The 115,343-nt window shown below is 58.4% G+C and carries 70 protein-coding genes and 5 pseudogenes (1 of these 75 running past the window's edge); 43 read left to right on the top strand and 32 right to left on the bottom strand.

The window, feature by feature from the left end:
* Positions 1-671 carry the start of a PVC-type heme-binding CxxCH protein gene (locus tag H1B37_RS15150; RefSeq protein ID WP_353620848.1) on the bottom strand. Its footprint begins 5,143 nt before the window's first position, so only the first 671 of its 5,814 coding nucleotides appear in the window; its start codon is at positions 669-671; the stop codon falls past the left edge of the window.
* A gap of 143 nt (positions 672-814) precedes the next feature.
* On the opposite strand from H1B37_RS15150, the gene H1B37_RS15140 reads away from it, so the two are divergent.
* Positions 815-2,344: a sulfatase gene (locus tag H1B37_RS15140; protein ID WP_182867499.1), complete on the top strand. Its 1,530-nt coding sequence runs from the start codon at positions 815-817 to the stop codon at positions 2,342-2,344.
* 116 nt (positions 2,345-2,460) lie between these two features.
* A complete protein-coding gene (locus H1B37_RS15135) occupies positions 2,461-3,810 on the top strand; it encodes a Gfo/Idh/MocA family protein (RefSeq protein WP_182867498.1) in 1,350 nt (449 codons plus the stop codon).
* A 7-nt stretch (positions 3,811-3,817) separates the two neighbouring features.
* On the opposite strand, the gene H1B37_RS15130 is transcribed toward H1B37_RS15135, so the two are convergent.
* The 6 genes from H1B37_RS15130 to H1B37_RS15105 all read right to left on the bottom strand — a co-directional run bounded on the left by H1B37_RS15130 (position 3,818) and on the right by H1B37_RS15105 (position 17,305).
* Positions 3,818-5,194 carry a sulfatase-like hydrolase/transferase gene (locus H1B37_RS15130; RefSeq protein WP_182867497.1) on the bottom strand — a complete coding sequence of 459 codons (1,377 nt, stop codon included), beginning with the start codon at positions 5,192-5,194 and terminating at the stop codon, positions 3,818-3,820.
* Between the two features lie 581 nt (positions 5,195-5,775).
* On the bottom strand, positions 5,776-7,371 hold the full coding sequence (locus tag H1B37_RS15125) for a hypothetical protein (protein ID WP_182867496.1): 1,596 nt from the start codon (positions 7,369-7,371) through the stop codon (positions 5,776-5,778).
* A 370-nt stretch (positions 7,372-7,741) separates the two neighbouring features.
* Entirely contained in the window at positions 7,742-8,803 is a 1,062-nt protein-coding gene (locus H1B37_RS15120) for a hypothetical protein (RefSeq protein WP_182867495.1), read from the bottom strand.
* Positions 8,804-8,976: 173 nt separating this feature from the next.
* On the bottom strand, positions 8,977-14,229 hold the full coding sequence (locus tag H1B37_RS15115; protein WP_182867494.1) for a DNA repair ATPase: 5,253 nt from the start codon (positions 14,227-14,229) through the stop codon (positions 8,977-8,979).
* Positions 14,230-14,411: 182 nt separating this feature from the next.
* Positions 14,412-16,559, bottom strand: a complete 2,148-nt coding sequence (locus H1B37_RS15110) for a flotillin family protein (protein ID WP_182867493.1) — start codon at positions 16,557-16,559, stop codon at positions 14,412-14,414.
* Positions 16,559-17,305 carry an OB-fold-containig protein gene (locus H1B37_RS15105; RefSeq protein ID WP_182867492.1) on the bottom strand — a complete coding sequence of 249 codons (747 nt, stop codon included), beginning with the start codon at positions 17,303-17,305 and terminating at the stop codon, positions 16,559-16,561. The genes H1B37_RS15110 and H1B37_RS15105 overlap by 1 nt, the downstream gene beginning before the upstream one ends.
* Positions 17,306-18,171: 866 nt before the next feature.
* On the opposite strand from H1B37_RS15105, the gene H1B37_RS15100 reads away from it, so the two are divergent.
* The 17 genes from H1B37_RS15100 to H1B37_RS15020 all read left to right on the top strand — a co-directional run bounded on the left by H1B37_RS15100 (position 18,172) and on the right by H1B37_RS15020 (position 36,959).
* Positions 18,172-18,654 carry an Hcp family type VI secretion system effector gene (locus H1B37_RS15100; protein ID WP_182867491.1) on the top strand — a complete coding sequence of 161 codons (483 nt, stop codon included), beginning with the start codon at positions 18,172-18,174 and terminating at the stop codon, positions 18,652-18,654.
* A gap of 150 nt (positions 18,655-18,804) precedes the next feature.
* Positions 18,805-20,790 (top strand): type VI secretion system Vgr family protein, encoded by a 1,986-nt coding sequence (locus H1B37_RS15095; protein ID WP_182867490.1) that lies wholly within the window; start codon positions 18,805-18,807, stop codon positions 20,788-20,790.
* 26 nt (positions 20,791-20,816) lie between these two features.
* Positions 20,817-21,236 carry a hypothetical protein gene (locus tag H1B37_RS15090; protein WP_182867489.1) on the top strand — a complete coding sequence of 140 codons (420 nt, stop codon included), beginning with the start codon at positions 20,817-20,819 and terminating at the stop codon, positions 21,234-21,236.
* A gap of 8 nt (positions 21,237-21,244) precedes the next feature.
* Entirely contained in the window at positions 21,245-22,219 is a 975-nt protein-coding gene (locus H1B37_RS15085; protein WP_182867488.1) for a DUF2169 family type VI secretion system accessory protein, read from the top strand.
* A gap of 63 nt (positions 22,220-22,282) precedes the next feature.
* The gene (locus tag H1B37_RS15080; RefSeq protein ID WP_182867487.1) at positions 22,283-23,416 is read left to right on the top strand and encodes a hypothetical protein; all 1,134 of its coding nucleotides are present in this window, start codon (positions 22,283-22,285) and stop codon (positions 23,414-23,416) included.
* Positions 23,413-24,588, top strand: coding sequence for a DUF2169 domain-containing protein (locus H1B37_RS15075; RefSeq protein ID WP_182867486.1), 1,176 nt, complete (start codon positions 23,413-23,415; stop codon positions 24,586-24,588). Before H1B37_RS15080 ends, H1B37_RS15075 begins: the two co-directional genes overlap by 4 nt.
* Positions 24,588-25,580, top strand: coding sequence for an FHA domain-containing protein (locus H1B37_RS15070; RefSeq protein WP_182867485.1), 993 nt, complete (start codon positions 24,588-24,590; stop codon positions 25,578-25,580). Before H1B37_RS15075 ends, H1B37_RS15070 begins: the two co-directional genes overlap by 1 nt.
* Before the next feature lie 192 nt (positions 25,581-25,772).
* Positions 25,773-26,255, top strand: coding sequence for an Hcp family type VI secretion system effector (locus H1B37_RS15065; protein WP_147867984.1), 483 nt, complete (start codon positions 25,773-25,775; stop codon positions 26,253-26,255).
* Positions 26,256-26,431: 176 nt separating this feature from the next.
* Positions 26,432-28,525, top strand: a complete 2,094-nt coding sequence (locus tag H1B37_RS15060) for a type VI secretion system Vgr family protein (protein WP_182867484.1) — start codon at positions 26,432-26,434, stop codon at positions 28,523-28,525.
* A gap of 21 nt (positions 28,526-28,546) precedes the next feature.
* On the top strand, positions 28,547-29,179 hold the full coding sequence (locus H1B37_RS15055; RefSeq protein WP_220498214.1) for a DUF6484 domain-containing protein: 633 nt from the start codon (positions 28,547-28,549) through the stop codon (positions 29,177-29,179).
* A 4-nt stretch (positions 29,180-29,183) separates the two neighbouring features.
* The gene (locus H1B37_RS15050; protein WP_182867483.1) at positions 29,184-30,275 is read left to right on the top strand and encodes a DUF2169 family type VI secretion system accessory protein; all 1,092 of its coding nucleotides are present in this window, start codon (positions 29,184-29,186) and stop codon (positions 30,273-30,275) included.
* A 155-nt stretch (positions 30,276-30,430) separates the two neighbouring features.
* Complete coding sequence (locus tag H1B37_RS15045; protein WP_220498213.1) at positions 30,431-31,486, top strand: hypothetical protein; 1,056 nt, start codon at positions 30,431-30,433, stop codon at positions 31,484-31,486.
* Positions 31,476-32,525, top strand: coding sequence for a PAAR-like domain-containing protein (locus tag H1B37_RS15040; protein WP_182867482.1), 1,050 nt, complete (start codon positions 31,476-31,478; stop codon positions 32,523-32,525). Before H1B37_RS15045 ends, H1B37_RS15040 begins: the two co-directional genes overlap by 11 nt.
* Complete coding sequence (locus H1B37_RS15035; protein ID WP_182867481.1) at positions 32,526-33,425, top strand: hypothetical protein; 900 nt, start codon at positions 32,526-32,528, stop codon at positions 33,423-33,425.
* Positions 33,426-33,495: 70 nt separating this feature from the next.
* Positions 33,496-34,800 carry a TIGR02270 family protein gene (locus H1B37_RS15030; protein WP_182867480.1) on the top strand — a complete coding sequence of 435 codons (1,305 nt, stop codon included), beginning with the start codon at positions 33,496-33,498 and terminating at the stop codon, positions 34,798-34,800.
* A gap of 71 nt (positions 34,801-34,871) precedes the next feature.
* Positions 34,872-35,399 carry a hypothetical protein gene (locus H1B37_RS15025; protein ID WP_182867479.1) on the top strand — a complete coding sequence of 176 codons (528 nt, stop codon included), beginning with the start codon at positions 34,872-34,874 and terminating at the stop codon, positions 35,397-35,399.
* Between the two features lie 48 nt (positions 35,400-35,447).
* Positions 35,448-36,959, top strand: coding sequence for an FHA domain-containing protein (locus tag H1B37_RS15020; protein ID WP_182867478.1), 1,512 nt, complete (start codon positions 35,448-35,450; stop codon positions 36,957-36,959).
* Positions 36,960-37,050: 91 nt separating this feature from the next.
* On the opposite strand, the gene H1B37_RS15015 is transcribed toward H1B37_RS15020, so the two are convergent.
* The 3 genes from H1B37_RS15015 to H1B37_RS15005 all read right to left on the bottom strand — a co-directional run bounded on the left by H1B37_RS15015 (position 37,051) and on the right by H1B37_RS15005 (position 42,003).
* Positions 37,051-37,920: a hypothetical protein gene (locus H1B37_RS15015; RefSeq protein WP_182867477.1), complete on the bottom strand. Its 870-nt coding sequence runs from the start codon at positions 37,918-37,920 to the stop codon at positions 37,051-37,053.
* Between the two features lie 199 nt (positions 37,921-38,119).
* Positions 38,120-39,595, bottom strand: a complete 1,476-nt coding sequence (locus H1B37_RS15010) for a DUF1501 domain-containing protein (protein WP_182867476.1) — start codon at positions 39,593-39,595, stop codon at positions 38,120-38,122.
* A gap of 2 nt (positions 39,596-39,597) precedes the next feature.
* Complete coding sequence (locus H1B37_RS15005; RefSeq protein ID WP_182867475.1) at positions 39,598-42,003, bottom strand: DUF1553 domain-containing protein; 2,406 nt, start codon at positions 42,001-42,003, stop codon at positions 39,598-39,600.
* Between the two features lie 388 nt (positions 42,004-42,391).
* Here H1B37_RS15005 and H1B37_RS34415 point away from each other — a divergent pair, with 388 nt between their 5' ends.
* The 3 genes from H1B37_RS34415 to H1B37_RS14990 are packed head-to-tail and all read left to right on the top strand — an operon-like array spanning position 42,392 to position 43,693.
* Positions 42,392-43,069: a sulfatase-like hydrolase/transferase gene (locus H1B37_RS34415; RefSeq protein WP_353620849.1), complete on the top strand. Its 678-nt coding sequence runs from the start codon at positions 42,392-42,394 to the stop codon at positions 43,067-43,069.
* Positions 42,958-43,290, top strand: coding sequence for a sulfatase-like hydrolase/transferase (locus H1B37_RS14995; RefSeq protein ID WP_182867530.1), 333 nt, complete (start codon positions 42,958-42,960; stop codon positions 43,288-43,290). The genes H1B37_RS34415 and H1B37_RS14995 overlap by 112 nt, the downstream gene beginning before the upstream one ends.
* On the top strand, positions 43,199-43,693 hold the full coding sequence (locus H1B37_RS14990) for a sulfatase/phosphatase domain-containing protein (RefSeq protein WP_353620847.1): 495 nt from the start codon (positions 43,199-43,201) through the stop codon (positions 43,691-43,693). Before H1B37_RS14995 ends, H1B37_RS14990 begins: the two co-directional genes overlap by 92 nt.
* A 198-nt stretch (positions 43,694-43,891) precedes the next feature.
* Here H1B37_RS14990 and H1B37_RS14985 read toward each other — a convergent pair whose 3' ends face one another.
* From H1B37_RS14985 to H1B37_RS14965, 5 genes are all read right to left on the bottom strand, one after another.
* Complete coding sequence (locus tag H1B37_RS14985; protein ID WP_182867473.1) at positions 43,892-45,802, bottom strand: hypothetical protein; 1,911 nt, start codon at positions 45,800-45,802, stop codon at positions 43,892-43,894.
* Positions 45,803-45,805: 3 nt separating this feature from the next.
* Positions 45,806-46,378: a hypothetical protein gene (locus tag H1B37_RS14980; RefSeq protein ID WP_182867472.1), complete on the bottom strand. Its 573-nt coding sequence runs from the start codon at positions 46,376-46,378 to the stop codon at positions 45,806-45,808.
* A 268-nt stretch (positions 46,379-46,646) separates the two neighbouring features.
* A complete protein-coding gene (locus H1B37_RS14975) occupies positions 46,647-47,942 on the bottom strand; it encodes a PQQ-binding-like beta-propeller repeat protein (RefSeq protein WP_182867471.1) in 1,296 nt (431 codons plus the stop codon).
* Between the two features lie 181 nt (positions 47,943-48,123).
* Positions 48,124-49,002, bottom strand: coding sequence for a glycosyltransferase family 2 protein (locus H1B37_RS14970; protein ID WP_182867470.1), 879 nt, complete (start codon positions 49,000-49,002; stop codon positions 48,124-48,126).
* Positions 49,003-50,106: 1,104 nt separating this feature from the next.
* The gene (locus H1B37_RS14965; RefSeq protein ID WP_182867469.1) at positions 50,107-52,890 is read right to left on the bottom strand and encodes a M16 family metallopeptidase; all 2,784 of its coding nucleotides are present in this window, start codon (positions 52,888-52,890) and stop codon (positions 50,107-50,109) included.
* Between the two features lie 234 nt (positions 52,891-53,124).
* Here H1B37_RS14965 and H1B37_RS14960 point away from each other — a divergent pair, with 234 nt between their 5' ends.
* From H1B37_RS14960 to H1B37_RS14930, 8 genes and pseudogenes are all read left to right on the top strand, one after another.
* Positions 53,125-53,460 carry a Rieske (2Fe-2S) protein gene (locus H1B37_RS14960; RefSeq protein WP_182867468.1) on the top strand — a complete coding sequence of 112 codons (336 nt, stop codon included), beginning with the start codon at positions 53,125-53,127 and terminating at the stop codon, positions 53,458-53,460.
* A 195-nt stretch (positions 53,461-53,655) separates the two neighbouring features.
* Positions 53,656-53,829: pseudogene (locus H1B37_RS14955) on the top strand (type II secretion system protein); the annotation flags it as partial.
* A 100-nt stretch (positions 53,830-53,929) separates the two neighbouring features.
* Entirely contained in the window at positions 53,930-55,327 is a 1,398-nt protein-coding gene (locus tag H1B37_RS14950) for a sulfatase family protein (protein ID WP_182867467.1), read from the top strand.
* A gap of 69 nt (positions 55,328-55,396) precedes the next feature.
* Positions 55,397-55,720: pseudogene (locus H1B37_RS34810) on the top strand (ulvan lysase-like protein); the annotation flags it as partial.
* Positions 55,721-55,836: 116 nt separating this feature from the next.
* A pseudogene (locus H1B37_RS34805) lies at positions 55,837-56,001 on the top strand (ulvan lysase-like protein); the annotation flags it as partial.
* A gap of 166 nt (positions 56,002-56,167) precedes the next feature.
* Positions 56,168-61,090, top strand: coding sequence for a glycosyl hydrolase (locus H1B37_RS14940; protein ID WP_182867466.1), 4,923 nt, complete (start codon positions 56,168-56,170; stop codon positions 61,088-61,090).
* 9 nt (positions 61,091-61,099) lie between these two features.
* The gene (locus H1B37_RS14935) at positions 61,100-61,441 is read left to right on the top strand and encodes a glycoside hydrolase family 78 protein (RefSeq protein ID WP_182867465.1); all 342 of its coding nucleotides are present in this window, start codon (positions 61,100-61,102) and stop codon (positions 61,439-61,441) included.
* 501 nt (positions 61,442-61,942) lie between these two features.
* Positions 61,943-63,178 carry an AraC family transcriptional regulator gene (locus H1B37_RS14930; protein ID WP_182867464.1) on the top strand — a complete coding sequence of 412 codons (1,236 nt, stop codon included), beginning with the start codon at positions 61,943-61,945 and terminating at the stop codon, positions 63,176-63,178.
* Between the two features lie 72 nt (positions 63,179-63,250).
* On the opposite strand, the gene H1B37_RS14925 is transcribed toward H1B37_RS14930, so the two are convergent.
* A complete protein-coding gene (locus H1B37_RS14925; RefSeq protein WP_182867538.1) occupies positions 63,251-63,445 on the bottom strand; it encodes a hypothetical protein in 195 nt (64 codons plus the stop codon).
* A 116-nt stretch (positions 63,446-63,561) separates the two neighbouring features.
* Positions 63,562-64,818 carry a DUF1559 domain-containing protein gene (locus H1B37_RS14920; RefSeq protein WP_182867463.1) on the bottom strand — a complete coding sequence of 419 codons (1,257 nt, stop codon included), beginning with the start codon at positions 64,816-64,818 and terminating at the stop codon, positions 63,562-63,564.
* Positions 64,819-65,407: 589 nt separating this feature from the next.
* On the opposite strand from H1B37_RS14920, the gene H1B37_RS14915 reads away from it, so the two are divergent.
* From H1B37_RS14915 to H1B37_RS14905, 4 genes and pseudogenes are all read left to right on the top strand, one after another.
* On the top strand, positions 65,408-66,982 hold the full coding sequence (locus H1B37_RS14915; RefSeq protein ID WP_182867462.1) for an SLC5 family protein: 1,575 nt from the start codon (positions 65,408-65,410) through the stop codon (positions 66,980-66,982).
* 70 nt (positions 66,983-67,052) lie between these two features.
* A pseudogene (locus H1B37_RS34770) lies at positions 67,053-69,578 on the top strand (DUF5107 domain-containing protein); the annotation flags it as partial.
* A gap of 378 nt (positions 69,579-69,956) precedes the next feature.
* Positions 69,957-70,220 (top strand): annotated as a pseudogene (locus tag H1B37_RS33840) (DUF1501 domain-containing protein); the annotation flags it as partial.
* Between the two features lie 417 nt (positions 70,221-70,637).
* Positions 70,638-73,028: a sulfatase-like hydrolase/transferase gene (locus tag H1B37_RS14905; RefSeq protein ID WP_220498212.1), complete on the top strand. Its 2,391-nt coding sequence runs from the start codon at positions 70,638-70,640 to the stop codon at positions 73,026-73,028.
* 195 nt (positions 73,029-73,223) lie between these two features.
* Here the strand turns inward: H1B37_RS14905 and H1B37_RS14900 are convergent, their stop codons facing one another.
* From H1B37_RS14900 to H1B37_RS14890, 3 genes are all read right to left on the bottom strand, one after another.
* Positions 73,224-74,471: a PQQ-binding-like beta-propeller repeat protein gene (locus H1B37_RS14900; protein WP_182867529.1), complete on the bottom strand. Its 1,248-nt coding sequence runs from the start codon at positions 74,469-74,471 to the stop codon at positions 73,224-73,226.
* Positions 74,472-74,692: 221 nt separating this feature from the next.
* Complete coding sequence (locus H1B37_RS14895) at positions 74,693-76,450, bottom strand: divalent metal cation transporter (protein ID WP_182867459.1); 1,758 nt, start codon at positions 76,448-76,450, stop codon at positions 74,693-74,695.
* Positions 76,451-77,159: 709 nt separating this feature from the next.
* Positions 77,160-78,227 carry an NAD(P)/FAD-dependent oxidoreductase gene (locus H1B37_RS14890; protein WP_353620846.1) on the bottom strand — a complete coding sequence of 356 codons (1,068 nt, stop codon included), beginning with the start codon at positions 78,225-78,227 and terminating at the stop codon, positions 77,160-77,162.
* A gap of 247 nt (positions 78,228-78,474) precedes the next feature.
* On the opposite strand from H1B37_RS14890, the gene H1B37_RS14885 reads away from it, so the two are divergent.
* From H1B37_RS14885 to H1B37_RS14865, 5 genes are all read left to right on the top strand, one after another.
* Positions 78,475-80,322: a carbon starvation CstA family protein gene (locus tag H1B37_RS14885; protein WP_182867458.1), complete on the top strand. Its 1,848-nt coding sequence runs from the start codon at positions 78,475-78,477 to the stop codon at positions 80,320-80,322.
* 371 nt (positions 80,323-80,693) lie between these two features.
* Complete coding sequence (locus tag H1B37_RS14880) at positions 80,694-82,520, top strand: sigma 54-interacting transcriptional regulator (protein WP_182867457.1); 1,827 nt, start codon at positions 80,694-80,696, stop codon at positions 82,518-82,520.
* A 214-nt stretch (positions 82,521-82,734) separates the two neighbouring features.
* The gene (locus H1B37_RS14875; RefSeq protein WP_182867456.1) at positions 82,735-84,063 is read left to right on the top strand and encodes a glycosyltransferase; all 1,329 of its coding nucleotides are present in this window, start codon (positions 82,735-82,737) and stop codon (positions 84,061-84,063) included.
* A 244-nt stretch (positions 84,064-84,307) separates the two neighbouring features.
* Entirely contained in the window at positions 84,308-86,290 is a 1,983-nt protein-coding gene (locus tag H1B37_RS14870; RefSeq protein WP_286177777.1) for a TolC family protein, read from the top strand.
* A 140-nt stretch (positions 86,291-86,430) separates the two neighbouring features.
* Positions 86,431-87,222, top strand: coding sequence for a hypothetical protein (locus tag H1B37_RS14865; protein ID WP_182867454.1), 792 nt, complete (start codon positions 86,431-86,433; stop codon positions 87,220-87,222).
* 116 nt (positions 87,223-87,338) lie between these two features.
* On the opposite strand, the gene H1B37_RS14860 is transcribed toward H1B37_RS14865, so the two are convergent.
* From H1B37_RS14860 to H1B37_RS14845, 4 genes are all read right to left on the bottom strand, one after another.
* Positions 87,339-90,683, bottom strand: coding sequence for a hypothetical protein (locus H1B37_RS14860; RefSeq protein ID WP_182867453.1), 3,345 nt, complete (start codon positions 90,681-90,683; stop codon positions 87,339-87,341).
* A gap of 251 nt (positions 90,684-90,934) precedes the next feature.
* On the bottom strand, positions 90,935-95,281 hold the full coding sequence (locus H1B37_RS14855; protein WP_182867452.1) for a serine/threonine-protein kinase: 4,347 nt from the start codon (positions 95,279-95,281) through the stop codon (positions 90,935-90,937).
* Positions 95,274-95,843: a sigma-70 family RNA polymerase sigma factor gene (locus tag H1B37_RS14850; protein WP_182867451.1), complete on the bottom strand. Its 570-nt coding sequence runs from the start codon at positions 95,841-95,843 to the stop codon at positions 95,274-95,276. The genes H1B37_RS14855 and H1B37_RS14850 overlap by 8 nt, the downstream gene beginning before the upstream one ends.
* Positions 95,844-96,144: 301 nt before the next feature.
* Positions 96,145-97,299 (bottom strand): formylglycine-generating enzyme family protein, encoded by a 1,155-nt coding sequence (locus H1B37_RS14845; protein ID WP_182867450.1) that lies wholly within the window; start codon positions 97,297-97,299, stop codon positions 96,145-96,147.
* A 1,631-nt stretch (positions 97,300-98,930) separates the two neighbouring features.
* Here H1B37_RS14845 and H1B37_RS14840 point away from each other — a divergent pair.
* The 4 genes from H1B37_RS14840 to H1B37_RS14825 all read left to right on the top strand — a co-directional run bounded on the left by H1B37_RS14840 (position 98,931) and on the right by H1B37_RS14825 (position 101,891).
* Positions 98,931-99,611 (top strand): DUF1559 family PulG-like putative transporter, encoded by a 681-nt coding sequence (locus H1B37_RS14840; RefSeq protein WP_182867449.1) that lies wholly within the window; start codon positions 98,931-98,933, stop codon positions 99,609-99,611.
* A 223-nt stretch (positions 99,612-99,834) separates the two neighbouring features.
* Positions 99,835-100,950 carry a glycosyltransferase family 39 protein gene (locus H1B37_RS14835; RefSeq protein WP_182867448.1) on the top strand — a complete coding sequence of 372 codons (1,116 nt, stop codon included), beginning with the start codon at positions 99,835-99,837 and terminating at the stop codon, positions 100,948-100,950.
* Positions 100,947-101,312, top strand: coding sequence for a hypothetical protein (locus H1B37_RS14830; RefSeq protein WP_182867447.1), 366 nt, complete (start codon positions 100,947-100,949; stop codon positions 101,310-101,312). Before H1B37_RS14835 ends, H1B37_RS14830 begins: the two co-directional genes overlap by 4 nt.
* An 87-nt stretch (positions 101,313-101,399) precedes the next feature.
* Complete coding sequence (locus tag H1B37_RS14825) at positions 101,400-101,891, top strand: glycosyltransferase family 2 protein (RefSeq protein WP_182867446.1); 492 nt, start codon at positions 101,400-101,402, stop codon at positions 101,889-101,891.
* A gap of 566 nt (positions 101,892-102,457) precedes the next feature.
* Here the strand turns inward: H1B37_RS14825 and H1B37_RS14820 are convergent.
* The 8 genes from H1B37_RS14820 to H1B37_RS14785 all read right to left on the bottom strand — a co-directional run bounded on the left by H1B37_RS14820 (position 102,458) and on the right by H1B37_RS14785 (position 114,935).
* The gene (locus H1B37_RS14820; RefSeq protein ID WP_182867445.1) at positions 102,458-104,275 is read right to left on the bottom strand and encodes a trypsin-like peptidase domain-containing protein; all 1,818 of its coding nucleotides are present in this window, start codon (positions 104,273-104,275) and stop codon (positions 102,458-102,460) included.
* Between the two features lie 124 nt (positions 104,276-104,399).
* Positions 104,400-105,320 (bottom strand): hypothetical protein, encoded by a 921-nt coding sequence (locus tag H1B37_RS14815; protein ID WP_182867444.1) that lies wholly within the window; start codon positions 105,318-105,320, stop codon positions 104,400-104,402.
* The gene (locus H1B37_RS14810) at positions 105,317-106,186 is read right to left on the bottom strand and encodes a hypothetical protein (protein ID WP_182867443.1); all 870 of its coding nucleotides are present in this window, start codon (positions 106,184-106,186) and stop codon (positions 105,317-105,319) included. Before H1B37_RS14810 ends, H1B37_RS14815 begins: the two co-directional genes overlap by 4 nt.
* Positions 106,186-107,121: a MotA/TolQ/ExbB proton channel family protein gene (locus H1B37_RS14805; RefSeq protein ID WP_220498210.1), complete on the bottom strand. Its 936-nt coding sequence runs from the start codon at positions 107,119-107,121 to the stop codon at positions 106,186-106,188. Before H1B37_RS14805 ends, H1B37_RS14810 begins: the two co-directional genes overlap by 1 nt.
* Positions 107,122-107,130: 9 nt before the next feature.
* Positions 107,131-108,081 (bottom strand): GYF domain-containing protein, encoded by a 951-nt coding sequence (locus H1B37_RS14800; protein WP_182867442.1) that lies wholly within the window; start codon positions 108,079-108,081, stop codon positions 107,131-107,133.
* On the bottom strand, positions 108,078-111,080 hold the full coding sequence (locus tag H1B37_RS14795) for a hypothetical protein (RefSeq protein ID WP_182867441.1): 3,003 nt from the start codon (positions 111,078-111,080) through the stop codon (positions 108,078-108,080). The genes H1B37_RS14800 and H1B37_RS14795 overlap by 4 nt, the downstream gene beginning before the upstream one ends.
* A 14-nt stretch (positions 111,081-111,094) precedes the next feature.
* On the bottom strand, positions 111,095-113,779 hold the full coding sequence (locus H1B37_RS14790) for a GAP1-N2 domain-containing protein (protein ID WP_220498209.1): 2,685 nt from the start codon (positions 113,777-113,779) through the stop codon (positions 111,095-111,097).
* A 1-nt stretch (position 113,780) separates the two neighbouring features.
* The gene (locus H1B37_RS14785) at positions 113,781-114,935 is read right to left on the bottom strand and encodes a hypothetical protein (RefSeq protein ID WP_182867439.1); all 1,155 of its coding nucleotides are present in this window, start codon (positions 114,933-114,935) and stop codon (positions 113,781-113,783) included.
* Positions 114,936-115,343 lie beyond the last annotated feature (408 nt).

The following is a 115,343-nucleotide window of genomic DNA, read 5'->3' as shown; positions in this document are numbered from 1 at the left end:
CCCTTGGGGTGAATGATGTCCAGTCGGTCGTCGCCATTGACGTCGCCGATCCCCAGCCCGTGTCCGAATCGCGTCGCGGTCACTTGGGGCGAAATCGCGTGGAACTGCCACGTGCCGAACGGGTCGTCGGCATCGATCGTCGCGAATCCAAAAAATCCGTCCCGTGTGCACACCAGCTCGGGACGGTCATCGCCCAGCAGGTCGATCAACTCGGGCGACTCATTGGACACCCAATCAAACACTTGGTGCTTTTTCCAATGCGCGTCCAGTCCGTCCTGCTTCGGATTCTCGTAAACGTAGGCCGGTGTACCGGGAAATCCCACGACGAAGATGTCGTTCCAGCCGTCCTGATCGAAATCGTAGATCCAGGAGAAGAAGTGGTCCGCATAGCGGTTCATATCTTGCGGAACCGGCGAGTAGATTTCGTGCTTGGTTTGGTAGTCGGGCCCGGCAAACCAATACGGCCCATAAACCACGTCATTGATGCCGTCACCGTTGATGTCGCCGGCCGAGACGCCTTCAGAAAAATAAGTCCCCGTCAGCTGTTGACGCTGGAACTGGTGCAGCGTGGGGCCGTCGGCGGCGGACAGGCCGTGGCTGTCGATCATGGTGGCGATCGAGACAGCGATGATCGAAGCGGCGATCCACAGAACGGGGCGAGAATGGTTCACAAGGCTACTTTTTCGCATCGGACGCTTGCCGGAGGAGGTGGGGATGGGAAACGGAGGGGATCGTATTCTACAACGACTGCAGCGTGTATGTTGTGGAGACCTGCCCTTCTTTGTCCCGCCCCACCTGCCAAAACGAAGCTGCGATGAAACGTCTGTCCCCACTGTTCACCGTGATCTTGCTGCTGGGTTTGCCGCTTGGCCCCCCCGCGACCGCGACCGAATGGAACGCGACGTTGGACGCCAATCCGCCGACGGAAGCCACGCGGCCGATGAATGTGCTGTTCCTCATTTCCGATGACCTCACGTACACCGCCCTGTCGTGCTACGGAAACACGGTTTGTCAAACGCCCAATATCGACGCATTGGCCGCCAGCGGAACACGATTCACCCGGGCCTATTGCCAGGGAACCTATTGCGGGCCCTCGCGTGCCTCGTTCATGTCCGGGTTCTATCCGCACGCAACCGGCGTGCTGGGATACAAGAGTCCGCGGGCACAGATCGGCGACCGGGCGACGTGGTCCCAGCACTTCAAGAACAACGGCTATTACGCCGCGAGGGTCAGCAAGATCTTTCACATGGGCGTTCCCGGCGGCATCGAGGACCATGGTCCGGGGCGTGATTACAACGGAGCCGATGACGCGCTGTCATGGACCGAACGATTCAACAGCCCCGGACCGGAATGGCGGGCTGCGGGTGATGGCGAGACGCTGGAAGGCAATCCCGACGGCAAGAAACCCGTGGTCGGCGGCAACACCTTTGTCGTCGTGGAGGCCGACGGCGATGACGACGTTCACAGCGATGGCAAGACCGCCAAGAAAGCTTGCGAGCTGATTCGTCAGCAGCGCGACCAGCCGTTCTGGTTGGGCGTCGGTTTCGTCCGGCCGCACGTCCCCTTCGTCGCGCCGAAGTCCTACTTCCCGCCTTACAAACCCTACAGCAAACACGACTTGCCGCCCAAGATCGAAGGTGACTGGGACGACATCCCCAAAGCCGGCATCAACTATAAAACCAGCCAAAACATGAAGATGGATCTGCGGCGACAAAAGAAGGCCATCGGAGGCTACTATGCGTCGGTCGCGTACATGGATGCCCAGGTCGGCAAGGTGCTCGATGCGCTCAAGGCGTCGGGACAGGAAGACAACACGATCGTGATCTTCACCAGCGACCATGGATACCATCTGGGCGAACATGATTTCTGGGCCAAGGTGTCGTTGCGCGACGAATCGGCCGGCGTGCCACTGATCATTCGGGTTCCCGGAAAAAAACCCGCGGTGTGCCACCGTTTCGTCGAATTGCTGGACCTGTATCCGACCGTCGCGACGCTGTGCGGTTTGGACATCCCCAAACATGTGCAAGGCAAAGACATCTCGAAAATGCTGGACGATCCCAATCACCAAGTCCGCGAGTTTGCCTTCAGTGTCGCACCGATGCGGAAAGGATTTTTGATTCGCGAGGATCGATTCGCATACATCCAGTACAAAGAAGACGCGTCGGCGGGCATGGAGTTGTTTGACACGCACGCCGATCCGCAAGGCTACGACAATCTGGCCGACGACGAACGTTACCGTGACGTGCTGGAACGCATGCGATCCACCTTGACCGAGAAACTGGCCGAGGTTCGCGACAATGATCTGTCGCTGCAAATCAGCGACCGGGAATCACCTAAAGGCTAGACACCAGCGGTTGCCGGATCCCTTTCGATTTGAGCCGGTGCCAGTTGCTTGATCGCCATGAGGTGACCGGCGATAATCGGCTTGTCCCCCAGTCCCCTACACCCCAGGCACTTCTCATGGATCGCCGAAAGTTCATTGCCGCATCCACGCTCGCCGCATCTGCCGTTGCCAGTCGCCATGCCTATGCCGCCGCCGGCGACAAGAAACGCCGCGTCGGGTTGATCGGGTGTGGCTGGTACGGAAAGTGTGACCTGCTGCAGTTGATGAACATCGAACCGGTCGAAGTCGTTTCGCTGTGCGACGTCGATTCGAACCTGTTGGACGAATGTGCGGATTTGATAGCCTCCCGCCAAGTCTCCAAAAAACGGCCGCGGACCTATGGGCAATACACCGACATGCTTGCCGAACGGGATTTGGACATCGTGCTGATCGCCACGCCCGACCACTGGCATGCGTTGCCGATGATCGCGGCGGTCAATGCCGGTGCCGATGTCTATGTGCAAAAGCCGACCGGGGTCGATGTGCTGGAAAGCAAAGCGATGTTGGACGCGGCTCGCGAAACTGGACGCGTGGTCCAAGTGGGGACGCAACGCCGCAGCACGCCGCACTTGATCGAAGCGAAGCAACGTGTGGTGGACGCTGGGTTACTTGGTGATGTTGCGTACGCGGAAGTTTGTTGTTACTACCACATGCGGGCGAAAAAGAATCCGCCGGATACCGCACCGCCGGAATACCTGGATTACGAAACCTGGACCGGGCCGGCACCGATGCGGCCCTACAACGAACTGGTGCACCCTCGGTCCTGGCGAGCGTTCATGGAGTATGGCAACGGGATCGTCGGTGACATGTGCGTTCACATGCTGGACATGGTGCGCTGGCAGTTAGGCCTGGGGTGGCCGAAACGGATCAGCAGCAGCGGCGGCATCTACGTCGACCATGATTCCAAAGCAAATATTTCGGATACACAATCGGCACGGTTTGAGTTTGATGAACTGGACATTAACTGGACACACCGCAGTTGGGGCAACGCGCCCGATCCCGAATGGCCTTGGGCGGGCATCATCTACGGCGACCGGGGCACGTTGAAGTTGGATGTCCACAAGTACGAATTCACGCCCCGCGGCGGCGGCCAGAAACTGACCGGCGAAAAGCTGATCGAAACCGACAAGTACCCCACCGACGTCACCGATCAAAAGAACTGGCGGTTGGAACTGCACGTCGCGTCGGCGATCCGCGGTCACATGCGGGACTTCCTTGATGCGATCGATCGCCGTTCCAAGCCGATCGCCGACATCTTGCAGGGGCACATTTCCAGTGCATCCTGCATCATGGCGAACGTTTCAATGGACTTGGGGCGGTCCTTGGAATTCGATCCCGCCACTCACACCATCGTTGGCGACGCCGAAGCGACCGACAAGCTGAAACGCCCCTATCGAAAGCCCTACGTGCACCCGTCCGAGGATTAACCGACGATCAACGCTTGGAGTCTGGCATGGCAAACGTCGCATCATACCGCGGCATCTGCTTGACTTCCCACGAAGTTTCCGATTGCTCATTGATGAACCAACGAGGAGGCGTGTGCGTCGTGCTCCACTGTCTTGCTTCGTCAACCATGGAGCTAACGATTTCGAGGTGTTGCGAACTCAGATCATGGACTTCACCAAGATCCGTTTGCATGTCGAACAGTTGCCACGCCGCCTTCGGACCTCGCTTGAGTGCCTTCCATTGGTCCCGGCGGATCCCGACGTTGTGAAAGCCGTTCCAGTGTCGCAATGCAAAAATCGACTCGCCGGCACGCGGGCTTTCTCCGGCCGTTAGAGCGTCCCAAATGTCTTTGCCGTGCAATTCTTGTTCGGCGGGAAGTGTGGCTCCGGCAAGTCGCGCGAACGTGGGATAAAAATCGAGTGCCGAGACGGGGTGTTCAAAACGCGTTGCCGCAGCGAGCTGGTCAGGCCAGTGAAAGAACATTGGCACGCGGAATCCGCCTTCGCACACGCTGCCTTTTCCTTGTTGAAGCGGTGCGTTATTGGCCCCCGCGCCGATCTTTCCGCCGTTGTCGCTGAGAAATACGATCAGCGTGTTGTCGATCGCCCCGTTGGCTTTGAGTGCATCGACTAATCGTCCGATGCCCCGATCAACCGCATAGACCATTGCAGCGTAGGTTCTTCGTTTGTCGTCTTTGATGTGGTCGAACTTGGCGAGGTCGTCCTCTTTTGCCTCCAGCGGCGTGTGCGGGGCGTTGTAGGCGAGATACAGGAAGAACGGTTGCTGTTTCTGGTCGGCTTCGTTCACAAATCGAACCGCTTCGCGCGACAACGCATCGGTCATGTACTCGGTCTCTTCCACGACCGTCCCGTTGTGTTCCAGTGGGGTGATGTATTCGTTGAACCGCGTTTTCCCGGCGTTTTTCTGTCGCTGGTAGATCGGCCCGTAACGCTCGGGAAAATACATGTGCCCACCACCAAGGAAACCATAGAAATCGTCGAACCCACGTTCGTTTGGATGGAATCGGGAAGAGAATCCCAGGTGCCATTTGCCGATCGCGCCGGTGTAGTAGCCCGCGTCTTGAAGAACGGTGCCGATCAGCGTTTCACCCACCGGCATGCCTTCGTCGTCATACCGGTCAAACGCGGTGCCGGTCGGCGGCAGATTGAACGGCGCACCGAACACGTGGGGATACCGACCGGACAACATTCCCATCCGGCTCGGACCGCAAAACGGATGCGTCACATAGGCGGATGAAAAGATCGTTCCGTTCGTCGCCAGTTGGTCCAGCGCCGGCGTGGTGATGTCCTGGGAACCATTGAAACCGACATCGGCGTACCCAAGATCGTCACAGAGGATCAGCAAGATATTCGGACGCGGTGGCACAGTTTCGGCACCGCAGACGCTCGCCGTGCAACCTAGTAAAACGACAACCAGACCGCGCAACAAATCGACAGCGACTTTCGTGACCAACTGGCATTCCTCAGTCAAAGGGATTTCGAATTCACTCGCCCCGATTCGGTCGAAGATCCAGACATCTTCGCACGGTCACCGACCGATGACTCATGCCCGCTTCCCAGCGGAGTGCGTGCTTCCGCGCCGTCCAATTTTGGAACGGGGGCTGCATCGTGATTCCGCAATCCCGCCGGTTTACCTTGTCTTTCCCGAGTTTTCTCTGCGAATTCACGACGGTGGCTGAGACGATCTCAAACAGACTCGATCGTTCTGTGCGTTGGCGCTGCAATTCGCATTCGGCACCCGGGATGCGTTCAACAACGAGGAGTATCGGAATTCCGAACTGCTTCGCGACAAGGGATTGCAGTCTGCCGAGAGCAGCGTTTCAGCCGAGGAACCGGAGACGGCCGAGACTACGATTGAAGGACCAGGCCGCTAAAGAACTGGCAAAACGATGGGGGCAAAACGATGAGCAAATCGATTTCGCCGATTCAGATGCTACGCGACAGCGGCGGATTCCACTGAATTTTCCAGCCGGCATCGATCATCGATGCTCCGTCGCCGTTGGGGGCGGGCAGCGAATCGTCTTCCAATTCGGGGCGATTCAATTCGATAGAATCGCGGTCGTCCTTGGCGGGTTCGGCGGGCGTTGTCTGGATGCTTTTCAAGCCGGTTTTCGGCGCGGCGTCGAAGGTTTCGGCCGGCTTCAGACTCATCTGGGAATTCGACGCGGGCTGGGCGATGGTCGACGACGAGTCGCTGGATTGGGCGAACGAGGAGAACCCGTGGGTGATCGCGCTGCCGAAGGGGTCGTAGTAGGACATCGGCACTCGCATCACGGTTTGACGCGGCACGACGACGGTTTCGGTGTAGGGTTCGTAAACCGTGCGTGTGACCGGGCGCCGGACCGTCTGGACGACCTCTTCGTACTCGGTGTACTGAACGGTCTGCGGGACCTTCTTGGTTTCGTAGCGGATCTTGCTGGTTTGCACCGGCACCTTACGGACCTGCTCTTCGGTGATCCAGCGTTGCTGGGTCACGGGCACCTTTCGGGTCTTGGTGGTCGTGACGGGCCGTTGGACGACGTAGGGAACCTTGCGAACCATCGTCGTGGGCACCATCCGAGTCGACTGGACCGGGACGTTTTGGGTGACCACTTCGGTCTGCATTCGCGTCGTTTGCACGGGGACTTTTTGGGTGACGACCTCGCTTTGCATCCGTTGGACTTGGACGGGCACCTGGACCTGCTCGGTCACCGGCATGTAGGACGTCTGGGCGACTTGTTGTTGGACGTAATTGGGGCGGTAGACGTACTGCGTCTGCGCCGTAGGCGGCGTGACGACCGGTTTGGCAACGTAGCCGCCGCGGACACGGGCAAAGATCCCCAGCGGTCCCGGGGTCGCGTAGAGGCCGCGTTGGTACTGCAGGCCGTAGCCGACCGATCCCGGCGTGATCGTGGTTTGGGGGACGTAACCGCCGGCGTCCACGGTCTGGTTGACCATCGTGGTTTGTGGACGCAGCGTCGTGTATTGCTGGGTCTGCATTTGCGTTTCGACGACCGGTCGCTGGACGGTGTACTGCTGCTGGTAGTAGCTGGTTTCGGTGACCGGCCGTTGGACCGTGTATTGTTGCTGGTACATCTTCGTTTCGGTCACCGGCCGATACGTCGTGTACTGCTCTTCACGCTCGGAGGTTTCGGTAACGTACTCGGTTTCGGTGTACGTTTCGTCGCGGTAACTGGTTTCGGTGATCGGTTTCCAAACCGTGAATCGCTCTTCTTTGTACGACGTTTCGACGGTGTTGACCGGAACGGTGATTTCACGCATCTCGGTGCGGGTGCGGACGACCGGGCGGAACGATTTGACTTGTTCTTCCACCATCTCGGTCCGGTACACCGGACGCATCCGCTGAACCGTTTGCTGTTCGTAGCAGGTCGTCGGTTCCAGCCGGTACGCCTGGGGATAACAAAAATCCTGGGCGCCGGCCCGACCGCTCAGAAGACAAGCCCCACCGCTCCACAGAAAGGCAACCGAACCGGTGAGAACCAGACTGCGGGGGAATCGTTTGCAGGAGAACTGGCGAAACATCGCGAGGAAACCTTCTGTAGCAAATAAACGTGTAAACGCGATCGATCGAGCGCTGTGCGGCCCATCTACAGGGCCTCCGTGTAAGGTTACGCAGTTCATTAGCCAAATGCCAAAAAAAGAGTACAAAAACCCCTGTTTTGACTCAAGAAGGCCGCGCCAGATTCACCAAATTGCCTGACTGTTTGCCCACTTCACCAGGCGGAAACTGGGGACCCAAGGGGACAGTTTGTCGGTTGTGCCGATGGTGCGGATTGGGGCGGTCGTGGCCCTGCTTTTGGGAAGGTAGCGGAAGTCGCCAAGACTTTCGTGTTGGCGCAGCAACGTTGCCTTGGGATGCCGAAAGCCTTGGCGGCTTCCGCTACGCTTGGCACTAGCCGGTGTTGGTCATCCATTCGGATTTGGGCAACCGGGCCAACCACGCCAGCCACGCATAATTCGATGCCGAGATCATTGCTTCGCTGTGGGTCAGGCTGAGCGCGGCCAATCCATAGGCGGCGTCCTTGCGGCCGCCGTGCATGATTTTTTCCTTGCCGTTGGCAGGCCCGACCAGGTGGGCCATTTCGTGGACCATCGCGTCGGTCATGAAAGTGACGTCCTTGCCTTTCATGTTTTTGACACACACCTTGACCCGCTTGTGGTCTTCGACCTCCATGTGAAACCCACCCGGGATGGCTTCGGCGAAGATGGCATGTCCTTTGTCATTGGTGCAACTGCCGCCGGTTCGCACGAAGGGCCTGACGGCGCGTCGTGCGCGGGGGTATCGATTAAAGATTTTGATGATCTTGTTGATCGCGTGGACCTGCTGTTTTTCCGTTGACAAGCTCTTTATTTTGAAGCAGCGGTCGACCAGATCATAGCTCGGCTTTTGAGCCTTTTTGCCTTCCAGATACTGCAACGCGTTGAGCAGTTCGATGACGGCGCGGAGTGCCCAGCGTTCGGCACGATTGACCGCAGTGTTGACGCGCGTCATGACGTCCTTCTCCGAATCCGTCATCGGCACAAACGAACTCGCACCCGGCCCGGCAGATCCCCCGCCCGATCCGCCGCTGCCGCCCGATCCACCACCGGATGCGCCTGCCGCGGGTTGCAATTCGTTCAGTTTGGTGATGGTGCGATGCCCCGGATCGACGCGTGCATCGGCGCGGGTGGCCCCGAAGTGATGCTTTTGAAAGATGTAAATCGCCCGCTCGGTCTTGGGGCCGTTGAGCCCATCGACGACCAGAATCGGGTTGGGGCGTCCCTGATTTACCGGGACGCGGTTGAGCGCCTGCTGGATCGATTTGACATCGGGCCGCAGGTTCTTCCCTTGCCGCCCGACGGAACCCGAAATGTGAATTTCGGCCGGCGTCCCACCGGGTTCGTCCGAACCGCTGGTTGGAGAACAGCGTCCGAACAGCCCATAACCCATGCACTCTTGGCGGCTCGCAGACATGATTCGTCCCTTGCGTTAACGGTGGTCATGAACTCCCGTTATCGTGGCGGAACGGTGATTGTTGCTTGCTTTTTGGAAAAATCTTTCCCATCAATCGCCCGGCCGGCCGGGACGCTTGCCGGTCAGCCCGATCGTACGTTGAGAAAAGCATCGCCCCAAGCTGGACGGTCCCATCAGGCCGGTTCGTCGCCCGAGGCGGCGTCAAAGGTGGATTCGATCTCGCGGTAGTTGGCCCGCATGGCGTCGAGTTGCTGTTTCAACCGCTCCAAATCGCGGCCGTTGTCGATCGATTCGCTCAAGATCGGCCGCAGCCATTCCTGCATCAGGTGGAATTGGCCTTTGATTAAATCAGCCAACACGCGTGGGACCTTGTGTTGCACGTAGACCTTTTGATCGGGCGGCTGAGCGTTTGCTTGATGCTCGCTGATGCGTTGCAATTGTTCGCCGGTTGACTTGAGCGTCGCGGCGAGTTGATCGGCCGAAGCGGTCAAGCTGTGCCGTAGGGCATCCATGCGCGCGTCCATGCGTTCTTCGCTGCCGTCGCCGCTGGCCGCGATCGCTCGTGAGATGACCTGGCGAATGGATTCCAATCCGTCCCGCATCGAAGCCAATTGACGCATCAATTGCCCCGCCTGATCCTCGCTGTCCAGGCCCTGCATGCGGATGCTTTCGACGAACGAATACTTGATGGCGTCCCAACGTTCTTTTTCTTCCGGCGTCAGGATCCCCATCAGTTCCTTGAACTTCAACACGTTCGCTTCGTTGTCGGTCGTCAGCGTCTGGGCGTCTTGTTCATAGCTGCTGACGATCAGCGATTGCAGTTCCTTGGCGTTCATCACGCTGGCGACCTTTTCCGCCATGCGATTCATGTTCCGATAGCTGCCCTGCAACTTGAACGGCGGCTCGGTGCGATAGGCGTCGGCCTGGGCTGCGCTGCGGATGTAGGCCCGGTTGACCCGCAACACGACATCGCGAACTTGCAACAGTTTCCGCATGACTTCGTACATGTCGCGGACCTGGTCGGGCGAGAAGTTGCCTTGCAGTTCGATGCCTTCCATCGTGTCGCGTTCGGCGGCGCGGATGATCGCACGGGCATCGTCGGGTGAGGCGGAGGAAAGCGGGGCCAGCGTGGCGTTGCTGGTCAAGCAATTTTCCAGGTAGCTCATCTCGAAGGCATCGGCAGAATCCCCGATGATCTCGCCCAGGTTGTAGACGTCGGCGCGGTTGGACAACATGTCGGGAATCTGGAACCGCTCGCCGCTTTCGGTGTAGGGGTTGCCCGCCATCACGACCGACACCCTGCGGCCACGCAAGTCATAGGTTCTCGTTTTGCCGTTGCTGACGCCTTCGATCTTTCGCGTCGCGTCACACAACGAGATGAATTTTTGCAGGAACTCGGGATGGGTGTGTTGGATGTCATCCAGGTACAACATCACGTTGTCGCCCATTTCGAGCGCCAGGTTCAATCGTTCGACCTCTTCCTTGGCCGCGGCGTTGGGTGCTTCGGCGGGGTCGAGCGACGTGACCTGATGCCCGATCGCCGGGCCGTTGATTTTCATGAACACCAACCCAAGGCGATTGGCGATGTATTCCATCAAAGTCGTTTTGCCGTAACCGGGCGGAGAAATCAGCAGCAGCAACCCCATCCGGTCGGTGCGTTTGTTTTCGCCGGCGGCGCCCATTTGTTTGGCCAGGTTGTCGCCGATCAACGGCAGGTAGACCTCGTCCAGCAACCGGTTGCGGACGAAGCTGGTCAAGACGCGCGGTTTGAATTCGCTGAGCCGCATGTCGTCGCGGGCGGCGTCGACGAGCCTGGATTTGGTTTCGTTCAGTTTTCGATACCGCGGCACGATGTCCAACATGTACCGACCGACGCGACGAAGCAGTTCGTGATAGTGGACGACCATCTTGCCGCCTTGGATCCGATCGTGGTTGCCCACCAAGCCGCCCAGCGATGACGCGATTTCGACCTCGGCGATTCGAAATCCAGAAAGGTCGCCGGACAAGATGATCCAGGCCAGCTCGTCCAGGTAGTAGTGGGCCGGATCGACTTGGTTGTCGCCGTCGTGATTGGCCAAGAACGCTTTGGCCCAGTTGCGTGCCAGGACAAAGGATCGAACCGGATCGCTTTCATTGCTCTTCATCGCGGATTCGAGCAAGGTCTGACGATCGACCTCGGGCACCGAGTCCGTAAAGGCCTTGTACAGACCGGCCGTGCGAGAGCTGCACGCCAACTCCGGTTCGTCGTGCACGAGTTGGTCGAACAGGTAGTTGGCGATTCCCGCGGAGGTGACGTGGTGATCGAACAACGGCCCCCACAGCGGATGATCTTGCTGGGCCAATTCGGTCAATCGCTGACGAAACTCGACGGCCGGTTCGGCGTGCGGGTAGGCTTTGGCCAGTTTGGCAAAACCGCCGATCCAATCGATCATCGCGCCTCGTGTTTCCGAATCCAACAGCTTCTCAAACCACAGCAAGCCGGCCGCGCGAACGCTAGGCGGATGGCCCAGCAAATCAATCCGTGCGTCGATCTGCAGCAGCGTCTGGAGGATCATCGCGGCGTCGTGATCGTGCACGCCTTTGGCGTAGCCCTGGTCGAATCGCCCACCGATTTGCGATTGAATCCAGCCGGCGTCGACAGTCTCGGCGGTCAGCGTCTGGCCGTGTGAGCTTCGGTTGTTGAACAGATCCACCGCCAGGAACTCCGCGCGATAGACGTCGCGGTTTTCGCTGATCAGTTCCTGATTCCACAGGTCCTTGGCGTCGGACAGCGCCGGATCGTCCAGCGGGGCAAAAAACTGGGTGCCGGTCAGGTGCAGGCACATCGCGTCGTTGCGCAGGACCGTGGTCAGATCGAGCGGCTGGGTGTTGACGGCGAACTTCTGTTTTCCCAGACGGATGATGTCGCCGCCGTCTTCGTACAGGTCTTGGCGATCCTTCAGCTGACGGACCGAATCCTCACGGATCGTTTTCATCCGGCTTTGCAGATCACCGACCCGCACGGCGTCGTCGAGCTCCTGCAGTTGGTCGATGATGTCGCGGACCTTTTCGACCATCAAGTCACCGGCAAAGTAGGCCGCGATGTCGTCGGCCGACTCCATCGACCGCACGCGATTGTCGATGCCTTTGAGAATCCGATCGGCCGCCGAGGCCAGTGATTCGGCGCGGCGGTTGCGTTTCTCGACCAGTTGCACTTTGCGGGATTCAAACGCCGCGTACACCTCTTCGCGGCGGACGGCCAATTGCTCGATAAAGTCATCGAACTCGGCAAACTTGCCTTCCAGCTCCTCCAGCTGCACCATCACCTTGGTCAGGTATTCGTCGCATCGATCAGGGCTGTCGCAGACGTCCAAGTAGCCCGACGTGGTTTGTTCCAGTAGTTTCAACTGGGACGCAAATTCGGCGCGGCCTTCCACACCGACCAATTCGGACGTGCGGGCTTTGAGCGCGCTGCGGACGCGGTTGACCGAGGCAAACACGTCGCCGATCGCGTCGATGATCTCGGTGCGTTTGGTTGCGTCGTCGATCCGGAGGTTGCTGACCGTTTCGGTCAACAATTCCAGCTGCGATGCGGCGGCGTCAATTTCTTCCCCCAGCGACTTCGATTCGGCAACCGTCGCGACTTCGGCCACGCGATCCTTGGCCGCGGCAATGCGCGTGATGTAGGGATCCAGGGCGCCGGGGGTGAGCAGAAAGTCGACACAGCGGCGGCTTAATCGTTCGCTGCGTTCGGCCGTGGCACTCTCTAGTTCGTCGACAAGCTCCATATCGACGTAGCGGAGTTCCTTCAGCCCCAACGCGTGTCCGCGTTGGGTTCGCAGTTCGGCCAGCGAGGTCACGAAGTCGTCGATCGATTCGAAACGGCTGCGTTCGATTTTCTTGATCAGCGCCTCGATCGCCGCCGAAACCTCTTTGGTGCGCGCATCCGTTTCGCGCCGGGCCCGGACGACCTTGTCGAATTCTTCGACCGCCGCGTTGGACGCTTCGCGAATCTTTTGCAGCGGTTCGGCCAGTTTTTCCGTTTCCGGCTTGTCGATCCAGAAGTAGCTGTCCAGAACGTCGGACGATTTTTTGTTCAGGTCGACGTACAGGCCTTCGTAGCTATCGTCTTTGTCGATCAACTGCAGCAACTCACTGCACTCGGCCATCCCCCGCACGATCTCTTTGTTGCCGATTTTGAACAGCAGCGAATCGGTTTGGTTTTCGGGGACGAAATTGGGTCCGGTGAACGGCGTCTGCCAGATCTGCACCGCGTGGTGTTTCTGGGCTTCTTCCTGACCGCGGAAACAGACCATTTCGCCGCGTTCGAAGAAGGTTTGTCCGTGACAGATCAGCGGCGTGTCAACGGTTTGCTTGATCAGGTTGTAACGCAGTTGGACATAGGTCCCCGAGGTCGGCGCGTAGAACAGGTACAGGTAGTCCTCACCGTTTGACGCGGCGACGGTACGTTGATAACGCATGTCGCTCAGTCCGGTCTCGAACCGTTTGAATTCACCGGTTTGCAGGTAATAACCGCCGGGGAAGATCAGCCCCTGGTCGCCCGGCAGCATGACGCAGGCTTCGGCGATTTCGTCCAACCGGATCGCCTGCTGGATCTTGCTGTTGAAAACCAGGTATCGGAAGTCGTCTTCCTGGTAGGGCTTCATCTTCAGCAACACCAGGTTGCCCAGGACGGCGTAATAGATCTCGGCGTCGTCGAGCGTTTGGTCGGGGTTGTCGACCGGTTCGGCGTAGATGCCTTCGCCGCTGCTGGTGTTGTTTTCGACCTTGATCGTCAGGTCGCCGCCGACGGTTTCCACAAACACGATGTCTTCGATCGAGATGTGGGGGTGTTCGCCGTAGTGATGTTGGTCGCGGGTGGTGCGTGTCCAGCGGAACTCGTGCTGGGCGGGCTCTTTGACTTCATGGTCACTGCGGTTGTCGACGTACTCGATCGCGTCGGGCGCGACCCGCCATTTAAACGATTTGATGTCGCGAGTGGTTTTGCCGACCTGGAACACCATGTGCAGGATCGGGCCGGAGCGATAAAACCGCGAAAAACGCGTGTCTTTGTAGAACCGATACAGTTCACTGAAATCGTTGTGAAAACGCGAATCGCCGATCAGATCCAACGTCGCTTCGTGGAACTGGTTGTCTTCGAACCGGTAGGCCGAAAAGACATCCGAGAGTTCGATTTCGGTCTTCAAGCCGAATTGGACGTTGTAGCCGAACAGGAACTTGTCGCCGACGGAAACCAGGTCGCGGGGGACGCAGTTGTGCTCGGTGGTGACGCGTTCGGTCGAGATCAGCTTGGTCTCGATGTTGCCAAAGACTTCCGCACGCGACTCGTTCAGTTTGGCAAGCCGGGTACGCAGGTCGTCGGCGGCATCACGCAAACGATTGCGGAGAACTTCGTAGGTGCCGGCGGCGAGTTGGGAGTCGGGCATGGATTGGCTCCCGGAGGGTGGTTGGGAAATCAGGCGTCGGAATCAATCGGGCATCGCGGGCTGAGTCCCAGGCCGCTGGCGGCGGCCCTGGGAAGGCTTCGCCGGTCTCTGTTCACAGAGCGAAGGGCGAAGCGAGAGTACGGCCCCTCGCGGTCGATCGCGAGGGGCCGTGACGCTGCCGATTACGCTAAACCGCCTTTCAGTTTTTTACCATTGTCGGAACTGCCGCCCAGCAAGCGACTGGCTTTTTGGTCGGCGATGTTGGCCGATCCGGCCATCCCGAGCAGGCTGGTCAATTGGCTCCGCATGTCGTCGCTGTCGGCCATGCCCATCATCTTGGCGATCAACGCGGCGATCGACAGGTCTTTGACGCCGTCGGTGTCCAAATTGAATTGACCGATCATCTTCGACAGTTGGTCGCGGAAGTACTCCGCATTACCGTCAAAGAACGTGTCTTTGATGTCCGTCGCGACGCGGCTGTTGTAGACGAATCGGTCGATCGCTTTTCCGCCCTTGACGGCCGAAGTGATCTGGTCGAAGAACTCGCCGTCGCCGCCGACGATGTCGATGCGGGCCGCTTTGAGTGCTTCGCCGACCACACCGGCTTGGCTTTCGGCGATGCCACGCTGGGCGTCGATCGCCGCGATCTCGACTTCTTTTTCCTTGTTCAGCTTCAGCTTGAACTCTTCGTGTTCCTTTCCGACGCTGTCGAAGATCTTCATCGCTTCGGCCTTTTCGGTGATGCCGGTCGCCTCGCTGCGATACTTTTCCAGTTCGACGCTGGCTTCGGCCATGCCTTGCTTTTCGACCGCGGCGGCTTTGGCTTCGATGCCCTTGGCTTCGGCAACCGCTTTCTTTTCCAGGACGGTCGCTTGGGCCGACCCTTCTTTTTCCAAACTGACGGCTTTGGCTTCTTGCACGCGGGCTTCGGCCAGTCCGGCCGCCGCAGCCTTGGCGGCATCGGCTTCGGCCAACATCTTGGCCGCGGCGGTTTCTTTCTCCGCCGCATCCCGTTTGGCTTCGGCCTCGATGCGGATCTTTTCGGCCAACAGTTCGCTGGCTTCCTTTTCCGCTTGGGCCAGCTTGGTTTGACGAATCAGCTCCTCTTCGGCCTTCATTTCCGCCGCGGTGACTTGCACCTTTTTGGCCCGTTCGGCCTTGGCGATTTCTTCGGTGTCCTTGATTCGCTCTTGCTCTTCGACGACCGCCCGTTCGACCGCGACACGTTCGCGAATCACCTCTTGGATGTTTCGCTTTTCGGTTTCGATCGCCTTTTCCTTTTCGACTTCGGCGACACCGACCACTCGCAAGCGTTCGGTGGCTTCCAAGTCACGGTCTCGGTTGACGCGTTCGAGTTCGACGGCGTCGGTTTTTTCCTTGTTCCGTTGGGCGACCAGGATTTGGCGGTCCTTGTTCTCCGATGCGATGCCGAGTTCTTCTTCGGTCGCGATCCGTGCCCGTTCGGATTCCAGCCGTTGTTCTTCTTCGACCTTTCGTGCCGAGGCTTGTTCGCGGGCGGTGATTTCGGCGATTTCGCGTTTCTGTTTTTCGACCGCTTCGACGCGTTGACGTTCCAGGGCCAGGATGGTTTCCTCGGCTTCGACGTCTTGCTTTTTGAGCGTTTTTTCCTTGTCGCGGGTGAACTGGTTTTCCTTGACCTTTTCGGCACTGGTCAGTTCGGTGATCTTCTTGATGCCCTCGGCGTCCAGGATATTGTTTGGCGAGAGCAGTTCCAGCGGCGTTTGTTCCAGATAGTCGATCGCCGCATCGTCCAATCGGTAACCGTTCAAATCGGTGCCGATGACCTTCAGGATTTCATCCTTGAACTTGTCGCGTTCGTCGTACAGTTCAACAAAATCAAATTGCTTGCCGACGGTTTTCAATGCTTCGGAGAACTTGGCGTCGAACAGTTCACGCAGGGTATCGAGTTCCGAACAGCGGCGGGCACCGATCGACGCGGCGACTTCCTTCATCTCTTCTTCGCTGCTGTCGACGCGGATGAAGAAGGCGACTTTGATGTCCGCTCGAATGTTGTCTTTACAGATCAACCCTTCGCTGCCTTGACGGCTGATTTCAAAACTTTTCAGCGACAAATCCATCAATTCGTAGCGATGGATCACCGGGACGATCAGCATGCCGTTGCCGGTGACGACATCCATCTTGCCCATCCCGGTTTTGACGATCGCCTGGTCCGGGCCGACCACCATGTAACATTTCTTGATCGTCGCGACGATGCCCAGAAGCACCACAAAGAGAATCCCGACGCCGATCAGGACACTCGTCAGCAGGCCTTCGGCCAGCAGCGGGGTCGCAAGAGTACTCCAAGTCATCACGATTCAGTCTCCGGTTCAAGTTCAGTAACGGTGTAGATCCGTTTGGTTGGGTCAAACTCTGTAATCCGCACTTCCGTCCCTTTCGGAATCACTGCCCCCGTGGTGCGGACATTTAACAAAAGCGGAGCGGCATTCGTCCGAAACTTAGCTTGCCCAAAGCGGGGGGATGCTTCGATCGACGAAATTTCGCATGTTGCCCCCAGCAGCCGGTCTTTGTCGTAACCGGGCTCGGGCGAAAATTTTCCGACCACCGGCTGGGTGACAAACTTGGTCACCACCACGGCGATGACAAAGTTGCGCACCGTGAGCAGGATCGAAGGCAGCCAGAACGGTTGGTAACGTGAGGCGTCAAACGCGTGCCACAGGCCGTAAGAGGTCATCCAGAACAGGACGGTGAATGCCCCGAACCAGATCACCAACGGCACACGCCCGAAGTTGGACCAGCGGACCGTCGTGGCCGCAAACCCGCCCAAAAAGTCCAATCCGACCGGGTGACCGACTTCGGCATCGCCACCGGCGACATCAAAATCCACCGCGTCCAGGTCCGGCGTGCCCAGGTCCACGTCCATGTCCAGGTCGGCGTCCAGATCGATGTCGGGCGCCCCCAAATCCAGTTCAATCAACCCGATCAAGGCCACCAGGGTGTACATCACCATCAGACAAACCAGAATCGACGCCGGCCAAACGGGACCGACGAACATTCGATTGGCGAGATCTGTCAGCACTTCTTCCACAGCGGTCATGCCCGGGCAAGAGTCATGCGAGTTCCTAAACCGACTCGTTAGCGTAGGGCATTTTCAGGCCGTCGGCGGGGCGCTAGGTTCCCCAGAAAGGCGAAAACTTCGAAGTCGCCGGGGCGCCGGGCCTCGCGCTGGGCCTCGCGCTGGGGCTCGCGCTGGGCCTCGCGCCTGCGAACGGGACGCTCCAGAGGCCCCGCGTCGGAGTGGCCGCGGAGCGGGCCTCTTTGGTGCTTGTTCTCTGAAGTGCGACGCGGACTTCTGCGACCGTCCACTTGCGAAAAAGCGTTGCAGCGTTGCGATCGGGCCTGTGAATCCACTCCGGCTTTGCTGGCCTTCGCGTCGCTTCAGCAGCCCAAATGCAGATTCGAGTGCTTCCGCTGAGAGCCAACTCCGCTCAGCTGGCTCAAGCATCGATGCAGAGCGCTGCACATGCTCAACGAGTTTGCGACTCAGCTGGTCGCTCAACTCACCACGCTCCTCCCGGCACGGATCGAGCTGGGTTTGCAGGATCTCGCCGCTGTGTTGACTCAGTGCCTGGGGACTCCCCCATGCCCGTGAGCGTCCCCTGGGAGAGAGCGCGTTTCCGCCGCAAGCAAGCGCCAGAGAGGGTCCGTGGCTTGCAAGAACCGCTTCGGCCACCTGAAAACAAAAGCCCTGGCGACTTCCGCTACAGCCCAACCCATCACCTCTACAATCGGCGGAGCGGGGCCGCTTGGCGAAGACGCGGCACGGATTTTCCACAATTTCAATTCGGTTCTTAGCAACAAATGTGACAGTGGGACGAGAACGTTAGTGTGCATCGCGGCGAACTTGATCGCCCAGGCAAAAGACTTACGGTTTCCGTCCTTCCTCACCCCCAGGAACTTACCATGGCTGCTTACATCAAATTTGATGGCGTCGACGGCGAATGCAAAGACAAGGACCACAAGGGATGGAGCGACTTGCTGTCGTTCAGCCAAGCGGTCCATCAACCCGGCGGCTCGGCCACCGGGGCGACGCGGCGTCGCGGCGACGTCATCATGGAAGACATCTCCTGCACCAAGGAACTGGATAAATCGAGCCCCAAAATCGCCGAATCGGTGTGCAAGGGCAAGGTCTATCCGAAGGTCGAAATCGACGTCACCGCGTCGTACACCGATGCCGGTCGCGTGACCTACTATCGGTACGAACTGACCAATGTTCTGGTGACCAGCTACAACATCGGCGGTGCCGGTCAAAGCGAGTCGGTGCCGACCGAAGACTTCTCATTGAACTTCGAAGAGATCAAGGTGACCTACACCGAGAACGATTCCAAGGGCAAGAAGAAGGGCAACATCGAGTACAGCTGGAAAGTCGAAGAAGGCGAAAGCTGATCCGCCGCTGGACTCTACATTTCGCGCTCGGTCCGTTTGCCGTGGTGGCAAGCGGACCGGTTCGCGTTGATGATGAATTTGACACTCACTGGCGGATGATCGACCGAGACAACATGACGTTCCCCCACCCCACCCTCTTTTGATCAAGCAATGGCACTTCAACAGAAAAACCGACTCCTGAATCTCAACACGGTTCTCGGTGACGATGTGCTGCTGCTCACGTCAATGACCGGCAACGAAGAACTGGGGCGGCTGTTTCATTACCAGTTGGAACTGATCAGCGACGATCCCGGCATCAAGCCGCAAGACATCGTCGGCACCCCGATCGGCTGGAGCGTGGAGCTGGCCGACAACTCCCGCCGCCACTGGCACGGCCATGTCAAAAGCCTGTCCCGCGGTGACGTCGATCGTGAAGGCCGACGCAACTATCGCGTCGAAGTCGTGCCCTGGTTGTGGTTCCTCACCCAAACCAGCGACTGCAAGATCTTTCAAGACACCAAGGTCCCCGACATCATCGACGAGGTGCTGGGAGAATACGGATTCGCCGACTACAAGGCCGACTTTCTGCTGGACCACAAGGAATGGGAATACTGCGTCCAATACCGTGAAACGGACTTCAATTTCTTGTCACGGCTGATGGAACAAGAAGGCATCTTCTACTACTTCAAACACTCCGAAGGTGCTCACCAGATGGTGATCACCGATCACAAGGACGGCTATTACACGCTGCCCGAATCCAACGTCGACTTCCCCGATGACACCGGATCGCGGGCCATCGACGACCACCTGACCAGCTGGGAACGCAAGTTCGAATTCGTGCCGGGCAAGTGGGCCCAACGCGATTACAACTTCAAAACCCCCAGCGACGATCTGGGGACCGATACCGGAACGGTCGTCGACCTGCCCGAAATCGGCAACTACGAGATGTACGACTACCCCGGCGAATACGGCGACAAAAGTGTCGGCGGCGGCGAGACGCGACTGCGGATCGAGGCCGAAGAAACACGCCACGATCTCGTTTCGGCAACCAGTTTGTGCAAAACGTTCCAGGCCGGTGGGCGGTTCACCGTCGACCAGCATCGCGACAGTGACGAAGAGGGCGCCGAGGTCGTGATCACGGCGATCCAACACAGCGCCAGCGAACCGATGGGCTATGAAACCGGCGACGACGGGGGATTGGCGTACCGCAACTCGATCACCTGTCTGCCTTCCTCACGCGTCTTCCGAACGCCCCGCAGCACCGCCAAACCGATCATCAGCGGCGTCCAGACGGCGATCGTCACCGGTCCACCCGGTGAGGAGATTTATCCCGATGAATTCGGCCGCGTCAAATGCCAGTTCCATTGGGACCGCTACGGCGAAAAAGACGACAAGAGCAGCTGCTGGATCCGCGTCTCCCAAGTCCATGCCGGTTCCGGATTCGGCGGCATCAGCATCCCACGGATCGACGAAGAGGTCGTCGTCAGTTTTCTCGAAGGCGACCCCGATCGACCGTTGGTGACCGGACGCGTCTACCACGCCCAAAACATGCCGCCGTTTGGTCTGCCGGATTCCAAGAACATCAGCGGCATCAAATCCAACAGCACCAAGGGCGGTGGCGGCTACAACGAATACGTCATGGACGACACCAAAGGCAACGAACTGATCCGCGAACATGGACAGTTCGACAAGGATTCGACCATCGAAAACGATCTCCGCGAACACGTCCTGAACAATCGCACCCGTGATGTTTCGGTCGACGAAGCGGTCAGCATCGGCAGCAACCAAGAGATCAACGTCGGCGCCGACCGCACGGTCAATGTCGGGGCCAATCAAGACGTTTCGATCGGATCCAATTCCACGCTCAGCGTCGGCGCCAATCGCGAAATCACCGTCGGCGCCAACCGCACATTGAATGTGTCCGGTTCACAGGAAGACAACACCGGGGCCAGTCGAAGCACGACCGTCGCCAGCAGCGATTCGTTGGACGTGGGCACCACACTGGAAATCAACGCCGGCACGATGATCAAGCTGTCTGTCGGCGGATCCGTCGTCGAGATCGGCCCCAGCGGGATCAAGATTTCCGGCCCGATGGTCGACATCGCCGGTGCCGGAACCGTCAACATCGTCGGCGGCGTCGTCAAAGTCAATTCGTAGCAAACAATCCACAGGCATCGCATTTGATGACACAATCGCCCACCAGCACTGACCCGCAACCCGACGCAACGATCGTCCAGCTGCGGCACGGCCAATCACTTCAATTGCGAGAGGATGGCCAGCGTCAATCCGTGCACCTGATGTCCGTCGACGGTAAATGTCGGCTGGAAATCCAGATCACCGAATCGGGCCCCGTCCTGATGCTCAACGGCGCCGGGCTGCAGGTTTCGGTCGACGGCCCGCTTGCCTTTGATGCCGGCAAGGTCTCGATCCACGCGCGCGATTCGATGGCGTTGTCGACCGACGGGGACTTGAGCCTGAAAAGCGGCGGCGAAATGCATTCGATCGGACGTAGCCAATCGATCGAATCGGAACTCGGCGATGTCAACGTCAAAGCCAACGATGATGTCCGGCTGAACGGCGAACGTGTCCGAGTGAACTGCTAGCCCCTCCGATGGAATTAGAAAACACAACCCCGTTTCCGGCTCTGTTGTTTCGCGGCGCGATCGATGAAGACCGGTTCTGCGCGTCGGTGACCTGTCGCGTCACGTACCAGCTGACCGACAAGGGACTGGTGCTGTCGCAGGAACAACCCTGGATCGTTTCCGCCGAACCCTGGGAAGGTCCCCACGGCGGGCCGATGGAAAGCGACGAAGTGTTCTATCGCGGCGGTGTCGACGTCCTGGTGTTCGGCCAGGCGTGCCCGTTTCGCGATGACCCGACCCGTGGCCAGGTGGTCGTTCGCGTCGGCGACGCGTTTCAATCGGCGGTCTCGGTTTTTGGTGACCGAGTCTGGGTCGAACGCGACGGCGAGCTGATCCCCGGCCAGCCACAACCCTTTCAATCCATGCCGCTGGAATTGAGTCATGCCTACGGCGGAAGCGACGTCTGGGATGAATTGGACATCCCCTACAGCGACAATCCCGCCGGCCGTGGATACTACCTGTCGCAAGAAAGCGCGGTCGGATCGCCGCTGCCGAATCTGGAAGCCCCCAACCATCTGATTTCCAAGTGGGACGACCAGAGCGAACCGGTCGCCACCGGCACGGTTCCGATGGCGTTCGGCCCGAAGCTAAAAAGGTTCATGGTGATCGATGAAGTCACCGGCGAGATGAAGAAGTTGGACCCCAGGATGTTCAACAGCGCGTTTCCCCATTTGATCGTCGACTCCGTTCAGCCCGGTCAACACGTCGTCGTCGATGGCGTCTACCCGCACGGATCGCTTGCCTTTGCCATCCCGGATGCCGATCTGGAAGTCGTGCTGCAATTCGATGAGGAACAAATCGTGGCGCCGCTGAAGATCGATCAGATCGGAATCGAATGTGAATCCAAACGCGTCTTTATCGGCTGGAGATACCCGTTTCGCTATCGTTTTTACCCCCTGCAAAAACGCAGTTGCGCGCTGCGATTGCGATCACCGCAGACCTAATCGTGGAATCAACCAGATGGCGATAACACCATTTAATTTGGGAGCAGATCAATGCACGCCGTGATGAAACACTGGCATCCGATGATGGGCATTGATTTCCACATCCCCTGGCCGCCCGGATCGCCCTCGCCGGCACCCTCGCCGGTTCCCTACCGCACGGGCATGGTGCTGATCGGGACCAGCATGATCGCCTCATACGCGCCGACCCATCTGAGCATGGGGTACGGGATGTCGATGCAGCAGGGTACGGACATCGGTTTTTTGATCCCGCACATCGGACCGCCCAGCGTTCTGTTGGCGATCGAAATCCCGCTCAGTTCGTCAAAGTCCTATTTCGGCGTCGCACGGTATCCGGCCGAAGGCAAACCGATCTGTGTTGCCATGTCGCTGATGGTCAACATGAACCTGAACTGCGGCACGCCGGTGCCCACGCCGACGGGGATGGTGCTGGCACTCAACACGCACATGGTTTCGATGTCACTGGCCGACATGATTTATGGCTCGGTGCACATGTTGCTCGATTTCGGGTTGCAATCGTTGCTGCAGTGGGCCGGCGGCAAGGCGGGCGGGCTGATCGCGGCGCGATTTGAAATGCAGATCGCCTACCTGACCTATCGCTTCGGCCCACAACTGTTGTCCAAGGCGGCGGCCAAGGCATTCCTGCGTTCGTCCGGCCGGAGCATCAAGGGCCGTGACATCAATCGCGTCGCCCGTGAATTTGCCGACGCCCACAACGCTCGCGTTCAAACCGGACGCAACGCCGTTCCCAGCATCACCAGTGAACTGGCCGGCAACATCACCGGCTGGTTCACCGGCGGGCCGATGGGCGCCGACAATGCCACGATCGGCGGCCCGACGCTGGTCGACGAGGTCAGTGTCGGCGGAACCCCGGTCGGGAACATTCCCACCTCGATGGCCCAAGGCGCCGCCGATTATGTGAACGAACCGAGCGTCCCCGAACATCCCTCCTCACCACCAGCCAGTTCCACCCCCGACGCCGGTCCACCAGCGCCCGATGCTGGACCGCCTGCACCCGATGCGGGCGCCGGTACGCCTGATGCCGGTACGCCTGATGCCGGTACGCCTGATGCCGGAACGCCTGATGCTGGCGGGGCGGACGACGGCGGGCCCAATGCGTCTTACCCGCCCGACGACGGCGGCGTTTGCGGACCTGATAACCCGGGACCTTACGAATGAACCAAAGCAGTTCCCATGCCACGGAGACGGACGAGCTGCCGCTGGCGACCCAGGTTTCCGGACGATCGTCCAACGGTGATTTCATCCTCTCGGTCTTGGCCAAGCGGACCTATCGTTGGGTCGACGACCATTGGCATGTCGATGAAGAACAGGAGCCGTTGTGTGGCGAGCCGCTGGCCAATGCAGATCATCCGGCGTTGATGGAGCGAGACAGCGATCTGCATCCTCACAAAGAGAAAACGGATGTGATCGTCAAAGGCCACGCCTATGGCGACGGTCGCAGCGCGTTTCTGGCCGGCGTCGATGTCAACGGTCATCGCATGATGATTCATGTCAGCGGCGACCGCATGGCCGACCGGACGACGACCAACCGATTGTATTTCTCGTCTCCCCAGCCCGTCGAAAAGGTCCCGCTGTGCTTTTCCCGCGCCTACGGCGGCGTCGACACGCTCTCGGAGGCAAAGTACGGCAACCCGTTCCTGGAACTTGCCGATCAGTATCGCGGCCAAGAGATCGATCTCGAAGCGGCCAGCCCGTTTCGCTACCCACGCAACGCCGGCGGGATGGGCTACTTGATGGAACTGGACCCCGCGACGTTCCAGCCGATTCCGCTTCCCAATCTGGAAGCCCCGTCCCAATTGTTGACCCCCGAGACGCTGACCTACGGCGACATCGACCAGTGGCCGCGGATGCCGCTGCCGGCCGCCACCGACTGGGTCGATTACGGCATGTTTCCCCGCAACGCCTTGATGGGGTTCGTGCCCTGGTTCGATCCGGAAATCGCCTCGGTGATCGAAATCGAAGCGAATTACGTGCCGGCGGAGATTTGGCATGAAGACTTTCGCGGCAATCCGTCGACGTTTATCGCGGGTCTGAACGGCGCCCCGCTGCCGCTGCAACTGCCGCACCTGACCGGCGGAGAGCAGGTGATGTTGCGAAACATCCATCCGACGCATCACCAGTGGGGGTTCACGTTGCCCGACGAGGTGCCGACGTTGCGAACCGACGGCCGACAGGGAAAACTGAACGACACCCAAGCGGTGATCCACACGATCGTGATCCACCCGGACAGCGGACGCCTGACGACTCTATGGCGTGGCTCGGCCAAGGCGCTGCGGCCCTACCTGCCCGAGGAACTGGAACGAATGCCGTTTGAGGCGATTTGGAACTGATGCGAGTCGTCGTGCGAGTCACCTCGGAGATCAATCACGGCCGTCGGTTTTGGCTGATCCCGGGACAGTCGGTGGTGGTCGGCGGCGATGAGTCCGCGGAAATCGCCTTTCCGCATTCCGGGATGATGCCCCAACAATTTCAACTGAAGTGCGATTTCCATCATTGCACGTTGACCGCACTGGCGGAAGCGACCTGCTGCAACGGCACTCCGGTCACACAGACCACGCTGTCCAGCGGCGATCGGATTGAAGCCGGACAGATGCGGTTCGTCGTTGAATTGGACGCCCCAACGTCAGCCGCGGCCGGCAAAGTCTCGCGGCCGCAGAAACCGACCGCCGCGGCGACCGGCACGGGGAAACCATCCGACTCCCACCCGGATCTGTGGCAGATCGTTCGGTCGACCGACAAAGCGACGTTGTTGCGAGCCCATCCGAGCGACGAAGCCGACGGGTTGGCAGCGCATCGATCGGCGCTGGCAAGCATCGAACGATCCGATTCCACACGCATGTTTCGATTGCTGCCGCCGGCTTGCCAAACGCCAGCCTCTGAAAACTCACAATCCCCGCCGGCAGATCCACCGGCTTCAAAAACGCCGCCGGCAGGCCTGTTTGTCGCCCGGCACCTGGGCGGAGAAACTCAGCAGCGATTGTCGGTTTCGCTTGCTGCGATGGATCAGCCGCCGAATCAATGGCCGACCGACGCCCAACTGGGAACCGTCGGCTGGGTCACGCAAGGCGACGATGCGTTGATCCTGCGGGTTTTGGGCTTGGCCGCCCAAGGCCGCGGGGCAACACACGCGCGTGCCAACGCCCAGTGGTTACTGTGCAGTGCGGATGCGGCCGAGATGACGCGTTTGCTGGTCGATTCGGACGCTGCGTATTTGAACAATCTGATCGACGGATTCGATGCGATTTGGGCTGAGTGTGCAGATCCGCCTCAGTTGCACGTTTTGGTCGGCAAGGATTGCTTGGCACAATTGAGTCCGTCCTGACGCGACCTGTTCAGGCGACCACCGAGAGAAGGGGAAATTGGCAGTCAAAACCAGGTTCTATCTTTTTTTCGAATTCTCGCCGCAACAAATCGGTCGATGACGCGAGAACGGTAGTGTGCATTGCGGCGGGGCACTTCGCCGTGACGACGAATCACCACTTTCTACCGACTTTCCCCCACTCAAGAAAACGAAATGGCTGCTTACATTAAATTCGATGGCGTCGACGGCGAATGCAAAGACAAGGATCACAAGGGATGGAGCGACCTGCTGTCGTTCAGCCAAGCGGTTCACCAGCCCGGCGGTTCGGCCACCGGATCGACACGTCGACGTGGCGACGTCATCCTGGAAGACATCTCCTGCGCCAAGGAACTGGACAAATCGAGCCCCAAGATCGCCGAATCGGTGTGCAAGGGCAAAGTCTATCCGAAGGTCGAAATCGACGTCACCGCGTCCTACACCGACGCCGGCCGCGTGACCTACTATCGCTATGAACTGAAGAACGTTCTGGTGACCAGCTACAGCATCGGCGGTGCCGGTCAAAGCGAGTCGGTGCCGACCGAAGACTTTTCGTTGAACTTTGAAGAGATCAAGGTGACCTACACCGAAAACGACTCCAAGGGCAAGAAGAAGGGCAACATCGAGTACAGTTGGAAGGTCGAAGAAGGCGAAAGCTGATCGATCGCTCGAAACATCAAACCGTAATCGGTCCGGTCGCCCACTCAGGCGATCGGGCCTGTTTTTATTGAACCATGCGGTTTGCCGACCTTCCGCGGTAGCGTGCGACGTTCAGAGATTCGATAATCGTACTGGACGTCAGCTGCATCGCACCAACACCATCTCCAGACCAAGCAATGGCACTCCAACAGCAAAACCGGCTCCTGAATCTGACCACGGTTCTCGGCGACGATGTGCTGCTGCTGACGTCTTTCACCGGCAATGAAGAAATCGGCCGGTTGTTCCATTACCAATTGGAACTGATCAGCGACGATCCCGGCATCAAGCCGCAAGACATTGTCGGCACACCGATCGGCTGGAGCATCGAACTGGCCGACAACTCGCGCCGCCATTGGCACGGCCACGTCAAAAGCCTGGCCTGTGGCGACGTCGACGGCCAAGACCGCCGCAACTATCGCGTCGAAGTCGTGCCCTGGTTGTGGTTTCTGACCCAGACCAGCGACTGCAAGATCTTTCAAGACACCAAGGTCCCCGACATCATCGATGCCGTCTTGGGGGAATACGGGTTTGCCGATTACCAGCCCGATTTGCAACTGGAACACAAGGACTGGGAGTATTGCGTCCAGTATCGCGAAACGGACTTCAACTTCTTGTCACGGCTGATGGAACAAGAAGGCATTTTTTATTACTTCAAACACTCCGACGGTGCTCATCAGATGGTGATCACCGACCACAAGGACGGCTACTACACGCTGCCGGAATCCAACGTCGACTTTCCCGACGACACCGGATCGCGGGCGATCGACGATCACCTGACCAGCTGGGAACGCAAGTATCAATTTGTGCCGGGGAAATGGGCCCAGCGAGACTATAACTTCAAAACCCCCAGCGATGATCTCGGCACCGACACCGGGACCGTCGTCGACTTGCCCGACGTCAGTGATTTCGAAATCTATGATTACCCCGGCGAGTATCCTGACAAAAGTATCGGCGGCGGCGAGACACGGTTGCGAATCGAAGCCGAGGAGACCCGTCACGACGTCGTTTCGGCAACCAGTTTTTGCAAGACGTTCCAAACCGGCGGTCGGTTCACCGTCGATCAACATCGCGACAGCAACGAACAAGGCGCCGAAGTCGTGATCACCGCGATCCAACATTCCGGCAGCGAACCGCTGGCCTACGAAAGCGGCGGCAGCGGGGGCGAAGGGTTGATGTATCGCAATTCGATCAGCTGTCTGCCCGCTTCACGCGTGTTCCGCACCACCCGCAACACGGCCAAACCGATCATCAGCGGCGTGCAAACCGCGATCGTCACCGGCCCGGACGGCGAAGAGATTTATCCCGACGAATACGGCCGTGTGAAATGTCAATTTCACTGGGACCGCTATGGCGAAAACGATGACAAGAGCAGCTGCTGGATCCGCGTCTCGCAGGTCCATGCCGGATCGGGATTCGGCGGCATCGATATCCCACGCATCGACCAGGAAGTCGTCGTCAGTTTCCTCGAAGGCGATCCGGATCGGCCGCTGATCACCGGCCGCGTCTACCATGCGCAAAATATGCCGCCTTGGGATCTACCGGCCAATAAGACGCAAAGCGGCTACCTGTCACGCAGCAGCAAGGGCGGCGGGAAAGACAACGCCAACGCGATCCGATTCGAAGACCTCAAGGGCGAAGAACAAGTCTGGATCCACGCCGAAAAGAACCAGGACATCGAAGTCGAAAACGACGAAACCCATTGGGTCGGACATGACCGCAGCAAGACCATCGACAACGACGAAACCGTTCACGTCAAACATGACCGCACCGAAACGGTCGACAATAACGAAACCATCACGATCAAAAACGATCGCACCGAAAGCGTCGGCGTCAACGAAACGATCTCGATCGGCAAAGATCGCACCGAAGACGTCGGGAAAAACGAAACCATCACCATCGGCGAAAACCGAACCGAAACCGTCGGCAAGAACGAAACGATTTCCGTCAGCGGGGATCGCGCCGAAACCGTCGGCAAAGGCGAAACCGTCTCGATCGGCAAGGACCGCAGCCACAGCGTCGGCGCCAATGACTCGTTGACCGTCGCCAAGAACCTGACGATCAACGCCGGCGACCAGATCACCATCACCACCGGCAAAGCGTCCATCACGATGAAGAAAGATGGTACGATCTCGATCTCCGGCAAAGACATCACGATCAACGGCTCGGGAAAAATCACCGGCAAAGCCAGCAAGAACATGGTCCTCAAAGGCAAGAAAATCTTGCAGAACTAAGTCCCATCGGAACCGAGACACATGAGTTCAACGTCGACGCCCTCCGCTGCCGCGACCAAGCCCTTGGATCGTGAGCGTTGCTGCGAAACCAACCGGCCCGGCGGTCACGCGTTTGGCGTCGACAAGGACGTCAAAGAGCATCGTCGTTCATCCGCACCGCTCACGCCGACCCGGCCTCCGCTGCGTCCCGGCGGCGTTGTGATCGGAACGTTTCTCGGTTGGGATCATGATCAACCCGCCGTGGACTTTCCCGGTAATCCCACGGCCACGGCACTGAAGGCCAGGTCGACCGTCCCCGCGGCGAGCTTTGACGACGGTTGTGAGCTCGCGCTGATGTTTGAAAACGGCGACTGGAACGCTCCGATCGTGATCGGAATCCTGCAACCGCCGCCCCAAACCGATCCCACCACGGTCCCGTTGCCCATCATCCGTGCCGATGCGTCCGCCGATGCTGGCGAAAGCAAAGCCGTCAAAGTCATCGAAGTCGACGATCAGCGGATCGTGTTGGAAGCGGACAAAGAGATCGTCCTCCGCTGTGGCAAGGCCAGTATCACGATGACGCGTGCCGGAAAAATCCTGCTCCGCGGCGCCTACCTGTCCAGCCGCTCCTCGGGGGCCAATCGAATTCGTGGCGGGTCGGTGCAAATCAACTAGTCCGATGGAATTGCTGAACGCCACCAAGTTGATCGCCGGATACACCATGGGGATGAAACCCGATGGTCGTGAATTGTTGGTGGTTGTCGCCAAGGGGACCTTTGATTTTCCGCCGCACCCGAATCAGATCCCGCAACTGGCCGCCGAGCAGGTTCCGTTGGTGATGGCGGACGAGTTCACCGGCCAGCCCGGGTTTTCCGCTACGACGGCCGAAGTCGACTTTGTTCCCACCAAACCCAAGGCGGAAGTGTTGCTCAACGGTTCGGCCTATGCCCCCGGCGGCATTCCGGCCGAGCGCGTGACGGTCGCCCTCACGCTGGGAGGGCTGAGCAAACAATTCGATGTGGTCGGAAACCGGACCTGGCAACCCGGGCTTCGCAGCGCCAAGCCGTCACCGCCGGAACCCTTCACCTCGTTGCCGATCACCTATGACGTTGCGTTCGGTGGCCTGGACGATACCGACGATCCGTCTCGCCACCAGGCCTATCGCGACAACCCGATCGGCGTGGGCTTCCACGCCCGTCCACGGCACCCATCGGTGCAGGATCGTCCGCTGCCCAACACGGAAGAATCCTCCCACCCGGTCGTTGATCCGAAAGGCAATTATCGACCGATGTCCTTCGGTCCGATCGGCAGATCGTGGCCGCCACGGATCGGTTTTGCCGGCACGTATGACGAAGCTTGGCAAGAGAATCAATTTCCGTTTTTGCCCACCGATTTCGACGAGCGGTACTACCAGTCGGCTCCGGAGGACCAGCAACTGGACCGATTGACCGGAAACGAGATGGTCGAACTGACCAATCTGACTCCCGAAGGACGGTGTCAATTTCGGCTCCCCAAAATCGACGTGCCCGTTGAGTTCGTCCTGCGAGATTTCGAATCCGTCAAACAAGACGCGACGTTGGACACCGTGATAATCGATACGGACAAGCGGCAGTTTTCGTTGGTCTGGCGAGCATCGCACCCGCTGCGTCAGAACATGTTCGAAATCAACATGGGCATCGTGGGGCGAATGCCGCGTGGCTGGTATCGAGCTCGCGAGACAGGAAAATCATACTACGGGAACCTGAACGAATTGATTATGGATCGAGACTAACCGGACAGTGCCACGTCGCACGAAGTGAAACCAAAATACAAGCACGCGGCGTTCGCAAGTGCGTCGGGGCAGTACCTGCTCGCGCACTCGCGATTCGAACTCGGATGGATCGAAATATCTGGCGGTCCAACTCACGAAGAAAACGCACCTTTAAAGTGAACACATTGAAGCCGACCGCAGTGATCTCGACGGGCATGGTGACGGGCGTGGGTTTGTCCACGCCCGCCAGTTGCGCCGCGATTCGATGCGCGATCGACAATTTTCAAGAGACCCGATTCATCGCGCGTGGAGGCGACTGGATCGTTGCCTCGGAAGTCCCGCTGGATCCACCGGTGCGAGGCCGCGCGAAACTGATTCGTATGGCGGCGATGGCGATCGCGGAGTGCTGGGCGAAACTTCCCGTCCCCGCCACGCATCCGATCGCGTTGTTGCTGTGCCTGGCAGAGGCCGACCGCCCCGGACGACTGGCAGGCGTGGATGAAAGTCTGCTGAGTGATCTGGCCGATGACCTGGGGGTTCACCTCTCGACGAATTCGGCGGTTTTTCAAAATGGACCGATCGGGGGCGCCCAAGCCGTCCGAACGGCGATGACGTTGATCGACGATCAGTTGGAACCGTTTGTGATCGTTGCGGGCGTCGACACGATGCTGGTCGCAGGGACGTTGACGGCACTCGACGACGCCTATCGCTTGTTGACGCCCAGCAATTCCAACGGGTTGATCCCGGGGGAAGCGGGCGCGGCGGTCGCACTGGCGGCGGTGCAACCGCAGACCGATTCGCCCCAGTTCACGCTGCATGGATGCGGCTTCGGCACCGAAACCGCGACGATCACCTCCGACCTGCCGCTCAAAGCAGACGGCATGTCGGCGGCCATTGGGGATGCGTTTCAATCCAGCGGTTGCACCTATCACGATGTCGCTTACCGGATCACGGACATCAGCGGCGAGCAATACGCATTCAAGGAAGCCTCACTCGCCGCGGCGCGAACGATGAAACAGGTCAAAGAAGAGTTCGATCTGTGGCACACGGCCGATTGCATCGGAGACATCGGTGCGGCCATCGTCCCGTGCATGATCGCGGTTGCCAAAACCGCGGCCGAAAAGAAGTATGCTCCGGGCGACGGCGTGATCTTTCAGTGCGCCAATGACGACGGAGCGAGGTCGGCGATTGTGGGACGTTACACCAGCGGAGCGCCTCGGCATGTCCAATGATGTGTTTGCCAACGGACGAGAGATTTCCTGCAAGGCGGCCGACGGCAAGTCGATCGCGGCCTTCCCCGACGTCTGTTTCACTCCGCCGGAAAACCCCGCGACACCACCCGGCGTGCCGATCCCCTATCCCAACACCGGGATGGCCAAGGATACCACCGCCGGCAGCAAGAAAGTCGTCATCTCGGGCAAGGAAGTGATGCTCAAGAACAAATCCCACTTCAAGAAAAGCATGGGCGACGAGGCGGGCTGTGCCGCCAAGAAAGGCGTGCTGACCAGTACCAATCGGGGCAAGGTCTATTTCACGATGTGGTCGATGGACGTCAAAGTGGAAGGCAAGAACGTCGTCCGGCACATGGACATGACGACCCACAACCACATGTGTATTCCCGGCAATACGCCGCTGTGGATACATATTGACTCAATGGCAAACGCAGCCGCTGGTAAATGTCAAGAAAAGTTGAAAGATGCACGTGATAAGTGTGCGGAGCCTGATGGATCTGTCGTCGTCATTGTTAAAACAAAGGCGGGCAACGACCAAAAGCAGCGTGTATGCACCGAAGAATGCGAAGAAGCAATGAAATGCACCACGGTGCCGAAAGGGAAGGATAAAGAGTTCTGTTGCGCTCCGGCAAATACCGGACACCATGTTGTTCCCGACTCCCAATTTACCGATGAGAACGGCAACAAGCTGCCTGATTACAGCTATTCCAAAGCACCATGCGTTTGCGTCGATGGCGTGAGTCATTCAGTCGGAAAGCATGGCGAGATTCATGGTGCAACCAATACAAAAACGAGGGCGTTTTTGGGGGTCCCCCCAAATACCGCAATCCCTAATCAAACTTGGCCTCTCGCGTTTGCCGAACGAATTGGTGCGGAATCTGTAGCAGAAACAATGGGATGCGACCCAGCCTGTATTGAGCAACAAGTCCGAAAGGGGCATGCGGAAATGGGAATCAAAAGATCCCAGATGGTTCGTCCTACCACCGCAGGTGGAGAACGCAAATGTGGACCACCGATAGAACTTGGCCCCATGAAATAGGTGCTAAAATTGGGCGGATTAGTTTTTAACAACACGGTTTTTCGATCCGGAATCGTTTGGGACAGCACGTCGGCGATTCTTTTGGCATGCGATCCAAATAAAGAGCGTGAATCGCCTCATGCTCGAATCATCCGAACGAATGGTCGTACGTCGGTTGAAACGTCTGTCGGCTTCAACGCCCATTCCCTTTGTCGGCTAGGGGACCCAGGCAAGGGGTTTGTCTGTCTTTCGGAAGACGGCTTTTTTGGTCTCCATCTCGATCAAGAGTTTTCAGTAGGGCACATCTTTGACACAGATCCATCGTCAAAAGATCGTTACGGATCGTTTCGTTTACTGTCAATGATCAACGAGGTCGTTTACGCCGTCGGTTATCAGGGAATGGTGTACCGCTTCGAAGACAATCGACGTTGGATCCGCTTCGATCGTGGGTTGCCGAGCACCATCGATTTGCAAGCCATTGGAGGCGGTGAGGAGGAACTCTGTGCAGTCGGTCGACATGGTGCAATATGGATTCGCGACCGTGACCGTTGGTCAGAATGTGCTTCGCCGACGAACTGGCATCTTACCTGCATCACCAGCACCCCCTCAGGCGAGATCTATGTCGCGGGACACCGCGGTACACTGATCCGTGGAAAGGGGGCGGTGTGGGAAGTCGTTGATCACGATTCAACGAAGAGTGATTTATGGTCGCTGCAGTGGTTTGATGGTCATCTCTACGCAGCGACCATCGACGACGTACTCGTTTTAGACGACGACGCATTGGTTTCGCTTTCGCCAAATACTTTGTCCAGTTCGTATCGGCTTGACGTCTTCCGCGATAAATTGTGGTCGTTTGGCCAGTTTGATGTCGCGTTTTGGAACGGTGACGAATGGAGTACGATCTGTAAGGCGGATGCGTAAAACGGTGATGTCGAAGCGAACGTGACCTAAAATCGTTGGCGTGTGAACTGGCTCATTAGCTCGTGCCCCCATGAACTTTATCCTTGACCAACATGCCGCCGGCGCCTCGGCGAGTTGGCTGCGGCGCGATGCCGCGGTCGGCGAGCCGCACTATTCGCTTCGCGAACTCGCCGAACTCGACGGGCAGTTGGAATCACACCTGGAAGGGCTGCGTTTGGCCGGTGCGTCTGGATGGGATCTGGCGGTCGAGGAACTGAAGTGGCAGGAGCCGGGCGAGCTCTTTGTCGTTGCCGCCTTGGCGATTGAATCGGGCGAAGCGGAGAAGCATCATGTTGCGTTTCAGTCCGTCGGTGGTTCTGCCGAACTGCGGCGCGCACTGATTTCCGCCTTGGCGTGGGCGTCTTGGGAACGCTGCATGCCGCTTGCCGATCAGTTCTTGCAATGCGACGATCGCTTTTGGCGATACGTCGGTGTCGCGGCCTACGATCTACACCGCGTCGACCCCGGCGATCGCTTGGCGGACTGGCTTTGCGACGACGACGAAACCGTCGTGGCCCGCGCCGCCCGATGTGTCGGGACGCTGGGGCGCCTCGATTGTCTGGACGGACTAAACGACTTGGTGGAGCATGAAAACGACGTCGTTCGCTTTCATGCCGCATGGGCACTGGCCTTGCGCCGGCGGAATCAGGCGGCAATCGACGTGTTGAGTGAAATCACGATGTCTCAAACGGACCTTGCCGACCGGGCCGGACGGTTGTTGACCAGTGTTTTATCGATCGATCAAGCCAGCCGATTGATCAATCAACTCGCCCAAGGCAGCGAAGTACAGGTTCGGTTGGCGACGATCCTGTCGGGCCATTTGGGAATCGTGGATGGAGTCCCGTGGTTGATCGAAATGATGAAGATCCCAGATCATGCCAGAGTCGCGGGGGAAGCGTTCTCGAGGATCACGGGATTGCGATTGGACCAGCGGCCGCTGGAAGGCGAGTCGCCCGCGGGTTTTATTGCCGGTCCCGATGACGACCCGAACAACGACGATGTGGAACTTGATGCCGATGAAAACTTGCCATGGCCCTGTCCGGAAACGATCGCGGCGTGGTGGCAGACGCACCATGACCGGTTCGCTGCCGGGGTGCGCTATCTGCTAGGATGGGAAGTGTCAAACCCGGATTGGCTGCGGAAAATCCTGGTCCTGGGGCGGCAGCGCGAACGGGCCACCGCGGCGATCGAGTTGGCGATCAATGACTCCCGATGTCCACTGATGGAAGTCCGCGGCCGGGGACCGCGTCAAATCACAACGCTCGGCTGTGGTCGTTTGCCCACCGAAGAATACCGCTGCAATCGGCTGGAATCCGGCCCCGCCTCTAGCCGCTGACGATCGAGGCCGCACGGGTGGCAACGCATCGATGCGGGGGAAATTTTTTTCGGCTCTTCAGTTGAGAGTAAATGCACGTGTCTGTCGTGGTTGAAACCCTGCTTGAACACCTGGACGAAATCGGGTTCCTGTGGTCACAACGGGCCGACGCCCTGTGTTCGCCCGATGATCGCGAGCAAGACGTTGGAGAACTGGAACATCGAATCGCCGCCCATCTGGATGGACTTTTGGTCGCGGGGGATCAGTGCGTCGAATTGGCCGTGCCACGATTGGGCGATGAAGACCGATTCACGGCCTTCGCCGCGGCCTGGTGCCTGGCACAACTGGGCGTTTTCGAACCGATGATCCGGCAGTTGGAACAATGCAATTTAGACGCGATATCCGAAGCGTTTTGTCATAGTTGCATCGACACCGTCCAGATTCAGCTCAAGGAAATCTATCAGAACGCCGATGCCGTTGTTGCGTCAGCGATCGGGCTGGTCTTTGCCACCCATCAGAAATCGCTGACGACGAACAGGTTACAGGAGTTCTTGGGGCACAAGGATCCACGCGTCCGAAAGCGCGCGTGGGACACCATCAGTAGGTCCCGCAATGCATAAAAGACTCCCGCAGGTCACTGCCGCCTCCCGATTTGGTGAGGCGCAGCGATGAAGATTGTTCTGGAAATCATCGAGGGTGCCGGTTTTGCCCGTAAGCGATCGCTTCGCGCCCCCGCCGTGCTGGTTGTCGGTCGAGGCGAGGCGTCCGATTGGATGCTTCCCGACGACCCGACGATGTCGTCACGTCACTTCGAAGTGTCGGTGCAATACGACGGTTGCACCGTGACCGATCTGAACAGTACCAATGGCACGATCATCGACGGCAAAAGGATCTCACGCCAGTCGATCACCGATGGAATCAAGATCAAAGCCGGTTCAACGGTTTTTCGAGTCTTCATCTTGCAGCCGGCTTCGGGCACTTCGCCGATCGCAGGTTTACAGACACCGAAAAACAAACTCGTGGCCGAACCACCGCCGCAGCAGAAATCCCCGGTCGTTGCCCCCAAACCATCGAAATCGGATCCCTCCAACCCTGTCGGACAGGTTCTGCGGCAAACCGATGTGATCAGCCCGACGAACCACGCACAAGCAGACGTCACAGCCAAACGGGGCGCATTACACGCCGCCGGTCCCTCGGCACCTCGGCCCAAAACGGGCGCCGTGATCGAGGTCGTTTCGACGTTCGGTCATGGCCGGAAATCGATTCTGCGTCCCGGCCAATCCATCACCGTCGGCCGAACCGAAAAGTCTGACTTTGCGATTGCGGACCCGAAACTTTCGGCCGCTCATTTCTCGCTCGCCGATGGACGATCGGGTTGGCAGTTGACGGACCTTGGCAGCGGAACAGGGACGGCGGTCAACGGGGTCAAGCGGTCGACCACCGTGGTGCATACTGGAGATCGAATTGTCGCCGGGCAAACCGAGTTCTTGGTCACGATCGGCCAGTCCGCTCCATCGAGTGGCCGGCGAAGTGGATCCGGCCCATCCTTTCAGGAAGGCATCCGTGACAAGGACCCGCAAGTCCGTCGAGCCGCGATCCATGCCGCCGCGTGGTGCCGAGAAGCTTGGCTCTTGGATTTTTGCCGCGAATGTGCGTATGACCCCAGCCCTGATCAGTGGGATGCACTCGAGATGCTTTCCATCTTGGGAATCCCCACCGATCTCGACTTGATTCGCAGCGTGAACGGGCGTTCGGATTTGGGCCCGAGTCGTTTTGAATGGCTCGCGTCATTCGGGCACCCCGCCATTGTGCCCGATCTGATCGACGCGATGCGGAGCGAGGATCGACCCGTTGTTGTCATCGCGGCCGGGGCATTTTCACGGATCACCGGTTGGGAAATTGATTCCGACGCTGTCGCGACGTTGCAGGAAGACGATTTCGTTCTGCCCGATGTCGATCGAGCCGAACAGGAATGGACGCGCCTCTGCGGACAATTCGCCTCGGGGACGCGTTTTCATCAAGGCATCGAAACCAGCGGGATGCCGACGCCGGAGTTGCTTCAACAGCTGGACATGCGCTCGCGCTGGGAAGCCTGCGTGCGTGGCAAGTACGAGGGAACCTGGAACGGCAGCCCGTTTGATCTGCAGCGTTACTCGGTCCATGATCCCGTTGAAGTCTAAAATCCCCACTCGCCTCAACATTCGGGAAAGATGGTAGTGGACGACGCGAAAATCAAGCCGCTGCGAAATACGAGTGCTTTGTCAACGTCAATCACTTGGCGTCGCTACGAAGACGTTGGGCCAGTGAAGTCCTTTCGATATTGTATTTCACATCGTGTGGTGCGATGACCTTGCCGCCGCGGACGTCTTTGGGGTTGTCGCCGAAATAGATTCGCCAGAATCCGGCCGATCGCGCGCCGATCCAGTTTTTTGGATCGCACCAGGTGACCAGGTCATCCTTTTGCCCATAAACCTTGATCCGGTGATTGATCCCCCGCGGCCACGCCGGTGACGGAGAACTGATCGACCTCACCTGTAAGTTCGCCATTCCGCCGGTCCCATAGACCGCTTGGACCGCCCAGAGGGCAAAGCTGGTCACCAGGTTGCCTTGGGAGTGCGCGACGATGATTTTTGGGCGTTTCAAATTGCGGGTGATCTCGTCAAACAGCGACAGTGCGGCGGCGTTGCGTCCGAGGCCCTTGCGAACCTCCTCGACCGCCTTTTTGGCCGGTTTGATGTCGCTGGGAGCGATCCAGGCCTCGCGCAAGGCATGTAAATACGGAGCCGATATCCGGCCGGCCACACTGGTGCTGGCCATCGAAGTGATCGCCGATTCGCTCAACCGATCTCGAAAGAACCCCTCTTCTCCAATCTGGCTGGCGAAAATCCGCACCCAATCACCGACACATTGTTTTAGATCGCCCAGCATTCCGTCGGTCGCGTTGTAGACACCGGTCACGGGAGTTTGGGTGATCGACGAGATCAGGATCGCAATATTCTGGTGCACCTCCGGGGGCGTGTTGATCCCGTTGACATACAGGAATTGCGTCTGGATCCGCTTGAGCTGTTTGCTGAATCGATATTCAAGAACACTCCCGTCACCCTTGGGCATGGGGTTGGGAGGAATCGAGTTTTCGGACATGAAAATGTAGAGAAGACGGGTGAAACGATGATGGCGTCAGAAACGACCGACAGAAGATCTTCGGCGTCATCGTTCGAACACAGAAATTGTTGTCAGTGAATTCTAAAAAAAGCAAAACTCTACGGCCCGAAACCATGGACGAAAAATAATCACAGCCCCATCGTTTTGCCCCGAATCATTCTGCCAATCCCGCTCCCCCCTAAGCCAAGATCTGTCGAACCACATGCGCCTCCTCGACCCCCGTCAATCGTTGGTCGAGTCCACGGAACGGGAACGTCAACCGTTTGTGGTCGATCCCCAATTGATGCAGGATCGTGGCATTAAAATCACGGACGTGGACGGGATTTTCGACGACATTGTAACTGAACTCGTCCGTCTGGCCGTACGTCATGCCGCCTTTGATTCCGCCGCCGGCCATCCAAACACTGAAGCAGCGCGGGTGATGGTCGCGCCCGTAATTGGTCGGCGTCAATTTTCCTTGACAAAACGTGGTCCGTCCGAATTCGCCTCCGAAAACGATCAGTGTGTCGTCCAGCAGACCGCGTTGTTTCAGATCCGCGATCAACCCGGCCGAGGGCTGGTCCACGTCATATGCTTGGCCGCGTAATTTCTTGGGCAACCCGACGTGGTGGTCCCAACCTCGGTGGAACAATTGGACGAATCGCACGCCGCGTTCGACCATCCGGCGCGCCAACAAACAGTTCCGCGCAAACGAACCGCTCTTGTGAACCTCCGGGCCATACCGGGCGAGCACATGTTCGGGTTCGTCGCTCAAATCGGTCAGTTCCGGAACCGAGGTTTGCATCCGGAACGCCATTTGTTGTTGGGCGATCGTTGTTTTGATCTCCGGGTCGCCGATCGCATCCAGGTGTTGCTCGTTGAGTTCGGTGACCAAGTCGAGCATTTGTCGTCGGCTGGATTTGATCACGCCGGGCGGATTGGACAGGAACAGCACCGGGTCGCCGGACGGCTGAAACGACACGCCCTGGTGTTTGGAGGGCAGGAACCCGGATCCCCACAGGCGGCTGTAGAGCGCTTGGACGTTGCCGGTGCCGCCGGTCCAATAGGCGGAGTTCATCACGACAAAATCGGGCAGGTTCTCGTTCATGCGTCCGAGGCCATAGCTGAGCCAAGAGCCCATGCTGGCCTTGCCGGGGATCTGTGACCCGGTACAGAACAACGTCTTCGCCGGGTCGTGATTGATCGCATCGGTGTTCAAGGATTTGATGATGCACAAATCGTCGGCCACGTTGGACAGGTGCGGCAACAATTCGCTCATCTGGATCCCGCTTTGCCCTTGCGGGGCAAACGAGAACATCGAGGGGGCAACGATCTGAGCCTTTCCCTTGGTCATGGCGGTCACGCGTTGACCGTTGCTGACGCTGGGAGGAAGGGGTTTGCCGAACTGTTGGTGCAGGTCCGGTTTGTCGTCAAACAGATCGATCTGGCTGGGGGCACCGGCCATGAACAAAAAGATCACGCGTTTGGCGCGGGCGGGGAAATGCAGTCCGTCGCCGGGCAACGCCCCCGCGCCGCCACTGGCCGGTGCGGCGGTGGATTGCGATTGCGAGATCACCGAAGCGAGCGCGGTTGCGCCGAGCCCCATGCCGCAATGCCGCAACAGACAATCCTTCAGAAAACCACGCCGGTGGTCGGTCGGTTGATTCGGAGTCATGTTTATTCTCTGGTTTTGGTGGCATCAAGGTTCAGCAGCGAGTGGACCAGCATCGTCATCGCCGCCAGATCCGCGTTGGGCAGCCGATCCGACACGCTTTGGGAATTCGCGAGTGAAATCATTGTTTCAGCCGCCTCCGGGTTGTCGCGATAAACCGATTGAAATTGTTTCAGCGCGTCGATCATTCGATCCATCGCCGATGCGCTGGGGATTTTTGACGTGATCGATTCGTATGCCCATTCGATCCGCTGCTGATCGCTAATCTCGGATTGCCGAAGCAACTGTGATGCCAGCGTCATCGCGGCGGTGAAGTATTGCTGTTCGTTCATCAGGACCAACGCTTGCAACGGCGTGTTGGTCCGCTCGCGGCGGGCCGAACAACTCTCCCGCGTCGGCGCGTCGAAAATCGTCATCTGGGGCGGCGGCAATCCGCGTTTCCAGAACGAATAAACGCTGCGGCGATAAATCTTGTCTCCCTGGTCGGGTTCAAACACGCGGGGATACGAATAGGGCATCGCCACGATTTTCCACAGCCCTTCGGGTTGCGGCGGTTTGACGCTCCTTCCGTACAGGGTCGGGTTCAGCAATCCGCTGACGGCCAACACCTGGTCGCGGATCACTTCGGCGTCGTAGCGATAACGCGAACCTCGCGCCAGCCAACGGTTCTCCGGATCGGCAATGTACTGTTGTGGCGTGGCGGTGGAGGATTGGCGATAGGTTTGCGAGAGCACGATTCGTCGCAGCAACGCTTTGACATTCCAGCCGGATTCGATGAATTGATTGGTCAGGTAATCCAGCAATTCGGGATGGCTGGGCGGTTCACCCTGCGCCCCAAAATCCTCCGAGGTTTTCACAATCCCGACACCGAACAGTTGTTGCCAGAACCGATTGACCGCCACCCGTGCCGTCAAGGGATTGTCCGGATCGACCAGCCACTGTGCCAGATCCATTCGGGTTTTGATCGAGCGGTCGGATTTCATCGGCGGCAAAAAACGGGGCGTGTCACGTTGGACCGCTTCGCCCGGCTGGTCATAGTTACCACGAACCAAAATGTGTGCCGGACGAATCTCGGCGCGCTCCTTCATGATCAGCGTTGCGGGGATCGATTCGATCAGCTGGTCACGGGCCGCTTGCAACCGTTTCAATTCGTCGTCGAGTTGCTTGCGAGTCGGTTGGTCGTCATTGCTTTTCGACGCCTGCTCGCCCGCCTTCGCCGCTTGTTCCAATTGCTTCAAGCTGGACTGAACCTCCGCAATCTGTCGATTCAACCGGGCAAGCTCTTGCTGCTGGTCTTCACTGGGCAATTCCAAATACGGGGGTTGCAGCCCTCGTTTGAAGTCCAAACCGCGACGTCCGCCGGTTTCCGGCTCGCCGTCAAAGTTGTTGAAGAACGCGTAGAACTGGTAAAAGTCTCGCTGGGTGATCGGGTCATACTTATGGTCGTGACACACCGCGCATTCCAGCGTCAATCCCAGGAATGCGGTCCCGACGGCGGACACGCGGTCGACCACGTTCCGCATAAAACTTTCTTCGGGCAGCGCGGTGCCACGGTCGATGATCAGGTGCAATCGATTGAACCCCGAAGCGATCAATTGGTCCGTCGAGGGTTGTTCGAACAGATCACCGGCGATTTGCGCGATGGTGAATTCATCCATCGGCAGGTTGTCGTTGAAGGCGCGAATCACCCAGTCACGATAAGGCGTCATTTCGCGATAGTGATCGTGATGCAATCCGTTGGTGTCGGCAAAGCGAACCAGGTCCAACCAGTAGCGTGCCCTGTGTTCGCCGTAGTGCGGCGATTCCAACAACCGGTCCACCAGATTTTCATAGGCCTGCGGTGAGTCGTCATCCAGAAACGCGTGGATCTGTTCTCGCGTGGGTGGCAAGCCGGTCAAATCCATCGTGACGCGTCGTATCAACGTCCGTTTGTCCGCGGCCTCGTTGAGCGTCATGCCGCGTTTGTCGAGAGCCGCGACGACGAACCGGTCGATGCCATTGCTGAGTTCTTGGCCGCCGGGAATCGCCGGTGGAGCGACGTCGGCCGGCGGTGCAAACGACCAATGCTTTTCGTAGCGGGCGCCCTGGTCCACCCATCGCGTCAACGTCTCGATCTGATCCGGCGAAAGCGTCTTGTGGGAATCCGGCGGCGGCATCAACAGATCCGGATCGTCAGAGGTGATCCGCGCGACCAGTTCGTCCAGGTCGACGTGCCCGGCGACATCCAGACGCACATCCGCTTGCCGATCCTCTTCGTCCGGCCCATGACAAAAGAAACAGGTGTCCGACAAAATCGGGCGAACGTCCTGATTGAACGAGACGATCCGCTCGTCCGAGCCGGCCGATCGGGCCTCGCCGCACCAGACCAGTCCCGTCAGCACACCGAGTAGTAAACAACAACTTCGTCGCATAAAAAAATCCATTGAATCATCACGGCTGGGGCCATGGCCCCGACACCCAGCATTATAGTGGCCCCAAGATGATTGATTCTAGCTGGGCAGCGTCAATTGACGTCGCAACTTTCGTCGGGACGTCGATTGTATCGGTGAAGAATTTGACCGTATCGGGAGCCGCCAAGGCTTTCGCGAGCCGCGGGCGCTCTCTGGCGTTTACTTGCTGCACAAACCCCGTCTTTCCCTGAGCGGCCTGTTGATTTAATCGCAACCGAAACAATCGTGAGCCGATGGCACTAGCCACGGGCCTCGAAGGGTGATGCTGGCACCGCTAGGCCCGCCGCGAGCGCCGTCGCCTCACTCAATCAACGGGCCGCTGAGGGAGAGAATCTGAGTTGGCTACCAAATCGCCCAGAAATACAATCGACGCCCCCCAGAGCGGGGCGTTCGTTTCGACAGGGCGTACTGCAACCAGGCGGTTTGCGCACCCAGTCGCAATGCATTGATGACCGGTTTGCGTCCCCAGAGCATCGGTGTTTACGACTTGTCGACGCATTTTCGAGACGCCGCGCCCGACGTCGTCACTTTCAGCCAGTATTTCAAACGCAACGGTTACCTGGCCGAAGGACTGGGAAAGATCTATCACACCGGTCACGGCAATCGCGATGACGTCGATTCCTGGAGCAGTCGTTCATGGCGTCCCAAGGCGTCGGCGTATGTCCTGGAAAAAAGTCTGGCGATGCGGAAGCGGGATGCGAAAGGCAGACTCCGCGGCCCGGCGACCGAATCGGCGGACGTTCCCGACGAAACCTACGCCGACGGTTTGATCGCTGAAGAAGCCGTTCGTCGGTTGGAAGGTTTCAAGAAGCGAACCGACCAGCCCTTCTTTTTGGCGGTCGGATTCTTGAAACCCTCCTGCCCTTTGTCGCCCCCAAACGCTACTGGGACCTGTATGACAAACGCAAGCTGCCGATGCCACAGGTCAACGTCGCGCCGCAGGATGCGCCCAGCTACGCACGGACCTCGTTTGGTGAACTGCGAAACTACAGCGACATGCCGGCGGCGGGCGAGATCGACGAAGTGACCACGCGGCACTTGGTCCATGGGTACTACGCCGCGACCAGTTACACCGACGCACAAATCGGAAAGCTGCTCGATGCCTTGGATCGATTGCAGCTTGCCGAGGAAACAATTGTGGCACTGTGGGGCGACCATGGTTGGCACCTGGGGGATCACGGCATGTGGTGCAAGCACACCAATTACGAACAAGCCGCGCGGATTCCGGTCACCCTCGCCGCCCCCTGATGGTGCCCGCGGCGCCGCGTCCCCTGCCCTAATCGAAACGGTTGACCTGTACCCGACGCTCAGCGAGTTGGCCGGGTTGCCGATACCGGCGGGGTTGGACGGACAAAGTTTTAGCGGCGTGATCGCAGATCCCACCATGCCGGCGCGCGACTTCGTCACCCACGTGTCCCCCCGCGGCGGTCGACTCGGCCGTGCGATTCGAACCGAGCGGTATCGAATGGTGGAATGGAAGAAACCGGGGGATGCACGTGACACCGCGGAGATCGAGCTTTACGACTACCAGTCCGATCCCTTGGAAACCAAAAACATCGCGGCAACCGCGCCCGAAACCGTCGCGATGCTGCGTGCGAAATTGGACGCACAGCCCGAAGCCAAACCACAGTGGCGACGGCGAAATAATTAGTCGGCGACGCTTTCGTGGGTGGTCAAAAAATGGGGGGGCAAAAAATGGTGCCGACTGGACGAGGGAATGCTCCTGATGGCACCAATTCACAGCATTTCACAACCGCTGGTCGGCTGGTCGGCTGGTCGGCGTCTTCCATCATTCTGCCCCGTATCATTCTGCCTCCCTACGTTCACAGGCGTTGTCTTATCCGCGGTGTCATTGTGCCGGCAAACGGATCGCGATGAACATCCGGTGGGCCACCCATTCCGGCTCCAGCTCGACGCGCCAAATCATCTGCTGGGCCGGCGGGGATTGCGTATCAATGCTCGGCAGTCGATTCAGGGGGACCAACGCTGACGCTTGATCCGGCATCGTCGCAAAGCGTGCAACGAAGGGTTCGAGTGTCAGGCGAGTGATCCGTCCACCGACGGCTTGAAACTCCTGGAGCTTGGCCGAGGAACTGGCGTCCGCGGCGGACAAATCCAACGGCCCGTGCGAATCATCGAGCAGCAAACAATCCATCAGGTCGGCCAAGGCGTCGTGAATCGGGAACGTCGTCGGCAGGCTGGTGTAGTGACGCGGGTCTTGGGGGACGACCGCCGCCTTGGCGGTCGCCGACAGCCGTACGGTCGATTCGTCGCTCATCTTCATCCCCTCCAACACCTTGGCATCGCGAACGGTCCAATCCGATGGATACGAGAGCACGCCCGGCGTCAGGACGCGTGGACGTGAGGAATGTGGCCCGTAAATGCTCGGCGGCGCGACGGATTCTGGCGCCATCTCGCGATTCAACAAATTCGACGCCAGCGGATAACCACGTTCCACCGTACGGACTTGTTGCGACGTGTAACGCTGTCTCCAACGCATCGGTTCCGCCGTCGCATCGCGATAGCGTTGGGATTGCTCGGCCAAGACAGGATCCTTTGCGGCCAGATGTTCGACCGCCGCGATGACGTTTTGATCCAACGCCCCAAGCCTCCTTCGGTCCAGTGTGGCAATCGCGGCGAGGATCTTGGGATAAAGCACGGCGAGTTGATCCTGTGGCGTTGATAGCGCCGCGCTGGCGACGATGCCCGCGATGGATGCATTGCCGATCGAATCGACCTGGTCGATGATTCTTTGAAACGGCTGGGCGGTCGTCCGGGCATCACGATCGTTGAATGCCCACGCCACGGCGATGCTTCGCGTGACCGCCGCCGATGCATTGCCCCACAGCACCGTGACGTACTCAACGGCGTCGGCGGCATCGCCGCCGACGCCATCGGCCAAAGTGACCGAGGGTGATTGCCGCATCTCCGCTACGACGCGATCCGATTCCGATTTGAACGTTTCGATCGCATCCACGTATGCTTGAATTTTGACCTTCGCTTCGGCCTGATAGCTTTTGCGGCGTTGCCGATTGAGCCGATTCATCAGCTCCAGGTGCGGCACGTTGACTTCATTCTGGAACGACTTGGCCTGGAAATGCGTCAGGTAGAAGACGCTTTGCAGCTGTTTTAAGTGCAGCGTTCGGATCATGCGTTCGGCTTCGACCAGTTTGCCCGCACCCGCCAATTCCGCGGCGCGGGCGAGCGTCTTTCGACGGTCCTCGGTGTCGTTACGCAGCGACGCGACTTCTTTGGGTTGGTACTCTTGCAGCCGGGACGAAAAGTTGCCCATTGCCTTGCGGAGCAGGGTGAATTTACGCTTCAAGTCATAGCCGGCCGGTTCACCCATCGCTTCGAGATGTTCCGCGTACCAAATGCCGCGAGCGGTTTCCGGATAAATCCTGGAAAGTTGCTGATGTGGGAACCGCCGCCCTGCATCGACCGCTGCGGCGCTGCGGATCACCAACGCTTCCCACTCGGTGAATTTGGCGTACATCGCCTGGATCTGTTTTTCCGCTCCGGGAATCGTCCCGTGGGCACGGAGTGGTTGTTGCGGATCCTGGGTGTTCGGGTTAGCCGTGGCGGTTGCGGCAAACAGGGCGATCGCCAGGCCGACATATCGGACCGCGTTGTTGCTCATGCCAGGCGTCGTGAATCGTCGAGCCGAGGCAGCGACCTTCGCCAGAAAGTGAGGCCCCCAGGTGGTGCAGACCCACGCTCTGGCGAGCGTCGCGACGTTCAGGGAGTGAATCGTCTTCATCGATCAAAATCCCTCGACGACGGCCAGGATTTCGCCGCCGGCGAGCGCGAGCGGTTGATCGTTCGAATCGATCAGGGTGCAGGTGTCGATCGTTGCGGTGATCGTTTTTTCTTGCATGTTCATCGATCCGAAGGTGACCGAGACTGGATGTCCGATTTCGCTGCGCGCGATCGGGGCACCGGCGCGGGGTTCGACGAACAGGTTGCACGGCAGCGACTTTCCGGCCAACAGGGCGACCGTTTCGACCTCGGTCGTCGCGTGCAGAAAGACGGCCGGTGCGGGCGTGTGTTCGACTCCGGGCGGATAGCTGGTGATCTGCAATGAGTTCTTACGCCCATCACCGACGACGTGCATCTTGACGACCGCGTGATCAATCTCCAGCGGTTCGTCCATCTTGATCAACAGCTTGCCCGTCTCCGGCAACGGTTCCTCGGCCGGTTCGACCAAGGCATCGGTCATTTTCTTGCTCTCCTTGACCAAGCTTTCCCCTTCCTGTTGAACCGTCTCGGCAAGCTCCTTGAGTTTCTCTTTGGAACATGCCGGAACGCAGACCAGGCACAGCACGAGCGCGGACAAGCCGGCCGATCGATGCCGCCACCGGGAATTGTTCGGGGACGTAATCCGCGTCGGACTACGACGGCGGACCAAAGGCATGGCGTTCATCAGATGCACCGGGATAAGCTGCAGCGTCAGTGTCGCTCGCGAAAGGTCGATCCGCCATACAAACGAACCGGTCCGACGAGAACGACGACGGGAAGAAAAGCGGTCTGCTCAGACTAGCAGAAACTGCCGATGCGTGAATAAATTTCTTGGCTCGCCGCCGCGCCGAATCGAAACTCGATCACTACAGGCATCGCAGTTCCGTGCCGACTCGCAACAACAATCGTCCGTCGGCGTAGGCGGGGGTCGCGCCGACCGGCCCGCCCAAATTGATTTCGCTTAACTTTTCGAACGTCCGTGCCGCACGCAGCACCGTCGCTTCGCCATCCAGGTTGATCACCAAGACCTTGTCTCCCAACAAGATCGGCGAGGCGCTGTAGGTGCCGCCGATCCGTTTGGTCCACTGGACGTCTCCGGTGGCCACGTCAAAACAGGAAGCGATTCCCTTGTCGTCGATGGTGAACAGCATTCCGTTATGGGCCACCGAGGTCGGCACATAGGGCGCCGCCTTTTCAATCCGGTACACCTCTTGCGGAGCGTCGGTCTGGCCGGAGGGCATGCGAACGGCAACCAAGTGATTGCCACCGCCACCGCTGCCGCTGGAGCCGATCGCCAAATCGCCGACGACCACCGGAGAACTGACGCAACGCATTTTAAACACGGGCAGCCGCCAAAGCATCTTGCCGGTTTCCAGCGACAACGCGTAGATGCCGTCGCCGGTATTGGCACAAATCACTTTGCCATCACGGATCACCGGAGTCCCGTAACACACACGTGTGGAGGTGACGGGCGTCTGCCAAATCGTTTCACCGGTCGACCGGTTGACCGCGATCACGCGGCTGGTCCCCGGTTGGCCATTTTCAACACGATCGGCCTGTTGCGAGAAATTCAGTACGACCGTTTCCCCATGAACGGTCGGCGAGACACCGAAGCCGTGCTGGCTTTGCGCCACGCCGAAGTCCCGCTGCCAAACCTCGTTGCCCTGATGGTCCAGACACCTCAGCCAGGTGTGCTGGCGATCACTGTGGGCGATGTAGACATACCGGCTGTCGGTCGCGGGTGTGCTTGATGCGAGCGTGTTGCGGCTGTGCAGGTGGTTCTTGGCGTGTGGAAACTCACGCGTCCAATTCACGTTCCCCGTCCGCAGATTGATCGAAATCAAGCGAAGCGTTTGTTTGGCCGGTGACATCGAAAGCAAATAGACGCGTCCGTTCTGGATCGCCATCGATCCGACGTCACGCGTCTTCAAGTCGACCGTCCAGCGATACGATTGCTTTTCCAGACCCTCGGGCAGTTGGGCATCGGGAAGCACGCCGGCGATTCTCAATCCATGAAAACCGGGCCAATCGTCCGCTGTGGCTGGCACGGCATTGGCAGTCAATGCGCCGCTGCAAAGGATGAATCCGACGAGGTTGGCGCAGACACACTTGGCAAGGCGATCGCAACAGGTGGCGACCTTGGACGCAAGGAAAGATGGCATGGAGGGACCGTTCGGTAGGACAGGGCGGCGGATGGCCGAGGGGAGAAAGCCCAATTTTAACCAGAAAAATCGTCGCGAGGGCAACCCGGGCCCCAAACTCGCCAAGAGTTTCGCCCGGCGGCGGCCAAGCCGCCGCCGGGCAAGCCAAAAACCTCGGCGGCTTCCGCGACGACTCGGTTCGCTAGCGGCGGAACAGCCCATACTTGACGATGCACCACAAGGCGGCCACGCCGTCCCGCCAGCTGATTTTTTTGCCTTCGTCGTACCAGCGATGCTGGTAACGGATCGGACGCTCGGTGAACCGCAACCCCAACCGCGCCAACCTTGCCGTCAGTTCGATTTCGATCCCGAAGCGATTTTCCCGCAGGTCGGGCATGATCCGCCGCAGGTGTTTCCGCGGGACCATCTTGTAACAGGTCTCGACGTCGCTCAAGCGAATTCCGATGGCGATGCTGGCCAACAGCGTGATGAAGGCGTTGACCGTTTGGTGCCACCAGGGCGACAGCTGGCGGTCATAGTGACCGTAACGCGTGCCATAGGCCACGTCGGCCTCGCCGGCAAGCAGCGGTTGCAACAGGTCGCGAAAGTCCGAGGGGTCATATTCGCGATCGGCGTCCTGGATGACCACGATGTCACCGGTCGCTCGCTCGAACCCACTGCGAATCGCGGCGCCCTTGCCACGATTTTGTTCGTGCGCGATCACAATCACATCGGGATCTCGTTCCAGCGACCACATCGCTTCCAATGTTCCGTCCTTGCTGCCGTCGTCGACCAAGATGATTTGCAGTGGTAATCCGGTCGCACGAAGCCGATCGACGACCGATGCGACGGTCCCGCTTTCGTTGAAGACCGGCACGACAACCGATAGCAAAAAGCCCTCGGGCAACTCAAAGATGGCGAGTTTGCGACAAACGTCGCGGCCCAGTTCTGAACGCATCTTGCGGACATAGTCGGTTCGCCAATACACGCCACGATTCGCAAGGCCATCGGAACCATCCAAAGCCCCCGACGACTGCCGGGACATCGGATCGGACAGCGAAGCATCGTCGGGGTCAGGCATGAAGTTCATCGAACGGATGTGAGCGGTGCCGGAGGATGGACAATGGTAGCCGATCCACGCGGGATTGCCATGTCGGTCGATTTAAAGAAGCGTTTGTGGATTTAAATCAGTGTCTGTCAATGGAACGCATTGTTGGACCCGTTCAGTGAAATTCGACCGCTTCGATCAAACACCGATCGGTTGCAAGGATCGAGCAATCGCATCTGTCGAACCACAAAAAAAAATCGATGTGTTTGGGTGCGGAATTCGCGAGACTTTCAACAACTCTCGTTCACTACTCTGCACAGACGTCAAACTTTGTTGTTGACATTCGAATCGAAGATCGCCACATTTCTCTGACCGCTGTGGTTGTGGAAAAGTTGTTCACGACGGCGCGGCAACTTTTTGACTCTTCACTCTTGCACGGGAGACGTTTTGTCGTGAGTCGACAAACACGTTTGCGAACTTCGGTTTCGCTTTGTGCGACCAAACCGATGCCCCTTGACGATCTCTCAGGTGAACCACCTGGCGTCACGTAAGCCGAACCATCACAAGAGCCAGGAATGAATGCCGGCTCGCTTGAAACACAAGAAAGATGGGGCACAAAAACAATCAGCTGAAATTGGCGAAGGACGCGTCAGTTTCAGAGCAGCCTTGGCGGATGTAGAGAGGCTGTTGATTCCTGGAAGACGGCACCGATAGGAACCGCCGGCAAGTCAAACCCCGGACTTGCAACAGGGAACGTAACTTCCAACTTTGTCATTGATAATCGGTTGCCCGGACCTCGGCCATGGACGTGCCGGACCGGTCGGCTAAATGACAAAAACTGGGCCGCCCCTCATGGAAGAGGGCGGCCTTTTTTTATGCGCCGATGCTCAAATGGTCGCGGCAGCCGCCAACGGCCTGCCGAGTGAATCGCAATGAACAATCTATCGATTAGCCGTTGGGCGCTAGCCCCGGTTGAGTGGTGGCGAGAACCGCGGCTAGCGCCGTACGGCTGATTCGGTCAACAAGCCGCCAAGGCTTTCGCTCCGATTCGGTGGTAGCGGAAGCCGCGGAGGCTTTCGGCCCCCGTGCGGCGTCGCCGCGCCGGTGCGAAACTCTTGGCGAGTTCCGCTACGGCGATCACTGCTCGGTGGCTTCGGATTCGAAATCGCCGGCGACGGCCTTGATCAATTTCTCCCAGTCGATGTAGCGCCGAATCGCCTCATTGACGCTTTCAACGCTGGCCGATTCGATCCGCCGGTCGTGCTCGGCGGCCGCTTGCATCGTGCGATCCAAAAACATGGTCTGGATCAATTCGCTCGCCAACGAGCCGTCGTTGGCGCGCCGGACGCGTTCGGCTTGCAGGTAAGCGGATTTTGCCTTGGCCAATTCGTCCTCGGTCACGCCGCCGTCCCTGAGCCGCACGATTTCTTCGCGCATCGCTTCCATCAAACGGTCCTTGTTCTCCGGGTTCGTGATCGCATAGATCGTCAGATCCACGCGATCGTCTTTCGCCCGGGCGCTCAATCCGCTTCGCACGGTGTACGACAGCCCTTCTTGCTGGCGGACTCGGTCGGCCAATCGACTGCTCAGCCCTCCGCCGCCGAGGATGAAGTTCCCCAGCACCAGCGGCGCGTAGCCCGGGTCGGTATCGGCCAAGTCCATCTGCAGCGAGGAATAGAAAAACGCGTTGGCCTTGTCCGGGGTATTGATCGTTGCCAGCGATCCGTCCGCGTCGGAGTTTGCCGGGCGATCGACGCGAACATAGGGCACGTCCGATTCCCAGCCGCTGAGAATCCCTTCGATCTGCGACTTCATTTCATCGGCGTCAAAATCGCCCACGATCGACAGCTCGCCGATGTTTCCACCGACGAGTTCGGCGTACAGTGATTTGACCTCGTCGATCGTGACCGACTGGTACATCTCGATTTCTTCGTCCAGAGTCTGGACGTATCGAATGTCATCTTTCCCATAGGGCGAAAGCTCACGCTTGACCGCACGAGCGGCCAGCGCGGTCGGTTCGCTGGCGCTCTGTTGCAGCCCGGTGACCACTTGTCGTTTAATGACCTCTAATTCGTCGCCGCTCAGACGCGGGTGCCGAAGCACGTCGCCGACCAACGCGATCACGTCGCCCAAATATTCGCGTTTGGTCTTCAGCGACAGCTGTAGCAAACCGGGCGTGCTGTAGAGCTGCATTTCGGCCCGCAACCGTGTCAATTCATCCTGCAACGCCTGGTAGTCCAGCGACTCGGTGCCGCGGGCCATCAGGATACCCAGCAATTCGACCGCCCCAAGGCGATCGATCATCGTTTCCGCCGTGCCGAAACGAAGCGTCAAATACAGCGCGACCGATCCGCCGCGTGTCTGCTTGGGCAACAGCGCGTACTCGATCCCGTTGTCCAGCGTGCCGCGCAGCGTTCGTTCCTCGATTTTGATCGGATCCGGATCGAATTGTTCGCCGGCCTGAATGGTATCGCGTCCCTTGTAATCTTTCAGCTTGGCCAGCAAGTCGGGCGACTCGGGGATTTCAACGCGTTGGGCATTGTCGCTGGGGATGAACAGCCCGACGGTGCGATTGTTGCGAACCAGGTACTTCTGGGCGGCTTGCCGCACCTTTTCCGCATTCAGCTCTTCGACGACATCGCGGAACAGAAAGTACAACCGCCAATCGCCTTGGGCGGCCCATTCGCTCAGCGAGACGGCCAGCTTGTCCGTGTTGGCGGCTTCCAGTTCACGTTGCTTGAGGATTTGTTGTTTGGCACGCTCCACCTCCTGCTCGGTGATCGGATTCTCTTCGAACGAATCCTCCAGCACCGCGATCAATTCTGCACGAGCGGTTTCGATCGAGTGGTCTTCGGGGACCTCGGCGATCGCCATCAACAAACCGGGTTCGGCAAAGGCGTAGGCGAGTGCATAGACGTTGCTGGCGATTTCGGTTTCGACCAGATTCTTGTACAGCCTGCCGCTGGGTTCGTCCCCGAGCACGATCGAAAGTGCTTTGACGGCGGCAAAGTCCGGGTGGCTGCCGGAGGGGACGTGGTACGTGGCGCCGGCCAATTGCACGTCGCCGACGCGCCGCAGCACGACGGTTCGTTCACCATCCTGGGGCGGTTCGGTCGTGTAGGTCGGATCGATCGGCGTGTCGGGGGCGACGAGGTCGCCAAAGGTGTCGCCGATCATTTCGATCGCGGACGACTCGTCGAATTTCCCCGCCACGATCAATAGAATGTTATCGGGACGATAGTACTTGCGATAGAAACGCCGCAGGCTGACGACCGGCACACGTTCGATGTCACTGCGGTTACCGATGGTCGATTGCCCGTAGTTGTGCCAATCGTAGGCCGCCGACTGCATGCGTTGCATCAAGACGCGAAACGGCGAGTTTTCTCCGCGTTCGAATTCATTTCGAACCACCGTCATTTCGCTTTCCAGGTCTTCGCCCTTGATGAAGCTGTTCATCAACCGGTCGGCTTCCAATTCCAGCGCGAACCGCAGGTTGTCCTCGCCGGCCGGCAGCGTTTCGTAGTAATTCGTGCGATCGACCCACGTGGTGCCGTTGAAATTCGCCCCCCGCTCGGTCAGGTCCTTGGGGATGGCCGGGTGTGCCGGCGTCCCCTTGAACAGCATGTGCTCCAGCAGGTGAGCCATCCCGGCCTCGCCGTAGCCTTCGTGCCGCGATCCGACGAAGACGGTCATGTTGACCGTCACGACCTCCTTGCTGTCGTCGGGAAAGAGCAGCACGCGGACGCCGTTTTCCAGCTTGTATTCTGAAATGCCTTCGATTTCGGTGACTTTCATCAGTTCCTTCGGTGATTGTTCACCGTCATTTTGGTTGGTTTCGGTCGACGTTTCGGCGGCCGCACTGTCTTGCCCGGCTGCGACGCCGAGCATCAGAGACAGGGCGACGACGCAGGACGTGGCCATAGGGCGGATGATTCGCTTCACTTTCAAACTCCGTCTTTTCCAGTTTCGTTGGGACCGGCATGTCGCGATCGCATTGGTGAGTCATTGGGGGTATTGTATCGCAGCGACCGACCGGACATAGCTGGGGAGGCGATCCGGCGGCCGCCGCCATAACCGAGCCGCGAGGATCGGTCGAACCAACCGGTGCGTGGGAACCAGCGAGCCGCGTCCGATCCCCCTAAATTCACCGAAGCCATGGAATCAGAATCCCAAAACGCCTGGATCGATGTCGCCGGCGCCGACCAGCTCGCTGCCGGCGGTGCGATCGAGGTGGTGGTCGGCGAGCACATCCTCGCGATCTTTCGAGCCGACGATTCGCTGTACGCCCTTGACGGTTTGTGCGCCCATCAAGGCGGCCCGATCGCCAAGGGAGAGCTATCCAAGACCGATGTCGGCAAGACCTGCGTGACCTGCCCCTGGCACGGCTGGCAATACGAGCTGGCCAGCGGAATCCAAACGATCAACCGCCAACCGCTCCAACGAACCTTCCCGGTGCGCGAGAAAGACGGCCGGTTGCAGGTCCAGATCTAGGATCCGGAATAGCCGATCGCTCCACCACGGCAGCAGCCGCCACGCCCACGTTTGCATCGGCCCGCACAACCTGTCGCAAAACGACAAGTCTTTGGCGGCTAGAATGGGCGGTAGGGGACTTAACATTGCCGCTAGACGCCGCCAATGTCGGCGCGTACCCCTCATCCGTCTTCTTCCGGTTTCCCGAAGTCTTCGATGAGACGTCGTCGTACCGGGTTCACACTGTTCGAGCTGTTGGGGCATCGCGATCATCGGCATTCTGGTCGGGCTCCTGCTGCCGCGGTCCAGGCTGCCCGAGAGGCCGCTCGCCGAACGAGGTGCAGCCACAACTGCGAACAAGTCGGCCTGGCAACGCACGACTGCCATTCGACGTTGCTCGGGCCGAGAACAAAACCACTTTCGGCAGACAACGATCGGCACAGAGATCGCCTACAAACCAATCTGAACTGACAATAAAACGAAGACGCAAATGAAACGACTGCTGGCTTATCTGGTACTGACGACGGGCCTCTTGGCTGCACCGGCGCACGCGAATGAAACTCGCTTGCCGGACATCGTTGTCTATCTGGCGGATGATCTTTCCGCTCGTGACCTGCCGCTCTACGGTGGCAGCGATCTTCAGACCCCGGCGATCAACGCCCTGGCTGCCGAAGGCATGACGTTCAACCGCGCGTTTGTCGCCAGCCCATCATGCGCCCCCAGCCGCGCCGCACTGCTGACCGGGTTGATGCCGGCTCGAAACGGTGCGGAAGAAAATCACACCTACCCTCGCCAGGGCACTCCGCGGCTTCCCCGCCTGCTGAATCAACTCGGTTACCAAACGGCTGCGTTCGGTAAGGTGGCCCATTCAAAAAGCGCGGCGGACTACGGATTCCAGACGATCGACCTGGACAAGGACATTCCCCAGCTGCGGGTCAACGTGAAACGCTTCCTGGAAAACCGCACCGACCGGCGACCACTGGCGTTGTTTGTCGGCGTCTCCGATCCCCATGTTCCTTGGCCCTCACAATCGACGCTTGACCCGAGTTCCATCACGTTGTCCCCCAAGTTGCTCGATACCCCTCGAACACGAGTCCAGCGTTCGAGGTACATGCAGGAAGTCAAAGATCTGGACGCGTATTTGGGTGAGCTTCGAGAACTCGCCGACAAATACATGGCGAAGGATAAACTGTTCGTTTTCTCGAGCGATCACGGAGCCCAGTTTCCGTTCGGGAAATGGACGCTGTATGACGAAGGCATTCACGTCCCCCTGGTGGTCTCGCGCCCGGGAATGATCAAAGCGGGGACGCGGTCGGATGCGATGGTCAGCTGGGTCGACATTTTGCCGACGTTGATCGACGTCGCCGGAGGCAATGTCCCCGCCAGTCTGGACGGTCGGTCTTTTGCCTCGGTGCTCCGCGGCGAGTCGAACACCCATCGCGATCGTATCTTCACGACGCACAGCGGCGATCGAATGATGAACGTCTACCTGAGTCGTTCCGTTCGTACGGACCGTTACAAGCTGATTTGGAATCCGCATCCCGAGTTCGCATTCACAACCCACATTGATTTGTTGCTACGCGAAACCTCGGGCGACTACTTCAAAGAGTGGACATCGCTTGCCAAAACCGATCCGCGCGCGGCAGATGTGGTCGCCAGTCATCACGGCCGCCCTGAGTACGAACTGTTCGATCTGCAAGCCGATCCCCACGAACAACAGAACCTCGCGAACGATGCGTCACTAAAGGATCTGCGAACCGATCTTGTCGAAGAACTCAGGGCGTGGATTCGATCACAAAACGACGAACTGACCGTTTTTCACCAACCGCTGATGCTTGATGCGCCGGAAACCTGGGTGCCTCGCAAGGTGCGGCAAGGGGGCAAATAAGTGCTTAATCCGGATCAACCTCGGATCCTCTCTTCACCATCCAGACCTTCTGTCAAGACGGACCATGCAATGCACAGGCGTCGTGATTTCATTTCCTCCGTGGCCTTGGGCGGCCTGTTCGCTTCGCTGCCGAGCGAAGAATTGGACGGTGCGGAAAACACCAAGCAAAACGCCGGCGAATTCATCCAGCTCACCAAAAACCTGCTCGTGGATTGGTGCGACGGCATGATTGCTTATCAAATCGACGCGCCGGATGCCCCCACGCGACACGGCGGGTTGGCGTGCCCGGCGTGTCCTCGTATTCACGGTCGCTGCAGTGACGCGCCGTATCCGTTTTTGCACCTGGCCGATGTGACCGGCCAGCAGAAGTATCTCGACGCCGCGACGAAAGTGTACGACTGGGCCGAACACAACGTCAGCCGCCCCGACGGAAGCTGGACAAACGACACATTGACCCGAAATCGTGGCGTGACACCACCATCTTCGGCGCCATCGCGCTGGCCGAAGCATTGCACTACCACGGCGACGCGTTTGACAAGCGACGCCGCGACGCCTGGACGGCGCGGCTGGATCGAGCCGTCGGTGGATACCTCGTGCGTGATTTCAAGAAGATCGACTTTACCAACTTGAACTACGGGATGACCGCCGTCTACGGATTCCATCTGTTCGGCAGGTTGCTTGCGAACCCGAAATACACCCAACGCAGTGAGCAGTTTGCGCAGAAGCCGACCCGATCACGATGGAAATCGGCGACAATCCAGGACCGGTTGTTTGTGAAATCGCTGTGGTCTAACCAACGCGTACTAAGAAACCTCTCCATTGAAAAAAATTGCTTTCGACATGAATTCGAGCGTCGCCGTCCCCAGGAACTACCGATCCGTTGTGTACGGCATCCTGCTGATCGGGTTCGGCATTTGTCATCCGGCCGTCGCCCAGCGGCCCCATCACGTCGTTGTACGGAGTGATAACCAGACAGCGATCCGGCGCAGCCTGCCGGATGAATTTGCGACGCCGCGGAAGGATTCACGGCCTCAAACCTGGTTCCACTTGATCGGCGGCAATGTCAACCAGAATGCATTGACAAAAGACCTGGAGGCCGTGTCGGCGGCCGGCATTGGCGGCATTCAGTTGTTTCATGGTCGGGGACGTGCTTGGCCGGGCGTCACACCGCAAATTCAAACCCTGAGTGAAACCTGGGATTCGCTGATCAGTCATGCCGCCGACCAGTCGCAGCGGCTTGGGCTGAAATTCACGATGCAGAACTGCCCCGGCTGGGCGATGTCGGGCGGGCCATGGATCACCCCTGAAAACGCGATGCGGCATCTCGTGTACAGTCGCACCGACGTGGTCGGGGGCGAACCGCTCTCGATCAAGCTGGCCAAGCCGCAGCCCAGCGAACAGGATTGGCGAGACTATCGCGACATCGCGGTGCTCGCGTTTCCGACGCCGGACGGAGACACCGGGCGACCGCTGATTCCTTCCAGCATCACGAGCAGCTTGCCGGATGCGGATTGGAGCGGCCTTCTGCGTGGAGACGATATCAAGATTCAGATCCCGGCAGAGTCATCGCCCGCTTGGGTCGATTTTTACTTTGATCAGCCGGTCACGCTGCGATCGATTCAGTTGCCGCCGACCGAATTCTTGATGAAACGGATGATGTTCGATCCGAATTCGTCGATCTCCGTTTCGGTGATGCAGGGCGCAGCTTGGAATCCACTGATCACTCACCGCGTCCCGCGAGGCAACTGGCAAGACCGCCAACCGGAGCGTCACTACGTGCTGGCGGTGCCCGATGCGACCGCCAAACGCTATCGATTGACATTCCAGAACTTTCGTGCGATGGAGATTTCGCACCTGAAGCCGTCGGCGGCCGCGCGAGTCCACGATTGGCAGGCTCAAGCGGGCTACGCACTGCGCAGCCTGGAGCGGACCGCACCTCCCCGGCAATCGCCAGCCGCCTGGATCCGCTCGAAGGATGTCGTGGATGTGACCGCGATGATGAACTTGGCGGGACGTCTGAACTGGGACGCGCCCGAGGGCAATTGGACCGTTGTTCGGTTCGGGCATGTCAACACGGGAGTGACAAACAAACCGGCACCACCGGAAGCGACCGGATTTGAATGCGACAAGCTTTCGACCGATGGAGCCGATCAACACTTTGCCGGTTACATCGGCCGGCTATCCAAACCGGGCGGAGCGGCGGACAACGGACGCCTACAGGGAATGCTGATCGATAGTTGGGAGTGCTACACGCAGACGTGGACTCCGGCGATGGAGAACGAGTTTCAGAAACGTCGCGGATACGCGCTGCGAACCTGGCTGCCGGCTCTGGCCGGTTGGGTCGTAGAAGATCACACGACCAGCGAACGGTTCTTGCGAGATTGGCGGGCAACGATCAGCGATCTGATTGTCGAAAACTACTATGGGCGGATGGCGGAACTCGGCAAACAGCGTGGCATGGAACTTTCGTTCGAGACCGCGGTGGGCGACGTTTCGCCCGGCGACATCCTGCAGTATTTCAAGTCGGCCGACATTCCGATGTGCGAGGTTTGGAAACCCAACGATCCGCACGTCGGTGGGCTGGAAACCAAACCGATCGCGCCGACAACCTCGGCCGCCCACATTTATGGGAAACCGCGTGTCGCGGCCGAGACATTCACCTCGGCGCCGATGAACTGGCGCGAGCATCCATTTTCGCTGAAGAACGTCGCCGATCGAACCTTTGCCGCTGGCGTCACGCACCTCGTCTTTCACACCTACACGCACAACCCGCTGGATCGAGTGCCGGGAACCTCCTTTGGCAACACGATTGGAACGCCGTTCTTGCGAGGCCAAACCTGGTGGCACCACATGCCACACTTCACCGGCTACCTGGCTCGGTGCCAGTCCATGCTGGAACAAGGACACCCCGTCGCCGATGTGTTGTGGTACCTCGGTGACGACATCGATCACAAACCCAGGCAGGATTCGCCATTTCCCGAAGGCTACCACTTTGATTACGTGAACCAGGATGTGTTGCTCAGTCGACTTGGCGTTGATGACGGCGACCTCGTCATTCCCGAGGGCACGCGATGGCGGGTGCTGTGGCTGGCTCCCGAGCAATGTCGCCGACTGACGCCGCAAACGCTGCAGCGTGTCAAAGAACTGCTTCACGCCGGCGCGACGGTGATCGGACCGGCCCCGGACATGAACCCGTCGCTTAGCGGCGGCAATGAGGCAAATGCTGACTTCAAGCGTCTCGTTGATGAACTCTGGGGCAATGGAACTGCGATTGAAGGCGACCGCAAAATCGGCCAAGGACGATTGTTGTGGGGCGAATCACTTCCGCAATCGCTGCAACGTCTGGGCATTGCACCCGATGTCCGGGGCACGCTTTCAGAGCGATGGTGTCACCGACGCGTCGATGACGTCGATATCTATTTTCTGGCGGGTTGCCGAACGCAAGCGGTCGACGCAACGCTTGAGTTTCGTGCGACCGGCAAACCCGAGTTCTGGAACCCGATCGATGGCAACCGAAAACCCGCCCCGGTGTACCAAAGAACCGATTCGGGGACCGCGATCCCGATTCGTCTTCCCGCAGCCGGTTCGACCTTCGTGGTCTTTCGCCCCGAGACATCGTCACGAGTACCGATTGAACGCGTGTCGCGAAACTCGGAAGCCCTGCTGGATGCAACGGATACGGCGCGAGTCGACAACACGCCCCGATACCCTGCGTTTGGAATCGATCGCTATGGAATCACTCAACCCTGGGTTCCGCCACAGCCGCCAACGATCGAATTCGACTGCACGGCTGAGTCTCTGATCGCCTATCAAAATGGAACCTATCAAATCGACCGAACCGACGGATCAACGGAATCGGTGAGCGTTGGCGATGCGGACAGCATTTCTTTGGACGGCAGGTGGGAGCTACGCTTTCCCGATGGTTGGGAGACTCCCAAGCAGATTTCTTTGCAGGGATCGCAGCCATGGTCGGAAATGGACGACGTCACGGTCCGCCATTTCTCAGGCACCGCGACCTACCGGACCACGTTTACGCTGGACGTGAAGCGTGCCGGCCAGCGGCTGCAACTCGACCTGGGGCGCGTCGGCAACCTCGCGGCGATCCAGGTCAATGGAATGGATGTCGGCACACTTTGGTCGGCCCCGTACCGGATTGATGTCACCGACCACGTCAAGCCGGGCGAGAATACATTGTTAATCGCTGTGACCAACACCTGGCACAATCGGCTCGCATACGATGCGGGTCTTCGACCGGAAGAGCGTAAAACATGGACCATTGGTCCACCGCCCAACGATTCACCACTGGAATTCTCGGGGCTTAGCAGTGATGTGCGACTGAACGTCGGACAGGTGATCCCGATTTCAAAAACACGGACGCCACAAGCGAACTTTCAACATCGTCCATCCGAGCTGGTACGTTCATCCGTGGTCGACAAGGCCGCGTTGACCTTTGCATTCGGGCCGGCGACGAAGTTCGGAAACACGGTCAATGGTCGAACGCACCAGCAAGACGCCTTGCTCTCTTACCGAGGCTATCAGTACGCGGCTTACGTGGATGCCAATCGCCAGATTTGTCTCGGTCGGCGAAAATTACCGAGCGGATCATGGGATGCAATTCGTTTTACGGATCACCGCTTTGAATCAAACGACTCACACAACACCGCGGTCATTGGAATCTGCGCTGCCGATGGGACGATCCACCTGGCGTTCGATCATCACGCCACGCCGCTGAACTATCGCGTTTCGCAGCTGGGTGTCGCGCATCGCCCCGAAGCCGTCTCGTGGGACGCGAGTTTGTTCGGTCCCGTCATGCATTCGCTCGGTTCCGTCGCGACGCACGAGCGAGTCACCTACCCGCGGTTCTTCTCGGCGCCCAACGGAAATTTGATGTTCTATTACCGCTCGGTCACCTCGGCCGATGGTGACGGGATGATCGAGGAGTACGACGGGCAAAACCACGATTGGACGCCGGGACTCGGGAAATTCATCGCGCGAGAGATCGGAACGTTTGAACGCGGTGGACAAAAAAGTCTGTCGCGATGCCCCTACATAAACGCCCTCAGTTTTGCTGGTCAGCGACTGCATGTGAGCTGGGTATGGCGCGATCGTTTTGAAAGGACTGACGCTCGCAACCAGCATGATCTCTGCTACGCCTACAGCGATGATTTTGGTCGGACCTGGCACAATTCCGAAGGAGCAGTGATCGGGCGAACCGGGCAAGACTTCATGCACCTTAACTCGCCCGGCTTGGTTGTTGCACGCATTCCGACCGATTATGGCCTGTCGAATCAAAACACGCACTACGCGTACCCTGACGGCAGCATCCACATTGTGCTACGTCATCAACTGGATGGTGGGACCTGCGAAAACCGCTACTTTCACTATTGGCGTGATCGCTCGGGAAAATGGAGCCACGAAGCGCTTCCCTTTGTGGGGCGTCGCCCCAAGCTGCTGGGGACACAGGATCGAGAACTGGTATTGGCATACAGCGACGAAGGAGAGTTGTTCCTTGCGAAAGGCATTCCAGACCTTGGGAGGACATCGTGGGACTGGCACGCCCTCCAATTTCCAAACCGAATGTCCGCGTTTGGAGATGCCGTGGTCGATTTGTCACAATGGAACCAAAATCAAACGCTCTCGATCTATCACCAAGAAGAACCCGCGGCCTTCATCGAGACGAAGGCTGCCGATGTGGTCGATGGATCTCCTTCGATGTTGAAAGTCAGCGAAATTGTTTGGGACCGACTCCCGATGGAAAGGTAGGTGATCGTGATGCACAGAATCTCTGGTCTGGCCATCCTGCCAGCGGTGTGCCTGTTCTTTTTGGGCTCAACGTCTGGAGATGCAGCTCCGCCGCGTCCACATTCGCTGACGGTCGGAGAGCGCTTTACCGATCCGGTCGGATTCTATGATCCCACACCGGTGTTTTCGTGGAAGCTTCCGGTGGTCGAGGGAGTGCAGTCGCAAACGGCTTACCGCATTGCTGTTCTTGATGGCGAGGGCGAGAACTCTCAACAGACGCTGTGGGATTCCGGCAAAGTGGATTCCGACCAGTCGGTCTGGGTGCCCTACGGTGGACCGGCATTGACGTCTCGGCGGCGAGGTGTTCGTTGATCTCGTTGCCAATTGGTGGTGGACGAATACTGATCTATCGACCGACGCGAGCGGGACATGCCAAGTCCGGGGCTTTCTGGGGGACTACAAAATCACCGTACACGAGGGCGGAAAACGCACGACTGTAACAACAACATTGGACCGTGATGGGCGTACATTGCGAATACAGACTGCCCCCCATTCAAATCGTTAAATCTTGCAACGTCGGGTTGACAACCGGTTTCACCTAGCTGGACAGCGGCACTTCGATGTAGCTACGCTCAACAGAGCGTGGCCCCCCCCTGGGATCCACCTTCTGGAGAAGGTAGCTTCGATTGAACGGCGAATCACGATGTTTCTTATGCAAAGTGACGCTGCCCAGCTTGGAGTCAACACACTGCAGTGGCATGTGGATCTCTTTTGTGGACACAACGGCGATCCCTCATTTTCATACGTGACCCGCCGGCAGCCGAAGGACTGTAAATGAATCGTTCAACGAAACAGCCCCCGCGATCCTCTAGAATGGCAACGCAATCGATCGCGTCAACGCGATCCGAAAAACGTGTCCTGCTGTTGGTTGAATCGTCACGAGCGTATGGTCGCGGATGTTTGCAGGGCATCGCTTCGTACCTGCGAACTCACCCGGAATGGGAAGCCGTGCATCTCGAACGCGGGCTTAGCGAGAACGTCCCACGCGAAGTGCGTCGACAGCCCTTTGACGGTGTGATCGCGCGGATTGAAAATCGGACGATCGAGAAGACCCTCGCCGAAATGAACGTCCCCGTGGTGGATCTTCGTGGCATGATCACGCCAAGCGGCGGCGTCGCATTTGACACCGACCCGGTCGCCTGTGCAGAGAAAGCGTTTGAACATTTTTCCGAGCGGGGGTTTCGGCATTTGGCTTTCTGTGGCTATCAAGGCTTGGCGTTCTCTGACGAGCGTTGTGCCGGTTTTTGTGATCTCGCGGATGCTCAGGGTGTGTCGGTCCATGTCTATGAATCGGGTGCGAGAAACGACCGAACTCGATTGAACGACACCATTGCTCGCGAAGCGAACGGCGAGCATCCGGAAAGAGAAATGATCCAATGGATTTCAGCGTTGCCCAGTCCGATCGGGCTGTTCGCATGCAACGACATTCGAGGCCGACAGGTGCTGCGCGCCGTTCAGCTTGCCGGACGTGTCTCGCCCGAAGAAATCGCGGTCCTTGGCGTGGACGACGATGAAGTGATTTGCGAACTTGCCCACCCGTCGATGAGCAGTATCGAACCCGACACGTACCGCATGGGTTTTGAAGCAGCCCAAACGCTGTCACGGTTGATGGACGGGGAGGCCATCGAGGAACAGCGGATTCTGATTCCACCGACTCGCGTCATGGTGCGGCAATCGACGGACCTGCTTGCCGTGGAGGACCCCGAGGTGGCCAAGGCCATCCACCTGATTCGATCAAAGGCCTTTGATGGGATTTCCGTTGCCGAGGTCGCGAACCATCTTGCGATTTCACGTGTGACGATGGAGAGGAAATTCCGTGCCGTGCTGGGGCGATCGCCGCGTGAAGAAATCGAACGGGTCCGAATCAACCAAGTGCGTCTCCTGCTGACGGAAACGAACTACAGTCTTTCGAAAATCGCACGAATGACAGGCTTTAGTAACGACAGCTATTTGGTGACCGCGTTTCGGCGTCACGAAACCTGCACACCCGGCCAGTACCGCAAGCAGCTCAAGGGAGCTGCTGCACCGGGGAACGCAAGCGAGGAATGACATGCCGGCCATTCCGGTCGTGCCGGATCTCGTCAGCAACCATCCCCGCCCTGCGACTTGCACTACAAGCCGTTACTCAGGCCGGGGAGCTTCCTTTCCTTCGGATCCGGCGTTGGCTGCTTCTTCTGCCGCCACAAGCTTTTTGTAGTCATCGATTGCCTGTTGATCAGCATTCTCTCTGACATTGACAGCTTCGGGACCACCACATCCACCGATGAAAAGCACCAGGGAAAGCAGGGTGATGCCACAGGAGACTCGTTTCGACATAGAACTTCAGAATCAGGAAAAAGAGAACGAACGAGGGTCACCGCGCTAGGATGATCGCGGCGATTCCAAAAAGCAGGATTTCGAACCTTCCTGCGAGGGCTTTGTTCCAGTGGAAATCACTGATTGAGCTGTTCCTGAATGACTTCCCTGCCGGCTTTCGTGCCGAGTGCACCCCAGAGTCCATAGGGGCTCGCCGATCCCGGAGCGTTGTTAAAACTGCCATCGCCCCATTGATACACCATGCGATTGTTTTGATCGCCAGATTCGATCGAGTCCGTCATGAAGATGACTGCGCCGTCACCCATCAAGACATGGGCTCCTCCCTGGTGGCGACTGGAGACCGACATCAGGTTGTTGCGATTGACCGCACCGGCAGAACAGATTTCCGAATTGGGTGGTCGAACGGTATGCACCATGGTGAAGGTGGGGTTGAAGCTCGCCCATCGGAAGCCACGTCCCGAGGTTGCACCGACAATCGGGGCCGCCGGATTCCAGAATCGCGGACGATCCGGATCAAGGTGCTGGACACACCAGGTCGGTGTGACGACGATGGTCCAGTGGTTGTTGTTGGTGCTGTAGGTTCCACCGGCAGTCAAGCTGGTTCGCGAGTCCTTGTCACCCAGATCGGTGGCAATTTCACCCATTGCGATCGTGTTGGAAAGCCCGTCCAGGATGTCTCTGAATCGCGTCTCTTTGCGGACTTCAAAGACACCGCGGTGGGCAGCACGGACGCGTTGCGCCGTACCGTTGGTCGGTTGATAGGGCAAAACGGTCGAATCCTGACGGACATTCAGATAACCGTCACGCATGAAATCCGTTGAATCGCCAAGACAAGCGGCATAATTGGTGCGGCCGAGTGCGGGCAAACCTTGCCCCGGATCGCTCGGGCATCGCAATGTCGGAAGATCCGTCGCCCATGGCGCGTAATCAATATTCTCCGGCGTGGGGCCCATCGGCGGAAAGTCAATGACGCCATCGTCATCGAAATCGTTTGGGTTGCGAATCGAATCCCACAGTGCCTGTTGCTCGATGAACGGTGTCAGCCCCACCAGCATGCTCAATCGCATGTTGGTACCCGTGGTCGTGTTACTCCAAGACCACGCCGGAACGGTCGGATGCGTCCCCCCGCCGTGCATCGGCAACTTTTTGTACGCCGAATGGTAATTGTGCAACGCCAAACCGATCTGTTTGAAGTTGTTGCTGCAACTCATCCGCCGAGCGGCCTCGCGAGCAGCCTGAACGGCAGGTAACAGCAAGCCGACCAGAATGCCGATGATCGCAATCACCACCAACAATTCGACCAGCGTAAACGCGGGACGCGGTCTCGTCGCCGGTGCATCAAGCGAACGGCGGTTTTGAAGATTTTCGCGCATAGAATGAGAACTCCAACTAGAACATGCACTAATGAATGGGAAAATGCGAACGATGGCAGCAGAACAAGTGGTTCATCATTGTCCCGTCGACGATCACACAACCGCCAGTCGCAGCCAGCCCCACACCGCGGGGTTGGCCGCAAGAGATCTCGAGAGCGGGCAAAAAAAAAACCAGGAATGGAACGCCCGTTCCCGACGGGCGCTGTCCCACCGAGATTCTTGTCCCAACAACGAATAGCCGCCGATCATTCTAAGAACGGAACAAAGAAAAGCTTTCCGTGTTTGCAAATTAAAGTTTCGAGTTTGCGTCACCAGCGAGATCCCAACCGAGATCAACTCAAATGGAGTCCCGTCACAAACTGCTCGGTCATCCGTCGCACCTCGTCAGGCGACGAACGATCGCGATCCCATGTCGGTTGTCATCGCCGATGAAACCGGCGACGGAAACTTGTGGTTATTTGATGGAAAAGTGAAATGACAGCCGTGGTCGACGACGCTTTAATGTAAGCCCGCCGGTCGCCACGACGAGCGTTTTCGTGCGGTGAAAACCCGGGTCCGCATTCTTCCCGCCTCTCGTTTTTGTCAGACCATGACCGCAACGGACCTCGCCGCTTTTCTGCTATTTTTCCTGATCGTCATCGCGGTCAGTTTGTGGAAGAGCCGCCGTCGCGGAACGCCACAGGACGAATCGGATTACTTCCTGGGGGGCCGCTCGCTGTCCTGGCCGATCATTGGCATTTCGATCGTCGCGGCGAATATTTCTTCCGAGCAAATGGTCGGCATGGCGGGCAGCGGCGCTGCCGAACAGGGATTGGCCGTCGCCGCTTGGCAATTGATGGGCTCCGTCTTTATCTCTCTGATCGCGATCACGTTGCTGCCTCGGTTCCTGCAAGCGGGGATCTATACGATGCCCGAGTTTTTGGAATACCGTTACAACACACTCGCCCGCAGCCTGATGGCGATCGTGACGGTCGCCACCTACGTCGGTGTCTTGCTAACGGCGGTGCTCTATACGGGCGCGACGGCGTTGCAGGTGCTGCTGGGGGTGCCGATGACGACGGGGGTCTGGATGATCGGCGCGATCGGGACGCTCTACGCCGCAACCGGCGGGCTCAAAGCGATCGCGTATGCGGACCTGATCCAAGGCACTGCGTTGCTCGTTGGCGGTTTGATTGTTTTCTATCTCGGTCTGTCGGCGAGTGGCGGTTGGAGCGAATTCAGTGCCGCAAACGCAGATAAATTGAAGTTGTTGTTGTTCAAAGGGCACCCCGGTTATGACCAACTGCCGTGGTACACTGTATTCACGGGAATGTGGATCGTGATGATCTACTACTGTGGTCTCAACCAATTCATCGTCCAGCGTAATCTGGCTGCCAAGACGCTACGCGATGGGCAACTCGGCATGATCTTCGCCGGTGCGTTATGGCTATTGATCCCGTTTGCGATTGTGATGCCCGGCATCATGGCGGGGAATTTGTACGCGGCTGAACTGGCGGAAAAATCCGACGCCGCCTATCCGACGTTGATCAAGCATTTGGTAGGGCCGGGCCTACGCGGCTTCATTTTCGCCGCGATCGCGGGGGCCATTATCTCCACACTTGCGTCGCTGTTGAATTCCGCCTCGACGATCGCCTCGATCGACATCTACCAGCGGCTGCTTCGCCCGCAGGCATCGGAAACCTCGGTGGTGCGTCTGGGGCGTCTTCTGACCGTCACGTTTGTGGCTATTGGCTGCCTTACCGCTCCGTTGCTGACCGACGGAGTCTTTACCTTCATCCAGCAATTCCAGGGATTCATCTGGCCGGGCGTGGTGGCCGCGTTTTTAGGCGCGTTCTGGTTGCCCAAAGCCCCCGCGGCGGCCGGTTCGGTCGCGCTGCTGTTGGGTCCGTTGCTGTACGCCAGCTTTCAAACGCTGAACAAAGAAGGCTTGTTCGCGGGGGTGCTTTCGCAGCGGGTGCTCGAGATGCATTTCCTGACTCAAGTGCTTGCCTGTTTCGGCATCATCATGGCTGTGATGGCCATCATGACGCTGCTGCGGCCGAATGCCGCACCGCGTGAGCTGCCCGTTCGAGAAGATGTCGCACGCAGAACAGAACCAATCGTGATTGGCTGCGCCGTGCTTGTGATGGCGTCGGTCGCTGCGATGTTCGCGGTGTTCCGGTAATCCGAATCATTTCCACTTTCTGTTTGATGCCCGGCTTTGTTCCGTGACTTCGCAACCCAATTCAGTCGACATGATTCAAGCACGCCTCCAGCCGCAAGTGATTCCGACCTATCCGGTCGGATCGCCCGAGAAGACCCCCCTGTTCTTTGAGAAGCGGGTTTACCAAGGAAGCAGCGGTAAGGTGTATCCGGTGCCTTTCGTTGACAAAGTCTATGATGATCCGGTGCCGGTGACCTATCAGTCCGCATTGTTGGAGAACGACTTCGTTCGGCTGGTCATGTTGCCGGAAATCGGCGGTCGCATTTGGTTGGGGCAGGACAAAACCAACCATGACTATGACTTCTTCTACCGCCAGGACGTCATCAAGCCGGCGTTGGTCGGGTTGGCCGGACCATGGATTTCCGGAGGTGTTGAATTCAACTGGCCGCAGCACCACCGCCCCGGCACGTTTATGCCGACGGACGTCCACATCGAGGAAGACCCCGACGGTGCCCGGACGGTATGGATGAGCGAGCACGATCCGATCAATCGGCTCAAAGGCATGCACGGTGTTCGATTGCGTCCGGAATCGTCGCTGATTGAATTAAGAGTTCGGTTGTATAACCGAACCCCGTTGACGCACACGTTCCTGTGGTGGGCGAATGTGGCGGCCAAGGTGCACGATCAGTATCAATCCTTCTTTCCGCCCGACGTGCACTATGTCGCGGACCATGCGGTGCGGGCGATGTCGTCGTTTCCGGTGGCCAACAATGATTACTATGGAATCGACTATCAGAATCGTCCCGGTGCCAATGATCTGAGCTGGTACAAGAACATTCTGGTACCCACCAGCTACATGGTCTGCGAAACCGGTCGGGATTTCTTCGGCGGCTACGATCATTCTGCCGGCGGCGGGTTCGTTCACGTCGCGAACCGACACATCGCACCCGGAAAGAAGCAGTGGACGTGGGGGAACGAACGGTTTGGCTGGACTTGGGACCGCGAGTTGACCGATGAAGGCGGCCCCTATGTCGAGTTGATGGCCGGCGTTTATACGGATAACCAGCCTGACTTCTCCTATTTGCTGCCGTACGAAACGAAGACCTTCTCTCAATTCTGGTGGCCGATCCAGGACATCGGGCCGGTCCAGCAGGCGAATTGCGACGCGGCATTGGCGTTCAGCGTTCGCTCGGATCGCAGGATCGAATTGGGGCTATGCGTTAGCAGCGTGTTTGAAGGGCAATTCACCGTTTGCGACGGCGATCGCGTGCTGCTGCAAACGCACCTGAAACTTCAGCCGGGACAGTCATGGAAGAATTCAGAGCTTCCGTTCGAGGGAGAACAAACCAGCAGTCTCTCGGCCGAGTTGCGTTCGACGCAGGGCAAGTTGGTGCTCGCCTACCGGCCACTGGACCCTCAGCCTGTTACCAACCGCAATCGTCAGGTCGCAACCGAGCCACCCGCTTCCGAACAGGTTTCGTCGGTGGACGAGCTGTTTCATATCGGCAGCCACCTGGAACAGTACCGTCACCCCACGCGGGCGCCCGAACCGTACTGGCAAGAAGGACTGCGACGGGACCCCGGTGATTATCGATGCCACCTGGCACTCGGCAAACGATGCGTGAAACGGGGGCAGTACGAACCGGCACAGGAGCACTTGCGGTCGGCCGTGGATCGCCTGACCAGTCGGCACCCAAATCCCGAGACGGGCGAGGCGCACTATTACCTCGGCCTCACCCTACGGGGCTTGGGGAATCTACCTGACGCTTACGCGGCTTTCTACAAAGCGACCTGGAACTACGAATGGCGGTCGGCGGCTTACTATCAGCTCGCCACGCTGGATTGTTGTCAGGCCGACTGGGCCACTGCATGTGATCACCTAAACGCGTCTCTGGACACGAACCGACAACACAACAAGGCCAGCTTGTTGCTCGTCCTGGCCCAGGCGAACCTTGCACGGGAGCAAGCGATTAGGTCGGATCCCGCTGAACTGCGAAAGCAAGTCGATCAGGTCCTGGCGTCGGATCCGCTGGACCATTGGGCCTCCCATTTACGGTGTGTGCTCGCAGAAGATTCTGATGCGACTGAAGTCCAACAGTTCCTCGCCAAGACGCGCAATGACGCTCAAACGATTCTAGATTTGGCATTCGACTACATCGAAGCGGGGTTCGATCAGCACGCCGTCGAGCTGATCGAGTTGCACCACGCCAACGAGGTCATTCCGGTTGCGGTCCCCAATCCGCTGCAGCGGACCGCGATGACGCATTACGTGTTGGCGTGGCTGAAACAACGCACGAAAGCCGCGGACGCCGACGAGGTGCTAAAGCGAGCCCGCGGGCAATCGGCGGACCACTGTTTTCCGTCGCGTTTGGAAGAGATGGCGACACTCCGCTGGGCGATCGGCCAGCCTGGCCGAGATCCGCTGGCCGCCTATGCGCTGGGTAACTTGTTGTTTGACAAGTGCCGTCACCAAGATGCGATCGATGTCTGGCAGGTGGCGGCACAACACGACGCCGATATTCCTCAGGTCTACCGAAACCTTGGCATCGCCGTTTGGAATCACTTTCGCGACGGCGAGCAAGCTGCGGCGTACTATGAACAAGCGATGCGTCTGGCCCCGCAAGATGCGCGACTGGTCAGCGAGTTCGATCAGCTGTCCAAAAAACGCAACGTGCCGATCGCGGAACGGCTCAGTTTTCTTCTCTCCCATCGCGAACTGGTCCTGCAGCGTGATGACGCAACGGTCGAGCTGGCCGCATTGGACAACGTGACCGGGCGTGCCCAAGAAACGTTGGAGCTACTGCTATCGCGTCGTTTCCATCCCTGGGAAGGCGGTGAGGGAGCCGTTCTGCGGCAGTACACCCAAGCCCGATTGCTGGCGGGCAAGGCCGATTTGGAAAATGGAAATCCGCAGTCCGCTCATCAACACTTCATCAAAGCGATGGAAACCCCGGATTCGCTGGGCGAGGCTTACCATCCGTTGCAAGCTCGGGCGGACGTCTACGGTCGTGATCATCATCCCCGCTGTTTTACGGCGCTCCTGGCCGGTGGCGGGATTCAAGGAGGAATTCGCCACGGAGTAACGGACGAGTTCAGCTACAACGTTGTCAAAGATCCGGTGCACGTTCGCGATCTGCATGCAACGATGCTGCATCTGCTGGGCATCAATCACGAACGACTCACCTTCCCGTTCCAAGGTCTCGAACAACGCTTGACGGGTGTCGAGCCGAGTCGTGTCGTGACTGAAATTTTTGCCTAGCCCCGTCCTGCACGTGATCGATAGGACCAATAGGACACAGGGGACCTATAAGCCTCATGTGTCCGATTGCATGACCGTCGGCTGATCCTCGACGGAAAAAAAATGGGGGCAAAACAATCTCAGGCTGTGATCGTTTTGCCCCCATCGTTTTGCCCAATCGTTGGGCACCACTGAAAACCGACGACGTCTCGGTTACACCGACCGCGGCGTCGAACATTAAGATGCTTTTCGTAGTGACTGGCTGTTGGCCACTGCTGGAACGCTGCTGCACCGGTAACTGCGCTGAAATTACTTGAGAATTGCGTGGCGGGGCGTCAAACTGGGGCACGATCTCACGAAATCTTTACGTCCCCCCTCCCGCCTGGTTACAGCCGAATGTCCCCGCGTTTTCCGCTACATCACATCGCGACACACGCTGTGCTCGCAACTGCCTTCCTTTTCACCCTGTTCCTGTCTCCGACTACCCTCAAAGCCGAATCGACCAAGCGTCCCAACATCGTGTTGATCCTGGCCGACGATTTGGGGTTTTCGGATCTGGGATGTTACGGCGGCGAGATCCAGACACCGAACCTGGATGCATTGGCGGACAGCGGATTACGGTTCACCCAGTTCTACAACACCGGGCGGTGTTGGCCGACACGCGGGTCGATGTTGACGGGCTACTATGCCCAACAGATCCGACGTGACTTTTTGCCGGGCATCCCCAGTGGCGGCGGCAACCGTGGCCTGCGCCCCGATTGGGCCGTGCTGCTTCCCGAAATGCTGTCGCAAGTCGGCTATCGATCCTACCACACCGGCAAATGGCATATCGATCGCACACCGACCCAGTCCGGTTTCGACAAGACGTCACTCAATCAAGTGGGCCGCTACTTCAGCCCCAAGCTGGACGCCAACGGAAAACCCAAGCGGCCGTTGGAGTTTCGTGACGACGAATACCTGACCAGCTCGATGGCTGACGACGCGATTGAGAACCTAAAGGAACACGCCGCACAACACGGCGACCAGCCGTTCTTTCAGTATCTGGCTTTCACCGCGCCCCACTTCCCCCTGCACGCTCTGCCCGAAGACATCGCGGTCTACGCCGACACCTACACCGACGGCTGGGATGCGATTCGCAAACAACGCTGGCAACGGATGCAATCGATGGGGATTTTGGATCCTGAAACCGCCAATCGCGTTTCATCGGTCGAGCGTGACCTCGGACCTCCGTATCATTTCCCCGAAGCCTTCGAGATTCTGGGTGACGGAGAAATCAATCGCCCCGTTCCGTGGAATCAATTGACGGACGAACAAAAATCGTTCCAAGCGACCAAGATGGCGATCCATGCGGCGATGGTGCACCGGATGGACATCGCCATCGGACGGGTCTTGGATCAAGTCCGGTCGATGGGCTGCTGGGACGACACGATCATCATGTTTCTGTCCGATAACGGAGCGAGCGCCGAAATCATGGTCCGTGGCGACGGACACGATCCCGATCAGCCGATGGGTTCGGCACTGACCTACCTTTGTCTGGGGCCCGGCTGGTCGACGACTTGCAACACGCCATTTCGCCGCCACAAAACATGGACACACGAAGGTGGCATCGCGACGCCGTTCATCGTTTCCTGGCCCAAGCGAATCAAGGACAAAGGCCAGTATCGGCGCAATCCCCAACATGTCATCGACGTTGCCGCGACGCTATTGGAGTTGACCGGCGCGACGCACCCGAATGATGCCCCAGCGGCGCCGGGACGTAGCTTTCTGGCAGACCTCGATGGCGATCACTCGGCCGACGAGCGAACGCTTTGGTGGTATCACGACGGACATCGGGCGATCCGACAAGGCCGCTGGAAAGCGGTTTCACCGATCGGCGAACCCTGGGAGCTGTACGATCTTTCGAACGACCGAATCGAGTCGGTTGACCTTGCGTTACCACACGCCGACAAGCTTTCTGAATTGGTCGCAGCCTGGGAACAGCAGCTTGCCGATTCGATCAAACTTGCCTCGAAAGATCTCGACAATCAACCACGAACGGCCAATGATCTGGCTCGCCAAAACAAGGTGATGTCCAAGGCCCAACAAGACGGTCGAATCAAACGCGCGCAAGTGTTGCCGGGCGGAGAAACCTTCTTTGTCGCCGACCGTCACGCGTTTGTAATGAAACCCGAATCGCCGGCAAAGTCCAAGCTCGGCAAGCCCTGGATTTTTTACGCCCCCGCATTGTCGCGCTACCCCGACAAGCACGAGCAGTGGATGCACCAGCAGTTTCTCGACGCCGGCATCGCGGTCGCGGGAATCGACGTCGGGGAAGCCTACGGCAGCCCGCATAGCCAACCCTTCTTTGACGCCCTGTACGACGAAATGGTCTCACGAGGTTACAGCACCAAACCGGCGTTGCTGGGCCGCAGCCGCGGCGGATTGTATGTCAGCCGGTTCGCGATCGAGCGTCCCGAGCGCGTCGCGGCAATCGGCGGGATTTACCCGGTGCTCGACTACACCAGCTATCCGGGCGTTGACCGCGCCGCCGCGGTCTATGGAGTCACGCCGGAGGCGATGGAGCAGCGACAGCGGGAGCTGAACCCTGCGAAGAATCTGGACGTGATCGCCAAAGCGGACATCCCGGTCTATGTGATCCATGGCACCGAAGACCGCGTGGTTCCGATCGAGCGGAATTCGGCGGTGTTGGAATCCGCGTACCAATCCGTTGGCAACGAATCCGTGATCACGCTTGAACGCGTCGATGGTCAAGGCCACAATTTCTGGGAAGGTTTCTTCCGCAGCCAAAAGTTGATCGATTTCTTGATCGACGCGGCCAAGGGGGACTGACGGTGCAACGCGCCCTATGAACGCGAACCGGCCCGAAATGCCGATCGAATCGCTAACTCCAAAATCTACCTACCTCCCCAACCAGCCGCCACGTCCTATTAAAGACGGTCGGAACGGGAGAGTAGGGGCAAAACGATGGACGGCAGAATGATACGGGGCAGAATGATGGGGTGCCGAGCGGCTGGTTTTGCCGCCTCAGTTTCCGATCTCGATGCAGGCGGCTTCTTCGGTGCTGCGGACGTAGATGCGTCCGTCGCTGTAGGCCGGTGTCGACCAGCACTTGCCGCTCAGCACGTCGGCTCGAGCTAGTTCACGGTAGGCATCGGGGCTGGCCGCCGCGATCACGACTTCACCGGCATCGGACAACACGACCAGCTTTTCGCCGACCAAGATGCAGTTGCCCGGGCCGAACCCGTATTCTTTCCACTTGATTTCCCCGGTCGCCAGTTCGACGCATTGCAGCGGCGCCCGGCCGTATTTTTTGAATTCAAAGATCCCGTACAGGTGTCCGTTGTGCACGATCGGGGTGCTCCAGTGATTCATCAGCTCGTTCGCCTTGAACCACACCTCGTCGACTTTGCCGCCACCTTGAATCTTGAACAACCCCGCACCGACGCCGTAGCCGGCAGAGCAATACACCAGGTTACCTTCGATGACCGGCGACGCGGCGGTGGAGACGCTGAATGGGAATTCGGTCCGCCAAAGCTCGCTGCCCGTCGCGGCATTGACTGCGACCAGACCCGATTGCACAAAGTAGACCAGTTGTTTTTTGCCGTTGATGGTCGCCAAGGATGGCGTCGCGTGGGTGATGGTTTCATCACCGCTTTTCCAGATCAGCTGGCCATCGTTCTTGTTGAAGGCAAGGAAACTTTGTCCCGCGCCGCCACCGCTGACGTACACGGCGTCGCCATCGACCAGCGGGCTCGATGCGTTCAGCCACTTGATGTTGCGGCCGGCGAAGTCGTTGATGATGTCTTGTTTCCAAACCAAGCTTCCGGTTTCGGCATCGACACAGCGGAGCACCATGTAGGAGTCATAGACGTAGACGTTGCCCTCGGAGACCGAGGGGGTCGACCGGGGACCGTCGCCGCCCTTGTTGCCTGCCGCACCCGCGTTTCCGCCGCCCTGTTCGTATTCGCTGCTGCCCATCGGCAGTCGCCACAGCTCATCACCCGAGGTCGCATCGAGTGCCAACAGCACCTCCGATCCGTCGGTCGCGATCACGGTGAACAGTCGACCCTCGGCGACGGCAAAGGAGCTGAAGCCCAACGGGGTTTGGGTCTTCCAAACGACGTTCGGTCCGTTGCTCCAGTCCGCCCTGCCGATCGACTCGGCCGATTTCCCATCGGCAGCAACCCCACGGTACTGGGGCCAGTCTTCGGCGAAACTGACAGAAGAAGCAAGGGTGAAGCAGGCAGCCGCAAAGAGGACGACGTTTTTCATTTTCACTCTGGAATTCGCAGGTGGGACCAAACAGGCGGGATGTTGACCCGCCCAGAATAATCGATGTGATCCGTTTCCGAAAGGAAGCGGCGTCGCTTGCCGCCGCCATCATCGTGAATCGCCGTGCGAATGTAGCTGTCTTCGCCAGAAGGTGGATTCGCGGCGTTTTCCACGCTCTGGCGAGCGTGGCTACGTCCTTCTGGCGACTGCCCAGCCTGAGTTTACCCCGCGACAGCTTCGCCACGTTTCTTCACAAAACCGATGACGACCGCGATCCCGTAGACCACGATCAACCCGATGATCACGGGGAAGGATTTCGGATCGTTGGCTTTTTCGCTGATCGCCGAAACGGCCGCCACGGTGGCCCCGATGACCGCAAACAGCATCAGGACGTTCCAGGCCACCATGCGTCCCCCGGTCGGTTTTTCCGCTCCGAGAATTCGTTTGTTGTTCATCATCAGGAAAAAGGTCACGTAGGCGATCGGCAACAGCATCATCCCGAACGTGCTGGCAAAAATGGCCAGCCAGAACTTCGCTTCGCCGTCCCACAGGTACCACCAGGTCGCTCCGCTGAGTCCTGCGACCAGACACCCAATCACAAACGGAACCGCGCCGTCGGGTTGCCCCATCATCTCACGGAACGCATAGCCGTTGATCAACATCAAGATCACGATGGTCGAGAATCCCATTCCGAACACGCCGAGTCCGAAGACCAGATTGGAGAGCGATTGCCCCAGCAGCGGTTCCAGCGTGCCGGACAATTGAAACGCGTTTCGCTTGACCAGCGACAATGCCACACGTTTCTCTTCGACGCTCAGGGCCGCAACACGTTCTAGCTTTTCGTCCATCGACATCGACTCGGCCGCTTCGGCGCCCAATTCATGGTCCACGCGTCCCAACAGGATCGGTTCGACACCGTTGTAATAGGGACTTTGTTGCATGGTGGCCAAATCGTTGCTGGCCAAGGAATCGTCGATCTTGTTGTGCAGCGAAAATGCCGATGCGATCACGACGCAACTGGTCACGACCACGTAAGGAATCGCCATGCCGGTCGACAAATCGAATCGGGCCAAGCCGCGGAACGGTTTGTCCCAGCCCCGTGCGAGCATGGAATACGGCAGCAGAAATGTCATGTTGATCCCCACCGCGGTGGCCGCCGCGGCGATCATCACCGACCGCTGTGTGGAAACCAGTTGGCTGGTCCAATAGGTTTGTTCGGTTTGCCCCAGCGAGGCGACGACGGACGTCATTTCACCGGCGGGATTGTTCCACTGTGACAGATCGGGAATGAATCCGGCCAGGATGCCGCCAAATTCCAGTTCTCCGTTGATCGCCAGCAGCGCCACGACACCGAAGAAACAGATCACGACCATGCCGACCAGCGACTTGAGCACGATGTCAAATAGCTTGGCCGCCCGACCCTGTTTGGTGTTGAGCAACACGACGAATCCGGCGGCGAGAAACAAGACGATCGTGACGATGATCTTGGTGCTGGTCGCATCGCCGAGCCCACCACCGCCGGCAAGGTTGGCCAAATTCTTGTCGATCGCGTCGTAACAAAGGCTAAACTGCGGCATGCACCAGATGATGTTGGCCATCGCCGTGGCAATGATCCATCCCCAGCCCAGCGCCGGATTGATCTCGCTGTTGATCGCTTCAAACGGCCGCCGCCCGGTCGACAAGGTCACGTAGCTGATCGCCGAGAGCATGATCACGCCCATCGTGATCGCCAGCAGTTGCAACCAGAGCATGCTGGTCCCGCCCAGGACCCCCAAAAACAGCGCGCCGGCCAAGGAGCCGCCGCCCAGCGTGATCGCCGCCTGCAACCATCCCGGACCGGACAAACGCACATAGGTCGAAAGCGTTTTGCCGCTCTCCTGTGCGTCGAGCAACAGTTTGCGGTCGGCGAGCACTTTCTCGCTGACTTGGGGAGTGGACGCAGCCGGGGCGTCGGAAACGGGGCTTGGTTGATCGGTCATCGATGAGGCGACTACAGAGAATGAGGCGGGAGGGGGGATTCACCCGCGGAATATAGCCGAAGATGGGGCCGATGTGTGAGGTGGATCCCGTCCAAATCAACTCAGACACTCCTGTCAAAAATAGCTCCCCTCTCTCCAAAACAGATCGCGCGAAAGAGATTGATCACAGAGTCACGTTGACCGCGATCTGTTTTGGGGAGAGGGGCCGGGGTGGCCTGATGAAAATCAACGGAACTTGGAAGGTTGGGTAGGTTCAGGGACGTTCAACGATTCTGCTGGATCCCTCGATTGCAAATTGTTCATTGCAAAATTTAAATTTGCCGGGAATCGTCGCTCAAATCATTTTGCAATTTGCAGTGTTCATTTTGCAATTTGCAATCATTGTCGGTTCACCAGTATCAGACGCCACTCAATTTTCATCAGGCCAGGCCGGGGGTGGGATAGTGAAAACTGAGCCGATGGCACTAGCCGCGGGCGCCGCGCTATCCGTTACTTTAGCTATAAGGCCCGAGGCTAGCGCCTACGGCTCACTCAATACTGACTCGCTGGAGCTCGCCAGTTTTTCGGGGGAGAGTGGAGCCAGGATCGTTTAAACAGTGTCACAACTGTTCGAGTTCACAGAGTTTTACATCGACTCCCAAGACTGCCTGCGGAATCATGCAAGCAACCGCGACGGCCCGGAAGGGACCGTCGTACTTGGAGAGATGGGCTATTCCAGTTCGACCAGGTAGCGTTCGGCGTCCAGGGCAGCCATGCAACCAGTTCCGGCCGACGTGATCGCTTGGCGATAGTAGTCGTCAGCGACGTCGCCGGCGGCGAACACGCCGTCGACCGAGGTGTTCGTGCGGAACGACTTGGTCCAGCGGATGTAGCCGCTGTCGTTCATATCGACCGCTCCCTCCAAGAACGATGTGTTGGGGGTGTGCCCGATCGCGACGAACATGCCGCCGACTTTCAAGTCACGTTGTGAATCGTCGACGGTGCTTTTGACACGCAGGTTATTGACCAGGTTGCCGTCACCCTGGACTTCCTCGACGACCGTGTTCCACTGGATGTCGATGTTGGGGTGATTGATCGCGCGTTCCTGCATGACCTTGCTGGCCCGCATTTCGTCGCGTCTGACCAGCAAGTAAATCGTGTCGGCGCCTTTCAAGTTGGCCAGATAGGTGGCTTCTTCGACCGCGGAGTCACCGCCGCCGACGACCGCCAGCGGCTTGCTGCGGTAGATCGGCAGGGCCCCGTCACAGACCGCACAGGCGCTGACGCCCTTGTTCTTGTACTCCTCTTCGCTGGGCAGCCCCAGGTAATTTGCCCGGGCGCCGGTGGCGATGATCACCGTGTGGGCCTGGACCGTCGCGCCGCCGCTGGTGGTCAACTTTTTCACCGGCCCGCTGAAATCCACGCTGACGATGTCTTCGCCGACCACGCGGGTCCCGAAATTGAGCGCCTGCTGCTTCATCAATTCCATCAGTTCGACGCCCTGGACTGCATAGTGCGGCTTTCCGTCGCGCTCGTGGCCTTGGGGGACCGGCGGCAAGTTCCAATGGCGGTCCTTGTCCACGGCCGATTCGACGAATGCGCGGATGTCACCGGCGGGGAAACCGGCAAAGTTTTCCACTTCGGTCGTGAACGCTAATTGCCCCAGCGGGATCATCTCCGGTTTGACGGTCCCTTCGTAGACGACCGGATTCAGGTTCGCCCGAGCGGCATAGATGGCGGCGGACCAGCCGGCAGGTCCGCTGCCGATGATGATGGTTTTTTCGATCTCGTTGCTCACCGTGTGAGAACTCCTGCAGAGATGGTTCGTGCGAATGGGTTGGGGATTATAGGACCACGTCAGCGGCTGTTCCATGGTACGGGCCATGGTACGGGCCGCGACCGGGGCTGCAATCGCCCCGGTGTGGGTGCAATTGACGGTATCGGGAAACGACAAACCGTCGCCGATCGGTTAGACTCGGCGGATTCGATTGAAATTGCCCTCGCGGGCCTTATCCCGCCATCCTTCCCCCCTGACGCATCCCCCCATGAGCACTCTTGTTGTCGCCGTCTTGTCGATGGTCGGATTTGTCGTTGCCTACAACACGTACGGCCGCTGGTTGGCCAAGCGGCTGTTCGGGCTGAGCGACGACGCGACGATGCCGAGCGAGGAATGCCGCGACGACGTGGACTTTGTCCCGACGCGGAAATCAATCGTTTTCGGCCACCATTTCACCAGTATCGCCGGCACGGGACCGATCGTCGGACCGGCACTGGCGGTGTTTTGGGGCTGGTTGCCGGCGCTGTTGTGGGTCGTTTTCGGATCCATCCTGATCGGGGGAGTCCATGATCTGGCCGCCCTGGTGATCTCGATCCGCAATAAAGGCCAAACGATCGGGCAAGCCGCCGGCCGGTTGATTTCACCCCGCGCCAAAGTTCTGTTCCTGATCGTGCTCTCGCTCGCACTGTCGATCGTCCTGGCGGTGTTCGGATTGGTGATCGCCAGCATCTTTGCAATTTATCCCGAATCGGTGCTGAGCGTTTGGATCGCGATGCCGATTGCGGTCATCATCGGATTGCGCTATCGCAGCGGCGGCGGGTTGGTGATTCCCAGCCTGGTCGGATTGGCGGTGCTGTACGTCGCCGTCTACTTGGGCGCGTATCACCTGCCGATCGACCTGACGCCCTACCTGCCCAGCGACAGCCTGTTCTGGACGCCGACGGTTGTCTGGACCATCGCGCTGTTGATCTATGCCTTCATCGCCTCGGTCTTGCCGGTTTGGTTGCTGTTGCAGCCGCGCGACTACATCAACAGTTTGCAGCTGTTCGTGGCGTTGGCGTTGTTGTTGGGCGGCTTGGGGCTGGCGTCGTTGACCGGACAAGCCCAATTGACCGATTCGGCACCGATGATTGCCAGCGAAGTCCCCGCCGATGCGCCCAGCATGTTTCCGTTTCTGTTCATCACGATCGCCTGTGGAGCCTGCAGCGGGTTTCACTGTTTGGTCAGCAGCGGAACGACCAGTAAACAACTCGAAAAAGCCAGCGACGCCCAGGCGGTCGGGTACGGCAGCATGCTGCTGGAAGGCATGTTGGCGGTGTTGGTGATCCTCGCTTGCTCGGCCGGCGTGGGCATGGGGCCGCTCAATCGCAGCGTGACGATGACCGGTGATGCGGGACGGTCGGTGGTCACGATCGAGCGTGCCGACGTTTCCGGCAATCAGGCCTGGCGGGAATACTATCGAACCGGGGCGGACGGAGAGCCCGATGCGGGTTGGAAAAAGCAAAACCTGGCCAAGAAGCTGCGGGCGTTTGTCGACGGCGGGGCGAACTTTTTGTCCGCACTCGGGTTACCGCTGCGGCTGGCGATCGCGGTCATGGCGGTCCTGGTCGCCTGTTTTGCCGCCACGACGCTGGACACCGCCACTCGGCTGCAACGCTACGTGATCAGCGAACTGGCGCTTTCGGCCGGTGCCAAACCGCTGGCCAATAAGTACGTGGCGACCGGAATCGCCGTCGCGGTCGGATTGACCATCGCCGTGTTCGCCGGCGAAAGCCCCGGCAAAGGCGGCTTGGTCCTGTGGCCCTTGTTCGGAGCCACCAACCAGTTGCTGGCCGGACTGGCGCTGATGGTCGCATTGATCTTCTTGGCCCGCCGCAGCAAACCGCTGGCATCGATCATGATCCCGATGTTCATCATGCTGTTGATGCCGGCCTGGGCGATCACCTACGATCTGTTTTACAACTGGCTGCCCGCGGGCAACGTCGTGTTGACGACCTTCGGATTTTCGATCCTGGCACTGCAGGTTTGGATGGTCGTCGAAGGCGTGATGGTCTGGGGACGCTGCCGGGGTGTACTGGAAGCACCCGCCGAGACCGCGGCGGGGTCCAGCGGCTGATCGACGGGCCGGTCGCTTGGATGCCTGCTGCTTGGCTACCCATTTAGGCACACTCTCTGTCAAAGGGTATGCGGTTTTTAAGTCGTTGATCCTCGAGGGTTTTCGCAAATCTCTCTGGCGGCCTGTACCACCACCAGAAGGTGATTGATTGCCCACGGATAGCAGCGCGAACCCGCGGATCCCCGACCGCGCAACATCCGTGGGTTCGCGCCCCCCCATGAACCCAACTATCCAACGGGAGCGCAGCACCAGGACTCTCATCTCTCTAGTCTTAAAATGAGATTCTGGCTATGATGGCGGGGGTAGCCGGGCGGGAAGGCGAAGATCGCTTTCGGCCGGTTGCCAATGTTGCCCCACGACGTGAATGAATCATGGTCGCGTACCTTGCGGTTGAAACCGGGCCCGAGAAGGGCCGCCATTACCCGTTGGACCCGCAACGACCGATGCACGTCGGTCGCGGATCGAGCTGCGAAATCATGCTGTCCGATCCGGTCTGCAGCCGGTTTCACGCGGTCGTGTTCTACGAGGATGATCGCTGGCAGGTCCGTGACACGGGCAGCCGCAATGGGACGTTGGTCAACGGCCAAAAGATCGATTCGGCGCAAATCGCCGATCAATGTGTGCTGACGATCGGCGGAACGGAAATGCGTTTCATCGATCCGTCTTCCGACAGTGCCGAGTTGGACGACGCGTTCCAGACGATCGTTCAAGACGTCTCGTTGATCGACACCCGTTCGACCGACGACCCGATGCGTGATGTCGCCCACGCCGGCTATCTGTTTGACCTGTACCTGCTGAGCCTTTCGATGCTGCGGCTGGAGAACCCGGACGAAGTGATCGATTCGGTGCTGAAATTGCTCCGCGACCGGACCAGCGCCGATGCGGTCGGACTGTCCTTTGACGGCGGTGACGGTCGCCAACGCCCGCACAAGGTCGAACCGAGTGACGAAGTCGACAAGGTCAAAGTCAGCCGTGGCATCCTCCGCCGCGTCGTCGGTGGTGGGGAAGCCATCTGGGTCAACGACAAACGCTCCTCGGACGAGGAGTTGCAAGAAAAACTGCCGGCAAAGTCGGTTTGGTCCGATGCGATCTACGTCCCGCTGGACACCAACGAAGCGAACATTGGGATCCTGCATCTCTACCGCAACCGGCCGTCGTTCAACGAAATCGACTTCGAACTGGCGATCGCGGCGGCGAGGTTGTTGGCCGTCGGTTTGGACCGCGCCCTGCAGCACGATCAATTGCGTGTCGAGGCCAAACAGATTGCCAAACGAAACGCCGACACCGATGAATTGATCGGCGAAAGCCCCGTGATGCTGCGACTGAAAGAAAAGATCACCCGTGTCGCGGCGGCCAACGGATGTGTCTTGGTTCGCGGGGAAAGCGGCTGTGGCAAGGAACTGGTCGCCCGTGCCGTCCATCGCAGCAGCAAGCGGTCTAAACGCCCGATGTTGACCGTCAACTGCGCCGCGATTCCGTCCGAGTTGATTGAAAGCCAACTGTTCGGACACAAGAAAGGCTCCTTCACCGGTGCCGATAGCGACCACGAGGGTTGGTTCCAACAAGCCCATACCGGCACGCTGTTTCTCGATGAGATCGGCGAGTTGACGTTGGAGGGGCAAGCCAAGTTGTTGCGAATTCTCGAAGGTCATCCATTCTTGCCGGTCGGCGGAACCCAGGAAGTCCACGTCGATGTCCGCGTGATCGCCGCGACCAACCGCGACTTGGCCGAGTTCGTCCGCGAGAAACGGTTCCGCGAAGACCTGTTCTATCGTTTAACCGTGTTCGAACTGTTGCTGCCGCCGCTGCGAGAACGGGGCGACGACTTGGACTTGCTGATCGACTATTTCCTCGAACACTTCCGCATGCAGCACGGCCGTGCCAAGCTGAAACTTTCCAAAGCGGCACGCGACCGAATGCGGCAATACATGTGGCCCGGTAATGTTCGGCAACTGCGAAATGTCATCGACAGCGCAATCGTGATGGCCGACGGTGATGAAATCCAACCCGACGATCTCGGTTTGCGCGATGCCGGCATCAGTCGACTGGACACGTTTCGAATCGACGAGTGGGAAAAGCGATTGATCACCAAGGCACTCGAACGGACCGGCGGCAGCGTTCCCGAAGCCGCCAAGTTGCTGGGGATTAGCCGCGCCACCGCCTACCGGAAACTCACCGAATACGAAATCGATCGCTAGTGCCAAATGCGTTTACGACTTCACTCTCCCTTTGGGAGGGTCGCGGAGGAGTGTACGACGACGCGGGGAGGGTCGGTTGTGGCTCGGAATCACTCAAATACCACCAATCGACCCTCCCCTCGCTGCGCTCGACCCTCCCTTCCAGGGAGGGTTCATTCTTAACTTGATGCGTATGCCCCTCGCTGCGCTCGACCCTCCTGCCAGGAGGGTTCATTTGAAAAACCGCACGACCTCGTTGCCAGGCCGACCGATCACCCAAACATTTTCATCCGAGTTGAACACCTCGTCCGATCGCCCCTTGGCCATCCTTTCGGCGCCCGGTTCCCGAGGCGATGTCAACCCGATGCTTGCGATCGGCGTGCAGCTCCGTCGACGCGGGTACGACGTTGCGATCTCGTTGGCCCAGCCCTATGCGGAACTGGCCGAAGCGGCGGGCCTGCAGCCATATTCTTTGATCGACCGGCAACAGTTCGATGACATGCTGGCCGACCCCGCGGTCTGGACGCTGCTGCGTGGGATGCGAAAAGTGATCGGCGGGATCGCCGCAGAGTTTCTCCGCCCCCATTTCGATCTGATCCGATCGCTACATCGTCCGGGGCGAACCATCCTGGTGGCCCACCCGCTGGACTTTTCCTCGCGGATCTTTCGCGATCTGGATCCGACGACTCCGCTGGTGGACGTGCATCTGGCACCGGTGATGTTGCGAACCCCCGAGCAACCGGCGCGATTAACGCCCTGGCGCTTCGAACCGACGCGGCATCTGCGAACGTTTCGATTGGCTTATTGGTTGGGCGACAAAGTGATCTTGGACCCGCTGCTTGCCGGGCCGATCAATCGAATTCGACGCGAGCACGGACTCCGGCCGGTCCGCCGCATCATGCACCGCTGGTGGCTGTCGCCGGATCGCGTCCTGGCGTGTTATCCGGACTGGTTCGCTCCATCGACCGTCGGTGTGCTGCCGCAACTTCGACACGTCGGGTTTCCGTTGTCGGACGGGCCGCCGCGTGATGGGGGCGACGAACTCGCCGATCCGCCGACCGATCGCCCGATCGTGTTCACCGCCGGGTCGGCCAACTGGCACACGCACCAGTTCTTTCGCCAAGCCTGCGATGCATGCGTGAAACTGGGCCGACCGGGATTGTTGCTGAGCGGCGATCCGAGTTGTTTTCCGTCGCAGTTGCCCGACAACGTACGCACCTCGGGCTATATGCCGCTGGGAAAACTGTTGCCGCATTGCGGCGGGATCGTGCACCACGGCGGGATCGGCACGACGTCGCAAGCCCTGCGCGCCGGAATCCCACAGATCATCCGCCCGCTGGCGTTCGACCAGTTCGACAATGCCGAGCGAGTGGCGACGCTCGGCGGTGGAGTTTGCTTGCAAAACGATCGTGACCTTGCAGGCACGTTGGCAATTGTTCTACAGGATTCCCTGTTGTCGGCTTCGTTGCGAACGCTCGGCGCAAGATTTGGGGGGCCGCCCGGCCCACAGCTTGCCGCGGACGAAATCGACACTGTTATGACCAGCAGAACCGTTCTGGTTTGACATCGGTTGTCGGAGTTTGCCGGTTGTGTCGATGGCCCGGCGTGATTTCAGGGTCGGGTTGTTCCAGTTTTGCCGTGCGGATGGTCGATAGGACAAACACCAATTCGACCCGATGGCGGGCTCGTCCGGATTATTTCAGGCATCGCCGGCCACTCGCCATCCTACGCGGCAGACATTGATGACCAGATCCACCACGCGTTCCACGACTAGCAAACGTCGACTTCTGCGAAATCTCGTGACGGCGATGACCATCGCGACCACGCTACCGGCAAGCGTCGGCTGCCACGTCTGGGATCGAATCGGGCCCGGGCCGCACGACACGACGGCGTCCTATCATCGCGGCGTGGGGATGTCGATTGAGTATCCTGAGGTGGCCGAATGTGCCACCGCGGTGACGATCGCCGCCGATGCCGCCGAAGCGCCGCACTCGCTGGAAGACCCCTCGAAACTTCCCGCGTTGGAACTGTCACTGCAAGAAGCCGTTTCGATGGCGATGCGGGACAGCCCGGTGATCCGGTCATTGGGGGCCAGTGTCACCAACGCCGCGACGGCGCAAACGGTCTTTGACCCCGGTCAAGTCGCCTCGTCGGCCCAGGGAGTCGAAGCGGCGTTGTCCGCTTTTGACGCACAATACAGCAATTCATTGAGCTGGTTCGGTACGGACGCCCCGCGAAACGTTCTGATCAACCCTTTCACCCAGGTCTTCCAGCGACAAGTCGACGAAGGGACATCGGCGGCGTACGACAGCGAACTCACCAAGAAGACCGCCTTGGGTTCCCGATTTACAATCCGCCACTCTGTCGACTACACCCGCAACAACAACCCCAACCGTGAATTCTCCAGTGACTTCGTCGGCTGGGTCGAAGCGGAGTGGCGACAGCCGATTCTTCGCGGGGCGGGACTGCAATACAACCGGATCGTCGGATCCAGCCAGGTACCGGGCGTTTACAACGGTGTCTTGATCGCGCGGATCAACGAAGACGTCGCGCTTGCCGATTTCGAAAACGCCATCGTCGGTTTGGTCGCCGATGTCGAACAAGCGTACTGGGATCTTTCCACCGCCTATCGCTTGCTCGAAGCCAATATCAAAGGGCGTGAGTCGGCGCTGCGAACCTACCAGTACCAGAAGGTCCGCTTGGACGTCGGTGCCGGACGCCAGGACGAAGAAGCGCAAGCGCAATCGCAGTACTATCAATTCGAAGCCAGCGTTCAGAATCAGTTGGGCGGACCGACCGGGTTGTACGCCTCCGAACAGAAACTCCGCTACCTGCTCGGCATGCCGGCCTCCGATGGCAAGCTGATCAAACCGACCACTGACCCCGTCGATTCGAAAGTCGTCTTCGACTGGAACTCAACCCTGTCGCAAGCCCTTCAGCGTCGCGTCGAAATCCGGCGGCAACGATTCTTAGTGAAGCAGCGTGAGTTTGAACTCTACGCCTCGCGGCTGAACAAGCGACCGCAACTCGACTTCGTCGGACTGTATCGCTACCGCGGCTTGGGCGACAACCTGCTCGGCGACATCGACGACGGACGCTTCGACGGCCTCAGTTCCTCCATCCTCAACGGTGAGTTCCAAGAATGGCAAGCCGGTGTCGAATTCACACTTCCGGTCGGTCTCCGACAGGCCAGTGCCGCGGTCGCCAATGCAAATTTGCAACTGCAGCGTGAACGTGCCGTCTTGGCCGAAACCGAGTTGAGGATCAGCCACGATCTTTCCGATGCCGCGCGGAACGTCGAATTGACTCATCAGCTGGTCGAAACCAATTACAACCGTTACCAGGCCGACCTGCGTCAAGTCGACGTGTTGGTGCGTCGTTACCTGGATGGTACCGACAACATCAACTTCTTGCTGCAAGCCCAACGGTCGGTTGTGCAAAGCGAAGTCGCGTTCTACCAAGCCTTGGCCGATTACAACCTTGCCATCCGCGACCTGCACCGCGAAAAGGGATCGTTGTTGGCCTATAACCAGGTCCAACTCGCCGAGGGCGCGTGGGGAGCCGGTGCACAACGTGATGCCTATGAGAAAGGTTTATTCCTGACGCCGCGCCGCGATCCGTCCGAAGTGACGATGACCCCGCCGGTGACGCGCCGCTCCTTCGATCCGTCCCAAATCCAATCCAGCGGCGGCGGGTTGATCATGCAAGACGCTGCGGTCGTTCCCGACCAGCAGTTCGTGCCCGCCGACGCACCGACGCCGACCCTCGATGAATTGGAATTGAGCGAATAGTCCGCCGCCCCACCCGGCGTTCCCGTAGCGGAACTCGCCAAGAGTTTCGCTACCCGCGGAGACAAAACGGTTGCAAGTTCAGACGTATTGTCTTATTCTGGGGTCGTTGACACAACGATCCCTCGATGCAGGCAACGACGATGCGTCCACTTCTCTTGGCAGCGGCGGTTTGTGTTTCGGTTTTCATCGGATCGGCTGGTTCGGCCCAGGAGGCCGACAATGCGGCGGCATTCGCAACGCTGGCCGATCAAATCGCCCGCGAATACTCGATCTCCGCCGACGGCGAGTCGCTTCAGTTGCACGAGGAAGCCGTGCTGACTTGGACGAATCCATTGGTCGGAGAGATCTACGGCGGCGTCTACATCTGGACGCATCACGGCCGCCCGCTTGCGATCGCGTCGTTCTACAAATGGTATCGGCCGTTCACCCACAGCAGCCACGAATTCCAGTCGTTGGCCGGCGGGCCGATCACGGCGACACGTCCGGGACAGAAAAACTGGCAAACTTCGGCACCCGGCGTGACTTGGAACCCCATTCCCGACGCACCGCCGCCGGGCCAAACCGCTGCACAACGCATGGTCCAGATGCGGGGGCTGGCAAAGCGTTTCGATTTTGAAATGACGGAGAAAGACGGCACGCAAACCCGTCTGCGGCTGTTATCCCAACCGCTGCTCCGCTACCAAAGTCAAGCTGCCGACGTGATCGACGGCGGGCTGTTCGCGCTGGCCAAAGCCACCGACCCGGAGGCGCTGTTGCTGATTGAGGCACGCGGTCAGACCGGTCAACCGCAATGGCGTTACGCCATCGCACGGTCCAATTTCCTGGCCATGCGAGCCCGGTACAATCAGCAAGAAATCTGGGACGTCCCGCGTCTGACTTCCGCAGAAATCTACTCTGCCACCGGCCCGTACGCGAAGTATCAATTCGAATGACGATGGAAGGTTGGATGTAACCATCTGGCAGGGCGTTGGTGTCTACACACTTGGGCCCGCAATCGAGTGTTTCGACAATTCTACGAATTGGGATCAACTGGCGATTGATGACGCGGTCACTGCGAAGCAACCTTCACCTGATCCACACCGACTCGATCCGCTCGGACCGTCAAATCGACCTTGGCGTGCAACGTGTTTTGGTCCAGATCGAAGCGCAGGTCCATCGCGCGGAGCCAATCCAGGAACGGGAACTTCCACGTTTGGGGAGTTTGATTTATTTGGTACAGACTTGGTTCATTCCAGGCGGTGCCGACGCAATCGGCGCGCCCGGCGACTGACTCCATTTGATACGCGCCGCCCAGCGGGCAAGCGATCTTGGCGTTCAACAGGTTCTCAATGACCTCTTGTGATTCCGGTGTCGGCAGGTCCAGCCAATCGGTGAGGTCGGCCAGAAACCGCGCGTTTTGATAGGAAGTCCGGCGCGTTGAAAGGTACGTGTACGCTTGGATGTACGGTTCGATTTTCGCCCCGGAAAGCGGTCGCATCCGCAGTCGAACTTTGGGCGGGTTGGCAATGTTTTCAAGTGAAATACCGCGAAACACGTCGTCGCGCAGGTCCGGCTGCATCGCGACGGTCGTCAAATCATCACGGCTTTCGATCATCTTCAAATACTTCGCCGCGGAGGCTCCTCCGGGAGGCAGATTGGCAATGCCCCAGGCAAAGTAATAGAACAGTTGCCCGGTGGGAGGCGATCCGAAGGGCAGCGCCGCGGTCGACCAGGGCAGCAGTGAACGGGGCGGCGGAGGTGGCGAGCGAGGCGTCGCGCGCTCTGGCAACGGCTGGCCGTTGAGCAGCACCGAAGCGAGCATCCGCAGAATCTCGGTGCTCGGCGGCGAGATCACACCAAACGATCGAAGCTTGGCAAACGTTGTGTCTTGCTCTTGGTCAAGTAGCCTGACGTGCCCATCGTTCATTTCGAAGGCAACCTGATCGTCGCGCAGCCCGATATAAAGCAGATGCGCTGGGCCGCCGCGTCCGATCCTGACCGCCGTGTCGACACTCAACAGGTCGCGGTCATCCGCCGCGAATCGACGTTGTTTGGGATCGGCCAGATGACGTTCCAGCAGCGCATATTTCTGCCGCGCGTACGGGGTGATGATGATTTCGATACCGAGGCGGCGCATTCCCAGGGCAGCGTTTTCTTTTTCGGTGAAGACGATGGTCACCGGATCGACGCGACGCCACTCTCGGTTGTACTGGCGCACAAAGCCTCGGTAGGCGATCACTTCACTGCGCGTCGCCTTGTCGATCGGGACGTCCGGAATGGGAAGGAATGCCCCCGGGACGCCGCGAAGTGAGTCTCGAAAGCGATCGTCCACCAGGATCGGTCGACTGCCATCGGCGCGATCGCCAAATCCTCGCGGCAGCAGTTTCGCTTTGACCAGTCCGTCGATCGAGGCCTTATCAATGCCCTCCGATTTCGCCAACAGCTTCGCCAACTGGAATTGCTGAAGCTCCCGCGCCGCACGCGACCGGCGGGTCAGTTCGATGCGGTAGTGCGGACTGACCAGGTTTTGGAAAAATGGATCGGAGAGGTAAAGGAAGGCAAATTGATGTCCGGCGGAATCGGCTTTGCGCCGGGCGTAGCGATACTCACGCAACGCCCCCAACGACCGGTCGCCGCGTCCGGCTTGGAAAAAGCGTTCCAGCAGAGATTGCGAGTTCGTGACCAGATGGTAGTTCCCGTCGATCGCGTAGAAGGAACGCACCCGGTTGTCGTCGGTCGAAAGCAGCGACACGCGGTGATTGGCGACGTTCAGCAGACGTTCGGAGATTTCGGAGAACGTTCCGAGCATCTGCTGCCGCTGTCGCTTGATTGCATCGGCGAGCTTAAAACTGTCGGTTGCTTCAAAGACAACGCCCAGTGCCGCGCCGTCGCGGAAAAGTGGATCACAACCGATCAGGGCCATGTCAGAAACCAGTGGATCGAAGTCGCCCGATGCGGTCTGCTCCGGCGACAAGGCGAGTTGAAACTCCACCTTGTCCCGAGTTCGTCGCACCACTGACCTCGAGTCGACCACATCGCTGAGGCTGCCGCCCCATCCGGTCAGGAACTGACGCAGTCTTTGGTAATTGTCCAAACTTCCCGTCCGCAGATAGAAACATTCTTGGGGGACATGCATCGCCATCGGTTCGATCACGATGTCAGGAAACGGGGGAATCACCACGCTCGTCATCCGCGGTTTGGGCGGTACGCGCTGGTCGGCAATTTCGGCACGCGTGGATTCACGCAGCGTCACATCCTCCTGCATAGCCAATTTGACGGATTCCATCCCGAACAACATTCCGACGGCGCGTTCGAATTGTGCTTCCAACCCACTCGCTTCTTGATCGGTGTCGTTTTGCGGCACCGGCCATGGACTCGCCAATCCGTAGCGTCTGGCCAGCACCGCGGCCAATGTTCTGCGGAGTTGTTTTTGGTCGCTGCCGAGTTCTTCGGGGACTTTCGAAAATGATTTCCACCATCGACGTTTCAGCGATGCCAGCGGCAACACTTGGCCGATCAGATTGACATCCACTCGCTCAACCAGCACCGAGTCGCGGGTCATCAACTTGACTTCCAGCGGCGCTTGACCATTGACCAAGAACGCCGCCTCGATGCGTTCGACTTCAAACGGCAAGCGCTGCGACGACGACTGGTAGCTGACGTCAAAGGCGGCGTATTTCGCACGACCTTGTTTTTCGACCAAAAACAAGGGTTGGTCCGGAAACAAGATCGGCCCATGTCCTTCGGCATAAACCAGTTCAATCACGACGGCTCCGGCCGGTGTCCCCTGTTGTGCCTGGACAATGACGTCCTGTAACTGGACTTCGACCGGCCCCTGATCCAACAAGTCTCGCTGGTCGCCCCCTTGATCGACGTCGGGATCCGGCGGAGACGGTTTTCGTGATTGGTCGTTTGAATCGACAACCGCCGCGGGCTTTAAACGCGGCTGGGGCGTCGTCCGGGGATCTCTGCTCAAACGTACCGCAAGTTCGTCCAACAGCAACTGATGCAGGTCGGCCCCGGTCAACTCGAGCTGCTTGACGAGCGCCGCGGTTGGTTGCTCGCCACGTGCCAACGCCGCCAAGTCCGCATCGCTCAGTTCACGAATCAATGCGGCGGGGCCCTCGGGCGATGTTGATTCTGACGTCGGTCGTGGCGAATCCGTGACGTCGATTTCGGCGTCGAGAAGGTCGACCGATCGTGGCGGTTCGATCGGTCCGTGGGAGGTGTCCGCTTCGCCCTGGACGGAATCGGCCTCAATCGATTTCTGTGACGGTTTGTCGGACGTTTCGGCTCGCTCATCGGCACTCAATGGAAGCGTCGACAGGGCCATCAGCATGATCGCCGAGGCCACGGTCACGCCGCTGAGCAATAAATCTTGTGCAATCGAGTCTCGCAAACAAATGCGTTTCATGGTTTTCGGCCGAAAACGGGGAAGACGGCGTGCTTCCGATGGTTGCGAAAAACTCCTGATTCGAACGGCAGGGAGACAAGCCATGGGGAAAACCGTAACCGCTGGTGTGCAAGCTTTCGCCGCCCGATATCGCTGTGAAGCAGCGACGGGGAATCGCCGAAAGGCTAGACACCAACATCTGCCCGTGCCCGTTGCTCCTGATTGAACGTGCCGCAGTTCATTAGACAGTAAGGCTGTACCGATCGAGCGGACTAATTTTGAAGCGTTGTCGGTTTTTCCCAAACGACAGCAGCGACGGGGGCTCGGTCGCGGGAAGCGGTCATCGAGACGCAACGTGGCCGATATCCACTGCGCAGCATTTCCGCGCCGACCAACTGAACGGTGCGAGGCGATTCGCCAAAGATCAGCCGCGTTTGGATGCCCGGTTCGTCGCCACGCCAGACACCGGAGTAAAAATTTTCGTTTCCTTCACGTGACCGCGACACCTTGAACGATCGGCAGGGATAACGGTCCATCCGGGCCCGCCTGATTTCGTTGGACATCTGGTCCCTTGAATTGGCGTAGGCGAACCATGGTTCTAGCGCCGGCAGATCGAATTGTTCCCACAGTTCACAGAAACGAAGTTGGTTGTCGGCATCGTAATAACATTGTCGCAGGATGGGTTCGTAGTCATCCATCTTGTCGTAAAAGGTTTTATTGGATTGCTGACCGGTCTGGCTCAGGACCAACGACTGAGTTGCGGTGCCCGTTTGGTCATTTCGCCAGAGTCCGAAAAACCGCGCGGACGCTTCCGAGCGATCGTCGACGTAACCGCCGACATCGACCAGATGGTATCCCCAACCGGTCATCTCTTGCTGCCTTTGGTTCAGTTCTTCCGCGCTCATGTCCAGTTCCCAAACCACATCGAACTGACCGGCTTGCCAACCGGCAGAGATGACCATCTGGCCGTCATTGCAGACCGGTGAAATCGATGACAGGCCGTACCCGGCGCGGGTGAGTTGGTTTGCCAAGGGGGCGAAGCGGACGGCAGGAATCCCCAGTGCGAATGCCCCATGCGGGCTCGCCCCGCCATGCCACTGGGCCATCGCTTCAAAAATCGATTCATCCAGCGAACCGTCGACGGGTGTCTCGTCTGCCTTTGAAGTCTTCTGCCGCGTTTCGATTCCCCAGGTTGCCAGATACTTTTTCGCTTGAAGTTCATCGGTCAACATGCCACTGTCGGACTGCCACACCTGCTTCGAAATCTGGGGCACGGCAGCGGCGTTGACTTTATCGCCGCCGGGCAATTCGAATCGATCCACCCCGGATGGAAGGCCGGCATAGGCCAGTTGTTCCGAAATGCGTGCGAGATCCCAAATCGCGACGCTGCCGTCGGTCAGCCCGATTGCCAGACGGTACCCCGTCGGATCCCAAGTGATCGAGTTGATCGAAGCGTGCTCGTCTGCCAGATCGAACATCATCGAACGTGTCTTCAGATCCAACAAACGCACGTTTCTGTGACTGGCCTGGACCGCCACAATCTCGCTGGAGGGGGCGATCGCGATGACAGGGGAACTCAAGCGGCCGAGTTCAGCGATTGCTTGGTCTTCTGATTGCTGATTTTCCAGATCCCATTGCACCAGCGCCCCACTGGCGGAAACAGCCAACACCGTGTGATCCGACGTGGAAGTGACCAGATTGCTGGAAAACATCCGCGTGGCAATCGTCCGTGGGGTGGAGTTGGGATCGGACACATCAATCCATCCGAATAGCAATCTGGCATTGACCGCGATGTACTTCGACGAGCGGTCAAAGATGATGGATTGGCCGAAGGTCGACGCTCGCCGCGTTAACGAAAGTTTAGCCACCGCTCCTTTGACGCGTTGAATCTGCCAAAGATAGATCCCGTCGGGGCCACAGGACGCAAACCATTTTCCATCGGGGCTGAAGTCGATGTCGTTGAACGCCGGACCGTTTCGATTGAGCTTTAACACGGGGGTCAGGTTGCCGTCGTCTCCGTCTTGCCAAACAGAAAGTGATCGAGAGGTGGCGGCGGCAACCAGCGATCCATCGACGGAAAACTTGATCGACTTGACCGGTTCGCCGAGTGTCAGTTGCGACCTTACCAAAGCCGCTTTGGAATCCCAGAATCTTACGCTTCCATCTTGGCTGCCCGTTGCCAACACGTCGGCGGTGGGGTGAAACGCGACGCAACCGACCGGTTGTTGGTGCCCCAACAAGACAATGCGTTCGGGAGTATCGGCCAGATTCCAAATCCGCAGTCGTTCGGCGCCGGACGAAAACACGCGTGTCCCGCCGGGGCTGAAACCTGCGGAACCGAACGGCAAAGCACCGGGATGCGATAACGTCGCGATCAACCGTTGTGTCCGCAAATTCCATAAATGCACGGCCCCGACTTCGGTCACGGTGATCAGCCGCGTGGCATCGGCGCTGACCGCCAAACTGAAAATCGGGTCGGTCTGAATCACGGACCATTGCGAAAAATCGTCACTGCGGTAGGTTGCAAACCCCTGGTCCGATCCGACCACCAGGAACTGTCCGTCAGTCGAGAAGCGGACATTGGGGATCCCTGCTCCCGGAGCACGGATCCGGTCGACCAACTCGCCCGTCACGGTGTCCCAGATGAAGACGGATTCGGGCGCATCGGCGGCCGCCACGTAGCGTCGATCCGGGCTGATCGCGGTGGTCAGAAAGCCGTGCGAGCGGTACAGAAAATCATAGCCTTCCGGAGGCTTCAGGCTGCCGATCGGTTGACCATCGGAAAGTCCGACCAGCCGGATCTGAAACCGATCGATCAGTGCGATCCGATCTCCCGCGACGTCAAGGTCCATATAGTGACTGGAATACGCCGCCGGAATTTCCCATTGTCGAGTCCAAGTGTCATCCTGTTGTTGGTCCCAACGTTCCAGCGTGTCTTTATCGACCATCAGAATCGTCGTGCCACCGTTGGCCATGGCCATCGCGAGAATTTTCCTTCCGATCCGAAACACGCGTGACTGTTCACTTCCGTCGGTGACGTTCCGCACCACGACGTCACCGCCGGCGACCGCGACCGCGATCCGTTGGTCGTCTAAAAACGTTGCCGCACCGGACGATTGGGCCAGCGCCGGGCCCTCAACGGTCGTCGGCTGATTTCCGATGAAGTCTCCGAAGCACAAAATCGCTTCTTGTCGAATCCGCCCCTCGTCTTTTTGGACGCCTTCTAGACGAAATGCCGCCTGCAGCAGTGAGAGGACCCGCCCGCGATAACCACTCTGCCGCGCGCGACGCGTCGCTTCGGCCTCACGCATGTAGGACGCATACAGGTTTTGCTTCGCCTGGGCGGTCGCCTCCACCGCCTCGGCTCGCCGGTGCTCGGCGATCTGCCACCAAAAACCGACGGAGACCAAACCGGTCAGCAGGGCGACCACCAGCAGCGTTACTAAGGTCGCGACCTCGGGGCGTCGCTTGCACCACTTCCAACCCCGAGCCGACCAACTCACCGGCTTGGCCTTGATCGCGTGCCCGTCGAGATAACGCCGCAAATCGTCGCCCAGGTCGGAGGCGCTGCGATACCTGGATTCGGGCGACTTCTGGAGGCACTTCAAACAGATGGTCTCCAGATCCTTTGGCACGGCCGGGTTCAATAGCCCGGGGCGGACGGGGTCTTTCTCGATGACTTGACGGATCGTTTCAACCGTCGACTCGGCGACAAACGGCGCTCGACCGACCAGACTCGTGTAGAGGATCGCGCCGAGTGAATAGACGTCGCTCGGGACACCGATTCGACCGTGTTCGGCCGCCGCCTGCTCGGGGGCCATGAAGCGTGGCGTCCCAAGGATTTGTCCCGAGTGCGTGATCTCTCCCCGGTCAGCGTCGCCTTCGAAAAGCTGCTTGGACAGGCCGAAATCCGTGATGTGCGGCTGCCCTTCCGCATCCAGCAGCACGTTGGCCGGTTTCAGGTCGCGATGTAGCACGCCTCGCTGGTGCGCAAAATGAATCGCGTCGGCCAGCGTGGCAACCAGTTCGGCGGCGCGACGTGGCGGCAAAGGGGCTTCATGTAAGGTCTGGGCCAGACTCTCCCCTTCGATGAAATCCATCGTGAAGTAGTGATGACCGTCATGTTTGCCGATCTCATGCACGCTCACGATATGTGGATGCTTCAGCCCCGCGGCCGACCGCGCTTCGCGATAAAACCGCTCCACCTGGGCATCGGTGGCCAGCCGACCGCTCAGAATCATCTTCAACGCGACCGTTCGGCGAAGCGATTCTTGGCGTGCTTTGAAAACGATGCCCATCCCGCCGCGAGCCACCTCGCTGAGAACGCGATACTCGCCGATGTAGCGAATCGGGACGCGGGGATCCAAGGGCGATCGCTTGAGCGGCGTGGCTTGCGTGGCGTCGATCGCGTCGTCGGATGTCACCTCGCGGTCCTCGACCGCTTGGTCGAATTGATCCAGGTCTGCAAAGAACGAATGAAGCTCTTGCTCGAACTCTTGGTGCCGGTCGATGAAGACCTGTCGCGGGATCGATTCTCCGTTTTCGATCGACCGGTAGTATTCATGGACGATGCGATCAAAGGCCTCTTCGCGATCGGGGCTGTCGTTCGCTTCAGCCATGGTGTTCCGCCGCGTTCAATTTGATTCGAAGCTTCTTCAACCCGCGGCGAAGCAGGCCCGCGACCGCTTCGGAGGAACGGTCGATGTGCGTTGCGATATCGGCGACCTTCCAGCCGTGAACGTGTTTGAGCATCACCGCGGTGTATTCATCCTCCAGCAGCGTCGCCATGGCGTCGGCAAGCTGCTCGGCACGTTCCTGGCGAATCATCGATTGGCTGGGCGACGTCTGCTCGGCCGGCAGCTCGCCGACGATCCGGATCGCGGATTCCTGCAACTGTTGATCGATCGAGCGTTCCAGGCGAATGTCGCGCTTTTTCGCTTGGTACTTCTTCGCCAGATTGATCAACGTGTGCGTCAAGATCGTTTTCAGCCAGCCTCGCAGTTCAGCCTCCGTGGATCCTCGAAACCCGTCCAGATCCTGGTGTGCCCGCAGCAGCGTCGACTGGATGACATCGGAAACGTCCTCCTTGGACCGCAAACGCGGGTTCAGCTGCATGTCCGCTAGCACTCTCAGGTACCGACGATACTGCTCCAGATTCGGTGTTTCGTCGCGTCGTGTCACGTCATCGGGCCCGATTGCGGAGGACTCTTGGGACGGGGGCCTATCAGGAGGCTGGTATCAAAAGTGCGACGCCAGTGGCATCAAGTGAAGAGGTGGAACCATCAATCCTGTCATTCACCCTCCCTCTGGGAGGGTCGCGGAGGAGTGAGCGACGACGCGGGGAGGGTTCGCTGCGGCTCGGAAGCACTCAAACACCACGAATCAACCCTCCCCTCGCTACGCTCGACCCTCCCTTTTAGGGAGGGTAAATTCTAAATATCACACATTTCCCAAGACAACTTTTCCGATGCATTGGAGCGCTTTATTTTTCCAAATTTGGCGAGTCGATCCGCCGCGTGGTCGGCCGCGGCGGCGTCACTCGGCCCAGGCTGCCGCGACCATCTTGCAACCGTGATTGCACGTCTTCGGCCAGCTGCTGGCTGTCGGCATCCCAGTAGGCCTGTTTCTGGGCGTCGGTCATCGGATCAAGCGGCGAGATGATGCGAAACCCTGTCGTGCGGCTCGCTTCGGACGTCATCCACCACGAACTGCGTGGGAAATCTGGATCTTCGTCCCACCAGGCTTCGGTCGTGCGAACGATCGATTCCGCCGTGCACTCGGCAGCGGAGCTGTCACGATCGCCGCCGCACGCGACATGCCCTTCGCGCAAGCCCGTGACCGCCGTGTCTTCGATCACCAACTCGGCAACATTGCCGTGGACGTCATAGAGCCCCCAAACGTTCGGCTTCTTCGTGCCCACGCGCAGCGATAATGAATCGTCCGAGGTGTTCGCCAGGTAGACGGCAAATTCGCCCAACCGCGTCGCATCGTCTCCGAAACAGTAGCGTGAATCACTGCCGGCCAGGCAGGCGTGCTGCCACTCGCTCCGCAGCGGCAGCCGATAGGTTTGTCCGGTCAGCAACGTCAGGTACTTGGTGTACTGCCGCGCGGCAAATTGGCTGACCGTCGGCACCGGGGAATCCGGCGCGTCGGAGTATTCGAAGTTGTAGTCGGGGTCATAAACATCGGTCGGCCCCGTCACCGCATCGACATCGGTCGGCGAATTCGCTTGATTGATTCCTTCCAGTGCGTCCTTCTTTTGCCGGTAGTACAGCTGACGATAAGGCAGGTACTGCTCCATCGTGATCTCGTACTTGCCGATCCAGAACGGGCCAAAAGAAACCTGTTGCGCTGTACCTGCCGGCGGTTCGGTCGTCAGCGGCTTGCCATATTCGTCGACCTGCTCCATCGATGGCGGGGGCTGAATCGTCACCGTCCCACCGGGGACCGGCACCATTTCGATCACGACATTCGATCCGGGGATCGGCTGATCGTACGCGACCATGAACCCCTGCGCCGTCTCCACAAACCGCCCCTCAGCCGGCCGTTCCGGCACCAAACGCGTTTCCGGCCCACCGGCAAAGGTGCAGGAAGCGAACAGGGCCACCGTCAATGCAACGCGAGTCGACAAATTCATCACGAACTCTCCTTCTTGACGCCCACCGGATCCCTTCGACGTTTCACTTGGCACGGTGCTCCAGCTGGGCCACACAGAGTTCAAGCCCTCCAACTAGGCTCTGCCTGAAAACGATCAGGCCATGGCAATTCGTCGTGAAAAGGGGGCGGGGGTGAATGGAATGGGGATAAGCGTTGGTGTCTAGCCATTAGGCGATTCCGCCAAGGTAAGGCCAGACGCTGGCGCGAACCGGCTGACGTCAAACGAATATCAGCCGTTTGGCGCGAGCCTACGTACGGGCCCTCCCCAGAGAAAACGACACTTAAATTTGCGGTATTGGGCTAAAGCCTGCACACCAGCACTGATGCTCGCCCCGCCTGCGCTCACGCCGACTTTTCAAACAGAGCCTAACTGGACAGCGCCACTTTGCTCAAGAAACACCGTGAATCGCGGGTCGAACGTAGCTACCTTCGCCAGAAGGTGGATCCCCGGGGTTTTCCACGCTCTGGCGAGCGTAGCTACGCCAAAGTGGCGCTGTCCAGCTAAGTGGTTGCATTTTATCGCGTGCTCACAACGATCGCAATCGAGTGCACATTCGCAAAGGATGGGTCATCCACTTCGACGGATCTATCCTCCGCCACCCCCTGGACAAATCGGCACGGAATCCTGTGTCCGCCGGTTGACTCATAGGGCTTGAAAAAGTTGTCCACGAATCACACGAATTGCACGAATAACAAATTTGCCGGGGACAGACCCCGGCGGTTTCTCATTCCCGCTGGCATCTCAAATCACCGCTGCTTGACAAACGCCGCGCGAACCCCCATGCCAACACTATCCCACTAGCACACTAGCACACTAAGCGTCGCGAGCTAATGGTCCGTTTGGATGAGTGCCTATCTCTCAAGACAATCAAGAGCGAACAATGCGGTAGGTAAGAACTGAATTCATTCGGGATTCCGCTAAATAGGCTCCTCGGTAGGTTAGACATGCGCACGATATTTCTTTATCAATCGGCGTTACTCTGTTGTTTCAGTGTGGCAACACTTAAAGCATCAGACGTACCGGAAGAAGCCGTTCAAAGCGGGTGATCGATTCTTAGCCGTGCTGAAACAGGCACGATTGAGGTTTCGTTCACTTCGTGGCTCAACGGCAAGCTGACCTGCGAAAACTGTTCACGCTTGACTCAGAGAGATGGCGAAAAACTCGTCACGGCAGGAGGTCATTCTCGTATCGCGGGGAAACTGACAGAAACCCCAGCAAGAGTGAGGATTCGGACGGGGGCCGCATTCTACGGCCTGGAAAAAGCGGGGGACGCCTCCGATTGGAGTCTCGTCTACGCTGAGCCTAGCGAAGACGTCTCAGAAGCGTTGATGACGGAAATGGCGACGAGCGCGTACCGTTTGTGTGATTCGATCTTTGTCGGCAATTCAGATTTGGCCACGATGTATGATCAGCCGGCCAGTTACAGGTTTTCTGATTGGAAACTCAGCACGGGAACAGCCGCCGAAGAGACGGCGACATTCCAACTGGAAGACCTTTCGAACGACAAGCAATTTGATCTGCTCAAAGTTCAAGTGAATCCCGCACATCAATACCGCATCGAGCGGATCGACTACCAATGGCGAGATGGAACACGCCCATCCACGATCATTTTGGAGTACGACGAGGAGTTCGGTGAGACGATCCCCAGCCGAATCGAGAAACGATACGTCATTAATGGCACGACGGAGTACTCACGCAGCGAGCATGTCACCCAGGCCCATTCGTTCGAACCGCCGCCAGCCGAAGTGTTTACGCTGGAGCACTACGGCGTCCCCGAAGTTGGATTCTCGACGGGCGGCGGTTGGTCATTCACCGCAATGCTAATCGGCGTTGCCCTGCTATTCCTGCTTGGTGCCTTGTATTTTGCGTACAAACAGCAACGTGAACAGGACCGGGTGGGGGCAAAGATTGCTACGCAGACGCGAGCGACCAGGGGGTTCACCCTGATCGAACTCCTTGTCGCACTGTCGATTGTTTCAATTGTGCTTGCGATCGCCCTTCCGGGTGTTCAATCGGCGCGAGAAGCGTCGCGAAAAAATACCTGTTTGAACCATGGCCGACAAATCGCGCTGGCCGCCCAATTGCATCATGCCGCTTTTCGCTGCCTCCCGTCGAACGGCGGTTTCACTCCCAACTCCATGATCACCGATAGCAACGGTCAACAAACTTTTATATCGACCGAAAATTTTTCCACGAGGACCTCCTCTCGATGGGGGATTGGTGAGCCAGGCCTCTCGCCTGATCCCAACGATGGAAAAACCAAATCGCTTCATGATTACTTCGGACACTAAGTCACCGGTTTGGGGCCTCGCGATCCTTTGTGTCATCCAGGTCAGCCTATTGGTGCTTGTTAATTTGCGGACGACGCCAACCTATGACGAATGGGGGCACTTGCCGGCTGGGCTCAGCCACTTGGAAACGGGAACGTTTCATCAGTATCGAGTCAATCCGCCACTGCCACGAATCCTAGCCGCGATACCGGTGCGTCTGCACGGCTACCGGGTAAGGGATTGGATGGTGGACGATTACCAGGCGCGGACGGAGTTCGTCCAAGCGCAAGCATTTTCACGCGACAACGGCACGGAGTCTCTGAAACTCTTTCACATCGCACGATTGTCGACTATCCCGTGGTGCGTGCTCGGTACCCTTTTGATCTGGCACATCGCCGCAACGTTGTATTCGCCCCAGGCAGGTGCAGTCGCTGCAATTCTCTGGGCCTTCTCACCGTCCATTCTTACGTTCGGGGCGACGATTGTCCCGGATGTCCCCGCTGCTGTCTGTGGGTTGCTGGTGGCAATCGTGTTTGCGCGATGGCTGGAGCGTCCCTCTTGGTCCATGACGTTCGCGTGTGGTGCGGCGGTCGGCCTCGCGTTTTCGGTGAAATTCACTTGGTTCTTGTTGCTGCCGATTCTACCGCTCACACTGCTCGCGTTACAGTTGGGTAACAATCACCTTCGCGGCTATCAGCGTTGGATCCGGCTGTGCGTTATCTTCGGCATTGCGACGACCTTCTTGCATTTAATCTACGCGGGCGACAGGACCTTCCTGTCACTCGCCCAATACCAGTTCAAATCAACAACGTTCGCATCGATCCAAGATTTCTTTGCCAATCATCCCGGGCTCCGCGTGATCGCCGGAATGCCCATCCCACTTCCCGAAAACGTACTCAAAGGCTTGGACGTCCAGAAGGCTGACTTTGAAGGAGGGCACTATCAATCCTACTTGTTCGGCCAATGGCAGTCGCGAGGTTGGTGGTACTACTATCTGGTGGGCTGGCTGATGAAAGAACCCGTTGGGCTGTGGGGGTTAGTCGCAGCTGGAGCATGGGCTCAACTTCGCGCTGCCCATCCCCTCAGCACACTTCATTGGGTCGTGTTTGCGATCACGGTTCCGGTTTTCATTGTGGTGAGCGCGGAAACGGGGTTCAACATGCACTTGCGATATGTTTTGCCAGCACTACCTGCGGTCTATTTGCTTGCCGCCGCTGCCTTCACATCAAATTCACCGACACGCAAAGTGAAGTGTTTTTTGGTCCTAGCGTTCGTCGTTGCAAGTCTGTCTGTCATGCCCCGCAGCTACAGTTTTTTTCCTATGCCTTTGGCGGGCCAAAAAACGGCTGGAAATTGTTGAGTGACAGCAATCTGGACTGGGGGCAAGATCTGTACAGCCTGATTGATTGGCAAAAACGCAACCCAGACAAACGTCCCCTTCATGTCCTTTACTCAACCGACATGATCAACCTTTCTCGGCTCGGGGTGCAAGCCGATTCGCAATCAACCGACCAACTCGCACGTTCGACGGAAGGGTATGCGCCGCTCCGCGCAGGTTGGTGGGCCGTGTTCGCCCAGCCCTACTCCCGACCAGAGGGCCAGTGGTTTCGCACCCACACGCCTGCAGAGCAACCCTCACCAACGCTGAGGATTTTCTATGTGACGGACGAAATGATTCTCTCGCCTGCACGTCGTTCACAAAAGTCGAAGAAGGAACAGTAGCGGAACGCGGTTTATGGTTCTCCGTCGTCCGCATTCATGCGTCTAAATTTATGCGTTATCGCTGACACCAATCGGTTGGATTCGTTGATGCCTGAACTGTCCGTGATTATCTCCGTCTACAACGAGCGTGGAACGATCGAACAGGTTTTGTCACAGTTCCCGAAATCGGGCTTATCGGATTACGAACTGATTGTAGTCGATGACGGATCCAGCGATGGAACAACAGAGTTCCTCAAAGCGCACCAAGATAAACGCACACGCGTGATTCTTCGGTCACAAAATGGTGGAAAAACCTCGGCCGTTCGCGCGGGTCTGGAACACGCTACAGGTAAATCAAGAGCAGAAGCTTTAAAGTCGCTCGAGATGCGTAAGCGTTCTATCTGCCCAGGTGTCGCTTCCTGGCCCGGGCGGCCGGCGACTGCTTTTCACCAATCCGAAGATTCATCGGAACGGTGTGGCGTAGTAGCCGCAGTGGCTGTGTCGGCGTGTCAACATTATGGGATGCGTGACCAACGCAACGGCGCCGCAGACATTGATCACCACCGCAGTCCAAAATCACGCTTCGTGTTTGTGGCCTAACCGATGCGCCGGCAGCAGCTTCAAACGTCTTCAGCACGCAGTTCATCGGCGCTGCCCCGGATACTGCGTTTTGATCTCACTGGGGTGTCTCTGAGTTCCATTTCCGCTCGACTCCCAAGCGATCGCGCGAATTGTGGTCAACGGATTCAGTCTTTTGCTAAAAGAATGAACCGCTGGATCACACCTCGCAAGTCACGTTCGCCAGGCGTCCTTCGATCCGCCATGTGCCACAAGAGTTCAAGACGCTGCAGCGTTTGGATCGCTGATGAACTACGGCCAGTGGATTCTCGAAGCTGGCGATAGCTTTGCACGCCAAAGCGTCTGCCACTTGGGCTGTGCAAATCGCAGGGAGCCGATCTGACGTCACCACAAAACGTCGAGATCACCATCCCCGGTTTGCTGGGCGTATTCGAGGTGATCGCACAGGTCAGCAACCGCTTCAACATCGGAACCCGCTTTGCCATCACACCACCCTTGCCTCGCGGCGACGCACTCGACGTTATTGTGTGGTCAAGCCGGGTGTTGTGGGCGGAAAATCAAGACCGACAATTTTCTCTTGTCGGTGATCAGCGAATATTTCCGGTACCACCGCACGCCGGACACGCGACTTTTCCGAGTTTACAACGAGGGCAGTCCCGCTTAAAGGTTTTGGGAGCGGTAATCGGGCTACCATCAAGCGAGCGGCCAACAATGACCACTTGGCGAACGCTGGTCTTTCCCTTGATACAATTCGGACAGGTGACGTACGTTCTGCCTCCACACCACAAACAACAATCATCAGCTATCAAGGAATACTGAGTCGCCGTTCGACCACCGCCGTATGATCCGCTTGCCGAACGGTCCGACGACGAGGAAAGACGAACGGACTTGTAACAATGCACCATCATGACCGCTTCGCGACAGGCTTCAATCGTGTCGGCAAATGTCGCGTAGGCTGCCGAGATCGGGCCAGGAAGTTCGATACCGCAGGCTTTAGCGAACTTGGCAGCGTCCATGGGCAGCACGGCGTAGTTTCGGACTTCATTTTGATGGTCTGTCGCGTAATTAACCCCCACGACTTGACCGGAAAGATCGACACACGGACCGCCGCTATTTCCAGGTTCAACGGTCGCGGTATGCAGCATGCTCTTCCCATCGGTCATGAACTTGCTGATGCTACCGCGATTGGACATCAGCGATGGCTCGTAACGCCCAGGGAGCGGGTATCCCAGTGCAACGATTTCTTCTTCCTGTCGGGGATTGCTTTCGCGGATTGGCATCGGATCGATATCGAGCGGCCGGTCAAGCTTCAAGATTGCCAGATCAATGTGGGCATCTGTGCTGACAGCCAGTACCGTTGCCTTGACTTCCAATCCTTGATCGTTGGTCAACAAAAACGCTTCAACGTCTTTGACGACATGACGGTTGGTCATCGCGTGATGGGGAGTTAACAAGAACGCACTACCCGAACTGACCAGACTCAGGTCATCGAGATTGACCGGAGCGGTATTGCCGGACGTTTCCATGGAATCATCACCCGGGTCGTCCGATGAATCCGTGCTTGCAGGATTCATCTCAAAGCGAAACGGATCATGAGCGAAGGTGTATAGCAATCGACTCTGGACCGGTGGTCCGGGTTCGGGATCGCCAAGTCCGATCACGGTCGAGAGCGTGTGACCGGCACCCCCGAGATCAATCTTGGTCGACAGCAGCAGCGATGCGTTGTGGTGTGCGGCGAAAGACAAGGTCCCCGGTGTGGCTTCGCCAGACAGTTTGAGAAAATTGGCGAAGCCTTCGGCACTGCCGTTGCGAGCCGCGACAACGGCTTGGTTGTTGTAGACAGAGGCGAGCGTTTTAGCGTGAACACCGGGGAAATGCTGTTGAACTTTCTTGATCGCCGTAATGGCTCGCTGGTTGATCCGTATCGCTTCCTTGATCTCCGCTTCCTTTCGCGTTTGAACCGGCTTGAGACCGCCGAGGTAGAAGTCCGAGACGACCCCTTCGGGCGACGACTTGCTGATTGCTTCGAGGGCCGTCATCAACGAAGCGTCTCGCAAATTATCGGTTTCAAGTTGCGAAGCAATCTGGCGAGCTTGAATGGCCGATTGGCGAATAATGTCGCAAGCTTCTATGTAGTCGCGGTCCGCTGCGCTGAGCTTGTTTCTTGGTAGCACGACGGTCCGTTTGCCGGCGTCAAGTTTGACGGCAGTTTCGTCGAAGTCAACCATTTGAGCGTCGACCGAATACCGGCCACTCACGTCGGTCCAAGTACGCTGCTGAGACAGGTTTTGTGCCGACGTCGGGCTCGCCATTACCACCGAGAAAGCGAGCCATATCGTGATGTAGTGACGCAAGGATCGCTTGATAATTTGAGACGGTTCAATGATGACAGGGTGACGGGGCATGCCGGGGCCTTCGGGTGTGCGGCGCCCTCCTCAACCGGGCGGGGCGTGTTGTGCAGAGTCTAGAGACTGTTGGACCGTTTAGCAAACGTGGAAGTTTGGAGAGCGCGCTTGATTCCTGTCAGCCCTATTGAACCCGGTTTCGGCCGTTGCCATAAAAGACTTGGAGCGGTTCGCCATCGCCTTGAACCCATAGTTCGTAGTTCATACCGAACGATTTGAATGCGTCGCGGACCGGTCCGAAATGGTGATAACTGTCAGGGTAGACGGCGATAATCAGCGTGCTGTCTTTGCGTGACAGACGACGGGCGGTTTCGCGAATGGCGATAATCGACTTCTCGCTGCCCAAGGTGATCCCTTTGCCGAAGCGCGGCTTGATTTCGTAACCGTCTGACCCCGACCCGGGGATCGGTACGGAAACGACGTGTTTGTTGAAGAATTCGCCTTGGTCGTCGTCTGGCGACGCGACCAGGAACAGTTCTTCGCGAGAAAGTAAAATGATACCGCGTGATCCCGCACCCTGGCGTTCGAGCGGAACCTGCATCGTCTTTGCCTTTTTTGCTCGAACGACTTGCCATTCGGCTTTCGTGGTTGCTAGCTCTATGGTTACTTCTTCGAGTTCACTCTCAGCTTGTTCCACTTGGTCGGGAATCGCGGCAGTTTCCGCGGTGATGTCGATCAACTTTTCACCAAGCTCCTGCCGCCGCTCGACGAGATGTTTTTCGGCCGCAGAAACGTCCTTCAGTTCTTCGCTGCGATCAACGATCTCGGCTACGTTGGAGTCGATTGGGGCTTCGGGCAACGCGTCACGAACGTTTTGCAAATCGCGTAAGCGGCTCTGTTGATGAGTGAGTTCAAGCTCCAAAGTTCGCATCATCAACGGCGTGACCGGATGTTCGGTCGTTTCCGTGCCGCTCGGGTCATGACGGATTTTCGCCAGGAGTGCCACCAAGATGGCCAAGAATACGATGCCCCCGAACGTGTTGCAAATCGTGTCAAGGAACAAGTCGAAACTATCGCCTTGATTGGATACGCGGCGTTTCATCATTCACCCAATTCGAATAGCAGCTGAATGTCCGCGTCTCCACCGATGACATCAAATCCATAACGAATGGACGTGGGGAGATAATGATAGCCGAACAATGAGGAACCATGCGTTGAATCGAAGTATTCTCGCAAGGTATGAAAATCTTTCGCACCTCCGGGCGCGACCAAAACCATGTAGTGAGACTTACGAGCGTCACGCTGTTTGATCGCGTTGATCAAATCTTTGATTCCTACAAACGCGCGATTGGTCTCACGATCGCCCTCCCGCATCGAAATGCGTGTCGCCTTAGTGGGATGCTCACCTATACGCACGATGACCAAGGCGCGTCCGTCTCGCAGTCTGTCGTTGTAAAGTGGGGTCTTGTTGCCTGCAAGCTTTTGGGTGCGAGTTTTAAATTCGGCGACCTGCGATGAAACCCGCCGATTTTCCGCTTCGATCTTCCGAGTCGCGGCGTCCGCTTGGAGTCGGGCGGATTGGTACCTCGACTCGGCGTCCTCGAGTTGTCGCTCGACGGCGGCGATCTGTGCGGCGAGCTGTTCGTTGCGACGTTGTTGTTCTTTGATTCGCTCGAGCAGTTGTTCCTCCGTCACGGTCGCTGACATCGCGATCGCCTGATTCTCTGTTTGTTGACGCTGCCGCATTTGTTGTAGTTGGCCTTCGATTGCATCAGCGTCGGCTCGGGTCTGGTCAATGACTCGCGTAACCGCGGCGGCGTCTCCTGCGGGAGTGCGCGAAGCTGCGTCGACCTTTTCAAGCAATTCCAAGACCATAATCAACGTGATCAGGATGAAGATCCCGACCACGGCGGTGATGATGTCTTGAAAGGCAAAGAACGATATCCCGGGGCCGCTGATTTTTCGACGCATCAATCCCCCATCTCGGAAGCCGCGACCGGCACGCGCGATGATGATGACGACGGCGGATTCAATTCCGGCGGGGCGTCCTGACGGTCTTGCGTGATGTCGTCGGCCCGCATGCGGGAAACGATTTGGTTGAGGCAGTAATCTTGGCACTGATCCAAGAACTCCTCTTCGGCCTTCTTCTGCACCGTAATCCAAAGCTGCAAGAATAACGCGATGACCAACGCGACCAACGTCGTCTCGAACGCCGTCGATAGTCCGCCGGTCACCTCACGCAGCGAACCGATGATCCCCGCCACGTCACTGTCGTCTGTCAACAGGGAGGAGAAATTGCCAATCGCGCCTGCAAGCCCCAGGACGGTTCCGATAAACCCTAACACCGGGATCGCCCACAGGAAGCCGGAAAGCATTCCAAATGACGTCGCCGAAGCCGATTCGTCGCGATCAGCCATTGTTTGCAGCACCTCATCGACGTCGCCGATGCGCCCCAGATTTTTCAAGCTCGACAGGGCGATCAAGATTCTCCGAAAGACGAGGAATTGGTCGGGGAAGTCTGCGATAGCATGGATCGTAGTTAGCACGTCGGGGGCGGTCTGGCGGGTGAGCACGAAGCGTTGGTTTTCCGGCACAACGGGGCGGTCTAACGCACGGCGTTGGACCGAGAGTTTCATGCGTTTGAAGATCAATATCACAACCGTCCAAAAACCCAATAACACCGCAGCGTATTGCGTTGGTCCGCGATCCATCATCATCGATCGGAAGGGGCTCACGGGCAGCGATGAAAGAACACCAAAGAATGCCACGGTCAGGATCAACGCGATTAAACCGCAGAACGCGGTACGAACGGACGTCCCCGCTGAGGGCGATAAGCCGAACAACGCTTCGGGGTCGCCTCGGCGGACGGACAAACGCTCGGGCGAAGGCGAACTGGACGGTTGCATCGGCTGACTCTAAGTCGCTTGGGCAATGGTGAACAACAAAAAGATTGCAAAGACGATTTGATTGGCGACGATGAACGCTGTTGATAGTCCGGCAAACAACCAGACGCGGTGTTCGTGCCGGGCGACGGCGACGGGGTCTTCCGATCCGCGTCGACGGTTCATCATTGAGAGCAGCTTGGTCATTTCGACGGCCGCCATCAGCAGCAAGCTGGCGAAGACCAGTGAGCTAACGGCCCATAGTGCAACCAAGCCGACGCTTCCAACGCGCCTAATAACCACCGCGGTGTAGATTTGAAAGAGCCCCACAGCGAACGATTCGGCTGCGAATATGTAGGTGATGACACAAACCGTCAGCATCCAAAACAAGCGTCGCGAATGCAAATCACGCAGCGCATAACCGCCATCGCCCGGATCGGTTGCGGCTGAGGACGACGCGAAGTTCGGCACGACGTTCGACGCCGGATCGCCGGTCCCGGATGACGGAAACGATACCAGTGCGGCCGGCAATACTTCGCGGGCGGGCGTCCAATCTTGCATGCCACTGCGCCAAACGAGCGTTTGGGCATTGATGTGTCCTTCGCTGATCCACCTTCCCAATGTATGCTCGTCGAAAGGACCCTGTCGATCACCGTCGATGGCGAAGTACCAATCACCCGCCGCGGCGTCACCCGCACTGGCGGAATCCGAAGGCGGGCTGGAAACACCGACAGCCTTAGGAGGGTTGGGGGCTTTGGCGATGGCGTCATCGATCGTTGATGCCGACTCGACGGGGCCTTGTTGATTCAATTGCCACTGATCGATCCTCTGCCATTGATTGTTTCCGGCCGGGCTAATTTCATCCTTGGGGCCCAATTTTTGCCGCGCGATCATGCGATCGATCTGGGATCGGCTAAAAGGACCGAGACGACGTCCCTGACGACGGATCTGGAATTTTTCTTCGGCATCAGTGGTGGAACTCATCGTGACACGCTCACCAATGAATAAGAGTCGCGGGGCAGATTTAAAGCCACAGGCGTTTCGATTCCGCTGGTGAGGAAAATCGGTTCCCCGGCGGTCATGGTGATTGATGAGTCGGTCACTTTTATTTGGCCCTCTTCGAATTTTCCGATGGGAATCCATTGGCACTTGAGCGGATCGGTCACATCGCGGCGAACGACCATCAAGAATCCCGACCGCAAAGATTCTCTCGGTTCCCAGTAGTGAACGACCCGCGTGGACGCCGGATTGCTCAACTTGGACCTGCCAACAACGTCCCATATCCCAATCGGTCGGATACGCATTCGTGCCATTGTTTTCAGCTCGTGGCGTGGGTCGTGATGGCCGCGATAAATCGCGGCCAAAGCCGGCATGATCTTCTGGACGATTAAATCGGTTGGCCGGACCGAACGCGCCGCCGGCCGATACCAATCGTCCCAAGCCGCCCGGCGGGCGACGAGGGAAAGGTGGATCTTGGCGAATTGATCCCTGGCCGCCGAACCTTCCATGATCTTTTCAATCGCTTGAGCCAATAAGATCTCTTTAACGGTCGCATCGAGTTTTTCGCGATGACACAGGTCGGCTAGCCACTTAAGCATTAGGCCGTCCCAATTGGCCAAGGCATCGGCGCGGGCCGCTTTCCACTTCGCCTTCAGCGTAGCGACGCTAGCGGCCGGTTCCAGTTCGATCACCAGCGGCGTGTCGAGCGTTTCCTGTTCGATTGCACCGTCGCCAGTTTGGATGACTTCGACCCGCGAGAGCAATTTTTGGTTGGCGCCGATCGAGAATTTATCTCGCTCGCTGTCGTAGTAGTTCTTGTAGATATAGACCCGTTCTCCCTGGCCGTCCTTCTGCGTTACGGAGATGATTTGCGAAAATAGTGACCGATCCAGAAAGCTCTCGAACTGATCCAAAATCGCCCGCCGATTTTCGGCCTGATCGATACAAGACCGCACTGATGCCGGAATTTCAAACGGCGGTGTGACACAGACATTGAAAAATTCTTCGCCGGACTCCGCTGCGATCGAAACCGATTCTGGGTCAAGTTGTTTGGCAAAGACGTCCTGCACCCGGCGGACGTGCGAATTCCAAAGCTCTGCCGTTTGCCAGAACTCGGCTGAATCGAGCGTTTGACCAAACGCTTCGGATTTTCGATCAAGGGGAAGTTTAGAGACGAAATCTTCCATCCGTGATTTCAAGTTCGGCAATGATCGGGCAGCTAGCAGATCTTCCATCGCGTCGGCGGACTGAACGAGCGCCAATCCCTGCTCCTTCATGCGGGTCTTCAACGCGTCGATGCGTCGGATCTGGTTTTCTCCCTCCTGTTTCGCTGAAAGGCTGGCGTAGGAAAACTCGGCGAGGCTACGATTAATCCTGTCGGTCAATTCGTCAAGCTTGTCGGCCCCTTCGCGCAGATCATCAAGTGCGAATTCGTCGAGCGTGCTTTGGGATTGTTGGGTCACGATGTCGCCGGTTTCTCTAAGCGCACCGATCAAGGATTCAGTGTGATTCTTTCGTCGGTTGTTGGCGAAACGTTCGTATCGGTCGCGTTGTTTCAGAATGCGAAGTTTTTCGTCGTCGGTGGTCGCTTGCGCTTCCAATCGAGATAGTGCCGATGGCTCAAGTGCCTGGTCGTCGACGGCTTCTAATTCGACCATCTGTTGAGCGAAACGTGCCCTCCTCTCCTTTTCACTTTGCGTCATCGATTGATGCAGGACAATCAGTTCAGCCACAATCGGATCCGATGCCAGTTCGGGTTGCGATCGCCGGACCGCTTCGATGAACTGATTCGCTTCGTCCACGGCTCCGGAATCCAAGAGCCGGCGAAGTTGACCGGACACCGTAGCGACCTTCTCAGCGTAACTTCGCCGGATTTGCCACGTCACCAGGAGACCGATCAACAGCAGTGTCGCAACCGCCACGCCTCCGACGGCGAATTGGAATTTTCGTTTTCCACGGGTTTTTAGGTCGTCGATCGTCGCCCGGTATCGATTGAACAATTCCGGCGGCAGCGGTTCGTCGAACGTGATCGCTTTTTGGTACGCGGATTCAATTTGCGAAACGGTAGCGTTGGTACGATCCATCGTGTTTTCGAGCACCGCGATAGCCGAATGCCGCGCCGCGACGCGTTGCTTTTCGGCAGTCAACTCGGCGACATACTCCAGTCCCGGGCGCGCGATCAGTTCGGCTTCAGCAGCGACCGATGACGGACCGAATTGCTCAACGATTTTGTCCCGTAGCGTACCGTAGCGGACCGCCGCCTGACAGGCTCCCGCTTCGTCGAATTGGCCCATGGATTCCTTAATCGCGCCGGCAGCGATGATCAACTCTTTTTGCTTTTCTGCCAAACGCAGTTGTTGGATATGGCGATTGACTGCTGTCTGCAACGAGGCTGGCGGAGCGGTCTGCCAAGTTTCAGCGAGTTCCTTTTTCAATAACATCAACTTCGCCATGTCGTCGGACTGAATGGCTTGTTGGACGTCGGCGGAAAGCTCTTTCAACCTCGCGTTCTCGTGCGTGTCGATGTCATCAAGCCAGTGGGGGCTGGTCGGGTCGGCCGCGGCTATCGCCCGAAGCGTTCGCAGTCGCCAGACCAATGGCGCGCGAGCTAAGACGAGTTTGCGATGACGCCTGAGCAACCCGTCGATCGATTGCAACTCGAGCATCGCGTCACCAAGCAATTCGATTGCTTCGGTATCGACGACTGAGATGGGAGGAAGGTCATAAAGTTCTACTAATTCCATCAGCTCATCGAGCCGCGGGATGGATAGCTCGTTAGCTCGATCGATCAACGAGGGCGACGAACCGATAATCGCCATTGCCTCGCTGCGGAGTCCGCGACGGACCAAATCGACGGCATCGCCGAGTTTCTTATTTACGATCGACAGTTCAGCTTCGTATAGCTCAAGGATCTCGCGAACATCTTCTTCGGAGATACTGTGGCTGTCGAGTAGTCGATTGACGCGACGGGTGATGGCGGACATGAATGGCTCAGTCGTTATTCTTTGGGTGGTGGGCCATAGACCAATTCTGGAATGAAGAACAATTCGTAAGTTTCGATGGTCTCAAACGAGGACTGTCCCAAACGACTTCCCGAAGCGTTGCCAAAAACGAGGGTTCCTTCGAAATCCAACAAGCCGGTGTTGGTTTTGAGTTGACGGTAGTCGTCCCGAAGCATTTCAAGGTTCTTAATGTGCGATTCGATCTTACTTCCGATCGGCACGTCCGGCGTTACGAATCTCGTAAAGACTTCCGCGATGTTTGATTTGATCGATCGCAAATCTTCCGCCGTTGTACCAGTTTGTTCAATGTACAAGTCGTCGAGTTCCTTGGCGGGTGATTGGGTAAATAACTGTTTCATTTGCTTCACAGCGTTATTCCACCTTTGAACTTTTTTTTGCTCATCCTCGTCATTTAAAAATTGCCTGCGAAATTGATTTATTTCGCTATTGACCTTGGCCCAGTTGGCTTCGAATGTTGCTTGAAGACTTCCGCTCGACTCGAAAGCCTTATCTTGTTGTTTGACGAATCGGTCGAGCTGCTGCAGCATCGGATGCAGCTTGCGCATAGCCGGCGGGATTGTCCTCGGATTGAGTTTCAAGATGACTCCAGAATCACCACGCATGACTGCGAGCCATCCTTCATATCTCCCAGGCAGCTTCACGTCATCGCTCGATTGGCTCAGCGGAATTGGCCTGCTGTCGTCAACACTCAATCGATCGATAGCTTGAAGATTGTTCGGGCTCAAAACGATCTCGCAGCGTGGCTTGATCTGAAGCCGATCCTCGTGGCGCCTGGAGTTGCCATCGAAGTAGATAGCCAGGCGATGCGAATCGCGACGGCGTTTGAGATCAGCAGCCAACTTCTCATGCAACGAATCCAGTTTCTCTTCGATCGAGGCGGCGAGTTGATTGTTTTCAGCCGATCGTTCTTTATATCGATCCAATAGGCTGGTCATTGACTGTTGCAGGTGCCTCTCCGCGGTCGCGCGAACCTTCTTGATCGTTTGATCGACCTTGAGTCTATTAGAAACCAACAGGACTAGTTCTGGCTGTTTCCCTTTTTCGTGTTCCCACTTTTTTGCTTCGCGATTCCACGCTTTCAGCTCGCTGGCCAGACGCTCCCGTTGGTCTCGAAGATCTTTCAAAGTTCGATGTTTCTTCAACGTGTCGACGTCATTCTTTCGGGTGTCAATGAAACGGGTAAGTTGTTCCATACTGTCGTCGGCTCGTACCCATGTGGCCAATTGATCTTCGGTTGGCTGTAGGGAAAGTTCCTTGAGCTGTTTCTTTTGTTCGGCGAGCACTTGCAGATCGTCTTCAATTTCGTTGGAAAACTTGGTGATGGAGTTTTCGTGGTCGTCGCTCAAGAAGGCTTCGGCGGCGAGTATTTTCTTAGCGAGTTCTTCGCGCGATTGCCGATCCGTTTCGTCAGCATTTTTCCGCTCGCCGCCTTTATCATTGATCTTGGCATCCTCCGCCGACTCGGGTTCCATATCGGGTTCCGGCTCTAACTCGACGTCGGGTTCCGGCAGAACCTTCGTGGAAACGTCCACATCGGGTAAGTTCTCGATACCGGCCGCAGCGTTCAGTTCGGCCAGCAAGACGTCTGAATCGTCCTGTAAAAAAAACATCGCGGCAGCCCCGCCGAGGCACAGCAGCACCACCACCGCGATGGCGAGGAGAGTCCAGGCATGGTTTTCAGTCGGCGAAGCTTTCGGTTGGAACGGCGGCGGGAGGGTGGCCAGGATGGGTTGCGGTGGTGATACCGGCAACTCGGGTCCTTTCGCATCGGAAACGGGCGTTTGAAGGGTAGGTTGAAGGATCTCCGTTTGCCCGTGAGTCGATGCGGCTGGCACGGCGGCCGGACGGACAATTTCGGGCAGAGCGAGACGTCCCGAACGGGCAGCGTCGACCAGCGGACCAGGCGGCGGAGTGCCCAAGTTCCCGGAGGCTAAATCAAGTTTCATCGCCGAGCGTGGTAGCGCTAATGCCTCGGGGGAACCCGCGACCAAGCAACGCAAGCGACAATCGACTCCCGGCGGCAACTCGCTGGTGTGGGTGGAAAAGGTGGCGTTCCAACGCTTCGGCTCGGGAAGCAGGCAAATCGCTTCGTCAACCAAGGCCAACAATTCGGCGTTTTGATCGGGCCGGTAAATCAAATAGAGTGGGGCACCGGGAGTTTGGCTATCGAAGACCGAAGCAACCGTCCCCGCCCATCCGGCGTCGCCACTTTGTTCGGCCCAGGTTTGGGCGATCCGGGGTGGAGAGTCGGCCTGCGGAATCGTTTTCGGCTCGGGAATCTTCCGAACCTCACCATCCCAAGTCTCAATGGCGAAACCCGGTTGACGCAGCACCGCGGCTGGCCCACCAACGGCCCGGTCGGCCGCGGCAACTATGACATGATGAGCGATCTTGTTGGTTCGGCCGGTATAATCCGGCGGCGATTCGGCGATCCTCGACAGTACATTGACCGGTCGTCCGGCCACCTTTATTTGCACGTGCATGTAGTTGATCGGAGAAGGCCCTTGCGTATCGGCGGGGTGATACGCCGACAGACTTTCCAGCGGCCCGATCAGCCCGGCCGGCATGCTTTCGGACATTGCGACCGTACAGAATCCGCGGCTCCCTGGGCGGAGACCTCGCGGCGCGGACGTATAAACCAATTCGCTACTATTGGACATGCTATTCCGGACCCGCCGTGTCTTGTTTTCGGTGTCCCACGTCGATCAGTCCGCGGAACCGTCGAGCGAGCAAATAGATCAAGCTGACCTCGGCCCATTGCGGCTGGATGTCTTTGGGGCGGATGCCCAGCTGTCCGCTCTCGGGGTCCACTTCCGGTCGCCGCCCGGTCGCGGAGACCGGCATGTAGATCACCTCGCTGCTGACCGTCGCCGCCGCCGCAGTCAATTCAGGACAGGTTCGACGCAGCAGATCGCGAAGGTTGCCGGAAGTTTGAAGAATCCGGTCTTCGTCGACCGCTTCACGGTCGCGATTAACATTACCGAAAGGCGGATCGGTCGTTATGTCCGGCAGTAGTTTTTTCCAAGCGTCCCATTTGGTCACCAAAACGACCAACGTCGCACCGATCTTTTCGTCTTCTCGCATCCCGGCTTTTTGGCGGACCCGGTTGATCGCTTCGAGCAAGATGCTGTCTTGGCGGATCGTCTGCCCGCCCGAACGTCCCGCCCCAGTCATTTGTGGATCGTTGCTCATCCCTGCGCATGCCGCGCGAAATCGAGGGTCCTGCGTCGGATCGAAGCAAAACAGCAACGCTTCACTGCGTGCCAAGTGACCGGTGACCGGTCCGGTCGATTCATCGGCGCCGGGCAAAAACGATTCGCCTGCGTTGTCATAAAGGCAAAGCACCCTCGACAGGGTCGCTCTCTTGTCCTCGTTTGGATGGCCTTCGCCGGGAGTGAGCGTAAACAGGAACGGGCGCGGAAGATTGACGGCTCGGTCGGCCATTTGAACGCGGTTGTACAACGTCCCTTGCTCTTCAGTCTTGGGAAGCCACGTCAATTGGTCAGGGCTACTGGAGAGGAACTGACGTTCCTCGTACTCGATCAACCTAGCATTCATCGCGGCGTCGGCGTCGGTCAGCAGCATCTGAAACCGCTCGGCCATCGACCGCCGTGCCTGCCAAATCATTGAAGCGAGCAGATAGCTCTTGCCGCTGCCCGGCGCTCCGAGGATAGAAAAGAAAGCCACGGGGATTTCGAACAAACGACGCGGAATCTTCAGGTGACATTGCGGGCAACCGGTTTCGGTAGCCTCGGATCCTTCGGGATCGATCGCCCGGTTGTCGGGCGTGAACCGCGAGGGAAGAAATCGCCGCAACTCGCTTTCACCAAGTTTTTCGTCACCATAGAGCGACGCGTGCGTGGCGATCCAAACTGCGTCTTCAGAAGCGAACTCTGCCCAGCAATGAGGGCATACAACTTTTTCAAGCAGCCGCAGAGACGACGGACTCGAAGAAGGCGAAGCGGAGTTCATGTTTTGGACTGGCGGTGACTGGTTGCAAGGCTTCTTTGTTTAAAGCCCGACGCGGAAGCGTCTATCGTATTCGTATAGAGGGATTACCATATCACTTGCCTAAGTGACGAACAACTGGACCCATTGAATGAATAAGCGGCACATCAGCCTTGGATTGACGACCCGCAATCAATAGGCACTTTGGTGGTCGGGCGCACCTGATTGTTACTATGCGGAGCCGCGACACAAATCATCCGCACCACTATAGAATTG

It is taken from the genome of Stieleria mannarensis, assembly GCF_014154935.1.
Lineage (GTDB): Bacteria > Planctomycetota > Planctomycetia > Pirellulales > Pirellulaceae > Stieleria > Stieleria mannarensis.
This window is presented reverse-complemented; position numbering and strand designations above follow the sequence as displayed.

Bases quoted from the DNA above. Each gene is read 5' to 3' on its own strand.
- H1B37_RS15140 (WP_182867499.1), top strand. From the start codon at position 815: ATGAAACGTCTGTCCCCACTGTTCACCGTGATCTTGCTGCTGGGTTTG.
- H1B37_RS15135 (WP_182867498.1), top strand. From the start codon at position 2,461: ATGGATCGCCGAAAGTTCATTGCCGCATCCACGCTCGCCGCATCTGCC.
- H1B37_RS15125 (WP_182867496.1), bottom strand. From the start codon at position 7,371: ATGTTTCGCCAGTTCTCCTGCAAACGATTCCCCCGCAGTCTGGTTCTC.
- H1B37_RS15120 (WP_182867495.1), bottom strand. From the start codon at position 8,803: ATGTCTGCGAGCCGCCAAGAGTGCATGGGTTATGGGCTGTTCGGACGC.
- H1B37_RS15115 (WP_182867494.1), bottom strand. From the start codon at position 14,229: ATGCCCGACTCCCAACTCGCCGCCGGCACCTACGAAGTTCTCCGCAAT.
- H1B37_RS15110 (WP_182867493.1), bottom strand. From the start codon at position 16,559: ATGACTTGGAGTACTCTTGCGACCCCGCTGCTGGCCGAAGGCCTGCTG.
- H1B37_RS15105 (WP_182867492.1), bottom strand. From the start codon at position 17,305: ATGACCGCTGTGGAAGAAGTGCTGACAGATCTCGCCAATCGAATGTTC.
- H1B37_RS15100 (WP_182867491.1), top strand. From the start codon at position 18,172: ATGGCTGCTTACATCAAATTTGATGGCGTCGACGGCGAATGCAAAGAC.
- H1B37_RS15095 (WP_182867490.1), top strand. From the start codon at position 18,805: ATGGCACTTCAACAGAAAAACCGACTCCTGAATCTCAACACGGTTCTC.
- H1B37_RS15090 (WP_182867489.1), top strand. From the start codon at position 20,817: ATGACACAATCGCCCACCAGCACTGACCCGCAACCCGACGCAACGATC.
- H1B37_RS15085 (WP_182867488.1), top strand. From the start codon at position 21,245: ATGGAATTAGAAAACACAACCCCGTTTCCGGCTCTGTTGTTTCGCGGC.
- H1B37_RS15080 (WP_182867487.1), top strand. From the start codon at position 22,283: ATGAAACACTGGCATCCGATGATGGGCATTGATTTCCACATCCCCTGG.
- H1B37_RS15075 (WP_182867486.1), top strand. From the start codon at position 23,413: ATGAACCAAAGCAGTTCCCATGCCACGGAGACGGACGAGCTGCCGCTG.
- H1B37_RS15070 (WP_182867485.1), top strand. From the start codon at position 24,588: ATGCGAGTCGTCGTGCGAGTCACCTCGGAGATCAATCACGGCCGTCGG.
- H1B37_RS15065 (WP_147867984.1), top strand. From the start codon at position 25,773: ATGGCTGCTTACATTAAATTCGATGGCGTCGACGGCGAATGCAAAGAC.
- H1B37_RS15060 (WP_182867484.1), top strand. From the start codon at position 26,432: ATGGCACTCCAACAGCAAAACCGGCTCCTGAATCTGACCACGGTTCTC.
- H1B37_RS15055 (WP_220498214.1), top strand. From the start codon at position 28,547: ATGAGTTCAACGTCGACGCCCTCCGCTGCCGCGACCAAGCCCTTGGAT.
- H1B37_RS15050 (WP_182867483.1), top strand. From the start codon at position 29,184: ATGGAATTGCTGAACGCCACCAAGTTGATCGCCGGATACACCATGGGG.
- H1B37_RS15040 (WP_182867482.1), top strand. From the start codon at position 31,476: ATGTCCAATGATGTGTTTGCCAACGGACGAGAGATTTCCTGCAAGGCG.
- H1B37_RS15030 (WP_182867480.1), top strand. From the start codon at position 33,496: ATGAACTTTATCCTTGACCAACATGCCGCCGGCGCCTCGGCGAGTTGG.
- H1B37_RS15025 (WP_182867479.1), top strand. From the start codon at position 34,872: ATGCACGTGTCTGTCGTGGTTGAAACCCTGCTTGAACACCTGGACGAA.
- H1B37_RS15020 (WP_182867478.1), top strand. From the start codon at position 35,448: ATGAAGATTGTTCTGGAAATCATCGAGGGTGCCGGTTTTGCCCGTAAG.
- H1B37_RS15015 (WP_182867477.1), bottom strand. From the start codon at position 37,920: ATGTCCGAAAACTCGATTCCTCCCAACCCCATGCCCAAGGGTGACGGG.
- H1B37_RS15010 (WP_182867476.1), bottom strand. From the start codon at position 39,595: ATGACTCCGAATCAACCGACCGACCACCGGCGTGGTTTTCTGAAGGAT.
- H1B37_RS15005 (WP_182867475.1), bottom strand. From the start codon at position 42,003: ATGCGACGAAGTTGTTGTTTACTACTCGGTGTGCTGACGGGACTGGTC.
- H1B37_RS14995 (WP_182867530.1), top strand. From the start codon at position 42,958: ATGCCACAGGTCAACGTCGCGCCGCAGGATGCGCCCAGCTACGCACGG.
- H1B37_RS14990 (WP_353620847.1), top strand. From the start codon at position 43,199: ATGGTTGGCACCTGGGGGATCACGGCATGTGGTGCAAGCACACCAATT.
- H1B37_RS14985 (WP_182867473.1), bottom strand. From the start codon at position 45,802: ATGAAGACGATTCACTCCCTGAACGTCGCGACGCTCGCCAGAGCGTGG.
- H1B37_RS14975 (WP_182867471.1), bottom strand. From the start codon at position 47,942: ATGCCATCTTTCCTTGCGTCCAAGGTCGCCACCTGTTGCGATCGCCTT.
- H1B37_RS14970 (WP_182867470.1), bottom strand. From the start codon at position 49,002: ATGCCTGACCCCGACGATGCTTCGCTGTCCGATCCGATGTCCCGGCAG.
- H1B37_RS14965 (WP_182867469.1), bottom strand. From the start codon at position 52,890: ATGGCCACGTCCTGCGTCGTCGCCCTGTCTCTGATGCTCGGCGTCGCA.
- H1B37_RS14960 (WP_182867468.1), top strand. From the start codon at position 53,125: ATGGAATCAGAATCCCAAAACGCCTGGATCGATGTCGCCGGCGCCGAC.
- H1B37_RS14950 (WP_182867467.1), top strand. From the start codon at position 53,930: ATGAAACGACTGCTGGCTTATCTGGTACTGACGACGGGCCTCTTGGCT.
- H1B37_RS14940 (WP_182867466.1), top strand. From the start codon at position 56,168: ATGAATTCGAGCGTCGCCGTCCCCAGGAACTACCGATCCGTTGTGTAC.
- H1B37_RS14935 (WP_182867465.1), top strand. From the start codon at position 61,100: ATGCACAGAATCTCTGGTCTGGCCATCCTGCCAGCGGTGTGCCTGTTC.
- H1B37_RS14930 (WP_182867464.1), top strand. From the start codon at position 61,943: ATGGCAACGCAATCGATCGCGTCAACGCGATCCGAAAAACGTGTCCTG.
- H1B37_RS14925 (WP_182867538.1), bottom strand. From the start codon at position 63,445: ATGTCGAAACGAGTCTCCTGTGGCATCACCCTGCTTTCCCTGGTGCTT.
- H1B37_RS14920 (WP_182867463.1), bottom strand. From the start codon at position 64,818: ATGCGCGAAAATCTTCAAAACCGCCGTTCGCTTGATGCACCGGCGACG.
- H1B37_RS14915 (WP_182867462.1), top strand. From the start codon at position 65,408: ATGACCGCAACGGACCTCGCCGCTTTTCTGCTATTTTTCCTGATCGTC.
- H1B37_RS14900 (WP_182867529.1), bottom strand. From the start codon at position 74,471: ATGAAAAACGTCGTCCTCTTTGCGGCTGCCTGCTTCACCCTTGCTTCT.
- H1B37_RS14895 (WP_182867459.1), bottom strand. From the start codon at position 76,450: ATGACCGATCAACCAAGCCCCGTTTCCGACGCCCCGGCTGCGTCCACT.
- H1B37_RS14885 (WP_182867458.1), top strand. From the start codon at position 78,475: ATGAGCACTCTTGTTGTCGCCGTCTTGTCGATGGTCGGATTTGTCGTT.
- H1B37_RS14880 (WP_182867457.1), top strand. From the start codon at position 80,694: ATGGTCGCGTACCTTGCGGTTGAAACCGGGCCCGAGAAGGGCCGCCAT.
- H1B37_RS14870 (WP_286177777.1), top strand. From the start codon at position 84,308: ATGACCATCGCGACCACGCTACCGGCAAGCGTCGGCTGCCACGTCTGG.
- H1B37_RS14865 (WP_182867454.1), top strand. From the start codon at position 86,431: ATGCGTCCACTTCTCTTGGCAGCGGCGGTTTGTGTTTCGGTTTTCATC.
- H1B37_RS14860 (WP_182867453.1), bottom strand. From the start codon at position 90,683: ATGAAACGCATTTGTTTGCGAGACTCGATTGCACAAGATTTATTGCTC.
- H1B37_RS14855 (WP_182867452.1), bottom strand. From the start codon at position 95,281: ATGGCTGAAGCGAACGACAGCCCCGATCGCGAAGAGGCCTTTGATCGC.
- H1B37_RS14845 (WP_182867450.1), bottom strand. From the start codon at position 97,299: ATGAATTTGTCGACTCGCGTTGCATTGACGGTGGCCCTGTTCGCTTCC.
- H1B37_RS14835 (WP_182867448.1), top strand. From the start codon at position 99,835: ATGGTGGACGATTACCAGGCGCGGACGGAGTTCGTCCAAGCGCAAGCA.
- H1B37_RS14825 (WP_182867446.1), top strand. From the start codon at position 101,400: ATGCCTGAACTGTCCGTGATTATCTCCGTCTACAACGAGCGTGGAACG.
- H1B37_RS14820 (WP_182867445.1), bottom strand. From the start codon at position 104,275: ATGCCCCGTCACCCTGTCATCATTGAACCGTCTCAAATTATCAAGCGA.
- H1B37_RS14815 (WP_182867444.1), bottom strand. From the start codon at position 105,320: ATGATGAAACGCCGCGTATCCAATCAAGGCGATAGTTTCGACTTGTTC.
- H1B37_RS14810 (WP_182867443.1), bottom strand. From the start codon at position 106,186: ATGCGTCGAAAAATCAGCGGCCCCGGGATATCGTTCTTTGCCTTTCAA.
- H1B37_RS14805 (WP_220498210.1), bottom strand. From the start codon at position 107,121: ATGCAACCGTCCAGTTCGCCTTCGCCCGAGCGTTTGTCCGTCCGCCGA.
- H1B37_RS14800 (WP_182867442.1), bottom strand. From the start codon at position 108,081: ATGAGTTCCACCACTGATGCCGAAGAAAAATTCCAGATCCGTCGTCAG.
- H1B37_RS14795 (WP_182867441.1), bottom strand. From the start codon at position 111,080: ATGTCCGCCATCACCCGTCGCGTCAATCGACTACTCGACAGCCACAGT.
- H1B37_RS14790 (WP_220498209.1), bottom strand. From the start codon at position 113,779: ATGTCCAATAGTAGCGAATTGGTTTATACGTCCGCGCCGCGAGGTCTC.